General features: G+C 38.2%; 66 protein-coding genes, 3 tRNA genes and 1 pseudogene. 32 read left to right on the top strand and 38 right to left on the bottom strand.

Annotated features, from left to right (window positions below; all coding sequences use genetic code 11):
* Positions 1–577: 577 nt before the first annotated feature.
* The 4 genes from ADIARSV_RS09575 (at position 578) to murA (ending at position 6456) form a co-directional block, all read left to right on the top strand.
* Positions 578–2002 (top strand): tetratricopeptide repeat protein, encoded by a 1425-nt coding sequence (locus ADIARSV_RS09575; protein WP_016195291.1) that lies wholly within the window; start codon positions 578–580, stop codon positions 2000–2002.
* Positions 2003–2085: 83 nt separating this feature from the next.
* Positions 2086–4365, top strand: a complete 2280-nt coding sequence (locus tag ADIARSV_RS09570; RefSeq protein ID WP_040299681.1) for an ATP-dependent helicase — start codon at positions 2086–2088, stop codon at positions 4363–4365.
* A 63-nt stretch (positions 4366–4428) separates the two neighbouring features.
* Positions 4429–5106 carry a DUF4290 domain-containing protein gene (locus tag ADIARSV_RS09565; protein ID WP_016195289.1) on the top strand — a complete coding sequence of 226 codons (678 nt, stop codon included), beginning with the start codon at positions 4429–4431 and terminating at the stop codon, positions 5104–5106.
* A gap of 24 nt (positions 5107–5130) precedes the next feature.
* Positions 5131–6456, top strand: coding sequence for a UDP-N-acetylglucosamine 1-carboxyvinyltransferase (murA, locus tag ADIARSV_RS09560; protein WP_016195288.1), 1326 nt, complete (start codon positions 5131–5133; stop codon positions 6454–6456).
* Between the two features lie 116 nt (positions 6457–6572).
* Here the strand turns inward: murA and ADIARSV_RS09555 are convergent, their stop codons facing one another.
* The 11 genes from ADIARSV_RS09555 to ADIARSV_RS09510 all read right to left on the bottom strand — a co-directional run bounded on the left by ADIARSV_RS09555 (position 6573) and on the right by ADIARSV_RS09510 (position 19093).
* Positions 6573–7934 (bottom strand): pyridoxal-phosphate dependent enzyme, encoded by a 1362-nt coding sequence (locus ADIARSV_RS09555; RefSeq protein WP_016195287.1) that lies wholly within the window; start codon positions 7932–7934, stop codon positions 6573–6575.
* 113 nt (positions 7935–8047) lie between these two features.
* On the bottom strand, positions 8048–8911 hold the full coding sequence (locus ADIARSV_RS09550; protein ID WP_016195286.1) for an AMP nucleosidase: 864 nt from the start codon (positions 8909–8911) through the stop codon (positions 8048–8050).
* A 48-nt stretch (positions 8912–8959) separates the two neighbouring features.
* Positions 8960–10204, bottom strand: a complete 1245-nt coding sequence (clpX, locus tag ADIARSV_RS09545) for an ATP-dependent Clp protease ATP-binding subunit ClpX (RefSeq protein WP_040299679.1) — start codon at positions 10202–10204, stop codon at positions 8960–8962.
* The gene (gene clpP, locus ADIARSV_RS09540; protein ID WP_016195284.1) at positions 10197–10901 is read right to left on the bottom strand and encodes an ATP-dependent Clp endopeptidase proteolytic subunit ClpP; all 705 of its coding nucleotides are present in this window, start codon (positions 10899–10901) and stop codon (positions 10197–10199) included. Before clpP ends, clpX begins: the two co-directional genes overlap by 8 nt.
* A 101-nt stretch (positions 10902–11002) precedes the next feature.
* Complete coding sequence (tig, locus tag ADIARSV_RS09535; RefSeq protein WP_016195283.1) at positions 11003–12346, bottom strand: trigger factor; 1344 nt, start codon at positions 12344–12346, stop codon at positions 11003–11005.
* Between the two features lie 63 nt (positions 12347–12409).
* Positions 12410–12491 (bottom strand) — tRNA-Leu (locus ADIARSV_RS09530).
* Between the two features lie 75 nt (positions 12492–12566).
* The gene (locus tag ADIARSV_RS09525) at positions 12567–14168 is read right to left on the bottom strand and encodes a response regulator (protein WP_016195282.1); all 1602 of its coding nucleotides are present in this window, start codon (positions 14166–14168) and stop codon (positions 12567–12569) included.
* Positions 14169–14174: 6 nt separating this feature from the next.
* A complete protein-coding gene (locus ADIARSV_RS09520; RefSeq protein ID WP_016195281.1) occupies positions 14175–14783 on the bottom strand; it encodes a chemotaxis protein CheB in 609 nt (202 codons plus the stop codon).
* Positions 14776–15012, bottom strand: coding sequence for a CheR family methyltransferase (locus tag ADIARSV_RS23020; protein ID WP_016195280.1), 237 nt, complete (start codon positions 15010–15012; stop codon positions 14776–14778). The genes ADIARSV_RS09520 and ADIARSV_RS23020 overlap by 8 nt, the downstream gene beginning before the upstream one ends.
* Positions 15000–15608: a CheR family methyltransferase gene (locus tag ADIARSV_RS09515; protein ID WP_316929504.1), complete on the bottom strand. Its 609-nt coding sequence runs from the start codon at positions 15606–15608 to the stop codon at positions 15000–15002. The genes ADIARSV_RS23020 and ADIARSV_RS09515 overlap by 13 nt, the downstream gene beginning before the upstream one ends.
* On the bottom strand, positions 15608–19093 hold the full coding sequence (locus ADIARSV_RS09510) for a response regulator (RefSeq protein ID WP_016195278.1): 3486 nt from the start codon (positions 19091–19093) through the stop codon (positions 15608–15610). The genes ADIARSV_RS09515 and ADIARSV_RS09510 overlap by 1 nt, the downstream gene beginning before the upstream one ends.
* Before the next feature lie 127 nt (positions 19094–19220).
* On the opposite strand from ADIARSV_RS09510, the gene ADIARSV_RS09505 reads away from it, so the two are divergent.
* A complete protein-coding gene (locus ADIARSV_RS09505) occupies positions 19221–19679 on the top strand; it encodes a ferritin-like domain-containing protein (RefSeq protein WP_016195277.1) in 459 nt (152 codons plus the stop codon).
* Positions 19680–19800: 121 nt separating this feature from the next.
* Positions 19801–21129, top strand: coding sequence for a sigma-54-dependent transcriptional regulator (locus ADIARSV_RS09500; RefSeq protein WP_016195276.1), 1329 nt, complete (start codon positions 19801–19803; stop codon positions 21127–21129).
* On the opposite strand, the gene ADIARSV_RS09495 is transcribed toward ADIARSV_RS09500, so the two are convergent.
* From ADIARSV_RS09495 to ADIARSV_RS09480, 4 genes are all read right to left on the bottom strand, one after another.
* Positions 21117–23603 carry a hybrid sensor histidine kinase/response regulator gene (locus ADIARSV_RS09495; protein WP_016195275.1) on the bottom strand — a complete coding sequence of 829 codons (2487 nt, stop codon included), beginning with the start codon at positions 23601–23603 and terminating at the stop codon, positions 21117–21119. The genes ADIARSV_RS09500 and ADIARSV_RS09495 overlap by 13 nt on opposite strands.
* 8 nt (positions 23604–23611) lie before the next feature.
* Complete coding sequence (locus tag ADIARSV_RS09490) at positions 23612–24985, bottom strand: exonuclease domain-containing protein (protein WP_016195274.1); 1374 nt, start codon at positions 24983–24985, stop codon at positions 23612–23614.
* 99 nt (positions 24986–25084) lie between these two features.
* Entirely contained in the window at positions 25085–25411 is a 327-nt protein-coding gene (locus ADIARSV_RS09485; RefSeq protein ID WP_235048393.1) for an RNA recognition motif domain-containing protein, read from the bottom strand.
* A gap of 221 nt (positions 25412–25632) precedes the next feature.
* Positions 25633–26337: an LOG family protein gene (locus ADIARSV_RS09480; protein WP_016195272.1), complete on the bottom strand. Its 705-nt coding sequence runs from the start codon at positions 26335–26337 to the stop codon at positions 25633–25635.
* Between the two features lie 72 nt (positions 26338–26409).
* Between ADIARSV_RS09480 and recR the strand changes: the two genes are divergently transcribed.
* Together recR and ADIARSV_RS09470 are read left to right on the top strand one after the other, a co-directional pair.
* Positions 26410–27015, top strand: a complete 606-nt coding sequence (recR, locus tag ADIARSV_RS09475; RefSeq protein WP_016195271.1) for a recombination mediator RecR — start codon at positions 26410–26412, stop codon at positions 27013–27015.
* A gap of 141 nt (positions 27016–27156) precedes the next feature.
* Positions 27157–27972 carry an SDR family oxidoreductase gene (locus ADIARSV_RS09470; protein WP_040299684.1) on the top strand — a complete coding sequence of 272 codons (816 nt, stop codon included), beginning with the start codon at positions 27157–27159 and terminating at the stop codon, positions 27970–27972.
* 394 nt (positions 27973–28366) lie between these two features.
* Here the strand turns inward: ADIARSV_RS09470 and ADIARSV_RS23180 are convergent, their stop codons facing one another.
* Entirely contained in the window at positions 28367–28504 is a 138-nt protein-coding gene (locus ADIARSV_RS23180) for a PIN domain-containing protein (protein WP_016195268.1), read from the bottom strand.
* A 221-nt stretch (positions 28505–28725) separates the two neighbouring features.
* Between ADIARSV_RS23180 and trpD the strand changes: the two are divergent.
* The 5 genes and pseudogenes from trpD (at position 28726) to ADIARSV_RS09440 (ending at position 35237) form a co-directional block, all read left to right on the top strand.
* A pseudogene (gene trpD / locus ADIARSV_RS09460) lies at positions 28726–29717 on the top strand (anthranilate phosphoribosyltransferase).
* Between the two features lie 148 nt (positions 29718–29865).
* Entirely contained in the window at positions 29866–30507 is a 642-nt protein-coding gene (locus ADIARSV_RS09455; protein ID WP_235048392.1) for a phosphoribosylanthranilate isomerase, read from the top strand.
* A complete protein-coding gene (gene trpB / locus ADIARSV_RS09450) occupies positions 30504–31685 on the top strand; it encodes a tryptophan synthase subunit beta (RefSeq protein ID WP_016195263.1) in 1182 nt (393 codons plus the stop codon). Before ADIARSV_RS09455 ends, trpB begins: the two co-directional genes overlap by 4 nt.
* Positions 31685–32455, top strand: a complete 771-nt coding sequence (trpA, locus tag ADIARSV_RS09445) for a tryptophan synthase subunit alpha (protein WP_016195262.1) — start codon at positions 31685–31687, stop codon at positions 32453–32455. The genes trpB and trpA overlap by 1 nt, the downstream gene beginning before the upstream one ends.
* A gap of 214 nt (positions 32456–32669) precedes the next feature.
* Complete coding sequence (locus ADIARSV_RS09440; RefSeq protein WP_016195261.1) at positions 32670–35237, top strand: cation-translocating P-type ATPase; 2568 nt, start codon at positions 32670–32672, stop codon at positions 35235–35237.
* Here the strand turns inward: ADIARSV_RS09440 and ADIARSV_RS09435 are convergent.
* A complete protein-coding gene (locus tag ADIARSV_RS09435; protein ID WP_016195260.1) occupies positions 35228–37120 on the bottom strand; it encodes a RecQ family ATP-dependent DNA helicase in 1893 nt (630 codons plus the stop codon). The two genes, ADIARSV_RS09440 and ADIARSV_RS09435, sit on opposite strands and share 10 nt — an antisense overlap.
* 134 nt (positions 37121–37254) lie before the next feature.
* On the opposite strand from ADIARSV_RS09435, the gene ADIARSV_RS09430 reads away from it, so the two are divergent.
* The 5 genes from ADIARSV_RS09430 to ADIARSV_RS09410 all read left to right on the top strand — a co-directional run bounded on the left by ADIARSV_RS09430 (position 37255) and on the right by ADIARSV_RS09410 (position 44921).
* Entirely contained in the window at positions 37255–40506 is a 3252-nt protein-coding gene (locus ADIARSV_RS09430; protein ID WP_016195259.1) for an amidohydrolase family protein, read from the top strand.
* A gap of 129 nt (positions 40507–40635) precedes the next feature.
* Complete coding sequence (locus tag ADIARSV_RS09425) at positions 40636–41823, top strand: C1 family peptidase (protein WP_016195258.1); 1188 nt, start codon at positions 40636–40638, stop codon at positions 41821–41823.
* A gap of 291 nt (positions 41824–42114) precedes the next feature.
* Positions 42115–42921, top strand: coding sequence for a nucleoside triphosphate pyrophosphohydrolase (gene mazG, locus ADIARSV_RS09420; protein ID WP_016195257.1), 807 nt, complete (start codon positions 42115–42117; stop codon positions 42919–42921).
* Between the two features lie 103 nt (positions 42922–43024).
* Positions 43025–43606 carry an RNA polymerase sigma factor gene (locus ADIARSV_RS09415; RefSeq protein WP_016195256.1) on the top strand — a complete coding sequence of 194 codons (582 nt, stop codon included), beginning with the start codon at positions 43025–43027 and terminating at the stop codon, positions 43604–43606.
* Entirely contained in the window at positions 43596–44921 is a 1326-nt protein-coding gene (locus ADIARSV_RS09410; protein WP_016195255.1) for a hypothetical protein, read from the top strand. The genes ADIARSV_RS09415 and ADIARSV_RS09410 overlap by 11 nt, the downstream gene beginning before the upstream one ends.
* Here ADIARSV_RS09410 and ADIARSV_RS09405 read toward each other — a convergent pair whose 3' ends face one another.
* Positions 44922–46142: an ABC transporter permease gene (locus tag ADIARSV_RS09405; RefSeq protein WP_040299673.1), complete on the bottom strand. Its 1221-nt coding sequence runs from the start codon at positions 46140–46142 to the stop codon at positions 44922–44924.
* Positions 46143–46280: 138 nt separating this feature from the next.
* On the opposite strand from ADIARSV_RS09405, the gene fmt reads away from it, so the two are divergent.
* On the top strand, positions 46281–47210 hold the full coding sequence (fmt, locus tag ADIARSV_RS09400; protein WP_016195253.1) for a methionyl-tRNA formyltransferase: 930 nt from the start codon (positions 46281–46283) through the stop codon (positions 47208–47210).
* On the opposite strand, the gene ADIARSV_RS09395 is transcribed toward fmt, so the two are convergent.
* Positions 47205–49034, bottom strand: a complete 1830-nt coding sequence (locus tag ADIARSV_RS09395; protein WP_040299668.1) for a MutS-related protein — start codon at positions 49032–49034, stop codon at positions 47205–47207. The two genes, fmt and ADIARSV_RS09395, sit on opposite strands and share 6 nt — an antisense overlap.
* Before the next feature lie 369 nt (positions 49035–49403).
* On the opposite strand from ADIARSV_RS09395, the gene ADIARSV_RS09390 reads away from it, so the two are divergent.
* Together ADIARSV_RS09390 and ADIARSV_RS09385 are read left to right on the top strand one after the other, a co-directional pair.
* Positions 49404–50555 carry an AI-2E family transporter gene (locus ADIARSV_RS09390; protein WP_016195251.1) on the top strand — a complete coding sequence of 384 codons (1152 nt, stop codon included), beginning with the start codon at positions 49404–49406 and terminating at the stop codon, positions 50553–50555.
* A gap of 375 nt (positions 50556–50930) precedes the next feature.
* The gene (locus ADIARSV_RS09385) at positions 50931–51902 is read left to right on the top strand and encodes a beta-ketoacyl-ACP synthase III (RefSeq protein WP_016195250.1); all 972 of its coding nucleotides are present in this window, start codon (positions 50931–50933) and stop codon (positions 51900–51902) included.
* A gap of 242 nt (positions 51903–52144) precedes the next feature.
* On the opposite strand, the gene ADIARSV_RS09380 is transcribed toward ADIARSV_RS09385, so the two are convergent.
* A complete protein-coding gene (locus ADIARSV_RS09380) occupies positions 52145–53800 on the bottom strand; it encodes a L,D-transpeptidase family protein (protein WP_152439825.1) in 1656 nt (551 codons plus the stop codon).
* A 71-nt stretch (positions 53801–53871) separates the two neighbouring features.
* Positions 53872–54531: a heme exporter protein CcmB gene (locus tag ADIARSV_RS09375; RefSeq protein WP_040299666.1), complete on the bottom strand. Its 660-nt coding sequence runs from the start codon at positions 54529–54531 to the stop codon at positions 53872–53874.
* 45 nt (positions 54532–54576) lie between these two features.
* Between ADIARSV_RS09375 and ADIARSV_RS22480 the strand changes: the two genes are divergently transcribed.
* A complete protein-coding gene (locus ADIARSV_RS22480) occupies positions 54577–55359 on the top strand; it encodes a methylated-DNA--[protein]-cysteine S-methyltransferase (protein WP_016195247.1) in 783 nt (260 codons plus the stop codon).
* On the opposite strand, the gene ADIARSV_RS09365 is transcribed toward ADIARSV_RS22480, so the two are convergent.
* The 4 genes from ADIARSV_RS09365 to ADIARSV_RS09350 are packed head-to-tail and all read right to left on the bottom strand — an operon-like array spanning position 55356 to position 57777.
* A complete protein-coding gene (locus ADIARSV_RS09365) occupies positions 55356–55760 on the bottom strand; it encodes a hypothetical protein (protein WP_016195246.1) in 405 nt (134 codons plus the stop codon). The genes ADIARSV_RS22480 and ADIARSV_RS09365 overlap by 4 nt on opposite strands.
* Before the next feature lie 24 nt (positions 55761–55784).
* A complete protein-coding gene (gldC, locus tag ADIARSV_RS09360; RefSeq protein WP_016195245.1) occupies positions 55785–56114 on the bottom strand; it encodes a gliding motility protein GldC in 330 nt (109 codons plus the stop codon).
* 50 nt (positions 56115–56164) lie between these two features.
* Positions 56165–56419, bottom strand: a complete 255-nt coding sequence (locus ADIARSV_RS09355; RefSeq protein WP_016195244.1) for a hypothetical protein — start codon at positions 56417–56419, stop codon at positions 56165–56167.
* Entirely contained in the window at positions 56419–57777 is a 1359-nt protein-coding gene (locus ADIARSV_RS09350) for a DEAD/DEAH box helicase (protein WP_016195243.1), read from the bottom strand. Before ADIARSV_RS09350 ends, ADIARSV_RS09355 begins: the two co-directional genes overlap by 1 nt.
* Before the next feature lie 81 nt (positions 57778–57858).
* Here ADIARSV_RS09350 and ADIARSV_RS09345 point away from each other — a divergent pair, with 81 nt between their 5' ends.
* A complete protein-coding gene (locus tag ADIARSV_RS09345; RefSeq protein WP_016195242.1) occupies positions 57859–59190 on the top strand; it encodes a dihydroorotase in 1332 nt (443 codons plus the stop codon).
* A 160-nt stretch (positions 59191–59350) separates the two neighbouring features.
* Here the strand turns inward: ADIARSV_RS09345 and holA are convergent, their stop codons facing one another.
* Positions 59351–60379 carry a DNA polymerase III subunit delta gene (gene holA, locus ADIARSV_RS09340; RefSeq protein ID WP_016195241.1) on the bottom strand — a complete coding sequence of 343 codons (1029 nt, stop codon included), beginning with the start codon at positions 60377–60379 and terminating at the stop codon, positions 59351–59353.
* 68 nt (positions 60380–60447) lie between these two features.
* Between holA and ADIARSV_RS09335 the strand changes: the two genes are divergently transcribed.
* Positions 60448–60912, top strand: coding sequence for a type I restriction enzyme HsdR N-terminal domain-containing protein (locus ADIARSV_RS09335; protein ID WP_016195240.1), 465 nt, complete (start codon positions 60448–60450; stop codon positions 60910–60912).
* On the opposite strand, the gene ADIARSV_RS09330 is transcribed toward ADIARSV_RS09335, so the two are convergent.
* The 8 genes from ADIARSV_RS09330 to ppk1 form a co-directional block, all read right to left on the bottom strand.
* Positions 60909–61556 carry a hypothetical protein gene (locus tag ADIARSV_RS09330; protein WP_016195239.1) on the bottom strand — a complete coding sequence of 216 codons (648 nt, stop codon included), beginning with the start codon at positions 61554–61556 and terminating at the stop codon, positions 60909–60911. The two genes, ADIARSV_RS09335 and ADIARSV_RS09330, sit on opposite strands and share 4 nt — an antisense overlap.
* 21 nt (positions 61557–61577) lie before the next feature.
* Positions 61578–62225: a hypothetical protein gene (locus tag ADIARSV_RS09325; protein ID WP_016195238.1), complete on the bottom strand. Its 648-nt coding sequence runs from the start codon at positions 62223–62225 to the stop codon at positions 61578–61580.
* Between the two features lie 7 nt (positions 62226–62232).
* A complete protein-coding gene (locus tag ADIARSV_RS09320; RefSeq protein ID WP_040299660.1) occupies positions 62233–64872 on the bottom strand; it encodes a valine--tRNA ligase in 2640 nt (879 codons plus the stop codon).
* 78 nt (positions 64873–64950) lie between these two features.
* Entirely contained in the window at positions 64951–65772 is an 822-nt protein-coding gene (gene murI / locus ADIARSV_RS09315; protein ID WP_016195236.1) for a glutamate racemase, read from the bottom strand.
* Positions 65772–66158 (bottom strand): DUF1634 domain-containing protein, encoded by a 387-nt coding sequence (locus ADIARSV_RS09310; RefSeq protein WP_016195235.1) that lies wholly within the window; start codon positions 66156–66158, stop codon positions 65772–65774. Before ADIARSV_RS09310 ends, murI begins: the two co-directional genes overlap by 1 nt.
* Complete coding sequence (locus ADIARSV_RS09305; protein ID WP_016195234.1) at positions 66155–66991, bottom strand: sulfite exporter TauE/SafE family protein; 837 nt, start codon at positions 66989–66991, stop codon at positions 66155–66157. Before ADIARSV_RS09305 ends, ADIARSV_RS09310 begins: the two co-directional genes overlap by 4 nt.
* A 31-nt stretch (positions 66992–67022) precedes the next feature.
* Positions 67023–67904, bottom strand: coding sequence for a Ppx/GppA phosphatase family protein (locus ADIARSV_RS09300; protein ID WP_040299658.1), 882 nt, complete (start codon positions 67902–67904; stop codon positions 67023–67025).
* Positions 67901–69964 carry a polyphosphate kinase 1 gene (gene ppk1, locus ADIARSV_RS09295; protein WP_016195232.1) on the bottom strand — a complete coding sequence of 688 codons (2064 nt, stop codon included), beginning with the start codon at positions 69962–69964 and terminating at the stop codon, positions 67901–67903. Before ppk1 ends, ADIARSV_RS09300 begins: the two co-directional genes overlap by 4 nt.
* A gap of 330 nt (positions 69965–70294) precedes the next feature.
* Here ppk1 and ADIARSV_RS09290 point away from each other — a divergent pair, with 330 nt between their 5' ends.
* On the top strand, positions 70295–70786 hold the full coding sequence (locus ADIARSV_RS09290) for a YajQ family cyclic di-GMP-binding protein (protein ID WP_016195231.1): 492 nt from the start codon (positions 70295–70297) through the stop codon (positions 70784–70786).
* Between the two features lie 239 nt (positions 70787–71025).
* Positions 71026–71859 carry a universal stress protein gene (locus ADIARSV_RS09285; RefSeq protein WP_040299656.1) on the top strand — a complete coding sequence of 278 codons (834 nt, stop codon included), beginning with the start codon at positions 71026–71028 and terminating at the stop codon, positions 71857–71859.
* A gap of 469 nt (positions 71860–72328) precedes the next feature.
* Here ADIARSV_RS09285 and ADIARSV_RS21490 read toward each other — a convergent pair.
* Positions 72329–72438 (bottom strand) — tRNA-Asp (locus tag ADIARSV_RS21490).
* 219 nt (positions 72439–72657) lie between these two features.
* Positions 72658–72767, bottom strand: a tRNA-Asp gene (locus ADIARSV_RS21485).
* A 394-nt stretch (positions 72768–73161) separates the two neighbouring features.
* On the opposite strand from ADIARSV_RS21485, the gene ADIARSV_RS09275 reads away from it, so the two are divergent.
* From ADIARSV_RS09275 to ADIARSV_RS09265, 3 genes are read left to right on the top strand one after another with little or no spacing between them, the layout of a single operon-like run.
* Positions 73162–74268: a type III polyketide synthase gene (locus tag ADIARSV_RS09275; RefSeq protein ID WP_016195228.1), complete on the top strand. Its 1107-nt coding sequence runs from the start codon at positions 73162–73164 to the stop codon at positions 74266–74268.
* 3 nt (positions 74269–74271) lie between these two features.
* A complete protein-coding gene (locus ADIARSV_RS09270) occupies positions 74272–75408 on the top strand; it encodes an NAD(P)/FAD-dependent oxidoreductase (protein WP_016195227.1) in 1137 nt (378 codons plus the stop codon).
* Positions 75409–75414: 6 nt separating this feature from the next.
* A complete protein-coding gene (locus ADIARSV_RS09265; RefSeq protein ID WP_016195226.1) occupies positions 75415–76116 on the top strand; it encodes a methyltransferase domain-containing protein in 702 nt (233 codons plus the stop codon).
* Positions 76117–76144: 28 nt separating this feature from the next.
* Here the strand turns inward: ADIARSV_RS09265 and ADIARSV_RS09260 are convergent, their stop codons facing one another.
* Positions 76145–76729, bottom strand: coding sequence for a riboflavin synthase (locus tag ADIARSV_RS09260; RefSeq protein WP_016195225.1), 585 nt, complete (start codon positions 76727–76729; stop codon positions 76145–76147).
* 112 nt (positions 76730–76841) lie between these two features.
* Between ADIARSV_RS09260 and rpoN the strand changes: the two genes are divergently transcribed.
* Together rpoN and ADIARSV_RS09250 are read left to right on the top strand one after the other, a co-directional pair.
* Positions 76842–78314 carry an RNA polymerase factor sigma-54 gene (rpoN, locus tag ADIARSV_RS09255; protein WP_016195224.1) on the top strand — a complete coding sequence of 491 codons (1473 nt, stop codon included), beginning with the start codon at positions 76842–76844 and terminating at the stop codon, positions 78312–78314.
* 89 nt (positions 78315–78403) lie between these two features.
* Positions 78404–78595, top strand: coding sequence for a cold-shock protein (locus ADIARSV_RS09250; RefSeq protein WP_016195223.1), 192 nt, complete (start codon positions 78404–78406; stop codon positions 78593–78595).
* Positions 78596–78650: 55 nt separating this feature from the next.
* Here ADIARSV_RS09250 and ADIARSV_RS09245 read toward each other — a convergent pair whose 3' ends face one another.
* Positions 78651–79988: an MATE family efflux transporter gene (locus ADIARSV_RS09245; protein ID WP_016195222.1), complete on the bottom strand. Its 1338-nt coding sequence runs from the start codon at positions 79986–79988 to the stop codon at positions 78651–78653.
* A 256-nt stretch (positions 79989–80244) separates the two neighbouring features.
* Here ADIARSV_RS09245 and ADIARSV_RS09240 point away from each other — a divergent pair, with 256 nt between their 5' ends.
* Positions 80245–80697, top strand: coding sequence for a hypothetical protein (locus ADIARSV_RS09240; RefSeq protein WP_016195221.1), 453 nt, complete (start codon positions 80245–80247; stop codon positions 80695–80697).
* Positions 80698–80796: the final 99 nt, after the last annotated feature.

Genomic DNA, 80796 nt, shown 5'->3' with positions numbered 1-80796 from the left:
CATTTTGTTCTGTTTATTGGGTTTCTATTTATTTGTCTGTTTTTTCAATTGATTCTGATTACAATTTCTCATATTATGACAGAATAATAATTACTTTTTCTCTTTATGCTTAAATTATTCAATATTTACACACATAATAACACTTCATTTTATAATATTGCTGTATATTCAGTTGATTTTTGTAAAAGATTCAAGTTTAGATTATAACTAAATGTGAAATCACTCTGTGTATTAATATACAATTAACTCACATACAACAACATATGTTCTGCACACTAAAAAAACTAATTAATTAAATTAATGTAGCGGTAATAATTTTGACCCTGCATATTTAATACTTTCTAAACGCAAACTGTTAAACAATTTTTACACATAATTATACAGATCAATTTTAGAATATGCATTTATGGATGATTTCGCTCTTTGTATCTCTTATAGATTTCTTATACCTAGGAATCTCTGTTTAAAACTATGATAAGAAAAATACTTTTCATATTCTTGTTCCTTAAAATCGACAAGTTACAATCAAAAAAAGTAGCTTTTTAGAATAAATATTTACATTTCCTTAAGCTTTAGGATGAAACTTTATTATCTGTTAACTATCAGTATATGTTTTTTATCATTTTCAAACTCATTCTCACAAGAGAATGATAGTTCAAAAGTGGATAATCTTAATTCCTTAGGATATAATATTCGATTAACAGATCCTGAACAAACTATTCAATATGGAGAAAAAGCCTTAAAATTGGCTAACACAATTCATTATTCTAATGGAGCTGCCGAAGCTCAAAGAATATTAGGTGTTGGATACTTCTATATTTGGAAAAACGAAAAGGCGTTGAAATTCTATCTAACCTCTTTAAGTATTTTCGCTAAAAACAATTATGAACCAGGACTTGCTAAAGTTTACAATAATATTGGGAATCTATATAGAGAAGTTGATTCCGAAATGGGTCTAATGTATTTTAATAAATCACTTATCCTTGCCAACAAACTTAATATGTCTGACTTGATAGCTGGTTTATATATGAATATCGGAATTATATACTCTAGACAACATAAATTCAATTTAGCTTTAAAGTATCTTGAAAAAGGCTATAAAATATTTAGCCTTCTAAAAAATGCTGTCGGAATCACTCAGGCACTTCAAAATAAAGGAGTAATTTATTTTAACCTAAATCAAACTGATTTAGCAGAAAAACTCTTACTTGAAGCAAATAGATACTCGAAAGAAAATGAATTAAATAGTACCGTAGCAAGTATAAACCTAACTTTAACATCCATCTATATAAACAAAAAGGAATTTATAAAAGCCGAGGCTGCATTAAACGAAGGGAAAGCTTATACCGAGCTGGTTAAAGACCCGAAACTACTTCAAGATTATACATTTAGAGCTTTTCAACTTGAAAGTAAAAGAAAAAATTACAAACAAGCATTAGTTTATCTTCAAGATGTTTATACACAAGATAGTATTACATTCTCTAATCTGGAATCACAAAAAATTGGTCTTCTCCAAGAACAACAACGCCACCTAGAAAGAGAAAAACAAACATTAATTCTAATCGAGCGCCAAAAAGCAGACCGAATAATCTTTTGGGCGTCAGCCATAGTGCTCTTCCTACTAACTGCACTTGTCCTTCTCCTTACCTTCAATGTTAAAAAGAAAAACAAAACGAACAAGCAACTTCAGTCCCTTAATGATGAAATTTCCCTCCAGAGAGAAAACCTCGATAGAATTAATCACCACCTGGAAGAAATAATTACAGAACGAACACGTGACCTTCAGATTAAAAACAGCAAGCTTTCTGCGTATTCCTCCCATCTATCACATCAGATACGAAGCCCTATAGCAACCATGAAGGGTTTAATGTTATTGGAAGAAGACAAGCTTATTGGCAGTGAAGAGTTTATTGAGGAAGTTGGTAAGTGCATAAATGATATTGATGATAAGATTAAAAATATAAATATCAACTTACATCGACTTGATAATAAAGGACTTTAGCTTTTTATTAAGAAAGATTTATATAGCTAAAGATTCTGCCCTCATTTTTTATAATTTTGCTAATTCATAAAAAGGATCAAGTTTTGGAATATTTAGAGGGATTGAATCCATCACAAAGAGCAGCAGTAGAGCAGACAAAAGGACCAGTAATGATTGTAGCGGGTGCCGGATCTGGAAAAACAAGGGTTATAACCTTTCGGGTGGCCCATCTGGTAAGATCAGGAGTCGACTCCTTCAATTTACTCGTACTTACCTTTACCAACAAGGCGGCGAAGGAAATGCGCAAGCGTATTATTGAGCTAGTAGGACCGGAAGCTAAAAATATATGGATGGGCACATTCCACTCCGTATTTGCAAAAATCTTGCGCGTTGAAGCTGCGAAAATAGGTTACCCGACAAACTTTACGATTTACGATACAGACGACAGTAAAAGCCTCCTCAGAGCGATCCTGAGAGAGCAACAGTTGGATGATAAATTATACAATGCCAACTTTGTATACAACCGAATCTCATCGGCAAAAAACAACTTAATTTCAGCTGCTGAGTATCTTAAAAATGCACAGATCCAGTCTGAAGATACGGCAACAGGCCGGGGCCGCTTAGGAGAAATCTATCAAATCTATTCTCAGCGCTGCTTCAAAGCTGGCGCAATGGATTTTGATGACATTCTTTTCAAAACAAACGTTCTGCTTAGAGAACATCCCGATGCCCTATATAAATATCAGAATAAATTTAAATATCTGATGGTTGATGAGTACCAGGATACAAATTACTCGCAATATCTCATCGTTAAAAAATTAGCTGCCATTAATGAAAACATCTGTGTCGTTGGTGATGATGCACAAAGCATCTATGCCTTCCGTGGTGCTAATATTCAAAACATCCTCAATTTCGAAAAGGATTATCCTGATTTAAAGGTTTTCAAACTAGAACAAAATTACCGCTCAACTCAAAACATTGTCAATGTTGCCAATAGCATCATCGCCAACAATAAAAACCAACTGAAGAAAAATGTCTTTTCTAAAAATGAAGAAGGGGACAAAATAAAAGTCGCCAGAGCCTTTAGCGACAATGAAGAAGGAAAGATCGTTGCCGAAAGTATTCTTCAGGAACGTGGAGTAAAGGGTCTAAAATTCAACGATTTCGCCATTTTATACCGAACCAATGCGCAATCGCGCTCCATGGAAGAAGCCCTAAGAAAATTGAATGTTCCCTATAAAATATATGGTGGCCTTTCTTTCTACCAAAGAAAAGAAATTAAGGACCTTATTTCTTATTTCAGACTAACCTTCAATTCTAACGACGAAGAGGCATTAAAAAGAGTCATTAACTATCCCAAAAGAGGAATAGGTGATACTTCTATGGAAAGAATTATCATCGCTGCCGATCAACACAAAATCACTCCCTGGGAAGTAATTTCCGATGCAGGGAGATTTCTCGAACAACGTTCTGCTACAGCTATTGGCAACTTCGCCATTATGATCCAAAGCTTTCAGGTGGTAGCAAAAAATCAGACCGCTTATGAAGCTGCTCTGCATATCGCTCAACACTCCGGATTGCTTAAGGATCTATACACCGACAAATCTGTTGAAGGTCTTAACCGCTACGAAAACATACAGGAATTATTAAACGGAATTAAAGAGTTTAGTGAACGTGAAGACATCGAAGACCGTGGTCTGGATATTTTCATGCAGGATGTAGCGCTGCTAACCAATGATGATAACGACAAAAATCCTGATGCGGATACGGTTTCTCTAATGACCATCCACTCAGCCAAAGGACTCGAATTTCCTCATGTATATGTAGTAGGGCTGGAAGAAAACCTGTTTCCTTCTCAAATGTCAATCAATTCAAGGGCCGACCTCGAAGAGGAAAGACGACTGTTCTATGTCGCTATCACTCGTGCAGAAAAGAAACTGACTATTTCTTATGCTACTTCAAGGTATCGTTGGGGCACACTCACCAGTTGCGAGCCCAGTAGGTTCCTGGATGAGATCGATGCACAGTTCCTCGAACTTGAATTTAAAAACACACAGAAGACTACTGATAAGAATCCATTCTTCGACGATACATTGGCCTCAAGCAAATCTGCTGATACATTTTCCAAGATTAAACCCAATTCAGGTATTATAAGGAAGACCACATCCATGTTGCCTAAAGCACATATACCGAGCGAAGGATTTGCTCCTTCTGATATCTCCGGATTACAAGTTGGCATGGAAGTTGAACATGAACGCTTTGGTTATGGCAAAGTAATTAATATTGAGGGTAATAAATCTGATATTAAAGCAACTATATTTTTCAAAGAGCTAGGACAGAAACAACTTTTGCTTAAATTTGCTAAACTTCGCATAGTAATCTAATAATTATTACTACTATTGAACAGTCTGACTGGGAACCTTCCCTCCAAAAACAAAACGACTAGAATGACATTTGACTATAATAGTACAAGGAGCAAATTAATCCTTGCAGAATACGGCAGAAACGTACAAAATATGGTTGCTCATATTTGTACCCTTCCTACTAAAGACGAAAGAAACCGCCATGCTTTGGCAGTTATTGATCTTATGGGCTTTCTAAACCCACATTTAAGGGATGTAGCTGACTTTAAACATAAACTGTGGGATCACTTACAAATCATTTCCGATTTCAAGATAGATGTGGATTCCCCATACCCTATTCCAACAGCCGACGTTTTAAACGTAAAACCGGAAGCGCTGGCTTACCCACAGAAAAGAATTCGTTACAAGCACTACGGAAAAACAGTTGAAGTTCTTATTGCTCAGGCTAAAGAAATTGAAGATCCTGAACGAAAACAACTTATGGTGCAGTCTATCGCGAATTTCATGAAAATGGCTTATGTCACATGGAATAAAGACTCGGTAACTGACGAAACGATTATTCAAGATCTAAAAGAGCTTTCTAATGGTGAACTTGCTCTTGAAGACAACGTAAACTTGAATAAAGTTGATGTCCGCCCCGCGCCTTCAAGCATCCGACCTAAAGGCATGCAGAAGAACAATCTTCAAAATAACAAGAACAGACAGAATTCAAATAACCGCAATGGGAGTAACCGTCCTAAAAACCCGGGGAAACGCTACTAACCTGTAAAACCAAATATCCAAGGCATGAATGCATTTGAAATTAACGGAGGCAAACCTCTGAAGGGAGAAATTATTCCTCAAGGTGCCAAAAATGAAGCATTACAGGTTATTTCAGCCGTCCTTTTAACTGAAGAGAAAGTTACTATTAGCAATATCCCTGATATTGTAGACGTCAATAAGCTCATCGAACTATTAGGAGACCTCGGTGTTGCTGTAGAACGTTTAAGTAAGGACACCTATACTTTCGAAGCGAAAAATATCAATCTTGAATTTTTTCAATCCGAACATTTTAAATCCAAAGGTGGTAGTTTAAGAGGTTCTATCATGATTGTGGGGCCCTTATTAGGCCGGTTTGGAAAAGCAGCTATCCCAAAACCAGGTGGAGATAAGATTGGCAGACGCAGATTGGACACCCATTTTCTTGGATTCGAAAAGCTTGGAGCTAAGTTCAACTACAACGCAGACACCAGTTTTTTCAATGTTGATGCTACTAATTTAAAAGGAGCATACGTCCTTTTAGATGAGGCCTCAGTCACCGGTACTGCAAATATCATCATGGCCGCTGTTCTGGCTAAGGGTACGACAACCATATACAATGCAGCCTGCGAACCCTACATTCAGCAACTATGTAAAATGCTGAACAGAATGGGAGCCAAGATATCAGGAATCAGCTCCAATTTAATCACCATTGAAGGCGTTAAAAAGCTAGGTGGCACTGAACATCGCTTACTGCCCGATATGATTGAGATTGGCTCCTTTATAGGCCTCGCGGCTATGACAGGCTCAGAGATCACCATCAAAGATGTCCATTATGAAGAATTAGGCATTATTCCTGAAGTCTTTAAGCGATTGGGCATTCAGCTGGAACGCAGAGGCGATGATATTTACATCCCTGCGCAGTCAAACTACGAAATTGATACCTTTATTGATGGATCTATATTAACAGTGGCCGATGCTCCCTGGCCAGGTTTCACTCCTGACTTGCTCAGTATTGTCATTGTCATAGCAACTCAGGCCAAAGGAAACGTTCTTGTACATCAGAAAATGTTTGAAAGCCGTTTATTCTTCGTGGATAAACTCATTGATATGGGCGCTCAAATAATCCTTTGCGATCCGCATAGAGCAACAATTATTGGCCTTAACAAGCAAGTGCAACTACGTGGAATTGAAATGACCTCCCCTGATATAAGGGCTGGTGTAGCTTTATTAATAGCTGCTCTTTCTGCCAATGGAAGATCTATCATTCACAATATAGAACAGATTGAAAGAGGCTACCAGGATATTGACATTCGTTTGAGAGCTCTCGGAGCTGATATCAAACGGATCAACATTATGCCAAAATCGCATTAAAGCTTTCTAAAGAAATAAAAAGAAAGGCTGTTTCAGAGATCGAAGCAGCCTTTCTTTATTTTATTAAGAATTTCAATGTGGACTATATAATTGTTAATCAATAACTGGTAAAACCACTAAACCGACATTGCACTTATAATATCGAATTGCGTTATAATCTCCATTTTACCATTCTCATATTCCAACAATACCGCCGTATTATCTTTACTAATCAGCGATGATATTTTTTCTATTGAAGTATTGATATCCACAAAAGGAAAAGGCTTAGTCATCACCTCCGAAATCTTGTGAGACTTAGCAGCAGGATTTTCCAATAAAGAATTTAATATATCCGTCTCCGTTATTTTCCCTACAACCATCCCTTGTTGAGTAACAGGCAACTGGGATATGTTCAAAGATTTAATCGTATTGATTGCTTCAAGAACCGATTTATCCGAATCGATAGTTACAATCTCCTGATTATCTCTATTTTGTAATATTGATTTTGCAGTTAGTTTTTCATCTTTAAGGAAACCACGCTCCCTCAGCCAGTCATCATTGTACATCTTACCTAAATAACGTGTACCATGATCATGAAAGATAACCACAACCAGATCGTCTTCCTTTAACTGATCTTTCATCTGCAACAAACCAGCAACTACCGATCCGCAGGAATTACCGGCAAAAATACCTTCCTTACGCGCAATCTCCCTGGTCATCAACGCAGCATCCTTATCCGTTACTTTTTCAAAGTGATCAATTACAGAAAAATCTACATTCTGTGGCAAGAAATCTTCCCCAATTCCCTCTGTAATATAAGGGTATATCTCATTTTTATCAAAAATCCCCGTCTCTTTATACTTTTTAAATACAGATCCATATGTATCAATCCCCCAGATCTTGATATTAGGATTCTGTTCTTTTAAATATTTTCCGGCACCTGATAACGTTCCGCCAGTACCAACTCCGGCAACCAAATGCGTCACCTTTCCGTTAGTCTGTTCCCAAATCTCGGGACCAGTCTGTTCATAATTGGCCATCGAATTCGACAAATTATCATATTGATTCGCCTTCCATGAGTTGGGGACCTCCCTTTGTAACCTCGATGAAACAGAATAGTAAGATCTTGGATCTTCTGGTTCTACATTAGTAGGACATACAATCACTTCAGCACCAAATGCACGCAACGCATCCACTTTCTCTTTCGATTGTTTATCTGTAGTAGTAAATATGCACTTGTATCCCTTTATTACCGCAGCAATGGCCAAACCCATTCCTGTATTACCTGAAGTTCCCTCAATAATTGTTCCACCTGGTTTTAAGAACCCGGCCTGCTCAGCATCTTCAATCATTTTAAGCGCCATCCTGTCTTTAATTGAATTACCAGGATTATTGGTTTCAATTTTAGCCAGAACAGTAGCTTTAATACCATCAGTTACCTTATTCAGTTTAACAAGAGGGGTATTCCCAATAGTTTCCAAAATGTTGTTGTACCACATAGAGCAAAAGTAATAATTATCTATTAAATCAATAGGCTAAGCAAAATTTACAACAAACAAATGACTTACCAGGGAAAAGACCTAAATAATCAATCTGATTTTATAAAATGCCCTTAAAACTTCAAATGCTTAACAGTTAAGCCATTGTTGATCAATTGCCTTAAAGAATCTATTCCAATCTTTAAATGAGACTCAACAAATTTCTCTGTCACCTTTGAGTCACTCTCTGTAGTCTTTACTCCTTCCGGAATCATCGGTTGATCCGAAACCAGCAATAAAGCACCCGTAGGGATCTTATTGGCAAACCCAGTTGTAAACACAGTAGCTGTTTCCATATCTACTGCCATTGCACGCAAAGTTTTCAAATACTTCTTAAAGTCCTTGTCGTGTTCCCAAACCCTTCTGTTTGTTGTATAGACAGTGCCTGTCCAATAATCACGGGAATGATCTCTAATGGTAGTAGAAATCGCTTTTTGAAGCGCAAAAGCTGGAAGTGCGGGAACTTCTGCCGGCATATAATCATTAGATGTACCTTCTCCTCTAATAGCAGCGATCGGAAGAATCAGGTCTCCGATACTATTTTTTTTCTTTAAGCCGCCGCATTTCCCTAAAAATAAAACCGCCTTTGGATGTATCGCACTGAGTAAATCCATCATCGTTGCCGCTAATGGACTCCCCATACCGAAATTGATTATGGTAATACCATCTGCTGTAACACTCTGCATCGGTTTATCCAGACCCATTATAGGGGCATTATCATGCCATTCAGAAAATAACTGCAGGTATTTAGAAAAATTAGTTAAAAGAATAAATTGAGAAAAATCACCTAAAGGACGTCCCGTATATCTTGGAAGCCAATTATTTACTATCTGCTCCTTTGTTTTAAGTCCTTTGCGAATAGGCGTTTCTACTTCCTTAATTTTCTTGGCTTGTTCTACCAAATCATCATCCTTTTTAACATCTTTTTCTTCATTCATAATTTTAGGTTTATGATAAAAAAACCCCGAATCTCTTCGGGGTTTCTCTTATGCTACTTTAAGCTTTTTTATATCCGTTTTAGCAAACTTTTCAAGAGCATAGCTCAACGTGATCTCCAGCCCCTTGCCTTGCCGCTTTTCGGATGGAACTTCAAACATCGCATCAATCATGATCGATTCACAAATAGACCTGAGTCCCCTTGCTCCTAGTTTAAATTCCATTGCCTTATCTACAATAAACTCCAGCACCTCCTTGTCAAACTCAAGCTTAATATCTTCATATTCAAAAAGCTTCTTGTACTGCTTAACCAGCGAATTCCGGGGTTCCGTTAATATACTTAACAATGCCCCTCTGTTCAAAGGATTAAGGTGAGTAATCACAGGAAGCCTTCCAATCAATTCGGGAATTAAACCAAAAGAACGAAGATCCTGAGGAGTGATATATTTATATAAATTAGTTAAATCTATATTATCGTCATCCAAATCATTAATCTTGTATCCTACTGTTTGAGTCTTTAAACGATTTGCAATTTTCCTGTCAATACCATCAAATGCACCGCCACAGATAAACAGAATGTTATTCGTATTTACAGCAATCATTTTCTGATCCGGATGTTTACGTCCACCCTGAGGAGGAACATTCACAACTGTACCCTCAAGAATTTTCAATAACGCCTGTTGTACCCCTTCACCGGAAACATCCCTGGTAATAGATGGATTATCACTCTTACGGGCAATTTTATCCACCTCATCAATATAAACAATCCCCCGTTCTGCAGACGCTACATCGTAATCCGCCGCTTGCAACAAGCGCGTTAAAATGCTTTCTACATCTTCCCCTACATAACCTGCTTCTGTTAACACCGTTGCATCACAGATACAAAATGGAACATGTAAGATCTTCGCGATAGTTTTTGCCAACAATGTCTTTCCGGTTCCTGTTTCAGCAACCATAATGATATTAGACTTTTCTATCTCGATTTCATCCTTCTCCACCTTTTGGTTCAGCCGTTTATAATGATTATAAACCGCTACTGCCAACACTTTCTTGGCTTCATCCTGACCAATAACATATTGATCCAGATGCTCTTTGATTTCCATAGGTTTCATCAGCGTAACTGAAGATCCTGCACCCTTTGTTTTACGAACCGACAATTCTTCCGCCAAAATCTGGTTAGCCTGGGCAACACATTTATCACAAATGTGTGCATCCAGACCAGCTATTAGCATTAATGTATCCTGTTTACCAGATCCGCAGAAGGAACACTTAATATCCTTTGAGCTCTTACTCATTATTTACTTTGTTTTCTCCCAGCACTTCATCAATCATTCCGAACTCTTTTGCTTCACTTGCAATCATCCAATAATCCCTGTCTGATGCATCATGTACTTTCTGATAATCCTGACCCGAATGAAGGGCAATGATTTCATATAACTCTCTCTTTAATTTCAGGATCTCACGGGCAGTGATCTCAATATCGGATGCCTGACCCTGCACACCACCTAATGGTTGGTGGATCATAATACGTGAATGCGCTAAAGCAGCACGTTTACCTGCCGCACCTGCACACATTAAAACTGCACCCATAGATGCCGCCATACCCGTACAAATAGTCGCCACATCAGGAGTGATATACTGCATCGTATCATAAATACCTAGTCCGGCATATACCGAGCCGCCAGGTGAATTGATATAAATCTGTATATCTCTTTTTGCGTCAGTAGATTGTAAAAATAAAAGCTGAGCCTGTATAATATTTGCGTTTGTGTCATAAATGGCATCTCCCAGAAAAATGATACGATCCATCATTAACCGCGAAAACACATCCATCTGTGCCACATTTAATTGGCGCTCTTCTATAATATATGGGGTCATAGACATTGGAAGAGCACTTTTCTCTACCCTACCAATGAAACTGTCTACATGCTGACTACCAATGCGATGATGTTTTACCGCGTATTTACGAAACTCATTTTTGTCAATATTCATTGGATTAAAGTTAATGGTCTGAATTTATATATAAAAGTATTTATGCTAATATAAGTTTTGATTAAGATTGATGGCATAAGTACTCTCACAACCATAAAAACTTAATCTAATAACAAGAATTTATTGTATTCAATTTCCTGGCGATCTAATGTAATAACACTTTTCAGGTATTCAAATACTTTTTGTGTTTTTACTTCGTCAAAAGATTTACTTGCACTTTCCTGATTCTGCAAAAACTGTACAGTATAATCTGATAACGTCTCATCTGTAACAGCTTGCGGACTGTACATACTTAATTGAGCGCCTAATTTTATTTTTGCAGATTCAAATACATCTTCATATTTTATCTCTATTTTATTTTCTTTAACAACTTTGTCTGCAACCAGCGTCCATCTTAAGTTATTCGCAAAATCATCGTATCCCTTTTGCAAATCTTCATCCGACAAATCCTTATTGGTCACTTTTAACCAACGCATCAGGAATTCATCAGGAAGCTGCATGGCATATTTTGCTATAACGTATTTAGCAAGATCACCTTGAAATCTAGTTTCGCTATTCTGCACCATCATAGATTCCAGCTCTCCGGTAATCTTTTCACGAAACTGCTCCTCAGTAGTTACAATTCCTTCACCAAACACCTTATCAAAGAACTCCTGGTTCAAATCAGACTCATCCAGACGGTTTACATTTTTAACAGTCAACTGAAAGTTAGAGGTCAGATCCTTTGCATCCACTTCGTCGATCTTTAGGATCTTGGAAACCTGAAAAGAATCATGATTAAATGCCTTCTGAATATCAAATTCAATCACATCCCCTACCTTTAAACCGATCAGGCTCTTTTTAACCTCTTCATCACTGACAAGGTCAATTCGAACCGAAGTAGTTGCACGTATAGCATCTTCAAAAACAGAGCCATCTGCAGAAAGCTGTGTCAACTCTGCATAAAGCACATCATTATCTGACGAAACTTCAGGGTTTGTCATTTTGCCATAACTCTTCCTGATATTTTTGATCCTTGACTCTAACGTTTCAGGATCAATTTTAATCGTATAGTACGGAATAGCATCAGCCTTCGAAAAATCCAATTCAAATGAAGGAGCTAATCCTACTTCATACTTGAACTCGAACTCATCTGATAAATCCCAGTTATGTTTTTCCGTATCTGGATGCGGTAACGGCTGACCCAATATACTTAATTTACTGTCTGTAATATATTGCTTAATCGAATCATTCAAAAGAGTATTTACCTGATCAACAAGGATACTTTTACCATATACCTTCTTGATATGAGATACCGGCACCAGTCCTTCTCTGAATCCTGGAAGTTTTGCTTTTTTTGCCTGAGCTTTGATCGCTTTCTCTACACTTGGAAGATAGTCTTCAGGTTTAATGTTTATTTTAACTAATGAATTTAAGTTATCAATTTTTTCTTCTGTGATATTCATATTATGATAATTACATTTAGTGTTATACAAAAAATTCCCCTCGTGTAAGCGAGGGGAATTATGTGCGGAAGAAGGGACTCGAACCCCCACGCCTTACAGCGCCAGATCCTAAGTCTGGTGCGGCTACCAATTACGCCACTTCCGCATTAGGATTGTTATAAATTTGGAATGCAAAACTAGCTTTTATTTTCAATAAAAACAAGTACTATTTAAAATAAATTTAATCTTTTTTTAACACCTTACTGGTCCACTTCTTAATCTTATGATGTAAGACACTAAGGTCAAATGGTTTAGTGATAATATCATTCGCTCCTGCATCAATAGCTCGTTGTTGTTCTTCATCAAGAACAGCAGCCGATAATGAAATAATAGGAATAGTGTTGATAGATGCACTTTCATCTGCCCGAATTTTACGAATGGCCTCAAACCCTCCCATTATAGGCATGTTTGAATCTATCAGGAGCAGATCGTATGTCTTCGTTTTTAATCGTTCCAATACCAACTTCCCATTCTCAACCATTTCCACTTCTATTTTCCATCGTTCTAAGACCTTCTTGATCATAAACTGATTTACCAGGTTATCCTCTGCAACCAATACCTCCAGACCCTCCAAAAAAGGCAACTCAGAAAGATCTACAGAAGCCTTAATTTCCGGATCAGAAACAACCTGATACCAATTTGTAAATGCAAAACTCGCACCCTTACCAAACTCCGAAAAAACAGTAATTTCCCCTCCCTTTAATTCAGCCAGTCTCTTTGCAATCGATAAACCCAAACCAGTGCCACCGTAAAGCTGCTGTGTATTATCATCCGCCTGTTCAAAGTTATCAAATATGGAATCCAGTTTATCGCTTTTAATTCCGATACCGGTATCCTGTACCACAAATCGAATCTGAGCCTGATTCCCCTTAGTTGCTATCAGTTTAACAAAGAGCGTAACCACTCCCTTGTCCGTGAATTTAACAGCGTTACCAATCAGGTTCATTAAAATCTGATTGATCCGCAACGAATCGACAATAATCATTGCAGGCACTTCTTTTTCAATATTAACTTGTAATTCGATCCCCTTTTCAACCGCTTTATACTGGAGTAAGTCGACTATTGCATGAGCCTGGTTAATGATATTACTCTCTGCGCGAACAATCTTAAATTTACCTGCTTCAATTTTTGATATATCTAAAATATCATTGATGATGCCTAACAAAGCACCTGAGGATATTTTAAGAAGATCCATCAATTTTATCTGCTCTTCATCCAGATTCGTATACTGCAGTAAATGAATTAACCCTTGAATACCATTTACAGGAGTTCTTATTTCGTGACTCATACTAGCCAAAAAATTCTCCTTGATCCGCTTACCCTGTTCCGCCTGCTCTTTAGCTATAATTAACTCCTTTTGATACTGAAGCAACTCTGCATTCTTTCTTTTAACCTCGCGCTGAGAACGTGCCAATTGAATAAATGAATCCACTTTTGCCGATGTCACATATGGATCGAGGGGCTTATACAGATAATCCATAGCTCCCGTTGAGTAACCTTTTACTGCATACTTCGTCTCTGTTGAAATAGCAGTAACGAAAATAACCAGTATTTCACGCGTCCTGGGATTACCTTTTAAGATCTCTACAAGCTCAAAACCATCCATTTGAGGCATTTGAACATCTACAAGAGCAATGGAAATATCCTGCTCCCAACATAACCTCAAAGCCTCATTCGGCGAGGTTGTTGTCACTAATTCAATATCCTCACGATCCAAAAGGGCCTCCAGAGCCACAATATTCTCCGGTTTATCATCAACGATTAAAATCTTAAGCACTTCCATTTTACCTTAAAATAATTTCTCACTTATACTGTCAATAAAAGCAAAGATACCTTCATTAGTCAACACTAAGGCATCTTTGCATTTGGATAACGCTGCCTGAGGCATTGTTTTCACTTCTGCAATCTTAGGATCCTGAATTATAACCAATCCTTTTTTTTCTTTGATATAGCAGAGCCCATACGAGCCGTCTTCACTCGCGCCCGAAAATAAAATCGCTACAATCTTATCCTGATATACATCTGCAACGCTTTGAAATGTAACGTCTATGGATGGTCTAGAATGCAATACCGGTTCTGAATAATCCAACGTAAATGAACCATCCGGTTCCAATAATAAATGATAATCGGATGGCGCAAAATAAACCTTTCCTTTCGAAATCTTTTCTTTATTTACTGCCAGAACCACTTTCAACTCTGACTTTCTATCCAATATCTCTTCTATAAAAGAAGGGTAATTTCTACTTCTGTGAATCACAACAACAACAGGTAAAGGAAAATGCAAAGGCAACTTTCTAACTAGTTCAAATACCAGGTTAAAGCCCCCTGCAGAACCTCCCAGAAGCAAAACTTTTGCCTCTCTTGCTTTTCTGATCTCATTCTCTCCCCAGCTACTCAATTTTTTGATATATATTTCCTGTTTTGTCAATCACCCTGAACCTTTCCCTGACCTCCGCGCCTTGCAACGTTTCCTTCGACCCTAGACAAAGAAATCCAAAAGGGCATAAACTATCGTAAAACAATTGAATCACCCGTGCTTGCAACTCCAAATTAAAATAAATCAGTACATTTCTACAGGAAACAACCTGAAACTCATTAAATACCGCATCTGAAACTAAATTATGCACTGAAAACAGCGTATTTTTTTTAGCTCATTAGAAATAGCTGCAGCATCATACTGAGCAACATAAAAGTCGGCCAATGAACCTGGGAAACCAGCACTATGGTAATTTCTCGAATAACCTTTCATGTTGGAAAGATCATATATTGCTCTTTTTGCCTGCTCTAAAACCTGCGGATTAATATCGGTACCATACAAAAAAGACCTATCTAAAAACCCCTCCAGCTTTAATAATATAGCAAAGGAATAAAGCTCTTCTCCCGTGGAACATCCCGCATTCCACACTTTAACCCTTTGATAAGAAGACAGATAAGGAACAACTTTTTCCCTTAAAGTTTTATAAAAAAAAGGGTCCCTAAACATCTCCGTAACATTAACGGTAATTTGAACTATAAATTCTTCAAAGAAATCATGATCATTTACCAGTAATGCCTTTAAATCAAATAAAGACAAGTGATGGAAATGCAACATTCTAGTCACCCTTCTCTTCAATGATGCTCGCGAATATCCCCTGAAATCAAAACCATGGATCTGATTTACCCATTGAATCAATTCTTCCAATTCCTGATAGGAAATCTGCTCAGTTAAATCTTTTGTCATCATTAGCTTAACCAAACCCGCATCATGGACAGCAATTTATCCATGTCAACCGGCTTCGATATATAATCGTTAGCCCCTGCTTCCAGACATTTCTCCCTGTCATTCTTCATCGCTTTAGCCGTTAAAGCAATAATAGGCAGTTTACTGAACCGCTTTTGTTTTCTAATCTCACGCATAGCTTCATAACCATCCATTTCAGGCATCATGATATCCATCAGCACAATATTCAGTTCAGGAAATTCATCCAGCTTCTTTAATGCCTCTATTCCGTTATTGGCAATCTCCACCTTCACCTCATACTCATGTAAGGCTGACGACAGTGCATAAATATTTCGCATGTCATCATCCACAAGCAACACCGTCTTATTTTGCATCGCCTTTTCCAACGTGGAATTATTTTTAACCGGATTCCCCGATGAAGCTATTTTTACACTGTTACTTCCCGATTTAACCTTATTCATAAAAAGATTCACTTCATCAAGCAACCTGTCATTGGATTTATTACTCTTAAGCACCATCGCATTCGTATGCTTAATTACTTCTGCCAGGATATCTTTATCCATTTCCATCGCCGTATTGATCACAACAGGAATATCCAACAGACGTTGATCCGACTTAATTCTTTCTAAAAGATCAACACCTGAAATATCAGGAAGCTTCATATCCAGAATAAGACAGTAAAAGTCACTATCCTCTTCTAAAATAGCCAGCGCTTCTTTTCCATTAAAAGCTTGTTTCACTTTTATATTTTTCGCTTTGAATTGAGCAACAAGCGCATCACTTTGGATTTCATTATCCTCTATCAAGAGCACTCTTTTTATTTTTTCATTCCCGCTATTATCTATCAGGATATTAAAGGCATGATCAAGCTCGTCCTTTTCAACCGGTTTTTTAAGGAAACCAATGGCCCCCTCCTTCTTTGCTTTTGAATTCGTTTCATCACGAGCCGACATTAAATGTACCGGAATGTCACGCGTTAAGGGATCAGCCTTTAATTTTTTAAGAACAGCCCAGCCATCTAAAACCGGAAGCATGATATCCAGAACAATGGCATCCGGTTTATGCTCAAGCGCCATTTGCAATCCTGTATCCCCCTGAAAGGCCAGAATAGGACTAAATCCTCTCTCAATTGCATATTCCTTTAAAATATCAGCAAAAACCACATCGTCTTCAATAATGAGCAAAGTATACATATGGTCATCTATGAAATTTTTCTTTTCCATTGTTGAAGAAGAATTATAAACCGGATCATTCCCTGTTATTACTTCTAAAGAGGATGTAAGCTCTACTTTGGAGACTTTTTCTGTTGGCAAATAAAGCGTAAAGGAACTTCCTAGATTATACTCACTTTCAATCTGAATTTCTCCACCCAGAAGATTACATAATTCCCGGCAAATAGACAATCCTAAACCTGTACCACCGTATTTTCTACTCGTAGAACCATCTGCTTGCTGAAATGCTTCAAAAATCAGTTGTTGTTTATCCTTGCTAATTCCAATTCCTGAATCCTTAACGCGGATCGCCAAAACATCTTCCTTAAGATCTTTTAATTGCTCTTTTAGAAACACCACTCCTTTTTCAACCAATCCAATAGTGACCGTTACATTTCCTTTTTCTGATGTAAATTTGAAAGCGTTAGATAACAGGTTCTTCAAAATCTGCTCCATCCGCTGTTTGTCCGAATGAACACTTATAGGTGTTCCTTTTTCAATCTGGCAGTTAAAATCGATTTTTTTATTCCTTGCAACTTCGTCAAACAAGTGCTGCATATTTGAACTAAGCTCCCTCAAATCAACATCTTCCAGTTCAATATCCATCTTTCCGGATTCAATTTTAGATAAATCCAGAATATCATTGATCAGATTAAGCAAATCACTCCCTGCATTATGAATCACCCCCGCATATTTAATCTGATCCGCATTCAGGGTTTTAAACTTATCATCTTTAAGAATTTTAGCCAGGATAAGGATACTATTTAAAGGAGTACGGAGTTCATGGCTCATATTAGCCAGAAATTCTGATTTATATTTGCTGGACTGCTCCAGTTCCCTGGCCTTAACACCTATGGCCTCACGCGCTTGCTCAACAGCAAAATTACGCTCTTCCAGCATTTCTGCTTTTTCTTCCAGTTCTGAATTCGATTGCCGTAATTCCTCTTGTTGAACCGTTAACTCTTCTTCTGAGGCCTGCAACTGATGCGTCTTCTGCTTCAGCACTTCATTCGTTACGGTCAGTTCTTCATGCTGAGCCTCTAAAGTTTCTGCTTGTTGCTGAGTCTGATTCACCAGCTTTTCAAGTTTAGCCCTTACGTCTGCCGAATTCAAAGAGGCGCCAACCCCATCTATCTTCTCTGTAATGAATTCAAGTTTCAGATCAGTTATTTCTTTAACAAACCCTAATTCAATTACGCCAATTAATTTCTCTTCAAAAAACACAGGCTGAACTAAAAGTGAGTTCAATTTTATATCACCAAATCCGGAGCTCAGCTTAATATAGTAATCAGGAATATCCTGAATCAAAATTTGCTTTTTATTAACCGCTACCTGACCAACCAAACCCTCTCCAGGGCCAAATACTCTTTGCGTACTTTCTTCATCAGGATAAGCATAAATACCAGCAATTTTTAACATCTTACCTTCAAAAAGGTAAAAGGCACCAATCTGTGCTTCCACATATTCGGCTAATGATCCGATTATGTTTCCCGACAGCTCCTCTAAATTTTGCTCTCCCCGCATCACAACATCAATTCTTTTAGCCCCTGTCAGGAACCAATTTTTCTTCTCATTTTCTTGAGCGAGCTCATTTAGCTGAACGTTCGCTTCCTTAATACGCCCCTCTGTAACTTTCTGTCTTCTGAACGTTCGTTTGATATAAATAAAGAGCACCAGCAAAAGGCAAGAAATAAGAAAACAGCCTCCAATGATGATAGCAATAGTTCGATTAGTACTAAAATTACTTATTCCCTCCCGGACAGACAGCAGTTTATGTTCTAAATCAGAAATACGCTTACTATATACTTTGATATGACCCCGATATTGAATCGCTTTCCTGAACATCAGCAGCATGAAGGGATCCTTAAAATCCTTACCATCAACATATCCCTGAATAAGATTATCCATCACCTCCACTTTTAAAGTGGCATAATAATTTAATGAATCAATATTTATGTTTTGCTTTTCATTATCAATGACAAGAGCTCTCAGCTTTAAAAAAGCTGGATTAATCAGCACGAGTTCCTTTTTATAATCATCCAGATAATATTTGAAGCCTGTGATCATATACCCACGCTGGTCAGCCTCTGCAGTGGTCAGATGCGACTCAATTTCATTGTTCAACAATACAATTTGTTTAGTATGATCTACCCAACTGGCATCTTTCACTTGATCTTTAATGCTAAAGAAAGAAACAATACCAACTGTAAAAACAATGAGAAAAGTTAACATGAAACCAGCGAGAACCTGGTTTTGGAAGGAAAATTTTTTAAACATCTATAGCATTCAATATATTAATAAAGATAGCATTAAATAACATTTCTCCTTCATATTATAAAACTCTTTAATCCTCATGCTGTTGTGCTACTAGAACTAGATCTATTACACATCACAAAAGTCAATAATGAGAAATATTAATGAACAATCAATTGCCAATTTAATGCATTTGCTCTCTATCTGTAATGATGGAAAAGAGGGATATAAAACTGCAGCAGAGGACGTCGATTCCACAGAACTTAAAACTCTTTTTTCCATGTATTCCATCCAGCGTGCTGAGTTTGAAATGCAACTAAAAAAGGCTATACATCAACTGGGGGGCAATCCTGACAATGAAACAGGTGGACCTATTGGAACCCTGCACCGGGTATGGATGGATATAAAAACTGCATTTACTAAAAATGATGATGAGGCAATTCTTGAGGCTTGCGTCACTGGTGAGAAGTCCGCCCTCGAAGCATACGATAAGGTGATAACCGATCCAGGTATTGATGCCGAAATCATGACCGTCCTAGCTACACAGCGTACAGGAGTAGCGGATTGCCTTAAAAATATTCAAATACTGAAAGACCAATACGCAAATTGATTATTTGATTTATTGCGGGTTACCTATTTGGTACCCGTTTTTTTATCAATCTAACCAATGATAGGTATGAATATCTCACCAATTACCTATTTTTGTAAATAGCTTATCAAAGGCTCTCATTATGGCGAACATTTTATTGGTGGAAGATGATACCACTTTTTCACTTATACTAGATAATTTCCTTCAAAAAAAAGGCCATAAGGTTCATGTAACACATACGTTAAAAGCCAGCTTAAAATCACTGGAACTAAACAAATACGATCTGCTGCTACTGGATTACCGTCTTCCTGATGGAAATGGTCTGGAAGTAATGGCTGCTGCGCGAAATAATAATCCCACTATTCCTTCTATTATCATGACCAGCTTTCATGATGTCAGGACAGCTGTAAGAGCTATACGATTAGGAGCACACGACTTTATCACTAAACCTGTAAACCCGGATGAACTTGAGATGATCCTCAATGATGCCTTAAACAGAAAACAAGTCGCTCCTGAAATCAAGCAAAATGAACCCTCTACATTTATTGAAGGGGAAAGCACAGAATCAAAAAAACTACATAACTACATTGAACTGGTTGGCCCTACTGATATGTCTATCATTATACAGGGGGAAAGTGGAACAGGGAAAGAATATGTCGCTAACTCCATTCATAAAGCCAGTAAGCGTGCTCAGCGACCTTTCGTAGCAATAGATTGCGGCTCCATATCGAAAGAACTCGCTTCAAGTGAATTATTTGGTCATGTTAAGGGTGCTTTTACTGGTGCATTATCCGATAAAAAAGGACAATTTGAGGTAGCTGACGGCGGAACTCTTTTTCTGGACGAAGTAGGCAATCTCAGCTATGAAGTTCAGGTTCAATTATTAAGAGCCGTTCAGGAACGTGTTATACAACCCCTGGGAAGTAACAAGCAGATTAAAATAGATGTGCGAATAGTTGCAGCGACTAACGATGATCTGTTAAACAGTGTAGCAAAAGGGGAGTTCCGCGAAGACCTCTATCACCGCTTAAATGAATTTAAAATCCATGTTCCCGCTTTAAGAAGTCGTGACGGCGATTTAAAAGTATTTCTTTATCATTTTATTGAACTTGCTAATGCCGAACTGGACAGGAATGTAAAGACCTTATCTCCGGAAGTGACTCATGTTTTCGAACAGTATGACTGGCCGGGAAATTTAAGGGAATTAAAAAATGTAATCAGGCGCATGGTATTATTAACCCGGGGCGAAGAAGCTGGAATTGAATCATTACCCGATGAAATGATAGACTCGCTTCATCAGGCTCCAAAACCAACAGGCACTGATCTCAAAGCACTTAATGAAGCAAACGAAAGAGAGCTCATACAGGAAACACTTCGCAAAGTAAAGTACAATAAAACGCAGGCGGCAAAACTATTAAACATAGACCGCACAACGCTTTATAATAAGATGGAAAAATATCAGATTGAATAAACTTCTGACGTTAACTGCTCAAGCTCATTAATCAATCCATCAATTCTTTCTTTCTGTGCATCTTCTACAACGGGGTGCGCATAAAGGAGGAGTTCCTCCTCTCTGAATTTTCTTCCCAGATCTTTTGCACCTACCTGAGCCGTACGCCCTGCAATACGATGCAGCAACAGAGCAACCGTTTCATTCTCTTTGCTCTCCACACTCGCTTTTAATTCTTTTACATCATCACGCGAATCATCACAAAAGCGCTCCAGAATCTTCTTAATGACAGCTTCATCACCCATTGCCATTTTCCCAATCGCCGTCAAATCCAGCCTTTCATGCGCAATTACTAAAGGCACATTTACTTTCGTAACAGAATGACCATACAATACATCTACCAGATCACTTTCTTTGAAAGGCTTCATCAATACCGCATCAAAACCTTGATTAAGGATCGAAACACGTTCTTCCGGAAGTGCCTGTGCCGTTAAAGCAATTATCTTTACTGTAGCCGGTAATATTTCCCTCATACGGCGACAAAGCTCTAACCCAGTCATTTCAGGCATCCTGATATCCATCATGATCATCACCAGATCATCAGGTACAGATTCCTCCAACATTAGCGATGGCAGATTAAAGGACTTATATCGAATGCCATGTTTATCCAATAAAGTACAACACAGCTGAAGTATAAAAGCATCGTCATCAACTAACCAAACCAGCCCCGGATAGCCATCCGTATTTTCTGGTAAAGCTTTCATGATCTTCATATTTCCCCTTGGCACCGTATACTTTAGATGGAGGGTAAAACAGGTTCCTATTGCCGGTTTACTTTGAACCTCTATGCGGCCGCCCTGTCCTTCCACCAATGCCTTTACAATACTTAAACCTAAACCCGTACCGTTTTCATTGCTAAAAGCATTGTTTCCGGCTTGTTCAAATTCAGCGAATATGCGTAGAAGATCTTCTTCCGGGATCCCAGCTCCCGAATCAATCACTTCAATGGTCAGGTAAGACTTCCTCTTGATAATACGACTTTTTAAATTCACAATAACGTCTCCTGCATCCGTGAATTTAACCGCATTCCCAATTAAATTGAATAAAATTTGCTTCAATCTAAAAGGATCTCCTATTAATAAGGACGAGCCAGTAATAAGATTATTGAATCTTAAACCAAGGGATTTCTTCTCCGCCTGAGGGGCCATGATGGTCACAACCTCTTCCATAACAACCGAAACGTCAAACAAACTCCTTGTAAACTTAAATTTCCCGGATACAATGCGACTATAGTCCAGCACCTCATTTACAATATGCAACAGATGGATCGATGAACTATATATAGCATCCAGGTTTTTCTTGTCAATCTTTTCCTGGTCCTTTAGTTGTTCTGCATAACCAATGATAGATTGAAGTGGCGTTCGGATCTCATGACTCATGCTGGATAAAAACCGTTGTTTGGCCTGTCCATGATACTCTGCTTCATCCCTGGCGGCTTCCAGTTCTTCCCTATACGTATTACTTCTACTGATATCCGTTAATATCAAGTAAGCGAGAAACGCAGTAATAAACATGAATGTCAGCATAATAAGCTGGATCCGGTCTGCACTATGATTCACCAATCCCCTCGCTTTACTCGTATTCACTTCAACCTGTTTCAGCACGTCCTTCTCTACTTGCTGAAGCACGTCCAGAATCTGATTGATTAGAATATTTCCAGCATTAGCAAGTTCTATTTCCTGATTAATAAACCGATTACTTCTTTGTTTTTGCCTGATTGCTAAATCTTTAACTGCGTCTTCCATCTCCTGAATCACACTATCGGTGTTAGAACGGGCTACAGTATCAATCGTAATGTTAATTTCTTTTTTTACTTCAGGAGAAATGGTATCCCCTTTCTTTTTACCAAATAAGCGATTAAAAAAACCACGGTCTCTCACTACTTTTGATGAAGGTGTAGTGGTGGTAGATTGTGTTTGTTCCGTTTTTACAATCGTGCTGTCCATCTCTGATGAACTTCGGTTGATCAAACCGGTAAGCGAATTGATCTGACTCGAAAATACCCGGTCATTAATCAACCCTTCCCGAACACGCAGATAACTTAGAAATAAACTATCCCTTTTCTTCAACAGATCCTGCATTTTATCTACCTGTCCGATCTGAAGTTTTTGATCACGATAAAGTTTTTTTAAAATATTCATCTTCCAGCGAATCGAATCAGATTCGCTGATAAAGGACTTGTAAGATACAGGGGTCTTCTGCATATTCTGACTCCGCTGAAACTGATCCAGCTTGGTGATATCGCGGAATAACTGATTGACAATAAGCAGTTTTTCATCGGGAGCAGCAATAGTCACAACTGTCGTAAGCATTTCCTTAAAGGCAACCTTACTAACCGTCCAGGCTAAAATAAAGGCAATAAATCCGATTGAAAAGGCAATAATCACCTTTCCCTTTAATGAATTTGTAAAGGAACTTTTCCTTAAATAGCTCATGTATACGTTTAAAATCCAGCCGACACACGTTCAGGATATTTTGAAGCATGTTTCATGATGATATTCCTAATATAATCATTGGAGGGGTATAACTCCAAATATGGTTTTATAGTAGCAAAACTTGAGGAGTCCATTTTGTTGGAAACATATCCCATTCCGTGTAAGTTTCCCTTCTCCATCATGATAATACTTTTTTCTTCATCCGTGCGTCCGTTACCTATAAGCAAAAAAGAAGGCAGTATTGTTTTTAAATCTGAAACTGCATCATTCACCCTGATATTATAAACGCCAGCATCCTCTTTTCCACAGCAAGCACCATGGCAAACCGAATCAGAAGAATGAACCTCACATACCTGCCCTGTTTTTTGAACAAAACATAGGCGCGGACATAATTCAAACTTTTCAATAAGCGTATGAAGCAGGCTATAACCTTCAGAAATAGTATTAAAACTGTGAAGCGGAGTTGAATTTTTGCGCTTTTTATCAATGACTAAACGTATTAAACCTTTCTGATCCTCATAGGTATATAAACCATAGGCGGCTTCAAACCGTTTCATGGAACGGTTATTTGCAGGCCATAACCTTTTTATTTCAACAGCTTCGAGGATGAAGGCCATGAGTTCTGTTCCACAGACCCGATGGCTGATGGAACATACATTTTTCAAAAACTCCTGACGCTGTTTCCCTGCATTATTACCTGAAAAATGGGAACATACCCTTTTTTTGATATTGATCGCTTTACCTACATAGATCACTTTCCCCCTTTGATCATGAAAATAATAAACACCCGGATGTTTGGGTAATCGATCAATGTCTGATTTTTGCAGATGAGGAGGAAGCTGCTGCTCGCTAGTTTTTTTATTGATAAACTGATCTATATGACCGTTGAGGTCATTTTTTAATAACAAAGAAAACAGTACTGCGGTAGCTTCAGCATCTCCTGCCGCACGGTGACGGTTTAAATTCGGGATCTTTAAGCTGGTACATAGCTTACCCAGACTATATGAAGGAAGACCGGGAAAGATTCTTCTTCCCAGACGAATGGTACACAACTTTTTACAATTCAGTTCGTACCCTGATGCAGCTAAATGATGTTTTATAAAAGAGTAATCAAAGTTGACGTTGTGCGCCACAAAAACTGCTGAACTAAGCAACCGAAAAACTTCTCCTGCTATTTCATTAAAAGAGGGAGCATCCTTAACCATTTCATCATTAATGCCGGTTAACGATTGAATAAAATAAGGTATAGAAACACCAGGATTTACAAGTGATTGAAACCTTTTGGTTATACAGATACCATCATGAATGAGGATTGCGATATCGGTAATGCCATTTGCTGAAGCATGGCCACCCGTTGTTTCGATATCGACAATTGCATACATAGTACAAACTTACTAAATACTAACATATTTAGCTATATTAAAATACAATAAGGATGCGGCTCTTACCAAGAAGTAAAAGTCGCATCTTTATTATATGACCTAGTAAGACCCAGAATCGCGACCGCCTTTCTGGTATCCTCCTTTATTGTATGAACCGCGATCGCCTCCGCCAAAGCCACCTTTACGTCCACCATTAGGTTTTTCTTCCGCCTGGGTAACGGCAATTGCTCTGCCAAAAATTTCAAGTCCATTTAGATCTTCAATTGCTTTCTTTGCCTGTTCATCATCAGGCATTTCCACAAATCCAAAGCCTTTTTTTCTTCCCGTTTCTTTGTCCAGGACAAGTTTTACAGAAGATACTTCACCATATTCTTCAAAGGTTTCCTTGATATCACTTTCTTCAAGTTTGAAGGGTAGGCTTGCCACAAAAATTTTCATCGTAATTTAGTATTTGAGTTAACCGGAGTAGGTAATTTGTTAATTAGTATAAGGGGAATTGTTAATTTAATGCTCTTCTATTTTTACTTGTTTTCGTGTTACAATATAGGAAGAATTTTAATTAAATGAATTTTTTTTTCAAATTTGCCCATTTATTTCACAAAAAGACAACTATTAGCAGATTAACACGTTAAAGTGAGAAAATCAGGCTAAAAATTAGGTTTTAATACATATTTCTCATAAAACCTGAAAATATGTTCTGCTGCTTCTTCTGCTGTATCCACCAATCTGTATAAATTTAAATCATCAGAACTAATATTTTTTGCCTCCAGCATGTGATTTTCAAACCAACTCATCAGGGGCTCCCAATAATCCTTACCTACTAACACAATTGGAAACCGGGCTATCTTTCCGGTCTGAATTAAAGTGATTGCCTCAAACAGCTCATCCATAGTACCAAAGCCTCCCGGCAAAACGATGTATCCCTGAGAATACTTCATGAACATCACCTTGCGGACAAAGAAATAATCAAACTCAAGCAGTTTGTCCCGGTCTATATACTTATTATGAAACTGTTCAAAAGGCAAATCAATATTCAATCCTACGGATTTTCCTCCTGCTTCATAAGCACCTTTATTCGCTGCCTCCATAATTCCAGGTCCTCCACCCGAAATCACACCATATCCCCTTTCGGTAAGTAAACGTCCTATCGTTTCCGCCAGTTTATAATATTTACTATCCTGCGGAGTTCTTGCCGAACCAAACACAGAAACACAGGGGCCTATTTTGGCCAGTTTATCAAAGCCATCTACAAACTCGGCCATGATTTTAAATATCTGCCAGGAATCAGTTACCTTAATATCCTGCCAGTTCTTATTCTCGAATGCACTTCTAATCTTGTCGTCGCTAATCATGTTAGAATATAATATTAAAGTCTAAATATACATCCATTCTTATTAATTCATAACCATCATTAACTTTGCAAAATGAATTTTTCATCACGTCTCCTGGAAAATGCAGTTAATGAATTTTCTAAGCTTCCCGGTATAGGTCAAAAAACAGCATTACGACTCGTTCTGCATCTGCTCAGTCAGCCCTCCGAAGATGTCGGTCGTTTCAGTGAATCCATCGTCCGCTTAAAAAAAGAAATTCGCTTCTGTAAAATCTGCGGCAATATTTCCGATGCAGAGGTATGCGAAATATGTACATCGCCCAAAAGGGATAAAACGCTGATTTGTATCGTGGAAGATACCCGTGATGTGATGGCTATAGAAAACACGAACCAGTATTTCGGCGTCTATCACGTTTTAGGGGGATTGATTTCTCCTATGGATGGTGTGGGACCATCGGAGTTAAACATTGAACCATTGGTGGAACGGGCGCGAACTTCCCCGGTACAGGAAGTGATCCTTGCCTTGAGTGCGACCATGGAAGGCGATACCACGATCTTTTATATCTATAAAAAACTAAAAGATTTCCCTTGTAAAATCAGTACCATTGCGCGTGGAATAGCCTTTGGCGGAGAAATAGAGTATGCTGATGAAATTACACTAGCCCGCTCCATTGCCACACGCGTCCCTTATGGGGTTTAATCATTAGAATATACGTTTATCATCTATGGTAAATCATTTTGCAGTTTTTGAAATATCAAATTACAACCATTGGAATATCAATTCATAATCATTGAAATATCAAGTTTGAACCTTTGTTATCTCAATTTAAAGAATCTTGCTTTGAATCTTAAAAATAAAACAGTCATTATAACCGGAGCTTCATCCGGAATAGGTAAATCATGTGCGGAAGAATTCGCACGACAGGGAGCCAACCTCGTGTTAGGCGCCCGGCAATACGTCACACTTTGCGAAATTGCCCAGGAGATTGAACAGAAATATGCGGTAAAAGCAATCGCTGTGCAATGTGATGTATCGAAGGAAGAGGACTGTAAACAGCTGATCCAGCAAAGTCTGACTACCTTCGGAAGTATTGACATCCTTATTAACAATGCGGGCATAAGTATGCGGGCCTTGTTTAAAGACCTTGACCTGGTGGTAATCCGCAACCTGATGGACGTTAATTTCTGGGGAACGGTATATTGCACAAAATATGCAATGCCTGAGCTATTGAAAGCCAAGGGATCAGTAGTTGGAATTTCTTCCATAGCTGGATACAGGGGACTTCCCGGCCGAACAGGATATTCAGCTTCGAAATTTGCCATGAATGGATTTCTTGAAGCACTAAGGGTGGAGAACTTAAAAACCGGTCTGCATGTCATGATTGCTGCTCCAGGTTTTACGGCATCAAATATCAGGAATACAGCACTGGCTAAAGACGGCCGTTCGCAGGGAGAAACGAGTATGGATGAAGGAAAGATGATGTCTTCGGATGAGGTGGCAAAACATATTGTACAGGCTATTATTGATAAAAAGCGGACTTTAATTTTAACCGGTCAGGGTAAACTGGCTGTGCTGTTGAATAAGTTGATCCCTGCCTGGGTAGATAAAAAAGTATACGAGCTGTTTACGAGAGAGAAAGATCCTTTGATTAAGTAAGGGTTGATTGGTTAATTTACTTGAATTGATTAAGGGCTGCCTGTACCCTTTGAATTAATGAATGCATAATGATACTATGTTGAGTCCATGATAAGTCCGTGTTTTGGCATTAAAACATGGACTTATCATGGACTCAACATAGATTCAACTTGGAATTATTAATAGCAGAGTTGCTGGATAGATATTATTCAGCATGTCAGGAAAGGAACGCAGTTAAAGCAGACTTTATTAAAACAAACGGACTGGACAATAGATACGTAAAATCGAAATTTAGTACCAGATATTACAGGATGATTCTAATAAATGTAGGGTGAAATGGTTTATTTTTATTTAAAGATGCCTATCCGATAACTTTCGGATTTACATATTTCAACTCTTTCACTTTAAGAAAATCCTAATCATTATCAGAGATCAAAGTCAAACTATAAGTTAAAGCAGTTGCAGCAATGAGCGCATCAGGTAATTTCAACTTGTACACTTTTCTTATTTGAATAGCTTGTGTGATAATGTCATCATCAATGCCAAAAACCATAGAATGGGTTACAACAATACCTTAAAATTAATTTTCCTTTTTAGCAAAGAAATGTTCATATTTGTAATCAAATCATGAACACAAACAATATACAATTTAGTTGGTTATGGCAACGCGAGCAATCGTAGGGCTAACCACAATGTATATTTTCAAATAACATTCAAAAGGTTGTCCGGCAAGACAACCTTTTTTTTTGTCCTGCCGGGCAAAGAAACGATCAAATGAAAGAGATATTAAACCGATTATTCGAACGCAAGACCTTTAATTCTGAGGAAGCTAAAGGAATTTTGAAAAACATTACGAAAGGAAAGTACAACCAATCTCAAATGGCTGCTTTTATGACTGCATATTGCATGAGAAGCATCACTTTGGAGGAACTGGAGGGCTTTCGCGATGCGATGCTGGAGCTTTGTCTGGATCCCGGACTTGAACAATATAGTCTGATAGATTTATGTGGAACGGGAGGGGATGGGAAAGACACCTTTAATATCTCTACATTGGCTTCTTTTGTAGTGGCAGGGGGCGGATATCTGGTTGCCAAACATGGAAATTATGGGGTATCATCCGGTTGTGGTTCATCTAACGTGATGGAATATTTGGGATATCAGTTTACAAACGATCCTGGCTTACTTCAAAAAAGTGTCGAGCAGGCGGGAATCTGCTTTCTGCATGCTCCTCTATTTCATTCCGCGATGAAAAACGTTGCCCCTATCCGTAAGGAGCTGGGTGTCAAAACGTTCTTTAATATGTTGGGACCTATGGTTAATCCGGCTAACCCTAAATACCAGGTTGTAGGGGTATTTAGTTTAGAGCTGGCACGATTATATGGATACCTCTATCAGAAAACGGATAAAAGTATACCATTGTACATGCTTTGGATGGTTACGATGAAATTTCATTAACAGGGAGCTTTAAAACGTACTCCAATTTTGGCGAAAAGCTATATACACTAGATCAACTGGGCTTTGAAAAAGTAAATCCACAGGATATTTCAGGTGGAAGTACTGTAGAACAATCGGCAACGATATTTAAAGAGGTGCTGCAGGGAAATGGTACGACAGCGCAGAATAATGTGGTGCTGACAAATGCCGCTTTAGCGATTAAGACGATTCATCATGAAAAGTCGTTTTCAGATTGCTTTTACGAGGCAGAGGAATCGCTTCTTTCGAAAAAGGCACTCAAAAGCTTCACTAATTTATTGGCTGTTAAATAAGGTCTGTAAGATAAGATGTCGAAGTATGATTGTGCCATATGTGTTAGAAGCGTAGGTTAAGGAAGTTTAAAAGCGGTGCTTTTAACGAAATAGGTAAAAAACTTTAAGCGTAGAAATACTAGCGTAAGGGCTATAAAAAATAGGGTTTGTGGATATATTAAATAATAGAGCTAGGAAGATTAAGGTTTGCGGAATGAGAGACACGGCAAACATTCTGGAGATTGCTGCACTGGAGCCTGATTATATGGGCTTTATTTTCTATCCTTTATCTTCGAGATATGCTGGAGAAGTAGATGCAGAAATAGTTAGAGAACTCCCCTCCTCTATAAAAAAAACAGGGGTATTTGTAAATGCAGATCTGGCTACTATTGCTAAATGGGGTACAGTATTACAATTGGATGCTGTACAACTGCATGGAAATGAATCGCCTGAATTTTGCCTGAAATTAAAAGAAAATGGTATTGAAGTAATCAAAGCGTTTGGCATTCATGCAGATTTTGAGTTTAAATCTCTTGAAAATTACCTGCAAGTGGTCGATTATTTCTTATTCGACACCAGTACGGCTCAACATGGGGGATCAGGTAAAGTTTTTGATTGGGAACTACTTCTTCAAAACAATACCGATATTCCATTCTTTTTAAGTGGGGGGATCGATCTGGAGCAATTGGATACTATTGCCCAAATAAATGACAGCCGGTTATATGCGGTTGATTTAAACAGCAAGTTTGAATTATCCCCCGGCATAAAAGATTATAGTAAGTTAAAAAAGATATTTAAAGGAAGGTTATGAATTATCAAGTAGATGAAAAAGGATATTACGGAGTTTTCGGGGGTGCGTATATTCCGGAGATGTTGTATCCCAATATCAAAGAGCTCAGAGAAAAATACCTCGAGTTTATAGAAGATCCTAAATTTCAGGAAGAATATGTGATGCTGCTTAAAGATTATGTGGGACGTCCTTCGCCCCTGTTTCTGGCAGAACGTCTCTCTAAAAAATATGGTGCTAAGATTTATTTAAAACGTGAAGATTTAAATCATACCGGAGCACATAAGATAAATAATACGGTAGGACAAATTCTGGTAGCTGAGCGTCTGGGTAAAAAGCGGATCATAGCAGAAACCGGAGCTGGTCAGCATGGTGTGGCTACTGCAACTGTTTGTGCATTAAAGGGTCTGGAATGTATTGTTTACATGGGTGCTGTTGATATTGAGCGTCAGGCGCCTAACGTAGCCCGTATGAAAATGATGGGTGCTACTGTTATTCCGGCTACTTCGGGAAGTCAGACTTTAAAAGATGCGACCAATGAAGCGTTGCGCGACTGGATCAATCATCCTACCGATACGCATTATATATTAGGATCAGTGGTTGGACCTCATCCTTATCCGGATATGGTTGCCCGTTTTCAATCGATTATCTCTGAGGAAACGAAATGGCAGTTGCAGGAGAAGACAGGTAAGTCGACTCCTGATTATGTACTGGCTTGTGTAGGTGGTGGCAGTAATGCGATGGGTATGTTTTATCATTTTCTAAATGATGAGGATGTGAAACTGATCGCTGTGGAAGCAGCAGGAAAGGGAGTTGATTCCGGTGAATCAGCAGCGACTACATTATTGGGAAAAGAAGGGGTGCTTCATGGAAGTCGCTCGCTCGTGATGCAGACCGAAGATGGACAAGTGGTTGAACCTTATTCAATTTCTGCTGGTCTGGACTATCCTGGAATTGGTCCCCAACATGCTCATCTTTTTACATCAAGAAGAGCATTATACGTGAGTATTACTGATGATGAGGCTATGCAGGCAGGAATGGAACTTTCTAAACTGGAAGGCATTATCCCTGCTATTGAAACGGCTCACGCTTTAGCTTATCTGGATAAGATGAAGTTTAAAGAAGATGATGTTGTTGTGGTTTGTCTTTCAGGACGTGGAGACAAAGATTTGGATACCTACATGAAATATTTCGGACTATAATGAATAGAATTAATCAGCTTTTTGAACAGAAGAAACAGTCTTTACTTTCTATATATTTTACTGCCGGATATCCGGATTTAAACAGCACACTCGATATTGCTGAAGCGCTTGAAAAGGCAGGTGCAGATTTTCTTGAGATTGGCATTCCTTATTCCGACCCTTTGGCAGACGGACCGGTTATTCAGCACAGTTCGCTTACAGCCATAAATAATGGGATGACCATTAAGGTGCTGTTTGAGCAATTGAAAGAACTGAGAAGCAGGGTAACGATACCCGTACTTTTAATGGGTTATTTTAATCCGTTATTGCAATATGGGGTGGAACATTTTTGTTCATCTTGTAAGGAAGTAGGTGTTGATGGGATGATTATTCCTGATCTGCCGATGTATGAATATGAGGATCTGTACGAGGAATATTTTAGTTTGAATGAAATCAGGAATGTGTTTCTGATTACCCCTCAAACATCTGATGAGCGCATACATAAAATTGATGAGCTGAGTAATGGGTTCATTTATCTTTTATCTTCTTCATCTACAACGGGAAAGGATTTGAATGTATCTGATCAGACGGAAAACTATTTTTCAAGGATCAAGAACATGCAGCTTAAAAACCCGACCATGATTGGCTTTGGTATTTCGGATCATACTAGTTTTGCGAAGGCAAGCGAATATGCAGATGGGGCTATTGTAGGAACGGCTTTTGTAAAATTGCTGGAAAAGGATGGTTTTATGGAGCAGATTCCTGAATTTATTAAGGGTTTAAAGGGGTAATAAAATCATATCTGGCTGATGGTAATTCATTCGTTGGTCATGCCATTTTCAATTAGTTAACAAAATGTTGACTAATTGATTTTGTTAATCACATAAGATCGCAAACGTTTAAACAGAGCCGAATATGGCTCTGTTTTGCTTTTATTCCCTTTATTGCCAAACAAAAAGACAACTAATGGATTGACTTAGTATAGTACATCCTTGAAATAGTAAAATGTCAGACTGGTATCAGCTCAGTAAAGAAGAAGTTTTAAAACAACTTAAATCATCAACATCATCCGGGTTAAAGAATGCGACCATCGCAGACCTTCGTAAAGAATTCGGAGATAACAGCTTAAAGGCTGTTAAGCAAAAAAGTAAATTTATTATTTTACTGAATCAGTTTAAGGATATAATGATCATCATCCTGATTGTTGCAGCGGTAATTTCCTTTCTTGTAGGCGAACATACGGACGCCTATGTTATTCTCGCCATCATTATCGGAAATGCGATAATCGGTTATACGCAGGAGAACAATGCGGAAGAATCGGTACGCATGTTGCAAAAGATGTCGTCACAACATGCATTGGTGTTGCGTGAAGGACATCCTGTGAAAGTGGAGACAACGGAACTTGTTCCAGGAGATTTGCTTTTACTGGAGGCTGGAGATATTGTTCCTGCTGATGCGCGATTGTTGGAAGTAAGTTCATTTAAAACAGAGGAAGCTGCTTTAACGGGAGAAAGCCATACGATTGATAAAATAACATCCGCAATTAAAAAGCCTGATTTGCTTCCCGGTGATCAGCATAATATGATTTTTAAGGGTACTATTATTAGTAATGGTACCGCAAAAGCAGTGGTAACCACTACTGGAATGCATACTGAGCTGGGTAAAATTGCCGGTTTGCTCGATGTTAAAGATCAAAAGACTCCCCTTCAAAAACGGCTGGAAGTATTCAGTAAACAACTGGCGGTCATTGTGGTGGTAATTTGTCTGGTTGTATTTGGCTTTGGACTTTGGCGCGGTGAACCTCCTTTCGCGATGTTTTTAACAGCACTTTCCCTGGCAGTAGCCGCTTTGCCCGAAGCATTGCCTGCTGTGATTACTATTGCGCTTGCTGGTGGTGCTCGCAGAATGGTGAGGCAAAAGGCTTTGGTACGCATGTTACCTGCAGTGGAAACTTTGGGTTCTGTTACGTATATCTGCAGTGATAAAACGGGAACGCTGACTCAAAATGTGATGACGGTTGAAAATACATGGGCTGTTAAAGGAAAGGAAGAGCTGCTTCGACATGCCATGATTTTGAATAATGAAGTGCGACTTTCAGAAGATGAGGAGCTTTTAGGAGATTCGACGGAGACTGCCATGGTAAGCTATGCTCAGGATAAGGGTCTTTCTGTAGAAAGTTCTGAAGACAAATATCCACTTATTTCAAAAGTACCTTTTGACTCGGTACGCATGCGCATGAGTACTTTACATGTGCATCAGGATCAATGGCTGCTTTTTGTGAAGGGTGCTCCAGTGAAGATTGTTGAGGTGCTGGATCAAAAATATAAAGAGCAAATTCCAGAATGGCTGGAGATGAATCATAAATGGGCTGCTGAAGGCTTACGTGTTTTGTTTTTTGCTTATAAGGTTTTCGATCGGCAACCAGAGATGACTAAAGAACTGGAAAAGGATTTAGAATTTCTGGGCATGATTGCGATGATTGATCCTCCCCGTGAGGAAGTTATTGCGGCGATACAGGAGTGTAAAACGGCTGGAATAAAGTCTGTCATGATTACAGGAGATCAGCCACTTACTGCTTCTGCGATAGCGGAACGTTTGCAGATCATTGAGAAAGGTGCGGAAAGTAAAACTGGTGCGGATTTAACCCATCTCTCTCAGGAGGAACTGATTCGTGAGATTGAACATATTGCAGTTTTTGCAAGGGTGTCTCCAGAACAGAAGTTAAACATTGTGAAGGCTTTACAGGCAAATGGTGAATTTGTAGCCATGACTGGTGATGGTGTAAATGACGCGCCTTCATTAAAACAGGCCGATATTGGTGTGGCCATGGGCATTACCGGTACGGATGTATCGAAGGAGGCTGCAGATATGATTTTGCTTGATGATAATTTCGCGACTATTGTTAAAGCAGTTAAAGAGGGTCGGCGGATCTATGATAATATCCGAAAGTTCGTTTTGTATATTTTGTCCTGCAACTTAGGGGAGATCTTAACAATTTTCCTTGCGCCCTTTTTAGGCTTGGCCATTCCCCTGCTTCCTATTCATATTCTTTGGATTAACCTGGTTACGGATGGATTACCGGGTCTTGCTCTTGCGGCTGAACCTGCAGAGAAAGATATTATGCAACGGCCTCCCCGTCCCCCGAAGGAAAACTTATTTGCTGGTGGACTTACTGTAAAAATCGTCACTACTGGAATAGTATTAGCAATAGCGGCTTTATTTACTCAATATTTTGCGGTACATCATGGATATGATACCCGAACTCAGCAAACCATGGTTTTTACTGTGCTATGTTTTGTACAGATGGTGAATGCCTTGTCGGTTCGATTTGTGAATCATTCTATGTTTTCGTCCCGCATTTTCTCTAACCTTGGAATGTGGGGAGCTATCCTGCTGACTATAATACTGCAGTTGTTAGTGATCTATGTTCCTGCTTTTAATTCCATTTTTAAGACGCGGGTTCTGGATTGGAATGCGATGAAAATTGTGCTACTGGTTACTTTGGGATCTGCTCTTGCTATTGAAGTGATTAAGTACCTGACAAAGGTAAAGTCGACCGTAACTCATAAATAATATTTATCACTATCGGTTTTAACCTTGCCTGCGTCCATGAGGTTACGGAGCACTTCAATACGCTCTTTTTCATTACCTGACTGAATGGAAGAAATTAAGTCTTCGAGGTTGAGATGCTGACCGGCCAGGACATCGATCAATTCGTAGGTGATGCGGTCTGTTAAACCTGCTGAATTAGCTTGTCTTTTTTCTTCCAGGCAAACATCACAGATTCCACACTTCGTGGCATTCAGCTCATTGAAATATTGGAGTAACATAATATTGCGACATACTTTAGTTTCAGCATAATGCAGTATAGACCGAATGTGTTCTTCCATGATGACTTTGCGTTCATTCATATACTTAACATCGAGATACATGTTATCAGTAACCGCCCTTGCTTTTATAAACTGAAGCTGCGGTTTATCGGTTTGAGGGAGGTAGCTTATTAACTTATAATCCTGTAGTTTATTGAGGATATCGGTTACTTCCTGACGGGTTTTTCCTACTCGCTTAGCTACATCATACTCCTGGATGGAAGTAAATATATCAAACATGCCCCCATAGGAACGGAGTAAGGTCTTAATAAACGAGTCATAAAACGCGTTTTGAATTTGAAAGCGGTAAAGATCTTCAGGAGGAACAATAATCTGAACTCGGGAAGGGAGATAAACGCTTTCTGAGACCGTTACATACTCATCGTGCTCGAGATACTTCAAGGCATTAATGGTTTTTATGGCATCAAGCTTAAACCGGGAACAAAAGTCACCAATATCAAATTCAAGCACTAATCCTTCACCTGAGCCATGTGCGATCTGATAATAATTGCCCAGACACTGGTATACATTCCTGATTTCCTGAACGGTTGGAAAGCTGAGTTCTAGTCTTTTTTCCAGTAGATCGCGATCACTTACATGATATAACATGACAGCGTAAGATTTTTTATCATCTCTGCCGGCTCTTCCAGCTTCCTGATAATAGGCCTCCATACTTTCAGGAATATCCATATGTACCACAAAACGGACATCCGGTTTATCTATTCCCATCCCAAAAGCATTGGTAGCTACGATAACCCGTTTCTGATTTTTCATCCAGGCTTGTTGTTTCATACTCCTTTCGGGAGTTTCTAAACCAGCATGGTAATAATCAGATTCGATACCGGCGCTATTCAGTATTTTAGAAATTTCTTGTGTTTGACGGCGGTTGCGAACGTAAACGATGCCTGTTCCTTCTATATTTTTGGCGACTGAAAGCAATTTGCGGATCTTATTTTCTTCATGAGACACCACATAACTCAGGTTGTTCCTTTTGAAACTTTTTGAAAATACATTAGGTGATCTAAAGGCGAGCTTGTTTTGGATATCTTCAATAACTCGTACTGTTGCTGTTGCTGTGAGTGCAAGAATAGGTACGAGTGGATGTAATTCCCTTAGTTCAGTTATTCTCAAGTAGGGAGGACGAAAATCATACCCCCATTGTGAAATACAATGCGCTTCATCAACAGCAATGAGATTCACGTTCATGTGACGGATGCGTTCTTTTACTATTGGGGATAAAAGACGTTCCGGAGAGAGGTAAAGGAATTTAATTTTCCCATATATGCAATTGTCCAAAAGAATATCTATTTCCCGTTTAGACATTCCAGATACGATTGATACAGCATTTATTCCTCTTGCTTTTAAATTTTCTACCTGATCTTTCATCAGTGCAATAAGAGGCGACACCACAATACAGATCCCGGATTGCAACATTGCTGGTACTTGGAAACAGATAGACTTCCCTCCTCCGGTTGGCATTAAAGCCAAAGAATCTTTTTTCTCGAGAACAGATTGGATAATATCTTCCTGTAACGGCCTGAAAGAGTCGTAGTTCCAATATTTTTTCAGGATCTCGTAGATTGTCATCGAATCAAACATACCTAATTATCTTTCCGAATTTATGAAAATAACAATTAATGCCGCATAATCGTTACCATTTGTATTAGTTTTTTAACAACTTTCTGATCAGAAGGTCTATTTTTGCGTACCTTTAAATTGATATGATGAAGATACACGCACTCATTTTATTAGCTTTAATGCTATGTCAGCAGACCTTTGCTCAGCAAAAAACAGATACAAAGGCATGGAATGTTGAAAAACCAGGAGGTCCTTCTAAGGTAGTTTCATTTAATACAAATGAAGGTACCTGGATGAATCTGGACCTGAGTCCTGACGGTAAAGAAATCGTTTTTGATCTTTTAGGTGATATATATAAAATGCCTTTTGAAGGAGGAACAGCCACTTTGCTTTCCGGCGGACTGGCTTTTGATGTGCAGCCTAGATTTAGTCCTGATGGCAAATTCATCTCCTATACCAGTGATCGTGAAGGCGGTGACAATATATGGATCATGAAAACGGATGGGACGAATAAACATTCGGTTACTAAAGAAACTTTTCGCTTGCTGAATAATGCAGTGTGGACTTCTGATAGTCAATATTTAATTGCCCGTAAGCATTTTACCAATACACGTTCACTGGGTGCTGGTGAAATGTGGATGTATCATATCTCTGGAGGGGAAGGTGTTCAGCTGACAAAACGCAAAAATGATCAGCAGGATGCTGGGGAGCCTGAGGTATCTCCTGACGGAAAATATTTGTATTACAGTGAAGATGTGAGTCCGGGTCCTTATTTTCAATACAATAAAGATCCGAATAAAGAGATATATGCGATTAAGCGATTAGATAGGGAAACAGGTGAAACGATACAAATTGCTGGTGGACCGGGTGGTGCGGTAAGACCACAGGTATCTCCGGATGGAAAACTGCTTGCGTTTGTAAAAAGGGTAAGGCTGAAATCGGTTCTCTATTTACATGATCTTGCTACTGGTGAAGAATGGCCTGTTTATACAGATCTATCACGTGATCAGCAAGAGACCTGGGCTATTTTTGGTGTGTATCCGAACTTTGCATGGAGCCCTGATAGTAGGAATATCATATTCTATGCAAAAGGAAAGATCAGGAATCTGGATATACTTTCTCAAACGGTAACCGATATTCCTTTTGAGGTCAAGTCTACTCAGACGATAGCTGAGGCTTTAAACTTTGAGCACCAGGTGTTCAGTGATGAATTTGATTCGAAGATGATCAGAGAATTGACTACATCGCCGGATGGGAAAACAGTAGCTTTTAATTCGGGTGGGTTCATTTACCTGAAGACTCTTCCTGATGGCAAACCTAAACGGATTACCCAAGGAGTTGACTTTGAATATGATCCTGAATTTAGTCCCGATGGTAAATGGCTGGTATATGTAAATTGGAATGATGAGAACAAGGGATCTATAAAACGTTTAGATCTGAAAAATTCACAATCTACCATTATAACAACGGAGAAAGGTTATTATTATACCCCTCACTTTTCAAATAAAAGTGATAAAATTGTTTATACAAAAGGAGTGGGAAATACGATGCTGGGTTATACTTTTGGCACTGGTGCGGGCATTTATATTACCGGAGTAAATGGAGGAACACCTGTTAAGATTTCTTCCAAAGGGGTTAGCCCTTCATTCAATGCCAATGATTCCCGCGTTTTCTTTCAGAGCAACAAGGATGATAAAAAGGCATACATGAGTGTGGATTTGAATGGTGGTAATGAACGTATTCATTATGTATCTACTTATGCTAGTCAATTTGTACCGAGTCCTGATGGTAAATGGCTCGCCTTTACTGAGTTATTCAATGCCTACATCACTCCTTTGATTAATACAGCTAATGGGATTGATCTTTCCGCTACGAATAAATCTTTGCCTCTAACACGGGTAACAAGGGATGCGGGAATTTATATTCACTGGAGCAGGGACAGTAAAAAACTAAACTGGACACTGGGTTCTCAGTATTTCAGCAGAGAACTTAAGAATTCATTTAGCTTTGCTGAAGGAGCACCGGCTACTATACCTCCTATTGATACTTCGGGTATTGAGATTGGATTAAGAATAAAATCTGATGTCCCTGAAGGCAAGATTGCAATTACAAATGCCCGGATCATTACCATGAAAGGTGATGAGGTAATTGAAAATGGAACTATTGTAATTGATCAGAACCGCATTCTTGCTGTAGGTCCGGCCGACCAGGTTAAAATACCTGATGACGCAAAGGTGATAAGTGCAGACAATCAAACCATTATGCCAGGGATAGTAGATGTTCATGCGCATTTACCAACTAGTCCTGATGGAATATCGCCACAACAGGACTGGAGTTATTTTGCAAACCTGGCTTATGGTGTAACCACATCTCATGATCCATCAAGCAATACTGAAATGGTATTTAGTCAGGCTGAAATGGTTCGGGCAGGTACCATTATAGGCCCCAGGATATTTTCTACAGGAACGATATTATATGGTGCTGATGGTGACTTCAAGGCAGTTATTAACAGTCTGGATGATGCCCGTTCCAACTTAAGGCGATTAAAGATGGCAGGGGCTATTTCTGTAAAATCATACAATCAACCAAGAAGAGAACAAAGGCAGCAGATTATACAGGCAGCGCGTGAATTGAAAATGGACGTTTTTCCTGAAGGAGGATCTACGTTTTTTACGAACATGTCTATGATTCTGGATGGACACACAGGTATAGAACATAATATTCCGGTAGTTCCGGTTTATAAAGATGTAAAATCACTATGGAATGCGAGCAAGACTGGATACACCCCTACCCTTATCGTAAGTTATGGTTCGCAATCAGGAGAAAACTTTTGGTATGACCGGACTAACGTATGGGAAAATGAGAAACTCTTAACTTTTACCCCAAGATCTATAATTGATGTTAAATCCAGAAGAAGGACAACATCAGAATTTGGAGACTATGGACATATTGAGGTTTCAAAGGCTGTTAAATACATTTCAGATGGAGGGACTAAAATAAACCTGGGTTCTCATGGTCAGATTCAAGGTATTGGAGCGCATTGGGAAATGTGGATGCTTGCGCAGGGGGGGATGAGTTCTTTGGAGGCAATACGAGCTGCAACTATAAACGGGGCAGCGTATTTAGGCATGTCGAAAGAAATTGGATCCCTTGAACCTGGCAAATTAGCCGACCTGATTGTGTTGGACGCTAATCCGCTTATAGACATCAGGAATTCAGAAAAAATAAGATCTGTAATGATTAATGGAAGGCTTTATGATGCTCAAACCATGAATGAAGAGGGGAATCGTCCCAAGGAACATCCTAAATTCTGGTGGCAATACCTAAAAGGAGACACAATGGGTGCAGAAGGGACCTCAGATACGTTTATTTTCACCCATCCTGAATGCGATTAATACTTTAATTTAAGAATTGATTGCTTTTTTTAAGGATAGATCGCCTATTTTTGCAATCTAATAAGAGAGACGTGATTTAGTATCACTAATTCTTAAAATTTTATCCCATATAATTACTTTAACAAACTAATGAAGTACACATTCTCTATTTTAGTTGCTGTATTATTTGTAGCGACAAACTTAACTTTTGCTCAGGATAATCTGGTAAAATCATTAGACTCCAATCAAAGCATCAATAGTAAAGAAAAATTTAAATTCACCGAAATCATTAATTTAGAAAACACTTCGATCAAAAGCCAGGGATCATCAGGTACCTGCTGGAGTTATTCTACCAATTCATTCCTTGAATCAGAAATGATTAAACAAGGACGTAAGCCTGTTGAGCTCTCTCCAATTTTCACTGCTCGCTATGTTTATGTTGAAAAAGGCAAGAATTATGTAAGGATGCATGGCGCAGTTGGGCTTGGTGATGGAGGTGCATTGCATGATGTAATTAATATGTACCGTAAATATGGCACTGTTCCACAGAGTGTTTATACTGGTTTAAACTATGGAACGACAAAGAATAAGTTTGCTGAAATGGCAAGTATTACGACCGGAATTCTTGAAGCAGTAGTTAAAAATCCCAATGAGACATTAACGCCAAACTGGATTAATGCCTATAGCGGAGCAATTGACGCTTATTTAGGAAAGGTACCACAGTCTTTTACCTATGAAGGTAAAACGTATACACCCCAGAGTTTTGCAAAAGAACGAGTTGGTATAAATCCGGATGATTATGTGGAAATATCCTCTTTTACGGATTACCCTTATTACAAGAAATTCACCTTATTAGTTCCAGACAACTGGTCATTTGACCAGGTTTATAATGTAAAAATGGATGATATTACGACAATCATTGATAATGCATTGAAAAAGGGATTTACAGTAGCCTGGGCGACTGATGTAAGTGAAAAAAGCTTCAGCTGGAAGAATGGAGTTGCTTATGTACCGGAAACTAAATATGACGACATGACGGATCAGCAGAAGAATGAACTATTTGATGGTCCGAAACCAGAAATGACGATCACTCCGGAAATGAGACAACAGGATTTTGACAATTACACGACGACTGATGATCACGGTATGCACATTGTTGGGCTTGCCAAAGATCAAAATGGTAAAGAATATTACATTGTAAAGAATTCATGGGGATTAACTAACGATTATAAAGGATATTTATATGTAACCAAAAACTTTGTTAAGTTTAAAACCACTGCTTTTTTGCTTAACAAAAATGGTATCCCATCAGGTATCAGGAAAGAAATAGGAGAATAAATCACGCAGGAAAAATAGGGAAATTACATTCCTTCATTACACCTAAGGTGATTTATTTCCACGTCCCCTTTTCTTGGGGAATATCTATAGTTTTAAGTTGCTTTTTATAAATTTCAAACACAATAGTTAAAACAAAGGGCTGTAGGCGAATAATCACTTACAGCCCTTTGTTTGTTTACGGCTAGTAGTTGCCAGGATAGTAAGTAAATAGTTGAACATATAAACTTTCAATAAAACTGGTCGCCTAATTAGTAAGTTGATTTTACTTATTTTTGCTTAAACTATATTTCTATGCCTCAAAACATCATTCCCGCAGAGGGAAATAACCCTGCATCCGCATTTGAACGTCTTTTAACTATCATGAATACGCTTCGTGCGCAATGTCCCTGGGATAAAAAACAAACGATTGAAAGTTTAAGGCATCTTACTATTGAAGAAACATATGAATTATCAGATGCAATTCTTGAGGGTGATAGTCAGGAAATAAAAAAAGAAATTGGAGACATCATGCTTCATTTAGTCTTCTATGCAAAGATTGCATCAGAGAAGGGTGATTTTGATATAGTTGATGTATTGAATAGCATTTGTGAAAAGCTCATCGTCAGACATCCTCATATTTATGGCGATGTAGTAGTTGAAAATGAGGAAGATGTAAAACGCAACTGGGAACAGATTAAATTAAGAGAGGGAAATAAGTCGGTTCTTAGTGGAGTTCCTCCTTCCCTGCCTGCACTGGTTAAAGCCTCTCGTATTCAGGAAAAAGTGAAAGGTGTGGGCTTTGATTGGGAAAAGAAATCTCAGGTATGGGAGAAAGTGGAAGAGGAGATGGAGGAATTTAAGCAGGAGTTTAACACCACAGATGACACACCGATTGACATGGATAAAGCGGAGGGAGAGTTTGGCGATCTTTTATTCTCCTTAATTAATTATGCCCGGTTTATTAAGATCAACCCTGAAAATGCTCTTGAAAAAACCAATAGAAAATTCATTAAGCGGTTTCAGTACCTGGAACTAAAGGCTACTGAAAAAGGCAAGGCGCTCCAGGATATGACTCTTGCAGAAATGGATATTTTTTGGAATGAAGCTAAAACGATCTAAGTCAAAAAAATAATACTTCCGTTGTCGCAATATTAAAAAGGTCTGCGTATACATTATAAAGTACAGCAGATCGTTTTATATCATCAAAGTATTTAAATGTTTATTGATTAAAAACGAATCCAACTCCATGCATGTTACTCAGAGCTTTTCTGAAGATGAACTGATTTCGAAATGCAAGTCGGGAGAATTAAAGTTTCAGGAAAAGCTTTATAAACATTTCTATGGATATGCTATGGGAGTTGGAATGCGATACTTAAAAAATAGGGATGATGTTTTAGAAGTTGTTAATGATTCATTTATTAAGGTATTTAAGTCCATTCAATCTTATAATGAGCATCAGCCTTTTAAAGCTTGGTTACGACGAATTATTGTGAATACATCAATAGATCACAGAAGAAGAAATTTAAAACATATGAATCAGGCAGATATAGATGAAGCAATCTATATTGGAAAAGCACCTGATATCATTGAAAATATTAATGCTAAGGATATTTTAAAATTATTAGATATTTTACCTGAAACACAAAAACTGGTGTTTAACTTATATGAAATAGATGGTTACAGTCACGATGAAATTGGTGAGATGCTATCTATACCGGTAAGCTCTTCGAGGGTTTATTTAAGCAGGGCTAAAGAGAAGCTTAGGAAACACTGGATTCAACAGGAGGGTAGCTATGCAGGATAACTTTGATAAAAAGCTTTCAGAAAGAATCCAGCAGGTTTTTAATCTTTACGAAGATGATTCTGCTGATTTAGGATGGAAGGAGTTGCGTAAAAAATTCCCTGAAAAGAAGGTACGTTCTCCTTTTATTTATTGGTTAGGATCGGCTGCTGCGGTATTATTACTTGTTGCGGGTACTTGGGCGCTCTTTAATCAAACTATTAATGATCAGAATATTAATAATAAGGATAAGGTTCATACTATTTCTAAAAATAGTATTGATCAAAATTTAAAAAATGCTAATCCTGTAGTGATAAGTGATTCAAATTTACAAGCTAAAAAAACAGTTCCCCAACCTGTTCAAGCAACTTATTCACGTATAAAACAACCCAAGTTTACTGAATCTGCAGTTGTGTATTCAAGTATAAAAAACATACCTGAATCAATTTCTAAAGAATACGCTATTTTGGATACTTTAATTACAAGTACTAACCTTAGCATTCCTTTGAATAAAGAGCTTGCTACCTTGCAGGAACGCACAGAAGATACTGAAACATATAAGGAGCCCCAGAGACAGTTATCTGCTGTAGCAAATGATTATGATGAGTTACAACGAGCAAAAAATGCTATGCTGACTAACGATAAAGCACCAATTGTAAAGGTTAAAAAAGACTCCAGATTATCATTTAGTCTTTTCGCTGGTAGTCATGTTTCTTATGCTGAGGGTAGTAAATCAAGCATGAATACAGGTGTAGGGGTTTCATCGGAATTAGGCATAACACGTAATTTGAAGTTTACAACTGGTTTATCTCTCGCTCAGAATACCCTTAAATACAATAAAAGAATACCTGAACAGGTAGCATCGTCTTTTATAACCTCTTCCACATCAAGAGTCAGTAATTTAATGGTTTCCAGTGCTGAAACAAAAACATCAGCTGTTAATTATTCTATTAACGGCTATGATGCTTCTTTGCTTGGATTGGATGTGCCGATCAATCTAAAATATACGGTATTTAGGAAAGAGAATGAGCTCTATATTGTTGCAGGCTTAAGTTCTAACTTCTTTTTTGATGAAACGTATACGTATGCTTACGGTTACAATTCTTTGGAAGCAAACGCATTTCAGGAACATCCTGATGAAACAACTACTACTAATTCAAGCACTTTCGACTTTGCAAGAATGCTTAACCTATCAGTAGGATACGGATACCCAATTGGCAAACAGAGCAAGTTATCTCTTGAACCATTTTTAAAATATCCATTAGCTGGCTTGGGAGCTCAAAATTTACGTTTTGGAGCTGCAGGTCTTAACCTCAAATGGAGCTTTACTACGCGATAATTATTTGAATGTGATCGCTTTTGTTGGTGAAATTTTACTCACTAAGGTAGAAGGAATGATCAGTACAAGTAAACAGATCAAGAGGGTACCTAAATTTAACATAATAATATCGGGGAAGTCAAGTTCAACCGGGACAAATGACATATAGTACGAGGCTTGATCCAGCTTAAAAAAATGGGTATAGGATTGAAATAGCCCTAATCCTATGCCTACTATATTTCCAAGTAACAAGCCTATTCCAATCAAATAGGCTGCATTCCTTAAAAATATCTTTTGTATCGCCCAATTGGTACAGCCTAAAGCTTTCAAAATACCAATCATATTTGTTCGTTCAAGAATAATGATGAGTAAGGCAGAAATCATATTGATCGTAGCTACGGCGAGCATCAGAACCAGAATTACCTGTGTGTTTACATCTAATAAAGATAACCACTGAAAGATTGTGGTATAATACTCCTTAATTGAAAAGGCTTGCAAGCCAAAGCTGAGTGCATCACTAACGTTTAATGAGGTTTGATCTATCCGATCAAAATTCTTAACTCTTATCTCATAACCTCCTACCTCATTCTGTTTCCAGTTATTCAATCTTTGTATCACAGATAGGTCGCCGATGACGTAGGTCCGGTCTACTTCTTCTATCCCAAGATCGTAGATACCAACAATACTGAATTTCCTTTTACGAAGAGGTTCCTGAACAAAATACATCAGGAAATCGTCCCCTGTCTTCAATTGCAATCTATCCGCAATGACCTTAGAGATCAGGATCTGCCCTTTTGCTTTAACACTGTCGCTAAAGTCAATTACATGTCCGGATATTAAAATATTCTTAAAATAATCCCAATGAAAGTTTTTATCTACCCCTTTTAATATCACCCCTTCCATTTCATTATTGGCATTTATGATTCCGGGCTTTAAAGCATAAGGCTGATAATAGTCCACATTGGGTACCTTACCCATAATTTGAAGTGAATCGGCTTTGATAATGAAGGGTGAGTTTTCGTATGATGCATTTAAATCATACTTCATGACGATGATATCTCCGGAAAATCCTCTTACCTTTTCCCGTATCTCAGATTTAAACCCTTTTACGACAGCTACAGAAAGTATCATGACTGCCAAACCAAGTATAATACCAATGATGGCAATACGCACACTTAACTTTGAAAAAGTTCGCTGTGACTGAAAGGTTATCCTGTTAGCAACAAAAGATGAGAAATTCAAGCTTTAAATAATTTTTGTATTTTAGCAAAGATGCACATTTTTCTGAGTCATATATAAGCAGAATATCTTTAATCTTGCATTTAGTATCCCTCCGCTTTTAGTATATGTCAAAGGGCCTAATTAATAATAATTCGTGTAATGAAGATAATTTTTATGGGTACGCCCGATTTTGCAGTTGCATCTTTAGATGCTTTAATAAAAGATGGTCAGAACATAGTGGCAGTGGTGACGGCACCAGATAAGCCAGCTGGAAGAGGCCAGAAACTTCAGGAATCTGCTGTTAAGCGTTATGCTGTTGAACACAATATACCAGTACTACAGCCTTTAAAACTGAAAGATGAAGCTTTTTTGAAAGAGCTAAAAGAATTCAATGCCGATCTTCAGATTGTTGTGGCCTTCCGAATGCTTCCAGTGGTGGTTTGGGATATGCCTGCAAAGGGAACCATCAATCTCCATGGCTCTTTACTTCCACAATATCGGGGAGCCGCTCCAATAAACTGGGCTATCATCAATGGCGAAAAACAAACTGGTGTATCTACCTTTTCCCTTCAGCATGAAATTGACACCGGAAATATTCTATTCTCTCAGCGTGTGGAGATCCATGAAGATGAAACAGCTGGTGAATTACACGATGTATTGATGAATGTAGGTGCTGACCTTTTAGTAAAGACAGTGAAAGCGGTGAAAGAAAACAAGTATGATGAAATTTCACAGCAGGAAGTTATTGCCCAAAATGGGTTGACTGATGAACCTAAACATGCACCAAAGATCTTCAAAGATACCTGTTCAATCGATTGGAATAAGTCTGTTAAAGATGTTTATAACCTGATAAGAGGTCTGAGTCCCTACCCTACCGCCTTTACTTCATTAGATGGAAAGACGGTTAAGATATTTGCCGCTAAATATGAATTAACAAACCACGAAGTGCAGCCTGGAACACATTTAAGTGATGGGAAAACTTACTTAAAATTTGCCTGTCCAGATGGGTTTATCCTATTGGAGAACATCCAGATGGAAGGCAAAAAGAGAATAGATATCACTGACTTTTTAAGGGGCTATCGGTTATAGCTCCTCTTTATGCACCAAAATTCCCAATTTCCTTAATAATAAGGAAGCATTAAATGTTTTGCATGCTCCATTTTTTAACTTGTAGTCGAACATCATCTCCTCATCGATTACTTTTATGTCAAAGTAGAAGTTTCTGATGTATGCAGGATACTCGTCTTCAAGGTTAGCAATCTGGAGATCATGTGTGGCTACAATGCCTACTGATTTTTGCTCAATTAACCGTTCTATGATTGCTTTAGAACCTAAATATTTATCAACTGAGTTAGTGCCCCTTAGCATTTCATCAATAAGGAAGTAAACTTTTTCACCGCTGTTTAATACATCCAGAAGAAGCTGAAGCCTATTTAATTCCGCTTTGAAGGTAGAGATGCTTTCATTCAACGAATCTTTTATTCGCATATAGGTGAAGATCTTCATGTTTGTAAGCCGCATTTCTTTTGCGCAAACAGGTGCTCCACAGAAAGCTAAAACTGCATTAATTCCTAAGGTTCTCAAAAATGTACTTTTACCAGCCATATTAGAACCAGTAATGATATCTATTTTAAGTTCATCCTGAAGATGAAAATCGTTTAAAATCCGGACATTCTCCTGAATTAACGGATGTCCTATATTTTGAGCCGTAAGTGTATAGTGTTCATCTTCCTGAATAACAGGAAAGCACCAATCAGGGTAATTAATATGCAAACCGGCAATGCTCAACAAACATTCAAATGATCCGACACTATAAAATGCGTTCTTAATATGTTCTTTATTGTTGAGTCTCCATTTCTGGATCTGAACATATTGTTTCACCTCCCATGCCATACTGATATCCAAAATAGGCCCAACAAACATATTAAGCCTGTATTCCAGCTTTCCTAAGATTTCTGATAATTCTCTAACCTGATGCGATAAAGAATACTGGGCAGAGTCGGAAGGATTTAATGTTTTTGATAACGTAATGCAGAGAGGAGATTCCCATTTTTCATCTTCTATCATGCTGAATGCCTCGGAATACTTTGACAAGATCTGTCCTGCCTTTCCTGTCATACTCTCCGCCTGATTTACCTTACCTTGATAAGCTAAAACAAGAACTATATTCATAAGTCCGGCCAACAACATCAACAATAAAAATGGCGGATAAAAGTAAGCGCCAGCTGCGGCTCCATAAAAGACATATGGAATAAATTGAACATAGTAGGTTATCCAGGATTTATGCATATCAACACTCGATTCCAGATAATTAAACAATCCATTGATATTAGATTTACCTTGTTCTTCATGTGCAAACAATAGGCTGGCCTGAAAGTGCATCTTCCAGTTCTTCTTTGCAGCCAGTTCAATAGCTGCCTTTTGTCTTAACCCTACATTAAATTTGGTAGTGCTGTCTTTGAGCCATTCTGCCATTTCGAACTTACCAAATGAGGTAGCACAGCGGTTCATTAAGCTGTACAAGGACAATTTTCCGAAGATATCAAGGTCAGAGGTATAGTTATGATTGTCATCGATCCATTCAGTACCATCATCATAGATCGTGCTTCTATCTTTCAGACTTCCTAATTCATTTTGGTTTACTTTTTTTAAAGACTGGTTAAATTGTTTCAGTGCTGTAAATTTACTTTGTTTATTTACTAAATAAGCAAACGCTAGTATCCCTAAAAAAATGGAAAAATAAACAGTCCAGATGATCTCCAATTTTACACTTTGCCATATCAAAAGTATGCCAGCTAAAAGGACCAAGACGCGTAAAAAAGAGTAAAAATTAATACGTTTATCCAATCTGGCAATCTCTTTTTGTGCCAATTCCACCATCTCACTATAATAAGCCGCGACCTCTTTGTTCATGTTTTAAGTATACCAATAAGATTTCAATAAAGACCAAATTTAATCACTTAACCCAAAATACAGAAGTTTAAACTCCATTGCTGGTTGGGTAGTAACATGAGAAGAAAAGCATCATGAGTCCTGACCTTATATATAAAACCGAACAGCGAATAGCATTGCTATTAAAAAGAAGGGACTTAATTCGCATATAATTTGCAGCTTACTTTGATCCCGAGCGGAGCAAGTGCGAGTAAGGTGCGTATAAGGTGGATGTAAAGTGCAGTTTAATTACATATCAGATTATAGTGTCTTAATTCTTTACTGGAATCTAAAAATACAGAAAATCACAACCTAATTACCTATTTTGTGTTATGCTTATAAATCGGAACCATGAAGGAAATGCCTATTACAGTTAAAAGATCAATTGAGCTACTTGGAGTCTTTTTAATTGTAGCACTTATTATTTTAGCTAACAACATAGTGATGCCCTTAGTGATGGCATTTTTCATCAGTATTGTGTTGCTTCCCCTTTATCGTTTTTTCAGAAGAATACGGTTTCCCAATTCACTAGCCATCTTTCTTCCCATCCTGATTATGGCCACGCTCGTGGTATTAATAGGTTGGTTTTTCTCCTCGCAGGTTGGCCGATTAGTATCTGATTTTCCTCAAATACAAAAGAACGTTTCCTTACATCTTAAATCTATAAGCCTGTGGATTAATTCCATAAGTCACTTTTCAACTACCGAGCAACTCACTTTCATTAATGAGCAAAGCAATAAACTACTTACGTATGCAGGCGCATTATTAACAGGTGCGGCGACCTCATTATCCTCCACACTGGTCTTTATTGCCCTATTGCCCATTTATGTGTTTCTAATGCTTACCTACAAAAACCTTCTTCTCCGCTTTATTTTCATGTGGTTCCCTCCAGAACAACATACAAAAGTAGAGGACGTATTAGGCGAAAGTGAATCTATTATTAAGAGCTATTTGATTGGATTATTGATACAGATTACCTATATGACCATTCTGTTAGGCGGGATATTAATGCTTTTAGGGATTAAACATGCACTTTTAATTGGTGTACTATTTGCCTTTCTTAATCTGATACCTTATGTAGGAGCTTTAATAGGAAACCTGGTTGGGGTAGTATTAACACTAGCTTCATCTCAGGAGCTAACCCCGGTTCTGATTGTATTATGTGTGATTGCTTTTGTTCAGTTCTTAGATAACAATATATTGATGCCCAGAATTGTGGGCTCAAAGGTAAAAATCAACGCAATGGCTACTATTGTGGGGGTACTAGCAGGTGGAGCCATTGCAGGCATATCAGGCATGTTTCTTTCACTCCCAATTATTGCTGTGATGAAGATAATATTTGACCGATCAGAAATATTTAAACCATGGGGTGTTTTATTGGGAGATGAAAACCCTAAAGAAAGCCCGATGAACAGTTCGCGATTGCGCAGGAGATCGGATAATGTACGCAATGAATTGGAAGTTGGAAATGATATTGTGCTCGAAGAAGGTCGTACAACTTAATATATCTTCCGAAAGTAGCACCTCAGTTTAAACCCTCTAATTAAAGTGCATCAATCTGAAAGGGAAATTCTGTCTACATATAGATACACAATAAAAGGATCCACATTCATCTAACTGACAAACAATTAATATAAATCCTCAATTCAACTTAAGAATAGAGGATTTTTGGGTTTGCTAGATTGCTTTCCGATACCAATGCTATTTAATCTAATTTAAAGACTAGAACAAGGCAAATTAAGAGCGTTTAATAATCTCTCCCAAAGCATATTAGAACTCCATAAAGCGAATTAGGGTTCTAAAAATGGCTAGTACCAAATATAAACGTTGAGATAATTCCAATTTTGACAATTGCCAGTTACCTTTGCCTTTTGAAATATGATAAAAGCAAAGATTAGTTCCTTCAGTTCTTACGCTCCGGATAATATTATCCACAACGACTATTTTGAAACCATTGTGGACACTTCTGATGAATGGATTCAATCCAGAACCGGAGTTATTCAAAGACGCTTTGCTTCTGCAAATGAGTTTACCAGCGATTTATGTGTTCAGGCTGCCCTCAATTTAATCAAGGAAAATCCATCCGTTACGCTAAACGATGTGGATTTCATCATCGTAGCCACCACAACACCCGATCATACCATACCTAGTGTAGCCAGCAAATTGCAACATAAGCTCCAAATTACTGATGCTGGTGCAGTAGACCTTTCATCCGCTTGCGCAGGTTTTGTTTACGGATTAATAGTAGCAAAAAGCTTGATTAGTTCAGGCACCTGTAAGAAAGTCCTGGTGTTTGGAGCAGACACCTTATCAAAAATAATTGATTTTAAAGACAGGAGTACCTGCATTCTATTTGGCGATGGTGCAGGAGTAGCGCTCATGGATGCATCAACAGAAGAAAACGTAAAGGAATCTATATTCGGAACTGATGGAAGTGGAGGACAACACCTGTATCGATCTTCCCTGTCCTCCATGATCAATGAAACGACAATATTAGCTGACAGTAAAAGTCATCAAAGTGGCAGGATTGTATTTAAATGGGCTGTTCAGACTGCCTCAAATACCATTTCCAGGTTACTGATTAAGAATAAAACAACACTAGATCAAATAGACCGCATCATTCTTCATAGTGCAAATTTACGCATCATAGAGGCGGTAGCCAGACAGATTGATTACCCCCTGGAAAAGATGCCACACAGTATTGAATACTTTGGCAACACCTCTTCAGCCTCAATACCCATTGCCATGCACCAAGCCTATTTAAAAGGATTATTAAATAAAGGCGACCGTATTTTACTTGTTGGATTTGGAGGAGGCTTTAGTTTTGCAGGCACTTTAATAACACTCTAAAAAAGAACAACATTGGAGAAAGAATAATCGTGTTGTTTATCTAATAAAAGACGATTATGCTCTCCAAATTCTTAATAAACACCCTATTGTCTATCTAGCAAAAGACAGTTATGCTTTCTCTTTAGTAATAACAATTCCTAAAAAAGCACAATCATTCGAATCTACTACTATTCTTAATAGTACCTTTACTAAAGCACATTGGCAATAAAGCCTTATGTATTGCTGATGTTAAAAAACACTTCTTATAGCTTACTAAAATACAATGATTTCAATGTTTTATCGTGATTATATATGTCTTCAAAAAAACGTACCCGACCATTTGCATCAGCTGAAGCTGTAAAATAAACCAGGTAAACAGGTAGCTTTTCATTTAAAGCCACATACCTTTCTTTACCCTTTTTAATCTGTTCCTCAATTCTGGTTTTATCCCATCCTTTCACATCCCGCAACAGGTAAACAGCCAGATCTATTGGTCGCTCTACCCGCACACAGCCATGACTAAAGTCACGCTTTGATTGATTAAACAGCTGATCGCCAGGAGTATCATGAAGATAGATATTCATGGAATTTGGAAAGATAAATTTCACATTACCCAAGTCATTTTGAGGACCAGGTTTACGACGCACCAAGTACTTAAAGCTTGATGTACCTGCAGCAGCCCAGTTTACATTTTTGGGATCTACTACAGTATTGCTTCCTCTAATAACCACTTCCATATCCTTTGATGCCAGATAACCAGGATCCCTTGCTGCTTGAGGCGCCACTTCACGCTTCAGGATTCCAGGAGGAATATTCCAATAAGGCGCAAGTACAACATCTTCCATTTTATCGTTAAATATAGGCGTAGAATGAAGCGCTTTGCCCACAATCACTTTCATGGTCATCTTATCCTGCCCCTTTTCATATACATGAAGTCTGAACTCAGGTATATTAACAATCAGATAATCAGGCTCAAAGCTTTGAGGAATCCATCTCCATCGTTCCATGTTGATGATAATCTGTTTAATCCGATCTTCAACCGGAATATTCAAGATCTGTATGGTCTTTTTATCTAACCTTCCAGTAACGGCAATTCCATTAAAACTCTGAAATTGCTTTAACGCTGACTTTAAATTCTTTGAAAATGTGGTACTGTCACTGGACAGCATTGTACTATCCTTTACTAAATACCCCGCAAGCCGTTTATTTAAAAGAGGAACAACTGCAGAAGATTTTCCTTCCTGAACAGTTGAACCAACAGGTATTATGGGCCATCCACCAGTACTTTGTACCTCACGGTAATTAGCAAGGGCCTTTTTTAAATTAGCATATTCAACATGATTCGGCTTAAAATAATAATCGTCATCCTTGTTTTCATCTAGTATTGATTTAAGGGATAGATCAAGTTTCATTTTATTCAGCTTAATATCCCAATCCGCTTTCTTGCTTTCTCTTGGGCCTAGTAAACCTCGATAATAATCGGCTGCCCAATTGAAGTATGTAGCAGACAAAGCAAGATCAATTTTCTTTTCCAATGAGTCTCTTAAATCCTCATTCTTTGCAGATCCCTTAAATTGGTTTATCAATCCACGTAAGTCTACCACCTGATAATCCTTAGGATCAAGTCCTTCCTCAGCAGATTTATCTATAATTTGAATCAATTTAGATGCTTGAGGCACCAATTCATTATTTTTAAACCAGCCAAGCTGATAAGACCTCGCTTTATAAAATGACTTAGCCCAGCCTATTTGATCTTTAAACTGGGGTTCTGCATTCATATAGGAAACAATATAGGCGCTATCCAGAGCAGTCTTTTCAGCAGTTTTACGATTATTACACCCTGTTGCTAAAAAGAAAAACAATAACAATGAAGCCAAATAAAAAACATTTGATCTTGTTATAAAGAAAATTTTCATCATATCATGTGTTTTAGTAGTAACCACAAAAGCAATGCTTAGTTTGACATTCTGCAAGGAATTCAAAGCGCTTATTAGTCCTTCCAAAGAAAAGGGAAAAGCAACAACGACACCGTAATTATAATAATATTTATAGCAGCCAGAACACCCATTTCATTATAACTCATACTCCTATCCAATCCATCCATCGCATTCTTTGAAAACTTAATTAATACCATCAGCAAGGGTATAATTATAGGGAAACTCAATATGGCCATTAATGCGCTGCTGTTACCTGTTTTTGAGGATATTCCTGATATCATAGTAAAAACTGAAGCGAAACTTATACTGCCGATAACGACGGACAAGAGATAATACCAGGGGTCACCAATAGGGTTACTAAAAACCAGGGTATAAAAGATGATAGCTATCAAGGACAGCACTAACATCAGCAGAATATTATAAATAATTTTGGATAGAATTACCGCCCTGGCACTCGTTATGGTGTAATAATACAATTGCCTTCCTGAATTCTCTTGGGAAAAACTCTTTGAAATAGCATTCACCGAAGCAAACAACATAATGATCCAGAATAAAGCATTCCACGTTACCGGATTAATTTGCTTGAATGACAGGTAACAGACAAATATGGTTGATACTACATATAACAGTATCCCATTCAATGCATATTTTGAACGCCATTCCAATACGATCTCTTTCCTGATAAGAAACCCCACCTGTCCCATTAAATCCATAACACAAAGATAACCTTCTTCCTTCTGAAATACTTATATTCGTGTATGGAGCCACAGTTTTCATCAACAATAAAAAGTCCACTGGGAGATATCGGTATTTATGCTACTGAAACGGCTGTTTATGAAATCAAATTTTTGGAGAAGAGTGAATTAATTCTTAAAAACAGCGCTAACCCTGGTTCATTTGAACACAGTATAACAGCACAAGAAATTAAAAAGGATGATGTATATATTTTGGATAATACTAAGGCAATACATAAAAAGGCTACTAATGAAATTCATTCTCTTGAAGATAATAAAGGAGTAACAGAATGTTCCAAAAAAGAATTAGGATCCATTGATGACAGGCAAGCAGTATCAAAAAACATTAACAATGGAAAAGATAATAAACTGATAATTGAAATCTTTAACAGTAATAGTGCTGCGTCAACAGATCGTAACCCAATTCCAGAAAACACTAATGCTGTAATAGAACTTTGTAAATCACAGTTGAACGCCTATTTCAAGGGCGACTGCCTAACTTTTGACTTTCCTATGTTACCTCAGGGCACTCCCTTCCAACAACGGGTTTGGACGAATCTTTGCGAGATACCTGCAGGAACTCCTATCAGCTATGCCCGACTATCAACACTCATGAAACAACCATTAGCCATCAGGGCGATAGCAAATGCAAATGCAAGGAATAAACTAGCTATAGTCATTCCTTGCCATCGTGTTATTGGAAGTTCGGGTGATCTTGTTGGTTATGCCGGAGGACTATGGCGCAAAAAATGGCTTCTTAAACATGAAGCTAAAGTCACCAAACAAGGACAAAAACTGTTATTCTAAATTTTCTTCTTTCCTGATGATCCAGAGGCAATCATTACAACCGAACCAAGGGCTAATAGTGCCCATCCCAACCATTTATAATGCACAAGGCCTACGGCTACCCGGGTTAAGCTCTTAAGTGGAATGAAACTGAATGAGTCATTTACTTTAAAATATACAGCGGAAAGGGTTAAAAGCACCAGAACCAATTCTGCCCAGCCTAAAAACTTTAATAATCCACTACGTCCGGATAAGGAAGCAAATACTCCAATAGCAGCAATAATTAATACGACGGTTGCTAAACCAGTATGCAAATCCAGGTAATTCCAGTTTCCTATTACTGGAATATGAATTAAAGGGCTCAACGCTCCTGAAATTACCAGGAATGAACCACAAAGACCGAAATAATTTTTTGATTTCATGATAACGTTTAAAACAGGACAAACCTATTGTTTAATCTCCATTTTCTCTGCAAAATGCGCACAATAATCGCGGAGATCTTCCACAATATTTGTCTCTCCTGTAGCCCTGAGAAAGCTGTCGGCCATCGTCTGCAAGGTCTCATAGAAAAAGCGCTTCATCTCATCTACTGGCATCTCTTTCGTCCATAGATCAATCCGCAACGCATTTTTATAATTATGATCCCATAAGGAAAGCATCATCGCTTTTGCTGCTAACCGTTCCTGAGTCTCTGCATCTGTAGATTCCCAGGTTATATTTTCAGGCACATTATTGTCGTCTAACTCTACCGTAATTTTGATTTCTGCTTTTTTCATCTCTATATTTTACATTACAATCAGGAGAACATACCCATGACTGTTTTTCCTTAAATACGCTTTAACAAAAGCGTTAATGCTGCAATCAGAACAACAAAGAGCAGTTCTATCAACCAAATACGTTTTAAATCTTTAATTGTTCCCCTAAAAAGAATATCAGAGCAGGTGCTGAGAAAAAAAAGGCTGAACAATAACCAGATGCTGAGGCTATATCCAGTGGTTTGCTCAGCATCTAAAAAGGTGTATCCAATGGTAACCAGCAAAGCAGAAGAAGTAATATTTAAAGGGGTTAACCTTATAGCCATTATCTTTTTTTACCCCCTCGAGAAGAGTGATGTTTAGGTGACTTTCCTCCCGAACTCTTACCACCTGAGCCGCCTCCCTGATAACCTCTTTCAGCTTTTAGCTTAGCGGCTATAGCGAACTTCTTTTCATGAAAGGCACCCTTAAAATCAGGATCATCCTTTCTTTTCTGTAAATCTATCTCCTTGGCAATAAACTGCTTTTCCTCATAAGGGGTCTCTTCGATAAAAACACCTTCAGGAATCTCCGCCTTAGGAATTTGCTGCCTGATTAGCTTTTCAATCTTCCGCACATAATAATGCTCAGCTTCATTACAAAAAGTGATCGCATCTCCGGTACTCAAAGCACGACCGGTACGACCAATCCGATGCACATAGTCTTCAATAATGATCGGCACATCAAAATTAATTACATGACTCACATTCGTTACATCAATCCCCCTGGAAGCCACATCTGTTGCAACCAGAATTCTAATTTCACCTTCCTTGAATGCATTAATAGAGTTTATCCGTGTATTCTGTCCCTTATTGGCATGAATAACTTTAACCTGATCTTCCCCATGTCTCCTCTTCAGGTAGCTAAAGATATTATCTGCTACAGTTTTGGTTTTACAAAAGATCATGATCTTATGAAACTCCTCCACATTCTTAAGCAGATGCTGCAGTAAATTGATTTTTGTTTTTAAGTTGGGCACATAATAGATCAACTGCCTCACTGTTTCCGCTGGAGTAGCTGATTGATCAACCGCTACGATAGTAGGAAACTTCAAAAAGTCACCCGAGATCTTATGTACCAGTTCACTCATAGTTGCAGAGAACAATAGGTTCTGACGTTTGCGGGGAACGACTTCCAGGATCCGGTGGATAGATCCTATAAATCCCATATCCATCATTTTATCCGCTTCATCTATAACCAGAAACTGCAAAAACTTGGTAGAAATATGTCCTTCCAGATAGAGATCAAGAAAACGACCGGGACTTGCTACTAAAATATCCAGTCCGGCAGCAATTTGCTCAATCTGAGTCTTTGGTCCCAATCCACCATAAATCACTACCGTACGCAGATCGGTATATTTCGCAAATTCTTTTATATTTTGTTCAATCTGCATCGCTAACTCCCGGGTAGGAGCAAGTATTAAGGCGCGAGCATCTGTTCCCTGAGCATATTTAAGCTTCATGAGAATAGGCAAAACATAGGCTGCCGTTTTACCGGTACCAGTCTGTGCAATACCCATAATATCCTGACCAGAAAGAATTGGCATGATTGCTTTCTGTTGTATTGGCGTTGGTTCCGTATACCCAGCATCGGCAATTGCATTCAAAATTTGCCGGTTTAATTTAAAATCTTCGAAAGAAGGCATTCAGCAAAGATACTATTTAGTTACGACCAATGCCCACTGATTGATAATTGCTTAACTTCGCTTTTAATAATCTTTCTATATATGTCATCTATTCTCATCAAATCTGCTACCCTCGTCAATGAAGGCAAGACCTTTCAAGCCGATGTTTTTATCAAAAACGGCTTCATTGAACAAATCAATGAAGCAATAGAACGTAAAGCAGATCTTGAAATTAATGCAGAAGGATTACATCTTTTACCCGGTTGTATAGACGATCAGGTCCACTTCCGTGAACCTGGTTTAACCCATAAAGCGACCATCTACTCCGAAAGCAGGGCTGCTGTTGCAGGTGGCATCACCTCCTTTATGGAGATGCCCAATACCGTGCCCAATACCGTTACCCAACAACTGCTAGCCGATAAATATGCCATTGGTGCAAAACATTCCCTGGCAAACTACTCCTTTTTCATGGGTGCTACCAATACGAATCTGGAAGAAGTGCTGGTTACCAATGCAAGAGATGTATGTGGCATCAAAGTATTCATGGGTTCTTCTACAGGAAATATGCTTGTTGATGACGAAAAAACATTGGAAGCCTTATTCTCTTCCACTCCTATGCTGATAGCAACACATTGCGAAGATGAAGGTACCATCAGGAATAACCTGGAGATATTTAAAGCAAAGTATGGTGAGCATTTAGAACCATGGATGCACCCTTTGATCCGTAGTGCTGAAGCTTGTTACAAATCATCCTCACGCGCAGTAACACTTGCAAAAAAACACAACACCCGTTTGCATGTACTGCATATCTCGACTGCAATTGAAACCAGCCTTTTCGAAAACACCTTGCCTCTTCATGAAAAACGCATCACTGCGGAAGCCTGTATTCATCATCTCTGGTTCTCTGATCAGGATTACGCAGCAAAAGGAAACTGGATAAAATGGAACCCTGCTATTAAAACGGTAACCGATCGGGATGCTATTCTGCAAGCGGTCCTGGATAATAGAATAGATATCATTGCTACGGACCATGCACCGCATACCATTGAAGAAAAAAGCCAGGACTATTCCCATGCACCTTCAGGTGGCCCATTAGTGCAGCATGCACTTACAGCCATGCTTGATCTGGTCAAGGAAGGAAAAATTCAATTAGAGAAAGTCGTGGAGAAAATGGCACATCATCCTGCCATTTGTTTTAATGTAAAAAAAAGAGGATTTATTAGGGAAGGCTATTGGGCCGATCTGGTACTCGTTGACCTGAATAAAAGCAATCAGGTAACAAAATCAAATCTCCTTTCTCAATGTCAGTGGAGTCCTTTCGAGGGACATACTTTCGGATCATCTGTCACTCATACTATCGTATCCGGACATTTAGCTTATGATCAGGGCAACTTCAATGAACTAAAAATGGGAGAAAGACTACTCTTCAATTAGGCCTTAGTTAGCTTTAATTTTTACAAAACTGGTTCAAAAAAAAATTCTTAAGATTGCAAGAGTAATACATACGCATTGATCCTCTTATTTACCTAAAGAAATTAGGAGCAGTCTTTTTGCAGATTCATGAACATAAAGATAGTCTTAGTGCAGAACTAGTTTAATGAATGATTTTGTAAACCAATTCCTTCATTAACTCACCATTATCTGTATTACCTGTAGAATCCACTCCTTTGGTCTTCAAGTCGTATTCCCGCAACAAGCTAATGATATCAAATACTTTACCCAACTCATAGTTTTTAGCCGCCATTTCAAAGTCTTTTACAAAGTATGGATTTACACTCAGCACTTTAGCCACATTTTGCTGACTCTTATCCGTTATATAATGGAACTTCAAAATCCGGGTAAACCAGGTATTCAATGCACCTATAATCAATTGTATAGGGTTAGACTTTGGATTCGAAGCAAAATAAGTAATAATCTGACTGGCCTTAATTACATTCCTTTTCGCTAAAGCAGTCTGTAGCTCAAAAACATTATACTCCTTACTAATCCCAATATTATCCTGTACATCTTCTGCAGTAATTTCATTTCCCTTGGGAATATTGAGCATTAATTTATCCAGCTCATTGGAAATCTTGGAAAGGTCGGTTCCTAAATAATCTGCGATCATCGCAGAGGCGCGAGGATTCATTCTGTACGCCTTTTCCCTTACATAATCTTCTACCCAGCCTGGTACTTTATTGTCGTAAATAGAGGCAGATTCAAAAGCCACACCCGCCTTTTCAAAAGCTTTATAGGACTTCCGTCTCTTATCGAACTTATCGTGTTTATAACAAAATACCAGAATAGTACTCGCCAGCGGACGCTCCAGATAAGCTAGTAACGGGTCCTGACTTTTCTTATCATCCGTATCCTTGCCCCATTTCATATCCTGTGCTTCTTTAATCAACACAAGTTGAAACTCACTCATCATCGGATAACGCTTTGCAGAGTTCAATACCGTCATCATGTCGACATCCCTTCCATAAAAAACAGTCTGGTTAAACCCCTTTTCTGCGTCGGAAAGCAAGTTCTTCTCTATATAATCACTAAAAAGATCAATATAATACGCTTCCTCTCCATGGAAAAGATAAACAGGCTTAAACTTGCGTGCCTTAAGATCATTTAATAATGCGGAAGCCGTCATAGAATAAGGCTAAGATACATCAGAATTGGCAAAGCTGAAAAATCATTTTTTTTTACCAATTTTGAAACGTGCAATTTGATCCTGTTAAACTCAATCTACCTGTATATCCGTTTAAAATAAAACAGATAAAAGACACCAACTATATTTTCGATGATATAAGGAAAAAGTTCCTGGTATTAACACCTGAAGAATGGGTAAGGCAACATATCGTTCAGTATATCATTCAGGAAAAAGGCTATCCCAAATCACTTATTAAATTAGAAGGGGGACTAAAATTGAATACGTTACAAAAAAGGACAGACCTTATTGCCTATAATTCATCGGGACAGAAAATACTATTAATCGAATGTAAAGCTCCTGGAGTTAAGATAGATCAAAAGGTTTTTGATCAGATTGCAAGATATAATATCATACATCGTATTCCATTATTAGCAGTAACCAATGGATTAAACCATTACTATTGTCAGATCGACTTTGAGCATAAGAGTTATACTTTTCTTGAGAGTCTTCCGCACTATACGGATCTCAATTAGCCAACATTTTTAACCTGGATGTTAACTAGAGCCGGATCATATGTAGTTAACAAAATAGTAGAGGCTTGAATTAACCGGTCACCCATTAACTCTTTTTCTTTTATAGCAGCATCTGGCAATGCTAACACCCCATTAAAACAGGGCAGATCACCTGAAAGTGAGCCATTATCGAAATCTTTAATTCTTCCCCCGTGATCCCAACCGAAGCCCCATAAAGAAAAATCCTTTCCTCCGTTTAGCTTAACTAGTTCAGAAAGTGTTGTACCTATCCTGATGCCATTTATAAAGTGATACACAGACGAAGGATGAGCAATCTCCAATGCCTCAATTGTTATAAAAGGTGCTTTTTTCTCTTTCCAATGCACAACAATCTCTTTAGCATTACCTTTCCAAATAGAGGTCACCATCCCTTGGAAGACCCCTTCTTCAAAAAGGGAATCTTGTTTTAAATTTTTCGCTCCAACCTTTTCAACCAGAATGGCATATGAGTCCTCCAATTCAATTTCACCAATTCCCCAACATGTTATTTCGGAAGAATTCTTTAAGTCTGATTCACCCAATCCTGCAATTGAAGGTAACTTCTGAGTCGAATTATTTGTACATGAAAAAAGAAACAATAGAGGCAGGTATAACAATCGTTTCATAAAATCTTAATTTAAAATTCATCATTTACTTAATACTCTGATACTACTCAGACGTACTTCAATATGATCCAGGATCTTTTCGTAAGATTCAACTATTTCCTGCTTTTTAAAAGCATCGTAATCTGCTTTATATACATTCTCCTGACTGGTCCACTCTAATACACCCGCTACACAAGGATTATTTTTCTCGAGTGTTCCTCCATTAAAACTAGTTACAAGTCCGCTATTTTCCTGCGCATAAAAGTTCCTGAAAGTCAATGGCATATTCCCATTCTTATTCACCAGACTCCGCAAGTCTAAACCAATCCGCAAGGAATCCTGAGTTTCATAAGGGGAATCCGGACTACTCACTTCTAAATATTTAATGGCTTTAAAAGGTTGGCTTTTTTGTTTCCAATACACATTCAACTGTTTAGCCGTATTCTCCCAGATTGTGGTATACTTTCCATAAACTGAATTTTCATGTTCCGTTAAGGCCTTGGCTCCTACTTTATTTTTCAGGTCTGCATAAGAAAAATTCATTTTGATCTCCCCTACCCCCTCACATGAAATGAGAACAGCAGAATCCACCACAACCTCTTTTACTTTCTTCTTTGTCTGCACATTTTTTCCCTGTTGCTGACAACCAAAAAGAACAACTAATACGACTAAATATACGGAATGCTTCATATACAGATTAAATTTGCAGTGTTTTAATACTTTCTCGCAATATAGAAATTTTAGCCTCTGCATCCGCTTGTTTTGCTTGCTCATTCGCTACTATTTCAGGTTTTGCATTTTGAACAAACCGTTCATTAGAAAGTTTTTTATTCACTACATTCAAAAAGCCTTCCAGGTAAACCAATTCCTTAGACATCCTGTCAAACTCAACCAATGGATCAACATTACCGTCCAGGCTGATAAAAAACTCATCACGCCCAGTCATAAATGATGCCCCACCTTTGGGCTGATCATCAACAAAAACGATCTCACTTAAATTAGCCAGTTTATTTAAAATAAACAGGTAACTGGTATAGTCAATCTCTGAATTCAATTTAATCGCTAAAGGCAAAGGGTCCTTAGGAGAAATCTGTTTACTGTTCCGAATATTACGAATCTCAGAAACCACCTTTTTAATTGCGTCAAACTCCTTCAAAAGCTTCTCATCTGTTGCTGCTGTTTTAGGATACGCTGCCACGATGCAACAATCCATTTCCTCACGTGCACCAAAAATCTCGTCATGCCACAGCTCCTCAGTAAGAAAAGGCATAAAAGGATGAAGCAGTTTTAATATTTTCTCGAAGAAAACAGTAGTAGCCTCCACTGTTTCAAGATCAGCAGGGTGCTGATAAGGAGGTTTAACCATTTCCAGGTACCAGGAACAGAAATCATCCCATACCAATTTATAAATAGCCATTAAAGCCTCAGACAAACGATACGAAGCGAAATGACTCTCAATTTCTACCAAAGCTTCATCAAAACGACTCTCAAACCAGGCGATGGCTACCTTATTGTCCGCATTCTCAACAGTTACTGTATTTTCAGACCAGCCTTTGAGCAACTTAAATGCATTCCAAATCTTGTTGGCAAAATTGCGCCCCTGTTCACAATACGAAACATCAAACATCAGGTCATTACCTGCAGGAGAGCAAAGAAGCATCCCCACACGCACACCATCTGCGCCATATTGGTTGATAAGCTCAATCGGATCAGGAGAATTACCCAATGATTTAGACATCTTTCTACCCAGCTTATCCCGTACAATACCAGTCAGATATACGTTTTCAAAAGGCGCTTTACCTCTGAACTCATGACCTGCAATGATCATGCGTGCTACCCAGAAAAACAAGATTTCAGGGGCAGTAACCAAGTCATTTGTAGGATAATAATAATTGATATCAGCATTACCCTTTGCATCCGGGTGTCCGCAAACCGATGGGTCAAAAACAGACATTGGCCACAACCATGAAGAGAACCAGGTGTCTACCACATCTTCATCCTGAACCAGGTTTTCACTAACCTGACCCAACTTATTAAAGGCTAAAACAGCATCTTCCTCTGTTGCAGCAACCACCCATTCCCCGCTCGTATTATACCAGGCAGGAATCCGTTGTCCCCACCAAAGCTGGCGACTAATACACCAGTCTTTCACATTTTCCATCCAATGACGGTAGGTATTACCAAACTTTTCCGGAATTAGTTTCACCTCACCATCCTGCACATAATCCAGTGCCGGTTTAGCCATATCGGCCATTTTACAAAACCACTGTAAGGAAAGGCGGGGCTCAATAACCGCATCAGTTCGTTCAGAAAAACCAACCTGCGATTTATAATCTTCCACCTTCTCCAGTAAGCCAGCTTCATCAAGTAGCTTAGCAATTTTTTTACGTGCTATAAAACGATCTTCACCAACCAGAATAACGGCCTTTTCATTCAAAGTACCATCATCATTCAAAATATCAATAACAGGAAGTTTATGTTTAACACCCAGCTCATAGTCATTCAAGTCATGCGCCGGAGTCACCTTTAAACACCCCGTACCAAATTCCATTTCTACATATTCATCCTCAATAACAGGTATTTCTCTGTTCACCAGAGGAATTATAACCTTTTTACCTTTCAAATACGTATACCTTTCATCAAGAGGATTCACACATATTGCACTATCTGCCATGATGGTTTCCGGCCGCGTAGTAGCGATGACAATAAAATCAGCTGTACCCACAACCGGATACTTGATATAATAAAGCTTCTGATTTACTTCCTTACGGATAACCTCTTCGTCCGAAACCGCTGTTTTCCCTTGTGGATCCCAGTTTACCATCCGGATCCCACGATAGATTAATCCCTTATTGTATAAATGAATAAACGTATCCGTAACAGCTACCGATAGATCGGCATCCATCGTAAAACGAGTCCTTTCCCAATCACAGGAAGCTCCCAGTTTCTCCAGTTGCTTCAGGATAATACCACCGTATTTCTCTTTCCACTCCCAGGCATATTTCAAAAACTCTTCCCTGCTCAGATCTTTCTTGGCAATACCCCGTTCTTTCAGCATGGCAACTACCTTAGCTTCAGTAGCTATCGAAGCATGGTCTGTACCCGGAACCCAACATGCATTTTTACCCTGCATCCGCGCTCTTCTTACCAGCACATCCTGAATGGTATTGTTCAGCATATGCCCCATATGTAAAACACCGGTAACATTTGGCGGAGGAATCACAATCGTGTAGGCCTCACGTTCATCAGGTTCAGAATGGAAAAAACCTTTTTCTAACCAGTAGCTGTACCACTTGTCTTCTGTTTCAATAGGACTATATGTTGTAGAGATATTCATTTTAAAGAAATTAAAGGGAAGTCGAGATTAAGTTTTTGCAAAAATAACCAATTTGCAGCATAAAAAAACAGAAATGGCTTAAAGTGGCAGATGTTTTGACTCTACCCCATGGCCTAAAAATAGGGTAGCCTTTTCATTGAAGTCATCTGCAGCACCAGTAGTATAGAAATCACGGCGGGTTCCCAAAGAGCAAAAATCCCTCAACTGGGTATGTCTTTCCAGATAATCTTCCAGACTTTCTGCCACAAGTTTACCCTGGGAAACCAGGCGAACCCCGTCAGGTAAAAACTTTTTGATCGAATTAATGAGTAATGGATAATGCGTACACGCCAATACCACAGTATCAATATCCGGAGATTGCTTAAACAGGTTATCTAGATTTTTCTCAATAAAATAATCAGCACCCGGCGTATTGAACTCATTGCTTTCTACCAGGGGAACCCATAAGGGACAGGCTTCCTGAAAGACTTGTATATCCGGAAAAAACTTATTGATTTCAATTACATATGACAGGGAACTAACCGTACCCTGTGTAGCCAAAATGCCAATCTTCCTTGTTTTCGTATAAGCGCCAACTACTTCAGCCGTCGGTCTGATCACCCCTAATACTCGTTTATCGAGATCAAACAAAGGAAGATTATTTTGCTGGATAGAACGTAAGGCCTTTGCTGATGCTGTATTACAGGCAAGAACTACCAGATTACAGTCCATTGCAAACAAATGCTGCACACATTCCCATGTATATTGATACACGGTTTCAAACGATCGCGTACCGTAGGGTACACGTGCATTATCACCCAAATAAACAAAATCATACTGAGGTAGACGGCTTTCAATTTCTTGAAATACGGTCAATCCTCCGTATCCTGAATCAAATATCCCTATAGGTCCCTTTTTCATTATCCTGCCAGCCCTCCAAACATACCAATAGCAATGATGGAAAGAACAATTAAGGTAATAACCACATACAGATAGTCTTTTTCTATCGCAAAGGCTATTGCAGAAAGCAACACCCGCAGTATTGGGGTGGCTATCAAGACCAATATACCAGTTTGAATAATTGCCTTTGCATCCAATACCAACAGACCATCTATAATTCCATTAATATGTCTTAGATTTTTTGGTGCACCTATAAATTCGGTATAATGAGGCGTATCAGCACCATGGGCGAATAAATAAATAATTCCCCCAATCAAAGCAATCACACTGGATGTGACTACACCCACCCGTAATAACTGACCTACTACTGAAGCAACATCTTTATCGGTTTGAAATAAACTCTTCATAACTTACCCATTAAGCCATTATATATCATTTCCAAAGCAAGGAAGCCAATTACCACACTAAAAAGTAACCTCAACTTTTTCACATCTGCTTTAACCAAAATTCTCGAGCCTGCAAACGATCCGAATAAAACACCGATAACTACTGGCATAGCCAAACCTGGATCAATATAACCCCTTTGCAAATATACCACCGCACTAGCTGCAGCAGTTACACCAATCATAAAATTACTCGTCGTTGTGCTCACTTTAAAGGGAATCCGCATCACAGTATCCATTGCCAGAACCTTTAAAGCGCCTGAACCAATCCCCAGCAGACCTGAGGTAATACCTGCAATCGTCATCAGGGAATAGCCCCCAATCACCCGGCTTACTTTGTAAGTAACTATACCATTTGGAGTAGGGTATGTTCCGTTCAATTTGAGCCTGGAAGCCAGGATACTTTTATCTTCGGTTTGCGCATCCTCATTTTTCTTTCGTAGCGCCATGAGTGCCGAGAATAAGAGCACGACACCGAAAATCACTGCGACCAGATTTGTAGGCGTATAAATAGCGATAAGAGCTCCGATAATTGCGCCTGTTGTGGTTGCAATTTCAAGAAACATACCTATCCTGATATTCGTAATCCCCTCTTTAATGTAAGCAGCAGCCGAACCAGAGGATGTCGCTATAGAAGCTACCAAAGCACAGCCTATAGCATACCTTATATCCACATTAAATATCAGCGTAAGAAGAGGAATCAGAACCACTCCACCTCCAAGTCCGGTTAAAGATCCTAAAAGCCCTGCCGCAAATGCTCCGACAAGAAGAATTAACGTAAAAATAAGTATCGTCATATTTTTATATGCCCAAAAATAGACATACCAACTAGGCTTTTAAATATTTATCTATTAAAACTTGAATAATACCATCTGCCATACCTACTTTAGGCACATAGATCTGTTTAATTGATGCCCATTTCATGACAGTAAGATAAATCTCTGAGGCGGGAATAATTACATCCGCACGGTCATGATTTAAGCCCAGTACACTGATACGCTCTTTCAAGGAGTACGCATTTAATTGCGAATAGATCTCATTTAATTTGGAAATACTAAGTGGTTTACCATCTTTTTCATCCGATAGGCGGAATAACTTGTTGATGTTTCCCCCGGTACCAATCCCAACCAGGTTTTTATAAATGCGGGTATGGTTTTTAATCCAGGTGTGCATCTCATCCCATGTTTCCGGAATATCTGCATTGTCAAGCATCCGCACCGTTCCGATAGGAAAGGACTTTGAATCTTCTACTTTACCCTGAACAAAGATGGACAGCTCTGTACTACCTCCACCTACATCAATATAGAGATAATTTTTATTGAGGTCTAAACGCTCTGCAATATGTGTTGAATAAATAATATTAGCTTCCTCCGCTCCTTCTACAATTTTAAGAATCAGGTCACCTTCTGTTTTAATCCGCTTGATAAGCTCCGCACCATTCTCTGCTTCTCGCATTGCCGATGTAGCACATGCCATGTATTCTTTAACCTTATACACATCCATTAATAATTTGAATGCGGACATGGTCTTGACAAGATCGTCAGACTTCTTTTCCCCAATCTTTTTATCAAGGAAAGCATCGTCTCCCAAGCGCAATGGCACTCGTATAAATGTATTTTTTTTAAAAGTTATTTCTGATCCGTTTTCTATTATGTCTGCAATGAGCAAACGAACGGCGTTTGATCCAACATCAATGGCTGCATATCTCACGATAATAATTTGTTTTTTAAATATGTATATATATCAATCTGGGCGCGGTGTTTTACTCCCTCATCCGTCCGGTGATACCGATTTGTATTTGATGCATTAATTTCTCTGGCCTTGGTATTATCGAGCAGCTGGATGTGAATGATGTCCAGCAACTCCTTCTTTATTTCGGCATCCAATATGGGGAACCCTACTTCCACACGCTGATCCAGATTACGGGTCATAAAGTCGGCAGATGATAAAAAGACCTTCTCATTCCCCCCATTGCCGAATACCCATACCCGTGCATGCTCCAGGTATTTATCCACGATACTAATTACTTCAATATTTTTACTCATTTCCGCAATGCCGGGAATCAGGCAACACATGCCCCGAACAATTAACTGTATTTTAACCCCTGCATTACTGGCTTCATACAACTTCCCTATCATCGCCTCGTCGGCCAAACTATTCATCTTTAAAATAATAAAGGCAGGCTTCCCTTGTGCCTGATTTTTTATTTCATCAGCAATAAGCCCATACACCTTATTCCGGGTTTCCAATGGCGATACCACAAGGAATTTATAATCATCATAAAACACCTTTTTATCCAACCCTCTAAACAGGCGCTTTAATTCATTGCCAATACCCTGATGTGTCGTAAAAATGCTATGATCTGCATATAACTTAGAAGTTTTTTCGTTGAAGTTACCCGTAGCCAGACTAGCATAATAAACTGCCTTACCCTTTTCCATACGGGTAACCAAACAGATTTTGGAGTGCACCTTATAGTCCTGCAAACCATAGCTCACATTAACCCCCTCTTCCTCGAGTTTATTCATCCAGTAAATATTATTCTGCTCATCAAAACGGGCCTTCAATTCAACCAGACAATTTACCTTTTTGCCATTTTTTGCCGCGTTAATCAAGGCATTAATGACTCTTGAATTAGCGGCAAGACGGTACAACGTAATATTGATTTCCGTAACCTTAGGATCTATGGCCGCCTCACGCAAAAAGTGAATAATGTAATCAAAAGACTGATAAGGTAAATTAATCAGGTAATCCCGCTTAGCAATCTGGCTAAAAATACTTTTACCAAGATCAAGGTCCTTAACCGGAAGAGGTGCATCTTTATGATATTCCAGTTCAGCCCGGCCAACATTAGGAAAACTAATGAAGTTCCTGAAATTATGATATCTGCTTCCAGGAATTAAACCATCTGCCGTCAGATCAAGTTTGGCAACAAGATAGTTTAACATAGTCAGAGGCATATTATTATCATATAACAAACGCATGGGCTTGCCCTTTTTCCTTTTCTGCAAACTCTTTGTTAGGGTGTCAATAAACTTCTCGCTGATACTCGTATCCAATGTTAACTCCGCATCACGCGTTAGCTGTATGGAATAAGCCTCTATGGAAGAATATTCAAAAATAAAATAGATATCGTCCAGACAATAACGGATAATATCATCCAGCAGGATGATATACTTCAAATTATTCGTTTCAGGCAGTACAATAAATCGCTCCAGACTCTTAAGCGGAATTTCAATTAAACTATATTGTGATTTTTCCTTTTTATCCTTTTTACTGAGGCGTACGAAGAAATAAATGGCTCTGTCCCTCAACTCCGGAAAAGGTTTATTTTCATTCAGCATAATCGGTACCAGAGTAGACAAAAGCTTATCTCTAAAGTAGCTTCTTAAAAACTCCCCTCTTTTCACGTTTAGCTGTCGTTCATTGATAATAAAGATCCGTTCTTCTTCCAGTTCTTTTATAATGCCATTCTCATACAGATCATCAAAGCGACGCTCCTGGTTGACAACAATTTCTTTTATTTCTTTAATGATCTTTTTGGGGTTATAACCCAAAAGTTCCTTAGCCTTCTCATTTATATTGGACAACTTACTCAATGTAGGAACTCTAACCCGGTAAAACTCATCCAGGTTTGAGGAAAAGATTGCCAGAAAACGAATTCTTTCAATTAAAGGAACCGAGATATCTGCAGCTTCCTGCAATACACGCTCATTGAAGTATAACCAACTGATTTCCCGATTAGTAAGTTGAATTTTTACCTTAGCCATTTATATAAATAAGATTCCGGTATTGCTACCGAATGACGCAAATCTGCGCATATTAGTGTTAATTTAATATTAAATAATTGCCTTGTATGTTGTCAGGCGTCTTAATTAGTAAGCATAAAAGCGCGTTTAGTGTTTTAACGCATTCTGAAAAAACTTGCTTCGTAGTAAATAGCTATTTAAACTATAATTCAATAATAAAAAAACCTAACACCTTGCATACTGTTTAATTGCCATATAGAGTCATTTTATAAAACATGCCTGACAATTAATCGCTCACAAACTAGTAATTGAGCTTAAAATCTGTAATTTCGTCTTTTTAAATCACATAATATGCCTTCATTTGATATTGTAAGTAAGATAGATGCTCAAACTCTTGATAATGCGATTAATACCGCAAAAAAAGAGATCTTAAACAGATTTGACTTTAATGATTCAAAGAGCACAGTGGATCTGGATAAGAAGACCAATGAAATTACAGTAGTGACCGAGAACGATATGCGCCTGAAAGCCATTCTGGATTCCATTATCTCAAGAATGGTTAAACAAGGACTGGACCCCAATGCGCTTGAAACCGGAAAAGAACAATACGCATCCGGTAATATGATCAGGAAAGAGATCAAAATTAAAGAAGGCATTGATAAGGAAACCTCAAAAAAAATCATTAAAAAAATAAAAGACAGTGGACTAAAAGTTCAAGCTTCCATCATGGATGAACAAGTTAGAGTTCAGGCTAAAAAGATCGATGACCTGCAGGCTGTCATTACCTTATGCCGTATGGAAAACTTTGGCCAACCTCTTCAATATATCAATATGAGGAATTAAAATCCTCCTTATATGTTTAGCATAATAGTTTAGCATACCAAATCATTATGCAGATCACCTATTAAATGCTCCTTTTAGAATAGATTTTGGAATAAATATTCCTAAATCTTCGCTCTAAAAGGAGCATTTTGCTTGATTTAAGCCAATCAAACGACTTATATTACCTTATTTAGTAATCATTGTCATTTTTTCTTCAGTGCAACCTGCCTAACTTTACATCAACAAAAACCCCGAAGATTATGAAAACTATAATCGTAGCCACCGACCTCTCTAAAGATGCAAACAATGCGCTTGAATATGCAGCTGCTCTTGCCAGATGCACAAACGCTAAGTTAGTTTTATATAACTCTTTTGTCATTCCTCCACATGCTGCAAACACGTTATTGCCAGCATCAGAAATTGAAAAAATTATCGCATCAAACAAAGCATCATTAGAATACATTGCTTTGAAAACCAAATGCACATACGATGTACCAGTTGAATGTATAAGTAAACTTTCTGAAATCCAGTCCGAATTAGATCGCTTAGTTGTTGAATACGACGCCGATTTGGTTGTTATGGGAATGAGGGGAGAAACGTTAGACCAAAGATTATTTGGAAATACCACGACATCAATCATTCATCATGCCAAATACCCCGTACTGGTAGTACCCATAGACGCGAAATTCAAAGGCATGAGTAAAATACTATTTGCTTGTGATGATAACTGTCACTCAGCCAGCAAAACTTTAGTTAAGCTAAAAGAGATTGCAGCTGAAATGAGCGCAGAAGTACAGGTACTTCATGTACAAAAATTATTAAAAAAAGCTGATCTTGTTTTAGTAGAAGAACTTGCAGGCTTACATCCTCACGACGAAAGCTTCAGCGGATTAAATCACACCTACAGAGATATTGATGGCTGTAGCATCATTGAAGGCATTGAAAAAGGCATAAAAGAATTTAATGCAGATTTGCTTGTGATGGTACCACAAAAACATGGCTTATGGGATTCCTTGCTTCACAGAAGCAAAACCTGTGCAATGGCCTCACGTAGTAAAGTTCCTCTATTATCTATTCCATTTGGAAAGAACTAAATTATAATGCAGAATCCCTCTGCATAAAAGAACCAAGGGGTTGGAGTTTAAGTAGTGGAAGACCGGCGAATGCCGGTCTTTGCTTTTTTAAAGCAGATTTTAAACTCAACTTATCGGCTTCCAAAATCACTTGCGGTATCGAACAAGATTAACCTCCATTATAGAATGGGAAGTGAACGACTCTGTTTTATACATGCTTTGATGGTTGTTCGTTGGTTAACCCTTGGCGCTCCCTTGCTTGTTCGACTCCAGACGAAGCTACAAAGGAACACCAAGGAACGAGACAAAAGTAAACAGTGTACCTCAGCCCTACGCATTACGTTTCCCATTCGGAGTTATCTCCTATTTTATATATCTGAAATTCAAACTGTTGAGGATTTTATCTATCAGGAAAATTGGGCAAAAAAATAAGCTCCCGATGGGCGGAAGCTCAAACTAACCAATTATAAACCTAAATTATTGAAAGGAGCTGTAGGGGAAGGAATCGAACCTCCAAGGAGTAGTTAGACCGTTTCCGGTTTTCCCATGATCTCCGCCACCGAGACAAGGAGGTGTGTCTGCCAGTTTCACCACCCTACAGTATAATTAACAAACTGATAACCATTTGTTGACTCAAAGATAATAACATAACCAATACGTTGCAAATATTTAAAAATAAAATGTAATTATATGTAAATAAAGTAATAGGGAATTCGCTTTTATGAAAATTATATAAACCGAAAATTTAGGCAAAAAAATAAGCTCTCGATGGGCGAGAGCTCAAACTAACCAATTATAAACCTAAATTATTGAAAGGAGCTGTAAGGGAAGGAATCGAACCTTCAAAGAGTGGTTAAACCGTTTCCGGATTTCCCATGATCTCCGCCACCGGGACAAGGAGGAGTGTCTGCCAATTTCACCACCCTACAGTATTTTAAAAGCCTTTAAGAACTTGTTGATACAAATATCGTTATAATATTGACAATTGCAAATATTTTAACACATTTTAACATTTATTATCAATTTCATAGCTTAAAAAGCAATTCTACTACAAATTCCAAAACTCACCAAGTAATTTCTTCTAATACCTAAGTATTACTCTTCCATTACTAGCACTATTTATAATAACGTAATATAAAAATCAATAGTACTTTACTGTTCTGAATATGCAAAATCAAATTTGCTACAGTTTTAAATGACAATTTATTGAAAAACAAATCACAGTTCTGATGCTTTATCGGATACACACACTTATAATATTGATGATATGAATACTACTTCACAATACTATATGTAGGTCAATCAATAAACTAAATATAGCAGATGAGTAGTTTAATCAGCGCAATAGGAATTGCTAATCCGGAAAACCGGCTTTCTCAACAAAATATATACTCTTTTATGGTAAATGCTTTTGCTCTTAGTCCGGACCATGCCGCCCGGTTAAAAAGCATTTATGATAATTCCGGTATTAATTACCGCTATTCAGTGATTGATGATTTCGATGCTCAACCGGTTGATTTTACATTTTTTGAACCTTCTGCTGATCTCGAACCATTTGTAACTACCCACAAGCGACTTCAAATCTATCAGGAAAAAGCCATTAAAATAGCTTTACAAGCGTCTCAAAAATGTCTTTCTCATTTTGACGATCAAATAACAGAGCAAATAACCCATTTGATCACGGTTAGCTGTACCGGAATGTATGCCCCGGGAATTGATGTTGATCTGGTGGAACAGCTGGGACTTAAACGCACCACCGAACGCACTTGTATTAATTTCATGGGTTGCTATGGTGCGATTAACGGATTGAAAGCGGCCGATTATATTTGTAGAGCTGATCCAAAGGCCAAGGTATTGCTGGTTTCTGTTGAGCTATGCACACTTCACTTCCAAAAGACGAACACCTTAGATAACTGGGTTGCTAATTCTCTTTTTTCTGATGGCTCTGCTGCTGCACTCATTGAGCATTCTGATAATCAATCAGGTAACGGGACAGGCCTCATGATTGAAAATTTTTACTCTGAGTTTTTACCCGAAAGTCGTCATGAAATGGGCTGGTTTGTTGGCAACACGGGTTTCGAAATGAAACTTACTTCTAAAGTATCCAAGCAGATCAGGAAAAATATAAAAGGGGTTACAGACCGCTTACTTCAAAAGGCTGGACTCACAAAAGAGCAAATTGAATTGTATGCTATTCATCCGGGAGGTAAAAAGATCCTGGAAGCTGTGGAGGAATCTTTAGAACTACCTGAAGAAAGCAACACTTTTGCTTATGAGGTTTTGCGTAAATATGGTAATATGTCATCAGCCACCATCTTATTTGTGTTGCAAAAGATCTTAAATGCCGGAATGTTATCCAACCAACGTGTTTTGAGCTTTGCATTTGGGCCAGGTTTAACTGTTGAAGGTATGGTTCTTAAGGTTTGTTAAAGGATGTGCGACGTAATTATTGCAGGCGGTGGACTAGCAGGTTTATTTAATGCGCTATTACTGAACAAAGCTGGCTTACAAGTTACCGTTATAGAAAAAAAGTCGTATCCCTTCCACCGGGTTTGCGGTGAGTATATTTCCAATGAAGTCCTCCCCTTTTTTAAGGAACTGGATATTGATGTCACTACTCTTCATGCATCGAATATTACACGACTGGAAGTGACTGCCACTTCAGGAGCTAAATTTGCACAACAACTTGATCTGGGTGGTTTTGGATTAAGTCGATATACCTTTGATCAGTATCTCTATCATAAGTGCAAAGCCATGGGTGTAACCTTTATGCTTGATACACGTGTGGAGAATATTCAATTCATTCAAAACAGCTTTGAGGTTACTTTGCCTGATCGGATCCTTACTGCCCCATTGGTTATTGGTTCATTTGGCAAACGCTCTAACCTGGATAGCAAGCTAAACCGAAGTTTTTTTCATCATCGCAGTCCGTATATCGGCATAAAGATCCATGCTAAAATTGATTTTCCGGATAATTTAATTCAGCTGAATAGTTTTAAAAATGGATATTGTGGGGTATCAAAAATTGAGGATGACCGTTATTGCATCTGCTCATTAGCCCATCGCGATGATTTACGTCAATATGGCAACCTGCAAGATTTGCAGGAAGGACTCATAAACAAAAACCCTTATCAGAAGGCTCTATTTAAAAACGCAGAGATGCTCATGGATAAACCCGAGGTGATTAACGAAATATCCTTTGAGAAAAAGCAACCGGTAGAACAGCATATTTTGATGAGTGGCGATACAGCCGGAATGATTGCCCCTTTATGTGGCAACGGGATGACGATGGCCATTCATTCAGCTAAAATCCTCTCTGAAATAATTATACGCAGCTATAAAGATGGATCTGCATTTTCTTTAGAGCGGCGAAACAAAATGGAGCAATCTTATATTGAGGCTTGGAATAAGCAATTTGCAAAGCGATTATGGACCGGGCGCAAATTGCAATCTATGTTTGGAAATAACACCTTGATGAACCTGGCTATACATCTAATGAATGGTTCGCCAGCGATGGCCGCCTACTTAATAAAACGCACTCATGGTAAACCTTTTGGACTCTTAAAATAAAAATATATGGTTGACTTTAGCAAGCGTATTCGTGGTGTTGACGAAATTATGGATGACTTTGATTTACCTAAAACTGAGCTTGATCCTGTACTTAAAGGCTTGGGTAACCTAAATGCATGGTTTGGCGGTCATGCTAGTTTAATTAAAGCATTGAAGGAATTTCCGGTACAATCAGAGAATCATATTAGTGACTGGGGATGCGGAGGTGGAGATGCTTTGAAAGCAATAGCTGACTGGGCAAAAAAAAGAAAATTACCTTTAAAGTTAACTGGAGTGGATGCCTCAGCAGGAGTTCTGTCTTTTGCACACACAGCAACTAGCAATTATCTGAACATCAAATACATCCAGACTGATGTAATGAGTACTGATTTAAAGGATAATCAGTTTGATATCATCTTATCGAGTCTGTTTACACATCATTTTGAAGATGATGCCTGGGTTCAACTAATTAAGAAAATGGTAAAAACGGCTAAACGAGGGGTTATAGTCACAGACTTACACCGTCACTGGCTTTTGTATTACTCCCTGATTGCTATTTTCACTGTCGTCATTCCCAATAAGATGATGCGCAATGACGGCCCATTATCCGTAAGACGGAGCTTTAAAAAAGATGAATTGAAGTCGCTGCTGGCAAAAGCAGGAGTGAACAAATATAAAATTGAATGGAAATGGGCGTTCAGATGGCAGGTGATTATTTATAATTCCTGATTAAGTTATTTAAAGTTGGATCCCTGCATTATTTATTTAACAATCTGGCCACGTACTTGCCTATAATATCAAATTCTAAGTTAACAGTATCACCCTGCTTAAGTTGTTTGAAGTTGGTATGTTCATGCGTATAGGGAATTATTGCAATAGAAAATTGATTTTCTTCCGAATTGACAACAGTGAGACTAACACCATTTACGCAAATTGAACCTTTTTCTACCGTAACGTTTCCGGTTGAGGAATCATATTCGAAAGTATAAAACCAACTCCCTTCCAATTCATTGACAGCTATACAAATTGCAGTTTGATCAACATGTCCCTGTACGATATGTCCATCAAGCCTGCCATTCATCTGCATACATCTTTCCAGGTTGATAAAATCGCCTATAGCCAAAGCACCCAGATTAGATTTTTGTAAGGTCTCTTCTACTGCTGTCACGGTATGTGTATGTTCATCCAATGAAACAATAGTTAAACAAACTCCATTATGAGCAACTGACTGGTCAATTCTAAGCTCATCAGAGAAAGGCGAAGAAGCTGTAATATTCAAATTCCCCTTATCCTCTTGTAAGGCAGTAACCTGACCTGTGAATTCAACAATACCTGTAAACATGTTGTAAAGATAAACAAAAGCTGATTCTGCTCAAATTGCGAATTGTCTTCGTATATTTAGAATCAAAATTATTTATGATTTAAATAAAATACGTAATTTTGGCACACTATTTATGTTAAGACAAAATCTACAACAGAAACTACTTCAAAAGCTATCTCCTCAGCAGATCCAGTTCATCAAGCTTTTACAGGTGCCAACTGTATCTTTAGATGCTCGTATTAAAGAAGAGCTGGAAGAAAATCCTGCATTGGAAGATTTAAGTCTTGCGAATCAGAATGATCCTGTTGAAGAATATCCGGATAAAGACCCGGATGATACTTTCGACCATGAAGAGAAATCGGAAGACTATGATGAATTTAACATAGACGACTACCTTCAAGATGATAATTTAAACGACTTCAGTTCTAAATACGACAAAAACAGTGATGACGAAGAGGATAAAAAAGAGATTCCTTTTGCTGTTCAAAGCTCTTTTTACGAAAACCTTCAGGAACAATTGGACCTCATTCCTTTATCAGATAAGGACTTCCAGATTGGCCAACAACTGATAGGAAGTCTGGATGACGATGGTTACTTACGTCGTTCGGTTACCTCACTTATTGATGACCTTGCCTTTTCACAAAATGTATTTGCTGAAGAGGAAGAGGTGGAAGAAATGCTCAAAGTGATTCAGAACTTCGAACCGCCTGGCATTGGTGCCCGCGATTTACAAGAGTGTTTACTCATCCAACTCCGAAAAAAGGATCAGCAAAATCTCGTTATATTAAAAGCAATCCGGATCGTAGAAGACTATCTGGATGAGTTTACACGTAAACATTACGATAAACTCGAGAAGTCGCTAAATGTAAATTCGATTGAGCTCAAAGAAATTATAGCTGAAATTTTAAAACTTAACCCTAAACCGGGTGATTCAGAAGCAGTAACTACCAAACAGCTTCAGATTATCCCGGATTTCCATATCAGTAATAAAGAAGGTTTCCTGGTTTTAACATTAAACTCGCAAAACGCTCCTGAACTTAAAGTGAGCCGCTCCTACCAGGAGATGTTCCAGCATTATGATAAGTCTGCACAAAAAGATAAAAAGTTAAAAGAAGCGGTACAGTTCGTTAAACAAAAATTAGATTCGGCAAAGTGGTTTATTGACGCGATTAAACAACGTCAACAGACCTTATTGAAAACTATGAATGCGATTATGCATTACCAGTATGACTATTTCCTTACCGGTGATGACAGGAACCTCAGACCAATGATTCTGAAAGATATTGCCGACCGCATTGGTATGGATATTTCAACCGTATCCAGGGTAGCCAACTCCAAATATGTGCAAACAGAATTTGGCACTTTTTTACTTAAGTCATTCTTTTCGGAAGCTATCCAAACTGAAAATGGAGATGAAGTATCCAATAAAGAAGTGAAGAGTATACTGGAAGAATGCATTGGCAATGAAAATAAAAGACATCCTTTAGCGGACGAAAAGCTTGCGGAAATACTCAAAGAAAAGGGGTATAATATTGCACGCCGTACCGTAGCAAAGTACAGAGAGGCTATGAATATTCCCGTAGCACGACTTAGGAAAGAACTTTAAATCTAAATTCTTCTACATTAATTTGACAATTAAAGGATTATTTATCAGATAAATAGTTATATCTTGCGCCTTTATAAAAATTCAATATAATGAACGAAGGAACAGTAAAATTTTTTAATGAAACTAAGGGTTTTGGATTTATCGTACCAGCTAGCGGTGAACCTGATATTTTTGTTCATTCAACAGGACTTGTAGACGAAATTCGTGAGAATGATCGTGTAAAGTATGAAGTTGAAAAAGGCAAAAAAGGCCTTAATGCGGTGAATGTAGAAGTTATTTAATAACACATAGATCATTGTACAAGCATCTGTCATTCGGCAGATGCTTTTTTTTGCCCTATTTTGGAGCTATCAGGTTCCTTTTAGACATCTTCAGAAATCGGATAACAAGAAATACAGAAGCGAGCGTAAGTCCGGTAATTAAACCTAACCACATACCTGAAGCGCCCATCTTAAATTGAAATGCCAGGACATAACCCACAGGCAAGCCGATTACCCAATAAGAAATGGCCACCAAAATAGTGGGCACCTTTACATCTTTTATCCCTCTCAACAAACCTGCACCAATTGCCTGTGTACTATCAGAGATCTGAAATACGGCTGCAAAAAGCAGTAAGGTTGATGCTAATTCCAAAACATCTTTGTTGGTATTGAAAAATTCAGGCAACTGAAACCTGAATACAGTAAAAGCTATAGCACAAAAGATCCCGTAAAATAATGCCGTAATCAATGTGGTATTTCCAATTTTGGAAATCATTTTAAAATCCATACGACCAAAGGCATTACTTACACGAATAGAACCAGCTTGAGCAAGTCCCATTGACGCCATAAAGGTAAAAGAGGCACAACTTAATGCGATTTGATGAGATGCTTGAGAAACGGCTCCTAATGTCCCGATAATTATACCTGACACAGCAAATGCTCCTGCTTCCATACCCATTTGCAAACTACTGGGAATACCAATATGCAGCAATTCTTTAAGTGTCTGGGGTCTGATTTTCCATTGACTTTTAGCTACCATTACATATCTTTTAAAAGTGGAATGTTTTAAAATAACCAGTCCCAGAATGATAAAGATCAACGACCGTGTAATTAATGTAGCCCACCCTGCACCCAAAAGTTCCAGTCTTGGAAACCCTAGATTTCCATAAATCAGTACCCAGTTTAGAAATATATTGATGGGCAAACCAATTAAGGAGAGCATCATAGCTGTGCGTGTAAATTCTAGTCCATCAGTAAACTGCTTTAAGGTCATGAATAGCAACATAGGAATGATAGACAGTCCCATCAGCTTCATAAAAGGCAATGCCAACACAACCACTTCAGGATCTTGTCCTAAGTGATACAATATATTGCGACCAAATACCAATAATAAGGAGATCAAAATAGCAGACAATGCACATAAGCAAAATCCATTAAAGAAATAATGGGAGACAAGTTGGCCATCTCTTCTTCCATGAGCCATAGAAACCATTTGCGAAACAGAGATGGTAATTCCAATTCCAAATACAAAAGGTATATTTAGGGTGTTCAACACTAAAGCCGCCGCGGCGAGTTGTTTATAGCTGATCGCTCCAACCATAGCCGCATCAATAAGATGAAGTGACATCTGAGCCAATTCACCTATGATAATAGGCAATGCTAATCGTATTGTTTTTGTTGCTTCAGACCTCATATTTCAACCCCTTTAAAAGGGTTGCAAAGGTAAGTAAGATTTATAAAAAATAGTTTATCTCTTATTAAACTGTATATCTATTTATAATTAATCAAACATTACAAGTGTGAAATAATTAACATAATGATAATATTAAATTAAGGTATTATTCATGTATTATTGTATCAGATTTAGAATTAAATTATTACTTTATAATCATCCCCTAAAAAGCATCTATAAATAACATGGTGCTCATGTTTTATAAATATTAAACTCAATGAAAAAAGATAAACAAAAATCACTTGTAAAAAAAGCAAGAAAATCAATTAGCAAGTCTATTGAAGAACAGTTAACAGCTGAGATTACTAAAAGCATTATTAGTCAGGGAAAAGATCCCAAAAAAGTGACTAAGGAAATTAAACAAGCAGTTTCCCTTATTGCTAAAAAATTAGCTAAAAAAGAAGGTATCTCTAAAGCGGAACTTACTAAAACTGTTCAAGCTGATGCAGAAGCAATTAAAGATGAAGTTAATTCTTTTGAAGTAGCCCCTGTTGCAGAAAAAAAGACACCAACCACAAGAAAGCCAAGAACTCCTTCAAAAAGCAAATCAGCAGCAGCTGAAGTTGCCGCGACTCCTATTGTTCGTAAACGTGCACCAAGAAAGACTGTAGCTAAAACCGCTGAACCAGCCAACGAACTATCAGCTGTTACTGAAACAGAAAACAGTTAATCTTTATTTGAACAAATAACCTGTTTGGATTTTAATTCAAATACTAATACAGTTCAAACTAGTACCAATACACAAATGGTTCATCAAAAAACAGATAAT

The sequence above is a fragment of the Arcticibacter svalbardensis MN12-7 genome (genome assembly GCF_000403135.1).
Taxonomy (GTDB): Bacteria; Bacteroidota; Bacteroidia; order Sphingobacteriales; family Sphingobacteriaceae; genus Arcticibacter; species Arcticibacter svalbardensis.
The sequence above is the reverse complement of the archived record's forward strand: the minus strand, read 5'-3'. Positions and strand labels throughout refer to the sequence as shown.

What these genes read in the sequence shown, in the direction of transcription:
- ADIARSV_RS09575 (WP_016195291.1), top strand. Translation starts at nt 578, where the DNA reads ATGAAACTTTATTATCTGTTAACTATCAGTATATGTTTTTTATCATTT.
- ADIARSV_RS09565 (WP_016195289.1), top strand. Translation starts at nt 4,429, where the DNA reads ATGACATTTGACTATAATAGTACAAGGAGCAAATTAATCCTTGCAGAA.
- murA (WP_016195288.1), top strand. Translation starts at nt 5,131, where the DNA reads ATGAATGCATTTGAAATTAACGGAGGCAAACCTCTGAAGGGAGAAATT.
- ADIARSV_RS09555 (WP_016195287.1), bottom strand. Translation starts at nt 7,934, where the DNA reads ATGTGGTACAACAACATTTTGGAAACTATTGGGAATACCCCTCTTGTT.
- ADIARSV_RS09550 (WP_016195286.1), bottom strand. Translation starts at nt 8,911, where the DNA reads ATGAATGAAGAAAAAGATGTTAAAAAGGATGATGATTTGGTAGAACAA.
- clpX (WP_040299679.1), bottom strand. Translation starts at nt 10,204, where the DNA reads ATGAGTAAGAGCTCAAAGGATATTAAGTGTTCCTTCTGCGGATCTGGT.
- clpP (WP_016195284.1), bottom strand. Translation starts at nt 10,901, where the DNA reads ATGAATATTGACAAAAATGAGTTTCGTAAATACGCGGTAAAACATCAT.
- tig (WP_016195283.1), bottom strand. Translation starts at nt 12,346, where the DNA reads ATGAATATCACAGAAGAAAAAATTGATAACTTAAATTCATTAGTTAAA.
- ADIARSV_RS09525 (WP_016195282.1), bottom strand. Translation starts at nt 14,168, where the DNA reads ATGGAAGTGCTTAAGATTTTAATCGTTGATGATAAACCGGAGAATATT.
- ADIARSV_RS09515 (WP_316929504.1), bottom strand. Translation starts at nt 15,608, where the DNA reads ATGATGACAAAAGATTTAACTGAGCAGATTTCCTATCAGGAATTGGAA.
- ADIARSV_RS09510 (WP_016195278.1), bottom strand. Translation starts at nt 19,093, where the DNA reads ATGTTTAAAAAATTTTCCTTCCAAAACCAGGTTCTCGCTGGTTTCATG.
- ADIARSV_RS09505 (WP_016195277.1), top strand. Translation starts at nt 19,221, where the DNA reads ATGAGAAATATTAATGAACAATCAATTGCCAATTTAATGCATTTGCTC.
- ADIARSV_RS09500 (WP_016195276.1), top strand. Translation starts at nt 19,801, where the DNA reads ATGGCGAACATTTTATTGGTGGAAGATGATACCACTTTTTCACTTATA.
- ADIARSV_RS09495 (WP_016195275.1), bottom strand. Translation starts at nt 23,603, where the DNA reads ATGAGCTATTTAAGGAAAAGTTCCTTTACAAATTCATTAAAGGGAAAG.
- ADIARSV_RS09490 (WP_016195274.1), bottom strand. Translation starts at nt 24,985, where the DNA reads ATGTATGCAATTGTCGATATCGAAACAACGGGTGGCCATGCTTCAGCA.
- ADIARSV_RS09480 (WP_016195272.1), bottom strand. Translation starts at nt 26,337, where the DNA reads ATGATTAGCGACGACAAGATTAGAAGTGCATTCGAGAATAAGAACTGG.
- recR (WP_016195271.1), top strand. Translation starts at nt 26,410, where the DNA reads ATGAATTTTTCATCACGTCTCCTGGAAAATGCAGTTAATGAATTTTCT.
- ADIARSV_RS23180 (WP_016195268.1), bottom strand. Translation starts at nt 28,504, where the DNA reads ATGGTTTTTGGCATTGATGATGACATTATCACACAAGCTATTCAAATA.
- trpB (WP_016195263.1), top strand. Translation starts at nt 30,504, where the DNA reads ATGAATTATCAAGTAGATGAAAAAGGATATTACGGAGTTTTCGGGGGT.
- trpA (WP_016195262.1), top strand. Translation starts at nt 31,685, where the DNA reads ATGAATAGAATTAATCAGCTTTTTGAACAGAAGAAACAGTCTTTACTT.
- ADIARSV_RS09440 (WP_016195261.1), top strand. Translation starts at nt 32,670, where the DNA reads ATGTCAGACTGGTATCAGCTCAGTAAAGAAGAAGTTTTAAAACAACTT.
- ADIARSV_RS09435 (WP_016195260.1), bottom strand. Translation starts at nt 37,120, where the DNA reads ATGACAATCTACGAGATCCTGAAAAAATATTGGAACTACGACTCTTTC.
- ADIARSV_RS09430 (WP_016195259.1), top strand. Translation starts at nt 37,255, where the DNA reads ATGATGAAGATACACGCACTCATTTTATTAGCTTTAATGCTATGTCAG.
- ADIARSV_RS09425 (WP_016195258.1), top strand. Translation starts at nt 40,636, where the DNA reads ATGAAGTACACATTCTCTATTTTAGTTGCTGTATTATTTGTAGCGACA.
- mazG (WP_016195257.1), top strand. Translation starts at nt 42,115, where the DNA reads ATGCCTCAAAACATCATTCCCGCAGAGGGAAATAACCCTGCATCCGCA.
- ADIARSV_RS09410 (WP_016195255.1), top strand. Translation starts at nt 43,596, where the DNA reads ATGCAGGATAACTTTGATAAAAAGCTTTCAGAAAGAATCCAGCAGGTT.
- fmt (WP_016195253.1), top strand. Translation starts at nt 46,281, where the DNA reads ATGAAGATAATTTTTATGGGTACGCCCGATTTTGCAGTTGCATCTTTA.
- ADIARSV_RS09395 (WP_040299668.1), bottom strand. Translation starts at nt 49,034, where the DNA reads ATGAACAAAGAGGTCGCGGCTTATTATAGTGAGATGGTGGAATTGGCA.
- ADIARSV_RS09390 (WP_016195251.1), top strand. Translation starts at nt 49,404, where the DNA reads ATGAAGGAAATGCCTATTACAGTTAAAAGATCAATTGAGCTACTTGGA.
- ADIARSV_RS09385 (WP_016195250.1), top strand. Translation starts at nt 50,931, where the DNA reads ATGATAAAAGCAAAGATTAGTTCCTTCAGTTCTTACGCTCCGGATAAT.
- ADIARSV_RS09380 (WP_152439825.1), bottom strand. Translation starts at nt 53,800, where the DNA reads ATGATGAAAATTTTCTTTATAACAAGATCAAATGTTTTTTATTTGGCT.
- ADIARSV_RS09375 (WP_040299666.1), bottom strand. Translation starts at nt 54,531, where the DNA reads ATGGATTTAATGGGACAGGTGGGGTTTCTTATCAGGAAAGAGATCGTA.
- ADIARSV_RS22480 (WP_016195247.1), top strand. Translation starts at nt 54,577, where the DNA reads ATGGAGCCACAGTTTTCATCAACAATAAAAAGTCCACTGGGAGATATC.
- ADIARSV_RS09365 (WP_016195246.1), bottom strand. Translation starts at nt 55,760, where the DNA reads ATGAAATCAAAAAATTATTTCGGTCTTTGTGGTTCATTCCTGGTAATT.
- gldC (WP_016195245.1), bottom strand. Translation starts at nt 56,114, where the DNA reads ATGAAAAAAGCAGAAATCAAAATTACGGTAGAGTTAGACGACAATAAT.
- ADIARSV_RS09355 (WP_016195244.1), bottom strand. Translation starts at nt 56,419, where the DNA reads ATGGCTATAAGGTTAACCCCTTTAAATATTACTTCTTCTGCTTTGCTG.
- ADIARSV_RS09350 (WP_016195243.1), bottom strand. Translation starts at nt 57,777, where the DNA reads ATGCCTTCTTTCGAAGATTTTAAATTAAACCGGCAAATTTTGAATGCA.
- ADIARSV_RS09345 (WP_016195242.1), top strand. Translation starts at nt 57,859, where the DNA reads ATGTCATCTATTCTCATCAAATCTGCTACCCTCGTCAATGAAGGCAAG.
- holA (WP_016195241.1), bottom strand. Translation starts at nt 60,379, where the DNA reads ATGACGGCTTCCGCATTATTAAATGATCTTAAGGCACGCAAGTTTAAG.
- ADIARSV_RS09330 (WP_016195239.1), bottom strand. Translation starts at nt 61,556, where the DNA reads ATGAAACGATTGTTATACCTGCCTCTATTGTTTCTTTTTTCATGTACA.
- ADIARSV_RS09325 (WP_016195238.1), bottom strand. Translation starts at nt 62,225, where the DNA reads ATGAAGCATTCCGTATATTTAGTCGTATTAGTTGTTCTTTTTGGTTGT.
- ADIARSV_RS09320 (WP_040299660.1), bottom strand. Translation starts at nt 64,872, where the DNA reads ATGAATATCTCTACAACATATAGTCCTATTGAAACAGAAGACAAGTGG.
- murI (WP_016195236.1), bottom strand. Translation starts at nt 65,772, where the DNA reads ATGAAAAAGGGACCTATAGGGATATTTGATTCAGGATACGGAGGATTG.
- ADIARSV_RS09310 (WP_016195235.1), bottom strand. Translation starts at nt 66,158, where the DNA reads ATGAAGAGTTTATTTCAAACCGATAAAGATGTTGCTTCAGTAGTAGGT.
- ADIARSV_RS09305 (WP_016195234.1), bottom strand. Translation starts at nt 66,991, where the DNA reads ATGACGATACTTATTTTTACGTTAATTCTTCTTGTCGGAGCATTTGCG.
- ppk1 (WP_016195232.1), bottom strand. Translation starts at nt 69,964, where the DNA reads ATGGCTAAGGTAAAAATTCAACTTACTAATCGGGAAATCAGTTGGTTA.
- ADIARSV_RS09290 (WP_016195231.1), top strand. Translation starts at nt 70,295, where the DNA reads ATGCCTTCATTTGATATTGTAAGTAAGATAGATGCTCAAACTCTTGAT.
- ADIARSV_RS09285 (WP_040299656.1), top strand. Translation starts at nt 71,026, where the DNA reads ATGAAAACTATAATCGTAGCCACCGACCTCTCTAAAGATGCAAACAAT.
- ADIARSV_RS09275 (WP_016195228.1), top strand. Translation starts at nt 73,162, where the DNA reads ATGAGTAGTTTAATCAGCGCAATAGGAATTGCTAATCCGGAAAACCGG.
- ADIARSV_RS09270 (WP_016195227.1), top strand. Translation starts at nt 74,272, where the DNA reads ATGTGCGACGTAATTATTGCAGGCGGTGGACTAGCAGGTTTATTTAAT.
- ADIARSV_RS09265 (WP_016195226.1), top strand. Translation starts at nt 75,415, where the DNA reads ATGGTTGACTTTAGCAAGCGTATTCGTGGTGTTGACGAAATTATGGAT.
- ADIARSV_RS09260 (WP_016195225.1), bottom strand. Translation starts at nt 76,729, where the DNA reads ATGTTTACAGGTATTGTTGAATTCACAGGTCAGGTTACTGCCTTACAA.
- rpoN (WP_016195224.1), top strand. Translation starts at nt 76,842, where the DNA reads ATGTTAAGACAAAATCTACAACAGAAACTACTTCAAAAGCTATCTCCT.
- ADIARSV_RS09250 (WP_016195223.1), top strand. Translation starts at nt 78,404, where the DNA reads ATGAACGAAGGAACAGTAAAATTTTTTAATGAAACTAAGGGTTTTGGA.
- ADIARSV_RS09245 (WP_016195222.1), bottom strand. Translation starts at nt 79,988, where the DNA reads ATGAGGTCTGAAGCAACAAAAACAATACGATTAGCATTGCCTATTATC.
- ADIARSV_RS09240 (WP_016195221.1), top strand. Translation starts at nt 80,245, where the DNA reads ATGAAAAAAGATAAACAAAAATCACTTGTAAAAAAAGCAAGAAAATCA.